Annotated in this window: 100 protein-coding genes, 2 tRNA genes and 4 pseudogenes (1 of these 106 running past the window's edge); 48 read left to right on the top strand and 58 right to left on the bottom strand. The window is 61.2% G+C overall.

Annotated features, from left to right (window positions below):
* Positions 1 to 251: pseudogene (locus tag DMX11_RS12050) on the bottom strand (DUF2780 domain-containing protein); the annotation flags it as partial.
* 759 nt (positions 252 to 1010) lie between these two features.
* Here DMX11_RS12050 and DMX11_RS12055 point away from each other — a divergent pair.
* Positions 1011 to 1823, top strand: coding sequence for an RHS repeat-associated core domain-containing protein (locus DMX11_RS12055; RefSeq protein WP_256590611.1), 813 nt, complete (start codon positions 1011 to 1013; stop codon positions 1821 to 1823).
* Positions 1824 to 2006: 183 nt separating this feature from the next.
* Here the strand turns inward: DMX11_RS12055 and DMX11_RS26440 are convergent.
* Both DMX11_RS26440 and DMX11_RS12060 read right to left on the bottom strand, forming a co-directional pair.
* Positions 2007 to 2110, bottom strand: a pseudogene (locus DMX11_RS26440) (hypothetical protein); the annotation flags it as partial.
* Positions 2111 to 2114: 4 nt separating this feature from the next.
* A complete protein-coding gene (locus tag DMX11_RS12060) occupies positions 2115 to 2690 on the bottom strand; it encodes a DUF2780 domain-containing protein (RefSeq protein WP_110744742.1) in 576 nt (191 codons plus the stop codon).
* Between the two features lie 162 nt (positions 2691 to 2852).
* Between DMX11_RS12060 and DMX11_RS12065 the strand changes: the two genes are divergently transcribed.
* A complete protein-coding gene (locus DMX11_RS12065) occupies positions 2853 to 3773 on the top strand; it encodes an RHS repeat-associated core domain-containing protein (RefSeq protein ID WP_158286175.1) in 921 nt (306 codons plus the stop codon).
* Positions 3774 to 3913: 140 nt separating this feature from the next.
* On the opposite strand, the gene fdhA is transcribed toward DMX11_RS12065, so the two are convergent.
* From fdhA to DMX11_RS12100, 7 genes are all read right to left on the bottom strand, one after another.
* Positions 3914 to 5113, bottom strand: coding sequence for a formaldehyde dehydrogenase, glutathione-independent (gene fdhA / locus DMX11_RS12070; protein ID WP_009683378.1), 1200 nt, complete (start codon positions 5111 to 5113; stop codon positions 3914 to 3916).
* Between the two features lie 208 nt (positions 5114 to 5321).
* Positions 5322 to 6179 carry a formyltetrahydrofolate deformylase gene (gene purU, locus DMX11_RS12075; RefSeq protein ID WP_110744744.1) on the bottom strand — a complete coding sequence of 286 codons (858 nt, stop codon included), beginning with the start codon at positions 6177 to 6179 and terminating at the stop codon, positions 5322 to 5324.
* Positions 6180 to 6190: 11 nt separating this feature from the next.
* Positions 6191 to 6823: a sarcosine oxidase subunit gamma gene (locus DMX11_RS12080; RefSeq protein WP_110744745.1), complete on the bottom strand. Its 633-nt coding sequence runs from the start codon at positions 6821 to 6823 to the stop codon at positions 6191 to 6193.
* Between the two features lie 74 nt (positions 6824 to 6897).
* Complete coding sequence (locus tag DMX11_RS12085) at positions 6898 to 9912, bottom strand: sarcosine oxidase subunit alpha (protein WP_110744746.1); 3015 nt, start codon at positions 9910 to 9912, stop codon at positions 6898 to 6900.
* Positions 9909 to 10244: a sarcosine oxidase subunit delta gene (locus tag DMX11_RS12090; RefSeq protein WP_009683373.1), complete on the bottom strand. Its 336-nt coding sequence runs from the start codon at positions 10242 to 10244 to the stop codon at positions 9909 to 9911. Before DMX11_RS12090 ends, DMX11_RS12085 begins: the two co-directional genes overlap by 4 nt.
* Before the next feature lie 14 nt (positions 10245 to 10258).
* Positions 10259 to 11509, bottom strand: a complete 1251-nt coding sequence (locus DMX11_RS12095; RefSeq protein ID WP_003255680.1) for a sarcosine oxidase subunit beta family protein — start codon at positions 11507 to 11509, stop codon at positions 10259 to 10261.
* Between the two features lie 15 nt (positions 11510 to 11524).
* A complete protein-coding gene (locus DMX11_RS12100; RefSeq protein WP_003255681.1) occupies positions 11525 to 12778 on the bottom strand; it encodes a serine hydroxymethyltransferase in 1254 nt (417 codons plus the stop codon).
* Positions 12779 to 13102: 324 nt separating this feature from the next.
* Between DMX11_RS12100 and DMX11_RS12105 the strand changes: the two genes are divergently transcribed.
* Positions 13103 to 14143: a low specificity L-threonine aldolase gene (locus tag DMX11_RS12105; RefSeq protein WP_110744747.1), complete on the top strand. Its 1041-nt coding sequence runs from the start codon at positions 13103 to 13105 to the stop codon at positions 14141 to 14143.
* 34 nt (positions 14144 to 14177) lie between these two features.
* On the opposite strand, the gene DMX11_RS26445 is transcribed toward DMX11_RS12105, so the two are convergent.
* The 4 genes and pseudogenes from DMX11_RS26445 to DMX11_RS12120 form a co-directional block, all read right to left on the bottom strand.
* Positions 14178 to 14915, bottom strand: coding sequence for a methyl-accepting chemotaxis protein (locus tag DMX11_RS26445; protein WP_370588310.1), 738 nt, complete (start codon positions 14913 to 14915; stop codon positions 14178 to 14180).
* A 126-nt stretch (positions 14916 to 15041) separates the two neighbouring features.
* Positions 15042 to 16115: pseudogene (gene mcpH / locus DMX11_RS26450) on the bottom strand (methyl-accepting chemotaxis protein McpH); the annotation flags it as partial.
* Between the two features lie 180 nt (positions 16116 to 16295).
* A complete protein-coding gene (locus DMX11_RS12115; protein ID WP_110744749.1) occupies positions 16296 to 16598 on the bottom strand; it encodes a cell division protein ZapA in 303 nt (100 codons plus the stop codon).
* On the bottom strand, positions 16595 to 16825 hold the full coding sequence (locus tag DMX11_RS12120; RefSeq protein ID WP_110744750.1) for a hypothetical protein: 231 nt from the start codon (positions 16823 to 16825) through the stop codon (positions 16595 to 16597). Before DMX11_RS12120 ends, DMX11_RS12115 begins: the two co-directional genes overlap by 4 nt.
* 276 nt (positions 16826 to 17101) lie before the next feature.
* Between DMX11_RS12120 and DMX11_RS12125 the strand changes: the two genes are divergently transcribed.
* Entirely contained in the window at positions 17102 to 18727 is a 1626-nt protein-coding gene (locus DMX11_RS12125; protein ID WP_110744751.1) for a methyl-accepting chemotaxis protein, read from the top strand.
* 2 nt (positions 18728 to 18729) lie between these two features.
* Here the strand turns inward: DMX11_RS12125 and DMX11_RS12130 are convergent, their stop codons facing one another.
* Positions 18730 to 19314 carry an RHS repeat-associated core domain-containing protein gene (locus DMX11_RS12130; protein WP_371921791.1) on the bottom strand — a complete coding sequence of 195 codons (585 nt, stop codon included), beginning with the start codon at positions 19312 to 19314 and terminating at the stop codon, positions 18730 to 18732.
* Positions 19315 to 19545: 231 nt separating this feature from the next.
* Positions 19546 to 20646, bottom strand: a complete 1101-nt coding sequence (gene gbcB / locus DMX11_RS12135; RefSeq protein WP_110744753.1) for a glycine-betaine demethylase subunit GbcB — start codon at positions 20644 to 20646, stop codon at positions 19546 to 19548.
* A 295-nt stretch (positions 20647 to 20941) separates the two neighbouring features.
* Here gbcB and gbcA point away from each other — a divergent pair, with 295 nt between their 5' ends.
* Entirely contained in the window at positions 20942 to 22234 is a 1293-nt protein-coding gene (gbcA, locus tag DMX11_RS12145; protein ID WP_110744754.1) for a glycine-betaine demethylase subunit GbcA, read from the top strand.
* A gap of 62 nt (positions 22235 to 22296) precedes the next feature.
* Here the strand turns inward: gbcA and DMX11_RS26455 are convergent, their stop codons facing one another.
* From DMX11_RS26455 to DMX11_RS12180, 7 genes are all read right to left on the bottom strand, one after another.
* Positions 22297 to 23097 carry an RHS repeat-associated core domain-containing protein gene (locus tag DMX11_RS26455; protein ID WP_110744755.1) on the bottom strand — a complete coding sequence of 267 codons (801 nt, stop codon included), beginning with the start codon at positions 23095 to 23097 and terminating at the stop codon, positions 22297 to 22299.
* 627 nt (positions 23098 to 23724) lie between these two features.
* Complete coding sequence (locus DMX11_RS12155) at positions 23725 to 24495, bottom strand: electron transfer flavoprotein subunit beta (RefSeq protein ID WP_110744756.1); 771 nt, start codon at positions 24493 to 24495, stop codon at positions 23725 to 23727.
* Between the two features lie 10 nt (positions 24496 to 24505).
* The gene (locus DMX11_RS12160) at positions 24506 to 25738 is read right to left on the bottom strand and encodes an electron transfer flavoprotein subunit alpha/FixB family protein (protein ID WP_110744757.1); all 1233 of its coding nucleotides are present in this window, start codon (positions 25736 to 25738) and stop codon (positions 24506 to 24508) included.
* Entirely contained in the window at positions 25738 to 27690 is a 1953-nt protein-coding gene (gene dgcB, locus DMX11_RS12165) for a dimethylglycine demethylation protein DgcB (protein WP_110744758.1), read from the bottom strand. The genes DMX11_RS12160 and dgcB overlap by 1 nt, the downstream gene beginning before the upstream one ends.
* Positions 27691 to 27732: 42 nt before the next feature.
* Positions 27733 to 29793, bottom strand: a complete 2061-nt coding sequence (gene dgcA / locus DMX11_RS12170) for a dimethylglycine demethylation protein DgcA (RefSeq protein WP_110744759.1) — start codon at positions 29791 to 29793, stop codon at positions 27733 to 27735.
* Between the two features lie 15 nt (positions 29794 to 29808).
* Positions 29809 to 30339, bottom strand: a complete 531-nt coding sequence (locus DMX11_RS12175) for a DUF5943 domain-containing protein (protein WP_012316656.1) — start codon at positions 30337 to 30339, stop codon at positions 29809 to 29811.
* Positions 30340 to 30415: 76 nt separating this feature from the next.
* A complete protein-coding gene (locus DMX11_RS12180) occupies positions 30416 to 31393 on the bottom strand; it encodes a dipeptidase (protein WP_016497618.1) in 978 nt (325 codons plus the stop codon).
* Between the two features lie 282 nt (positions 31394 to 31675).
* Here DMX11_RS12180 and DMX11_RS12185 point away from each other — a divergent pair, with 282 nt between their 5' ends.
* The gene (locus tag DMX11_RS12185; protein ID WP_110744760.1) at positions 31676 to 32077 is read left to right on the top strand and encodes a lysozyme inhibitor LprI family protein; all 402 of its coding nucleotides are present in this window, start codon (positions 31676 to 31678) and stop codon (positions 32075 to 32077) included.
* A gap of 111 nt (positions 32078 to 32188) precedes the next feature.
* Here the strand turns inward: DMX11_RS12185 and DMX11_RS12190 are convergent, their stop codons facing one another.
* Positions 32189 to 33130 (bottom strand): GlxA family transcriptional regulator, encoded by a 942-nt coding sequence (locus DMX11_RS12190; RefSeq protein WP_110744761.1) that lies wholly within the window; start codon positions 33128 to 33130, stop codon positions 32189 to 32191.
* A gap of 146 nt (positions 33131 to 33276) precedes the next feature.
* Here DMX11_RS12190 and choX point away from each other — a divergent pair, with 146 nt between their 5' ends.
* From choX to DMX11_RS12215, 5 genes are all read left to right on the top strand, one after another.
* Positions 33277 to 34221 carry a choline ABC transporter substrate-binding protein gene (gene choX, locus DMX11_RS12195; protein WP_110744762.1) on the top strand — a complete coding sequence of 315 codons (945 nt, stop codon included), beginning with the start codon at positions 33277 to 33279 and terminating at the stop codon, positions 34219 to 34221.
* 123 nt (positions 34222 to 34344) lie between these two features.
* Complete coding sequence (locus DMX11_RS12200) at positions 34345 to 35229, top strand: 3-keto-5-aminohexanoate cleavage protein (protein WP_016497614.1); 885 nt, start codon at positions 34345 to 34347, stop codon at positions 35227 to 35229.
* 18 nt (positions 35230 to 35247) lie between these two features.
* The gene (locus DMX11_RS12205) at positions 35248 to 36213 is read left to right on the top strand and encodes an L-carnitine dehydrogenase (protein WP_110744763.1); all 966 of its coding nucleotides are present in this window, start codon (positions 35248 to 35250) and stop codon (positions 36211 to 36213) included.
* 10 nt (positions 36214 to 36223) lie between these two features.
* The gene (locus DMX11_RS12210) at positions 36224 to 36697 is read left to right on the top strand and encodes a thioesterase family protein (RefSeq protein ID WP_110744764.1); all 474 of its coding nucleotides are present in this window, start codon (positions 36224 to 36226) and stop codon (positions 36695 to 36697) included.
* A 254-nt stretch (positions 36698 to 36951) separates the two neighbouring features.
* Positions 36952 to 37209: a hypothetical protein gene (locus DMX11_RS12215; RefSeq protein WP_110744765.1), complete on the top strand. Its 258-nt coding sequence runs from the start codon at positions 36952 to 36954 to the stop codon at positions 37207 to 37209.
* A 203-nt stretch (positions 37210 to 37412) separates the two neighbouring features.
* Here the strand turns inward: DMX11_RS12215 and DMX11_RS12220 are convergent, their stop codons facing one another.
* The 7 genes from DMX11_RS12220 to DMX11_RS12250 form a co-directional block, all read right to left on the bottom strand.
* Complete coding sequence (locus DMX11_RS12220) at positions 37413 to 39080, bottom strand: ABC transporter ATP-binding protein/permease (RefSeq protein WP_110744766.1); 1668 nt, start codon at positions 39078 to 39080, stop codon at positions 37413 to 37415.
* Positions 39077 to 41845, bottom strand: a complete 2769-nt coding sequence (locus DMX11_RS12225; RefSeq protein ID WP_110744850.1) for a M16 family metallopeptidase — start codon at positions 41843 to 41845, stop codon at positions 39077 to 39079. The genes DMX11_RS12220 and DMX11_RS12225 overlap by 4 nt, the downstream gene beginning before the upstream one ends.
* A gap of 27 nt (positions 41846 to 41872) precedes the next feature.
* Positions 41873 to 44701: a TonB-dependent receptor gene (locus DMX11_RS12230; RefSeq protein WP_110744767.1), complete on the bottom strand. Its 2829-nt coding sequence runs from the start codon at positions 44699 to 44701 to the stop codon at positions 41873 to 41875.
* A 156-nt stretch (positions 44702 to 44857) separates the two neighbouring features.
* The gene (locus tag DMX11_RS12235) at positions 44858 to 45829 is read right to left on the bottom strand and encodes a FecR family protein (protein WP_110744768.1); all 972 of its coding nucleotides are present in this window, start codon (positions 45827 to 45829) and stop codon (positions 44858 to 44860) included.
* 88 nt (positions 45830 to 45917) lie between these two features.
* Positions 45918 to 46433, bottom strand: a complete 516-nt coding sequence (locus DMX11_RS12240; protein WP_371921792.1) for a sigma-70 family RNA polymerase sigma factor — start codon at positions 46431 to 46433, stop codon at positions 45918 to 45920.
* Between the two features lie 123 nt (positions 46434 to 46556).
* Positions 46557 to 47663 (bottom strand): GlxA family transcriptional regulator, encoded by a 1107-nt coding sequence (locus DMX11_RS12245; protein WP_016484513.1) that lies wholly within the window; start codon positions 47661 to 47663, stop codon positions 46557 to 46559.
* Positions 47664 to 48158: 495 nt separating this feature from the next.
* On the bottom strand, positions 48159 to 49535 hold the full coding sequence (locus tag DMX11_RS12250; protein WP_110744769.1) for an L-serine ammonia-lyase: 1377 nt from the start codon (positions 49533 to 49535) through the stop codon (positions 48159 to 48161).
* 462 nt (positions 49536 to 49997) lie between these two features.
* Between DMX11_RS12250 and DMX11_RS12255 the strand changes: the two genes are divergently transcribed.
* The 3 genes from DMX11_RS12255 to choV all read left to right on the top strand — a co-directional run bounded on the left by DMX11_RS12255 (position 49998) and on the right by choV (position 53050).
* A complete protein-coding gene (locus DMX11_RS12255; protein WP_110744770.1) occupies positions 49998 to 50945 on the top strand; it encodes a choline ABC transporter substrate-binding protein in 948 nt (315 codons plus the stop codon).
* An 81-nt stretch (positions 50946 to 51026) separates the two neighbouring features.
* Positions 51027 to 51875 (top strand): choline ABC transporter permease subunit, encoded by an 849-nt coding sequence (gene choW, locus DMX11_RS12260; protein ID WP_177410741.1) that lies wholly within the window; start codon positions 51027 to 51029, stop codon positions 51873 to 51875.
* On the top strand, positions 51872 to 53050 hold the full coding sequence (gene choV, locus DMX11_RS12265; protein ID WP_110744772.1) for a choline ABC transporter ATP-binding protein: 1179 nt from the start codon (positions 51872 to 51874) through the stop codon (positions 53048 to 53050). The genes choW and choV overlap by 4 nt, the downstream gene beginning before the upstream one ends.
* A gap of 36 nt (positions 53051 to 53086) precedes the next feature.
* Here choV and hisF read toward each other — a convergent pair whose 3' ends face one another.
* The 6 genes from hisF to DMX11_RS12295 form a co-directional block, all read right to left on the bottom strand.
* Positions 53087 to 53857, bottom strand: coding sequence for an imidazole glycerol phosphate synthase subunit HisF (gene hisF / locus DMX11_RS12270; RefSeq protein WP_079226229.1), 771 nt, complete (start codon positions 53855 to 53857; stop codon positions 53087 to 53089).
* Positions 53858 to 53867: 10 nt separating this feature from the next.
* Positions 53868 to 54605 carry a 1-(5-phosphoribosyl)-5-[(5-phosphoribosylamino)methylideneamino]imidazole-4-carboxamide isomerase gene (gene hisA, locus DMX11_RS12275; protein ID WP_060494680.1) on the bottom strand — a complete coding sequence of 246 codons (738 nt, stop codon included), beginning with the start codon at positions 54603 to 54605 and terminating at the stop codon, positions 53868 to 53870.
* Between the two features lie 27 nt (positions 54606 to 54632).
* Positions 54633 to 54893 (bottom strand): DUF2164 domain-containing protein, encoded by a 261-nt coding sequence (locus DMX11_RS12280; protein ID WP_110744773.1) that lies wholly within the window; start codon positions 54891 to 54893, stop codon positions 54633 to 54635.
* Positions 54894 to 55532: an imidazole glycerol phosphate synthase subunit HisH gene (gene hisH, locus DMX11_RS12285; protein WP_009682882.1), complete on the bottom strand. Its 639-nt coding sequence runs from the start codon at positions 55530 to 55532 to the stop codon at positions 54894 to 54896.
* The gene (gene hisB, locus DMX11_RS12290) at positions 55533 to 56126 is read right to left on the bottom strand and encodes an imidazoleglycerol-phosphate dehydratase HisB (RefSeq protein WP_009682881.1); all 594 of its coding nucleotides are present in this window, start codon (positions 56124 to 56126) and stop codon (positions 55533 to 55535) included.
* 223 nt (positions 56127 to 56349) lie between these two features.
* Entirely contained in the window at positions 56350 to 58011 is a 1662-nt protein-coding gene (locus DMX11_RS12295) for an OFA family MFS transporter (RefSeq protein WP_110744774.1), read from the bottom strand.
* Between the two features lie 303 nt (positions 58012 to 58314).
* Here DMX11_RS12295 and DMX11_RS12300 point away from each other — a divergent pair, with 303 nt between their 5' ends.
* The 4 genes from DMX11_RS12300 to DMX11_RS12315 all read left to right on the top strand — a co-directional run bounded on the left by DMX11_RS12300 (position 58315) and on the right by DMX11_RS12315 (position 62060).
* Positions 58315 to 60561 carry an AsmA family protein gene (locus DMX11_RS12300; protein ID WP_110744775.1) on the top strand — a complete coding sequence of 749 codons (2247 nt, stop codon included), beginning with the start codon at positions 58315 to 58317 and terminating at the stop codon, positions 60559 to 60561.
* Entirely contained in the window at positions 60558 to 61625 is a 1068-nt protein-coding gene (gene mutY, locus DMX11_RS12305; protein ID WP_110744776.1) for an A/G-specific adenine glycosylase, read from the top strand. The genes DMX11_RS12300 and mutY overlap by 4 nt, the downstream gene beginning before the upstream one ends.
* The gene (locus tag DMX11_RS12310) at positions 61622 to 61894 is read left to right on the top strand and encodes an oxidative damage protection protein (protein WP_110744777.1); all 273 of its coding nucleotides are present in this window, start codon (positions 61622 to 61624) and stop codon (positions 61892 to 61894) included. The genes mutY and DMX11_RS12310 overlap by 4 nt, the downstream gene beginning before the upstream one ends.
* Before the next feature lie 90 nt (positions 61895 to 61984).
* Positions 61985 to 62060 (top strand) — tRNA-Phe (locus DMX11_RS12315).
* A gap of 153 nt (positions 62061 to 62213) precedes the next feature.
* Here DMX11_RS12315 and DMX11_RS12320 read toward each other — a convergent pair.
* Complete coding sequence (locus tag DMX11_RS12320) at positions 62214 to 62441, bottom strand: hypothetical protein (protein ID WP_110744778.1); 228 nt, start codon at positions 62439 to 62441, stop codon at positions 62214 to 62216.
* A 241-nt stretch (positions 62442 to 62682) separates the two neighbouring features.
* Here DMX11_RS12320 and DMX11_RS12325 point away from each other — a divergent pair, with 241 nt between their 5' ends.
* On the top strand, positions 62683 to 63129 hold the full coding sequence (locus DMX11_RS12325) for a hypothetical protein (RefSeq protein ID WP_110744779.1): 447 nt from the start codon (positions 62683 to 62685) through the stop codon (positions 63127 to 63129).
* Between the two features lie 111 nt (positions 63130 to 63240).
* On the opposite strand, the gene gabP is transcribed toward DMX11_RS12325, so the two are convergent.
* Positions 63241 to 64626, bottom strand: coding sequence for a GABA permease (gene gabP, locus DMX11_RS12330; RefSeq protein WP_110744852.1), 1386 nt, complete (start codon positions 64624 to 64626; stop codon positions 63241 to 63243).
* Positions 64627 to 65264: 638 nt separating this feature from the next.
* On the opposite strand from gabP, the gene DMX11_RS12340 reads away from it, so the two are divergent.
* The 5 genes from DMX11_RS12340 to DMX11_RS12360 all read left to right on the top strand — a co-directional run bounded on the left by DMX11_RS12340 (position 65265) and on the right by DMX11_RS12360 (position 69509).
* Positions 65265 to 66038: an ABC transporter ATP-binding protein gene (locus tag DMX11_RS12340; RefSeq protein ID WP_003255746.1), complete on the top strand. Its 774-nt coding sequence runs from the start codon at positions 65265 to 65267 to the stop codon at positions 66036 to 66038.
* Positions 66039 to 66049: 11 nt separating this feature from the next.
* Positions 66050 to 66802 carry an ABC transporter substrate-binding protein gene (locus DMX11_RS12345; RefSeq protein ID WP_110744780.1) on the top strand — a complete coding sequence of 251 codons (753 nt, stop codon included), beginning with the start codon at positions 66050 to 66052 and terminating at the stop codon, positions 66800 to 66802.
* Between the two features lie 54 nt (positions 66803 to 66856).
* Positions 66857 to 67552 (top strand): ABC transporter permease, encoded by a 696-nt coding sequence (locus tag DMX11_RS12350; protein ID WP_110744781.1) that lies wholly within the window; start codon positions 66857 to 66859, stop codon positions 67550 to 67552.
* A complete protein-coding gene (locus DMX11_RS12355; protein ID WP_016497592.1) occupies positions 67549 to 68238 on the top strand; it encodes an ABC transporter permease in 690 nt (229 codons plus the stop codon). Before DMX11_RS12350 ends, DMX11_RS12355 begins: the two co-directional genes overlap by 4 nt.
* Before the next feature lie 65 nt (positions 68239 to 68303).
* Positions 68304 to 69509, top strand: a complete 1206-nt coding sequence (locus tag DMX11_RS12360) for a methyltransferase (protein WP_110744782.1) — start codon at positions 68304 to 68306, stop codon at positions 69507 to 69509.
* A 354-nt stretch (positions 69510 to 69863) separates the two neighbouring features.
* Here the strand turns inward: DMX11_RS12360 and DMX11_RS12370 are convergent, their stop codons facing one another.
* On the bottom strand, positions 69864 to 70154 hold the full coding sequence (locus DMX11_RS12370; protein ID WP_110744784.1) for a DUF3077 domain-containing protein: 291 nt from the start codon (positions 70152 to 70154) through the stop codon (positions 69864 to 69866).
* A gap of 523 nt (positions 70155 to 70677) precedes the next feature.
* On the opposite strand from DMX11_RS12370, the gene DMX11_RS12375 reads away from it, so the two are divergent.
* The 3 genes from DMX11_RS12375 (at position 70678) to DMX11_RS12385 (ending at position 71736) form a co-directional block, all read left to right on the top strand.
* Positions 70678 to 70926, top strand: a complete 249-nt coding sequence (locus tag DMX11_RS12375) for a hypothetical protein (protein ID WP_110744785.1) — start codon at positions 70678 to 70680, stop codon at positions 70924 to 70926.
* A 98-nt stretch (positions 70927 to 71024) separates the two neighbouring features.
* A tRNA-Thr gene (locus DMX11_RS12380) sits at positions 71025 to 71100 on the top strand.
* A 312-nt stretch (positions 71101 to 71412) separates the two neighbouring features.
* Complete coding sequence (locus DMX11_RS12385) at positions 71413 to 71736, top strand: helix-turn-helix domain-containing protein (protein WP_011953230.1); 324 nt, start codon at positions 71413 to 71415, stop codon at positions 71734 to 71736.
* On the opposite strand, the gene DMX11_RS12390 is transcribed toward DMX11_RS12385, so the two are convergent.
* Positions 71733 to 72083 (bottom strand): type II toxin-antitoxin system RelE/ParE family toxin, encoded by a 351-nt coding sequence (locus DMX11_RS12390; RefSeq protein ID WP_110744853.1) that lies wholly within the window; start codon positions 72081 to 72083, stop codon positions 71733 to 71735. The genes DMX11_RS12385 and DMX11_RS12390 overlap by 4 nt on opposite strands.
* A gap of 167 nt (positions 72084 to 72250) precedes the next feature.
* Between DMX11_RS12390 and DMX11_RS12395 the strand changes: the two are divergent.
* The 3 genes and pseudogenes from DMX11_RS12395 to DMX11_RS25865 form a co-directional block, all read left to right on the top strand.
* A pseudogene (locus DMX11_RS12395) lies at positions 72251 to 72671 on the top strand (tyrosine-type recombinase/integrase); the annotation flags it as partial.
* Between the two features lie 875 nt (positions 72672 to 73546).
* Positions 73547 to 75256, top strand: a complete 1710-nt coding sequence (locus DMX11_RS12405) for an AAA family ATPase (protein WP_218278960.1) — start codon at positions 73547 to 73549, stop codon at positions 75254 to 75256.
* Entirely contained in the window at positions 75253 to 76284 is a 1032-nt protein-coding gene (locus tag DMX11_RS25865; protein WP_146230359.1) for a hypothetical protein, read from the top strand. The genes DMX11_RS12405 and DMX11_RS25865 overlap by 4 nt, the downstream gene beginning before the upstream one ends.
* Positions 76285 to 76768: 484 nt before the next feature.
* On the opposite strand, the gene DMX11_RS12410 is transcribed toward DMX11_RS25865, so the two are convergent.
* The 4 genes from DMX11_RS12410 to DMX11_RS12425 all read right to left on the bottom strand — a co-directional run bounded on the left by DMX11_RS12410 (position 76769) and on the right by DMX11_RS12425 (position 81489).
* Positions 76769 to 76963 (bottom strand): helix-turn-helix transcriptional regulator, encoded by a 195-nt coding sequence (locus DMX11_RS12410; RefSeq protein WP_146230360.1) that lies wholly within the window; start codon positions 76961 to 76963, stop codon positions 76769 to 76771.
* A gap of 459 nt (positions 76964 to 77422) precedes the next feature.
* Positions 77423 to 79891: a TonB-dependent receptor gene (locus tag DMX11_RS12415; RefSeq protein WP_110744787.1), complete on the bottom strand. Its 2469-nt coding sequence runs from the start codon at positions 79889 to 79891 to the stop codon at positions 77423 to 77425.
* Positions 79892 to 79990: 99 nt separating this feature from the next.
* The gene (locus DMX11_RS12420; RefSeq protein WP_256590612.1) at positions 79991 to 80974 is read right to left on the bottom strand and encodes a FecR domain-containing protein; all 984 of its coding nucleotides are present in this window, start codon (positions 80972 to 80974) and stop codon (positions 79991 to 79993) included.
* Between the two features lie 5 nt (positions 80975 to 80979).
* Positions 80980 to 81489, bottom strand: a complete 510-nt coding sequence (locus DMX11_RS12425; RefSeq protein WP_110744789.1) for a sigma-70 family RNA polymerase sigma factor — start codon at positions 81487 to 81489, stop codon at positions 80980 to 80982.
* A 300-nt stretch (positions 81490 to 81789) separates the two neighbouring features.
* Here DMX11_RS12425 and DMX11_RS12430 point away from each other — a divergent pair, with 300 nt between their 5' ends.
* A complete protein-coding gene (locus tag DMX11_RS12430) occupies positions 81790 to 82113 on the top strand; it encodes a helix-turn-helix domain-containing protein (protein ID WP_019750201.1) in 324 nt (107 codons plus the stop codon).
* 151 nt (positions 82114 to 82264) lie between these two features.
* Here DMX11_RS12430 and DMX11_RS12435 read toward each other — a convergent pair whose 3' ends face one another.
* Positions 82265 to 84562, bottom strand: a complete 2298-nt coding sequence (locus DMX11_RS12435; protein ID WP_110744790.1) for a TonB-dependent siderophore receptor — start codon at positions 84560 to 84562, stop codon at positions 82265 to 82267.
* A gap of 140 nt (positions 84563 to 84702) precedes the next feature.
* Here DMX11_RS12435 and DMX11_RS12440 point away from each other — a divergent pair, with 140 nt between their 5' ends.
* The 3 genes from DMX11_RS12440 (at position 84703) to DMX11_RS12450 (ending at position 88606) form a co-directional block, all read left to right on the top strand.
* Positions 84703 to 85425: a response regulator gene (locus DMX11_RS12440; protein WP_110744791.1), complete on the top strand. Its 723-nt coding sequence runs from the start codon at positions 84703 to 84705 to the stop codon at positions 85423 to 85425.
* Between the two features lies 1 nt (position 85426).
* Complete coding sequence (locus DMX11_RS12445) at positions 85427 to 86794, top strand: ATP-binding protein (RefSeq protein WP_110744792.1); 1368 nt, start codon at positions 85427 to 85429, stop codon at positions 86792 to 86794.
* Positions 86795 to 86935: 141 nt separating this feature from the next.
* Positions 86936 to 88606 (top strand): FMN-binding glutamate synthase family protein, encoded by a 1671-nt coding sequence (locus DMX11_RS12450; protein WP_110744793.1) that lies wholly within the window; start codon positions 86936 to 86938, stop codon positions 88604 to 88606.
* A 54-nt stretch (positions 88607 to 88660) separates the two neighbouring features.
* Here the strand turns inward: DMX11_RS12450 and DMX11_RS12455 are convergent, their stop codons facing one another.
* The 3 genes from DMX11_RS12455 to aguA all read right to left on the bottom strand — a co-directional run bounded on the left by DMX11_RS12455 (position 88661) and on the right by aguA (position 92023).
* Positions 88661 to 89953, bottom strand: a complete 1293-nt coding sequence (locus DMX11_RS12455; protein WP_110744794.1) for an OprD family porin — start codon at positions 89951 to 89953, stop codon at positions 88661 to 88663.
* Between the two features lie 580 nt (positions 89954 to 90533).
* Positions 90534 to 90731, bottom strand: coding sequence for a hypothetical protein (locus DMX11_RS26225; RefSeq protein WP_110744795.1), 198 nt, complete (start codon positions 90729 to 90731; stop codon positions 90534 to 90536).
* A 185-nt stretch (positions 90732 to 90916) separates the two neighbouring features.
* Positions 90917 to 92023, bottom strand: coding sequence for an agmatine deiminase (aguA, locus tag DMX11_RS12465; protein ID WP_110744796.1), 1107 nt, complete (start codon positions 92021 to 92023; stop codon positions 90917 to 90919).
* A 277-nt stretch (positions 92024 to 92300) separates the two neighbouring features.
* Between aguA and rfbC the strand changes: the two genes are divergently transcribed.
* From rfbC to DMX11_RS12485, 4 genes are read left to right on the top strand one after another with little or no spacing between them, the layout of a single operon-like run.
* Positions 92301 to 92846 (top strand): dTDP-4-dehydrorhamnose 3,5-epimerase, encoded by a 546-nt coding sequence (gene rfbC / locus DMX11_RS12470; RefSeq protein ID WP_110744797.1) that lies wholly within the window; start codon positions 92301 to 92303, stop codon positions 92844 to 92846.
* A gap of 42 nt (positions 92847 to 92888) precedes the next feature.
* Entirely contained in the window at positions 92889 to 94703 is a 1815-nt protein-coding gene (locus tag DMX11_RS12475; protein ID WP_110744798.1) for an ATP-binding protein, read from the top strand.
* Positions 94700 to 96106 (top strand): sigma-54 dependent transcriptional regulator, encoded by a 1407-nt coding sequence (locus DMX11_RS12480; RefSeq protein WP_110744799.1) that lies wholly within the window; start codon positions 94700 to 94702, stop codon positions 96104 to 96106. Before DMX11_RS12475 ends, DMX11_RS12480 begins: the two co-directional genes overlap by 4 nt.
* Positions 96106 to 96561 (top strand): YiiD C-terminal domain-containing protein, encoded by a 456-nt coding sequence (locus tag DMX11_RS12485; RefSeq protein ID WP_110744800.1) that lies wholly within the window; start codon positions 96106 to 96108, stop codon positions 96559 to 96561. Before DMX11_RS12480 ends, DMX11_RS12485 begins: the two co-directional genes overlap by 1 nt.
* A gap of 71 nt (positions 96562 to 96632) precedes the next feature.
* Here DMX11_RS12485 and cysQ read toward each other — a convergent pair whose 3' ends face one another.
* Both cysQ and nudE read right to left on the bottom strand, forming a co-directional pair.
* Complete coding sequence (cysQ, locus tag DMX11_RS12490) at positions 96633 to 97451, bottom strand: 3'(2'),5'-bisphosphate nucleotidase CysQ (protein WP_110744801.1); 819 nt, start codon at positions 97449 to 97451, stop codon at positions 96633 to 96635.
* A complete protein-coding gene (nudE, locus tag DMX11_RS12495; protein ID WP_110744802.1) occupies positions 97448 to 98014 on the bottom strand; it encodes an ADP compounds hydrolase NudE in 567 nt (188 codons plus the stop codon). The genes cysQ and nudE overlap by 4 nt, the downstream gene beginning before the upstream one ends.
* A gap of 64 nt (positions 98015 to 98078) precedes the next feature.
* On the opposite strand from nudE, the gene yrfG reads away from it, so the two are divergent.
* A complete protein-coding gene (yrfG, locus tag DMX11_RS12500) occupies positions 98079 to 98741 on the top strand; it encodes a GMP/IMP nucleotidase (protein WP_110744803.1) in 663 nt (220 codons plus the stop codon).
* Positions 98742 to 98791: 50 nt separating this feature from the next.
* Here yrfG and lysM read toward each other — a convergent pair whose 3' ends face one another.
* The gene (gene lysM / locus DMX11_RS12505) at positions 98792 to 99232 is read right to left on the bottom strand and encodes a peptidoglycan-binding protein LysM (RefSeq protein WP_110744804.1); all 441 of its coding nucleotides are present in this window, start codon (positions 99230 to 99232) and stop codon (positions 98792 to 98794) included.
* Between the two features lie 178 nt (positions 99233 to 99410).
* Here lysM and fdhD point away from each other — a divergent pair, with 178 nt between their 5' ends.
* From fdhD to DMX11_RS12520, 3 genes are all read left to right on the top strand, one after another.
* On the top strand, positions 99411 to 100241 hold the full coding sequence (gene fdhD, locus DMX11_RS12510) for a formate dehydrogenase accessory sulfurtransferase FdhD (protein ID WP_110744805.1): 831 nt from the start codon (positions 99411 to 99413) through the stop codon (positions 100239 to 100241).
* Between the two features lie 5 nt (positions 100242 to 100246).
* Positions 100247 to 102592, top strand: coding sequence for an FdhF/YdeP family oxidoreductase (locus tag DMX11_RS12515; protein ID WP_110744806.1), 2346 nt, complete (start codon positions 100247 to 100249; stop codon positions 102590 to 102592).
* 195 nt (positions 102593 to 102787) lie between these two features.
* Positions 102788 to 103267, top strand: a complete 480-nt coding sequence (locus DMX11_RS12520) for a glycine zipper domain-containing protein (RefSeq protein WP_110744807.1) — start codon at positions 102788 to 102790, stop codon at positions 103265 to 103267.
* A 54-nt stretch (positions 103268 to 103321) separates the two neighbouring features.
* On the opposite strand, the gene DMX11_RS12525 is transcribed toward DMX11_RS12520, so the two are convergent.
* The 3 genes from DMX11_RS12525 to hslO all read right to left on the bottom strand — a co-directional run bounded on the left by DMX11_RS12525 (position 103322) and on the right by hslO (position 106533).
* Positions 103322 to 103762, bottom strand: coding sequence for a thioesterase family protein (locus tag DMX11_RS12525; protein WP_110744808.1), 441 nt, complete (start codon positions 103760 to 103762; stop codon positions 103322 to 103324).
* Positions 103763 to 103912: 150 nt separating this feature from the next.
* Positions 103913 to 105454 (bottom strand): phosphoenolpyruvate carboxykinase, encoded by a 1542-nt coding sequence (locus DMX11_RS12530; protein ID WP_110744809.1) that lies wholly within the window; start codon positions 105452 to 105454, stop codon positions 103913 to 103915.
* Between the two features lie 179 nt (positions 105455 to 105633).
* On the bottom strand, positions 105634 to 106533 hold the full coding sequence (gene hslO, locus DMX11_RS12535) for an Hsp33 family molecular chaperone HslO (RefSeq protein WP_110744810.1): 900 nt from the start codon (positions 106531 to 106533) through the stop codon (positions 105634 to 105636).
* Positions 106534 to 106654: 121 nt separating this feature from the next.
* Here hslO and DMX11_RS12540 point away from each other — a divergent pair, with 121 nt between their 5' ends.
* The gene (locus tag DMX11_RS12540; RefSeq protein WP_110744811.1) at positions 106655 to 107449 is read left to right on the top strand and encodes a phosphatase PAP2 family protein; all 795 of its coding nucleotides are present in this window, start codon (positions 106655 to 106657) and stop codon (positions 107447 to 107449) included.
* A gap of 103 nt (positions 107450 to 107552) precedes the next feature.
* Here DMX11_RS12540 and DMX11_RS12545 read toward each other — a convergent pair whose 3' ends face one another.
* Entirely contained in the window at positions 107553 to 107954 is a 402-nt protein-coding gene (locus DMX11_RS12545; RefSeq protein ID WP_110744812.1) for an RNA-binding S4 domain-containing protein, read from the bottom strand.
* Positions 107955 to 108063: 109 nt separating this feature from the next.
* Here DMX11_RS12545 and DMX11_RS12550 point away from each other — a divergent pair, with 109 nt between their 5' ends.
* Both DMX11_RS12550 and rimK read left to right on the top strand, forming a co-directional pair.
* Positions 108064 to 108546: an ATP-dependent zinc protease gene (locus tag DMX11_RS12550; protein WP_041166351.1), complete on the top strand. Its 483-nt coding sequence runs from the start codon at positions 108064 to 108066 to the stop codon at positions 108544 to 108546.
* Positions 108543 to 109448, top strand: a complete 906-nt coding sequence (rimK, locus tag DMX11_RS12555) for a 30S ribosomal protein S6--L-glutamate ligase (RefSeq protein WP_008099005.1) — start codon at positions 108543 to 108545, stop codon at positions 109446 to 109448. Before DMX11_RS12550 ends, rimK begins: the two co-directional genes overlap by 4 nt.
* A gap of 54 nt (positions 109449 to 109502) precedes the next feature.
* Here the strand turns inward: rimK and DMX11_RS12560 are convergent, their stop codons facing one another.
* Both DMX11_RS12560 and ompR read right to left on the bottom strand, forming a co-directional pair.
* Positions 109503 to 110816: an ATP-binding protein gene (locus DMX11_RS12560; RefSeq protein ID WP_110744813.1), complete on the bottom strand. Its 1314-nt coding sequence runs from the start codon at positions 110814 to 110816 to the stop codon at positions 109503 to 109505.
* A 13-nt stretch (positions 110817 to 110829) separates the two neighbouring features.
* Positions 110830 to 111570: a two-component system response regulator OmpR gene (ompR, locus tag DMX11_RS12565; protein WP_110744814.1), complete on the bottom strand. Its 741-nt coding sequence runs from the start codon at positions 111568 to 111570 to the stop codon at positions 110830 to 110832.
* Between the two features lie 217 nt (positions 111571 to 111787).
* On the opposite strand from ompR, the gene DMX11_RS12570 reads away from it, so the two are divergent.
* From DMX11_RS12570 to gshA, 3 genes are all read left to right on the top strand, one after another.
* Positions 111788 to 114112, top strand: a complete 2325-nt coding sequence (locus tag DMX11_RS12570) for a Tex family protein (protein WP_110744815.1) — start codon at positions 111788 to 111790, stop codon at positions 114110 to 114112.
* Positions 114112 to 114495, top strand: a complete 384-nt coding sequence (locus DMX11_RS12575) for a PaaI family thioesterase (RefSeq protein ID WP_050580765.1) — start codon at positions 114112 to 114114, stop codon at positions 114493 to 114495. Before DMX11_RS12570 ends, DMX11_RS12575 begins: the two co-directional genes overlap by 1 nt.
* 153 nt (positions 114496 to 114648) lie before the next feature.
* Positions 114649 to 114806: the start of a glutamate--cysteine ligase gene (gene gshA / locus DMX11_RS12580; RefSeq protein ID WP_177410740.1), read on the top strand. 1420 nt of this gene lie beyond the right edge of the window; the window shows 158 of its 1578 coding nt (coding positions 1-158); the start codon lies at positions 114649 to 114651; its stop codon lies off the right edge, out of view.

The raw sequence follows: 114806 nt of genomic DNA on the forward strand, positions 1-114806 counted from the left end.
GTCATCACTGCTCAGGTTGTTGCGCGCCAGCCCCAACATCGCCCCAGCCCCGCCCACGGCCTGCTCGGGGGTGATCGTCAATTCACTGCCCAAGGTGTTGAGCAGAATGGCCTGTGCCTCCGGGGCCCCTGTTGCTTCTAAGTTTGCATGGCGGACACAGCGTTGGTGGCGTCGCTGAGATTGAATGCGAACACCGGGCGTGCGGCCAGGGTCATCAGGGTTGCCAGGGTTGCCAGGGTGAGCGCTTTCATCGGGAGAGGTCTCGTAGGCCGGGATGGCTTGGGAAACAGGAGAGTTGACTCGGGAATTGGGGAGCATTTCTCACCGGTTATCGACACTGCTGGTCGAATTTTAAAGGGCGCTATCACCTGTCATTTCTGCTAGTGGCCATCCCAAGAAAGGCAGTGGATACTTTCCCCCTAAAAACCAGCTGTGCAAGACCGCCATGAGGTACTTGTAGCTTTATCACCCTCTCAATCAGGAGCAAAACGATGGTGACTCGGCATTTTCAACCCGGTTAATTACCAGCGCTGTTGTCTTTTTTCGACACCCTGCTTACCTGAGGCGAAACACCCAGAGTACAAGAACGAACAAGCCATCACAGTACTCTCACATGGTGATGCCGGCAGATATCATGACGACTCTGAGTGACATAGCCATAACAGAAATACTGACTTCCGCCACTGAGCGCCAAGTCAGTTTGGCCCTCTCAGACTATAGCCATTATGACTAACCACTGAATAATAATGACATTTTAATCATACGACCGCCAGTCATGCTAGCGGATAAACGACAGCCGTCAAGTTAGCACAGCTACTTCGTGCAATTGGCCAATGTGGACGAACGCCATTATGGAACAACTATTTTACCAAGCCCGTAATCTTGTCACATTGAAAGCAGATGGACAGTATCGTTCAGTCTTCAGGTCCCCTATGCACCTACTCGCCGAGTTTCGCAGCGAAAATATACAACCCATAGAACTGTTAGCGACAGACACGAAGAAAACAATAATGCACGCCCAAGAAGGCGTAAAAAAAGAACATCACACTTATACTGTTTTCGGACACTCCGAAACTTTACGACCCAAACGAAGACTGCAAGGTTTCACTGGTGAACCAATAGACCATTCATTAAGCGCCTACCAGCTAGGGCAAGGATATAGAACATACTCTCCAAGCCTGATGCGCTTTCAATCACCTGATAGCCTCAGCCCCTTTGGGAAGGGTGGAGTGAACTATTATGCATACTGCGGCGGAGATCCAGTCAATTATACAGATCCGACCGGCCATGTACTTGTCCATATGACAAATAGTCAGACCATGAAGGTACGCAGTCTTTCGGCCGTGGCGCTTCCTCATAAGTTCAATCCCCCCAGCCTGAAACGTACCACTTCACATGCGAGCGCATTGAAAGCAGGTACGCCCAAATACTACGCGCGCCCTCCAGAAGATTATTTCAAGAGAATCGCAGAGCCTGACATTTTTGAGTCAATCATCAACAACCTTACACTCGATGATGCTCTTGCCTTTTCAAATACATCTCAACACAACAGGAGTCACGCCGCACCGATTATTTATCGCTATCTATCACGCGCTACAGTTTCTCATGCTTTCGTGGGAGCTGCCCGGGCTGGCGTAATTCCCGGCTTGCCTAGGATCTTTGGACAAAATATTGAATTGCATCCATATCTACAAGACATAAACATGTTAAGAGACGTAGATATACTAAGGGCTGGCGGCGTTCGAAATGTCGTCCGACTTAGAACATTCGACAGGCTGTATACTGAGGAAACATTGCAAGCAGCGACAGCATCGGTAGACTGATGGGAGAGCGAAACTGAGTAGCGTTCCGAACCTGGGCAGGTGTGTTTTTAGATAAACCAACATGGGCCTGTGCATCATAGGTAGCGTAACGATTCTGCTAAAAGTACGCCTGTGATGAATAAACGAGCTCCATTGATACAAAAAGCCCCTCTGAGGAGGGGCTTTCTGTGTAGGTGAGTTAAATCACGCCGCACCCCACATCTTGTGCGGGTCGATCAAAAACTTCTTCGGCACCCTGCATCAAACTCGCGCTTCCCTTCCGGCGCCTGATCCAGGTTGATCACCTGCCCCCTAAACCGAAGGCTGGGTCAAGGGCGTTGGTGCAGTCCACAAGCTCCCCAGGTTCTGCAACAACGACCCAGCAATCCCCTGCTGCCCCAGATACTGCAGCAGCAACGGCGCAAACTGCCCGATCATCCCGGTATCCATGCCTAGCGCCTTGAACGCATTGTCCAGGTCACTACGATTTTCCACGTTGTTGCCCAGTGCGTTGCTCAACGCCGACTGGCTCTCGCTGTTCTTGCCCAGCAAATCACCCAACCCACTTAACCCGCCCAGCGCATTTGCACCGGCCAGCAGGTCCAGCCCTGGCACCGCCTTGGTCAGTTGCCCATAGTCATCGCTGCTAAGGTTGTTGCGTGCCAGCCCCAGCATGGCTCCTGCTCCGCCTACCGCCTGTTCGGGGGTGATGTTCAACTGGCTGCCGAGGGTGTTGAGCAGATTGGCCTGCGCCTCGGGGGCCTGCACCTGGCCTTGTTGTTTCTGGTTTTGCATGGCGGACACGGCGTTGGCAGCGTCGCTGAGGTTGAAGGCGAACACCGGGCTAGCGGCCAGGGTCATCAGGGTTGCCAGGGTGAATGCTTTCATCGGGAGGGACCTCGTTGGCCGGGATGGCCGGGAAACGAGGGGTTTGACTCGTGGTTTGGCGTTTTGTTCCAACCATTCGTTACCTGACAAAACTGCTAGTTGTCACCGCCTGTAAGCGCGAGCACAGTGATATCACGTCAATCAACTATTAGGATGTCACACATGAGTCCCTCTTCCGAGATAAGTAACCAGCAGGACTCTGCTAGCGTTAACATGTCACTTACAAGAGCAGGTAACAACCGAAAAGCCCACTTCTACCAGAACGACCATTTGGCAACAGAAATAACGACAGACGGTGCCCGTCATATCCTATGGGCAAATGAAACAGCTCTTGTCCAAATTGAAAAAAATAAAACCCCCAAACCTTTACAGGTCAACCTCGGCAACACAGTGCTAGGCTCAGCGTCGGAATCAACTGCCTATGCACCTTATGGCCACCTTGCCCCGGAACATATGATTGCGTTAGCAGGCTTCAATGGGCAGTGGCGAGACCCTGTCACTCATGTTGATGCCCTAGGTTCAGCTAAACGGTTGTACTCCCCATCTAACATGCGCTTCAACAGCTCGGGCCACCTTAGTCCGTTCGACAAGGGCGGTTTGAATTCATACGCCTACTGCGAAGGGGATCCGATCAACCGACACGACCCAACAGGTGAGTTTGCGGCACTACTAAGGTTGTTAAATTTCGGAGCAAAACATGTAGTGAAGGGCACGGGGCGTTTCTTTGGCAGTGTCTTAGGCAGCTCAAAACCTATCTCCACTGGAACAATAAAGCAATTACCAAGGGGCAACAATATCACCAAATTGATCGCCGCCACGGAACTTAAAAACGCACCGAATCCCCCATCCACTCTAAATACGGCTGCCACAGAATCAATCTTTCCCTCAGGCCAACAAAGCCAAACAAGAACTGCTCCAAGCCCCACGCAACCACGCCCTCAAATACATTTTAATAATCGGGTGCAGTACGGCACAAGAGACACTGGGAACTTTGCTGCAGCTTCTATTGCCATTTTTGTGGGTGCAATAGTTGGTGCTGGAGTTGGCATTTACTTCCTTCTAAAAAAAATCAGGAAAGATTGATTGGTTCATGAGGATGAGGCTGGAGGCAGCGGCCTGCTGCATACAGACGGCAAGCGTTCCATGCTTAACAGGTAAGCCGCAGATACCGCTGACCCAGCCGAGTGAAAAAAAGCCCCTCCACGGAGGGGCTCTTCGGTTGCTTACGCCGCGCCCCACATCTTGTGCGGGTCAATCACAAACTTCTTAGGCACACCCGCATCGAACTCGCCATACCCTTCCGGCGCCTGATCCAGGTTAATCACCTGCACACCTACAACCTCAGCAATGTTGATCCGATCCCACATGATCGCCTGCATCAGCTGGCGGTTGTATTTCATGGTCGGGGTCTGGCCGGTGTGGAAGCTGTGCGATTTCGCCCAGCCCAGGCCGAAGCGGATGCTCAGCGCGCCGATCTTGGCAGCGGCATCCACCGCGCCTGGGTCTTCGGTCACGTACAGGCCCGGGATACCGATGTTGCCGGCCACGCGGGTCACTTGCATCAGCGAGTTAAGCACGGTGGCCGGGGCCTCGTGCTTGGCACCTTCATGGCCGTGGCCACGGGCCTCGAAGCCTACGGCGTCGACAGCGCAGTCCACTTCCGGCTCGCCGAGGATGTCGACGATCTGCTCGTGCAGCGGGGTGTCCTTGGACAGGTCGACCACTTCGAAGCCTTGCGACTTGGCGTGGGCCAGGCGGGCGGGGTTCAGGTCACCGACGATTACGCAGGCGGCGCCCAGCAGGCGCGCCGAGGCAGCAGCGGCCAGGCCGACCGGGCCAGCACCGGCAACGTAGACAGTGCTGCCTGGACCAACACCAGCAGTCACGGCACCGTGATAGCCGGTGGGCAGGATGTCGGACAGGCAAGTCAGGTCACGGATCTTTTCCATGGCCTTGTCGCGCTCAGGCAGCTTCAGCAGGTTGAAGTCGGCGTATGGCACCAGCACGTATTCGGCCTGGCCACCGGTCCAGTCGCCCATGTCGACGTAGCCGTAGGCACCGCCGGCGCGGGCCGGGTTGACGGTGAGGCAGACACCAGTATGCATCTCTTTGCAGGAACGGCAGCGGCCGCAGGCGACGTTGAAAGGCACGGAGACCAGGTCGCCGATCTGCATGCGCTCGACGTCGCTACCTTTCTCGACGATTTCACCGGTAATTTCGTGGCCCAGGACCAGGCCGACCTGGGCAGTGGTGCGGCCACGGACCATGTGCTGGTCAGAACCGCAGATGTTGGTGGAGACCACCTTCAGGATGACGCCGTGTTCGATTTTCTTGCCGCGCGGGTCCTGCATTTTCGGGTAGTCGATCTTCTGTACTTCGACCTTGCCAGCGCCGAGATACACCACTCCACGATTGCCAGACATGCTCTTACCTCGCTTGATTTGTATTTATGCAGCGGTGGTTGAACGCGCCGCCATCCGTGGGCGGCATGTGTTTCTGGAATGAGGGAATTGTGGGCCGGATGGCCAGATGTGCGCTGACTGGGAGCGACAGGGAGATGCCTTTTAGCGGCAGGTACAAAGGTGTGAAGCCATTCGCGGGACAAGCCCGCGAATCGGCCGATACAGGATGTCAGAGAACGACAGTCCGGTTGGCGTTGAGGAACACCCGCCGCTCGATGTGATAACCCACAGCCCGCGCCAGGGTCAGGCATTCGATATCGCGCCCTTTGGCAATCAGGTCTTCCGGGTAATGGCTGTGGTCCACCACCTCGACGCCCTGGGCAATGATCGGCCCTTCGTCGAGGTCGTTATTGATGTAATGCGCCGTGGCGCCCACCATCTTCACGCCCTTGTTGTATGCCTGGTGGTAAGGCTTGGCGCCCTTGAAACCTGGCAACAGCGAGTGGTGGATGTTGATCGCCCAGCCATCCAGGCGCCGGCACAGCTCTGGCGACAGCACCTGCATGTAGCGCGCCAGGATTACCAGCTCCGCGCCGGTTTCCTCGATCACCTTCAGCACCTTGCGTTCTTGCCCAGGCTTGTCATTGGGGTCGAGCGCAAAGTGGTAGTAGGGAATCTTATGCCACTGCGCCAGCGGTTCGAGATCAGGGTGGTTGGACACCACCGCGACCACGTCCATGCCCAGTTGCCCAATACGCTGGCGATACAGCAGGTCATTCAGGCAATGGTCGGCCTTGGACACCATGATCACCACCTTGGGGCGGTGGTTGGGCGCGGTCAGCTCGAAAGCCATGCCGAACGCATCGCTACGCTCGGCGAGGCCGGCACGGAAGCCTGCCTCGTCAAAATCGTCCGGCTGGCGGAACTCGACGCGAATGAAGAAGCGTCCCGACTGCCGGTCATCGAAGGAGTGGTGCTCCGTCACGTAGCAGCGCTGCTCGAAGAGGTAACGCGTCACCACGTCGACGGTGCCGAGCATGCTCGGGCAGTCGGCGGTGAGAATCCAGGTATCCGGTGCCCGACTCATGTTCTTGCTCCTTAGGCTTCGATGCTCAGGCCGTATTCGGCAGAAGCGTCCTGCAGCCACAGCCACCAGTAATCGGCGAAGCTGCGGCGAATTACCAGTTCCCAGGTGTCTTCAGCAGTGCGGCGGATCACCAGTTGCGACTTGGCGAACACGGTGCCCACGGCCTTGCCCACCGGGAAGTTGTTCGGGTGAACATCATAGCTGGTGGACTTCATCAGCACTTCGCGCACGTTCGGGCCACGCAGCTCCAGCAGGCTTTGCCCGCCACTGACATTGACTACCTGGATGTGCTGGCCTTCGAGGGCCGCGCGCAGCTTTTGTTCGACCGCCAGTTCCTGGCCGCCTGGGACGATCAGCAGCCATTCATCGGGGCCTACCCATTGCAGCGAAGTTTCACCGTTGGCAACCACGGTCAGGGCTACCGGCAGCTCCAGGCCCAGGGCCTTGTGCACGCCAGCGGCGAATTCCGGGTTGTGGCCATCACCACGGATGGTCAGGTGGCCAAGGAACTTCTTCTCACGCAGGGTAACACCTGCGTTCTTGCGGCCTTTGCCAACCAGGCTGGCCAGATCGGCGTGGTGCAGTGGCGACTGGGCTTTGGCCTCGGCGCCGGGGTTTTGCTGGAAGACGTTGATAGCGCTCATTTCTTACCTGCCTTGAATTCTTGTTCGTCAGGGCAGCGCAGCCGTGCAATCAGGCTGCGCCGCCATCCGGGGCCTTAGACGTTCTGCCGCTCACCCTTCGGATCGAAGAACACCGAAGACACGATTTCCGCCTCGATCACGCTGCCATCCGCCTGCGGCGAGTAGACACGCTCGCCCATGCGCTTGAGGCCGCCTTTGACCACACCCATGGCGAACGAGTAGCCCAGGGAGTTGGACGCGTAGCTGGAGGTGACGTGGCCGACCATGTCCATCGGGATCGGTTGTTTCGGGTCGAACACCAGTTGGGCGCCTTCCGGCAGCCACTTGGTCGGGTCGACCGGTTTCAGGCCCACCAGCTGCTTGCGGTTCTCACGTACGCAGTCTTCGCGGTTCATGCCACGCAGGCCGATCCACGAGAACGGCTTGTTGCGGCCAACGCACCAGCTCATGTTCAGGTCGTCCGGGTTCATCGAACCATCGGTGTCCTGGCCCACGATGATGAAGCCCTTCTCTGCACGCAGTACGTGCATGGTCTCGGTGCCGTACGGGGTCAGGTTGTACTTCTTGCCAGCTTCGATGATCTGTTCCAGCACGCCCATGGCGTAGTTGGCCTGCACGTTCACTTCGTACGACAGCTCGCCGGTGAACGAGATACGGAACACGCGGGCTGGCACGCCACCAACATTGCCTTCCTTCCAGGTCATGAACGGGAAGGCTTCCTTGTCCATGTCGATGTCGGTCAGCTCGCTCAGCAGCTTGCGGCTGTTAGGGCCGGACAGGGTCATGGTGGCCCAGTGGTCGGTAACCGAGGTGAAGTACACCTTCAGCTCCGGCCATTCGGTCTGGTGGTACAGCTCCATCCACTGCAGCACGCGGGCGGCACCGCCGGTGGTGGTGGTCATGATGAAGTGGTTGTCGCCGACGCAGGCGGTCACGCCGTCGTCGAAGACCATGCCGTCTTCCTTGCACATCAGGCCGTAGCGGGCCTTGCCCACGTCGAGCTTGGTCCAGGCGTTGGTGTAGATGCGGTTGAGGAACTCGCGCGCGTCCGGGCCCTGGATGTCGATCTTGCCCAGGGTCGAGGCGTCCAGCAGGCCCACGCTGTCGCGCACAGCCTTGCATTCACGGGCCACGGCGGCATGGATGTCTTCACCGGCTTTGGGGAAGTACCAAGGGCGCTTCCACTGGCCGACGTCTTCGAACTCGGCGCCGTTCTTCACGTGCCAGGCATGCAGGGCGGTGAAGCGGACGGGCTCGAACAGGTGGCCACAATGACGGCCCGCTACTGCACCGAAGGTAACCGGCGTGTAGTTGGGGCGGAACATGGTGGTGCCCATTTCCGGAATGGTGATGCCGATCGAACGGGCGGCGATGGCCAGGCCGTTGATGTTGCCCAGCTTACCCTGGTCGGTGCCGAAGCCCAGCGCGGTATAGCGTTTTACGTGCTCTACCGACTCGAAGCCTTCACGGGTGGCCAACTCGATACCGGCGGCAGTCACGTCGTTCTGCTGGTCGACGAACTGCTTTGGCCCCTTGGTACCCTTGTCGTGCGGCACTTGGAACAATGCCACGGTGGCCTCTTCCTTGCGCGCCACGGTTTTTGGCAGGGTGCCGACAGCGGCTTTGAAGCCCGCCTCGGTGGCTGCGCGAACGCCGCCTTCGAAACCGTCGGCAATCACATCACCCAGGGCATAAACGCCGTTGATGCCACCCACGCACTCGCGTTTTTGCGGGGCATCACCTGGCACGAAGCCGAGGATGTCGTCACGCCATACCGGGCGACCGCCCAGGTGCGAAGCCAAGTGCACGATCGGGCTGTAGCCACCGGAGGTTGCGATCAGGTCGCACTCGAGGGTTTCGCCTGGGCTGGTGACTTTGTGCGCCTGCACATCGATGGCCGCCACGCGGGCGCCGGTGACGTGCTTGCTACCTTTGGCCTCGATCACAGCGCTGGAGGTGAGGATACGAATGCCTTTGGCGCGTGCTTCTTCAACCAGTGAGCCACGTGGGTTATGGCGGGCATCGGCGATGGCCACGACTTGCAGGCCAGCGTCGTGCCAATCCAGCGCAGCGCGGTAGGCGTGGTCGTTGTTGGTCGACAGCACCAGCTTGCGACCCGGGGCCACGCCGTAACGGCGCACGTAGGTGGACACGGCACCGGCCAGCATGTTGCCCGGCACGTCGTTGTTGCCGTATACCAGCGGGCGCTCGTGGGCGCCGGCAGCCAGGACCACGCGCTTGGCGCGAACACGGTGCACGCGGTGGCGAACCTGGCCGATCGGTGCACGGTCGCCGAGGTGGTCGGTGAGGCGCTCGTGAATGGTCAGGAAGTTATGGTCGTGGTAGCCGTTGACCGTGGCGCGTGGCAGCAGGGTCACTTCCGGCAGGCCTTCCAGCTCTTTGACCACGGCGCTTACCCAATCAGCGGCAGGCTTGCCGTCGAGGGTTTCGCGGGTGTCGAGCAGGCTGCCACCGAACTCTTCCTGTTCGTCAGCCAGGATCACACGGGCTCCGCTGCGCGCAGCGGCCAGTGCCGCGGCCAGGCCAGCAGGGCCAGCGCCGACGATCAGCACGTCGCAGTGCTGGTTCATGTAGTCGTAGCTGTCCGGGTCGTTCTGCAGCGGTGCGCGGCCCAAGCCAGCGGCCTTGCGGATGTACTTCTCGTAAGTCATCCAGAACGATTTCGGGTACATGAAGGTTTTGTAGTAGAAGCCTGGCGGCATCATGCTGCCACCGACCTTGCCAAGGATGCCCATGACGTCGTTGTTGACGTTCGGCCAGCCGTTGGTGCTGTTGGCTACCAGGCCTGCGTACAGTGCCTGCTGGGTAGCACGCACGTTAGGGATCTGGGTGGCTTCGCTGGAGCCGATCTGCAGAATGGCGTTCGGCTCTTCGGTACCGGCGGCGATGATGCCGCGTGGGCGCGAGTACTTGAAGCTGCGGCCGACGATGTCGACGCCGTTGGCCAACAACGCGGCGGCCAGGCTGTCACCGGCATAACCCTGGTAGGTCTTGCCGTTGAAGGTGAAGTTCAGGACCTTGCTGCGGTCGATACGGCCGCCGCTGGCGAGGCGATAGGTCTGGCTCATACTTTTTCCCCTTGGCCTTTGACAGCGGACGGTGCGCTGGCAGCTTTACCGTTGGCGGTCACTTGCGGCTTTTCGCCAATCTTGTAGGTTTCCAGAATTTCGTAGGTCACGGTGTCGCGGGTGACGTTGAAGTACTGGCGGCAGCCGGCAACGTGGTCCCACAGTTCGTGGTGAATACCGCGCGGGTTGTCACGGTAGAACATGTAGGTACCCCACTCCTCGTCGGAGCAGGCGGCAGGGTCCAGCGGGCGGGCGATATGCGCCTGGCCAGAGGCGTGGAACTCTTCTTCGGAGCGCAGCTCGCCGCAGTGGGGACAGAAAATATGCAACATGACGGTGTCTCCGGTTAGTGGGCGACGGCGGCGGCGCCGTGTTCGTCGATCAGTGCGCCGTTGTAGAAACGGTCCATGGAGAACGGCGCGGCCAGTGGGTGCATTTCGCCCTTGGCCAGGCTCGCGGCGAAGACGTTGCCCGAACCCGGGGTCGCCTTGAAGCCGCCAGTACCCCAACCGCAGTTGAAGAACATGTTCTTGACCGGGGTCTTGGTGATGATTGGGCAAGCGTCCGGCGAGGTATCCACAATGCCGCCCCACTGGCGGTTCATGCGCACGCGCGAGAGGTTGGGGAACATCTCGACGATGGCCTGCAGGGTGTGCTCGATCACCGGGTAGGAACCGCGCTGACCGTAGCCAACCCAACCGTCGATACCGGCACCGATCACCAGGTCGCCCTTGTCGGACTGGCTGATGTAGCCGTGTACGGCGTTGGACATGATCACGCTGTCGATAATCGGCTTGATCGGCTCGGATACCAGGGCTTGCAGCGGGTGCGATTCCAGCGGCAGGCGGAAACCGGCCAGCTTGGCCATGTGCCCGGAGTTACCCGCGGTGACCACGCCGACGCGCTTGGCGCCGATGAAGCCTTTATTGGTTTCCACGCCGATGACCGCGCCGTTTTCCTTGCGGAAGCCGATCACTTCGGTCTGCTGGATCAGGTCCACGCCCAGGGCGTCGGCGGCACGGGCGAAGCCCCAGGCCACGGCGTCGTGACGGGCAACGCCGCCACGGCGCTGTACGGTGGCGCCGAGGATCGGATAGCGGGTGTTCTTCGAGCAGTCCAGGTACGGGATCTCGGCCGCGACCTGGGCGGTGTTCAGCAGCTCGCCATCGACGCCGTTCAGGCGGTTGGCGGAGACGCGGCGCTCAGAGTCACGCATGTCCTGCAGGGTGTGGCACAGGTTGTAAACGCCACGCTGGGAGAACATCACGTTGTAGTTGAGGTCCTGGGACAGGCCCTCCCACAGCTTCATGGCGTGCTCGTACAGGTGCGCCGATTCGTCCCACAGGTAGTTGGAACGCACGATGGTGGTGTTACGGGCGGTGTTGCCGCCGCCCAGGTAACCCTTCTCGATCACGGCAACGTTGGTGATGCCGTGTTCCTTGGCCAGGTAGTAGGCCGTGGCCAGGCCATGGCCGCCACCGCCGACGATGACCACGTCGTAGACCTTTTTAGGGGTCGGCGTGCGCCACATGCGCTGCCAGTTCTCGTGGTGGCTGAGGGAGTGCTTGAAAAGGCCGAAGCCCGAGTAGCGTTGCATGGTCGTTTACTCCACTCAGCGGTAAACAGGGAAATCAGCGCACAGCGCCGCGACGTTCTTGGCCACATCGGCTTCGACGTCGGCGTCACCGAGGTTGTCGAGGATGTCGCAGATCCAACCGGCCAGGGCCACGCACTGGGCGACCTTGAAGCCGCGGGTGGTGACGGCCGGGGTACCGATGCGCAGGCCCGAGGTGACGAACGGCGACTGCGGATCGTTCGGCACTGCGTTCTTGTTGACGGTGATGTGGGCGCGGCCCAGGGCGGCGTCGGCATCTTTACCGGTAAGGCCCTGGCGAATCAGGCTGACCAGGAACAGGTGGTTGTCGGTGCCACCGGACACCACGTCGTAGCCGCGGTCGATGAACACCTGGGCCATGGCCTGGGCGTTTTCGATCACTTGTTGCTGGTAGGCCTTGAAGCCAGGCTCCAGCGCTTCCTTGAAGCACACGGCCTTGGCGGCGATCACGTGCATCAGCGGGCCGCCCTGGGCGCCCGGGAATACCGCCGCGTTGAGCTTTTTCTCGATCTCTTCGTTGGATTTGGCCAGGATCAGGCCACCACGTGGGCCGCGCAGGGTCTTGTGGGTGGTGGTGGTTACCACGTCGGCGAACGGGATCGGGTTCGGGTACAGGCCAGCGGCAACCAGGCCGGCGACGTGGGCCATGTCGACGAACAGCAGCGCACCGACCTTGTCGGCGATGGCGCGGAAGCGTGGGAAGTCGAGGGTCTTGGAGTAGGCCGAGAAACCGGCAACGATCATTTTTGGCTTGTGTTCGACTGCCAGGCGCTCGACTTCGTCATAGTCGATCAGGCCGGTGTTGGTGTCGATGCCGTATTGCACAGCGTTGTACAGCTTGCCAGAGGACGACACTTTGGCGCCGTGGGTCAGGTGGCCGCCGTGGGCCAGGCTCATACCAAGGATGGTGTCACCGGCCTGCAGCAGTGCCAGGTAGACGGCGCCGTTGGCCGACGAGCCGGAGTGCGGCTGGACGTTGGCGTAGTCGGCACCGAACAGCTGCTTGGCGCGCTCGATGGCCAGGGCTTCTACCTTGTCTACGTGCTCGCAGCCACCGTAGTAGCGCTTGCCCGGGTAGCCTTCTGCGTACTTGTTGGTCAGGCCGCTGCCTTGGGCCTGCATCACGCGCTTGGAGGTGTAGTTTTCCGAGGCGATCAGCTCGATGTGGTCTTCCTGGCGCTGCTCTTCGGCATTCATCGCCGCCAGCAGTGCATCATCGTAACCCTGGATCTGGTCTTGCTTGCTGAACATCGTGTATCTCCCGGCAGCGATCGTTTTTTGTCGTGGGGCACTGTGGCCCTTTGTGGCGATGGTATGACTGGCGGGGTCGGGTCAGATGCCTGCGCACGCCTTGCAATGGCGCGTTTACGACATTCTCTTTGTGCCGCCCTTGCGGGCCCCTTCGCGGGCGCGCCTGCTCCCACAGTGATTGGCGTGTGCAGTCCACATTGCGGGAGCGGGCGTGCCCGCGAAGAGGCTGGCACAGAATGAACAGAAATCGCCGCACGGGTTGTATAGGCAAGTGCTGAATCGATGGTTTAGAGTGCTGTTCTGCGTCGTTCACAGGACCGTGTCATGACTGATAAGAGCCAACAATTCGCCAGCGACAACTACTCCGGTATCTGCCCTGAAGCCTGGGCTGCGATGGAAAAGGCCAACCACGGCCACGACCGCGCCTACGGCGACGACCAGTGGACAGAGCGTGCTTCGGAGTATTTCCGCAAGTTGTTCGAAACCGACTGCGAGGTGTTCTTCGCGTTCAACGGCACGGCCGCCAACTCCCTCGCCCTGGCATCGCTGTGCCAGAGCTACCACAGCGTGATCTGCTCCGAAACCGCCCACGTCGAAACCGACGAATGCGGCGCACCAGAGTTCTTCTCCAACGGTTCCAAGCTGCTGACCGCACCCAGCGTCAACGGCAAGTTGACGCCCGAGTCGATCCGCGAAGTAGCGCTCAAGCGCCAGGACATTCACTACCCCAAGCCACGCGTGGTGACCATCACCCAGGCAACCGAGGTTGGCACCGTCTATCGCCCTGACGAATTGAAGGCGATCAGCGCTACCTGCAAGAAACTGGGCCTCAACCTGCACATGGACGGCGCGCGCTTCACCAATGCCTGCTCGTTCCTGGGTTGCAGCCCAGCCGAACTGACCTGGAAGGCCGGCGTCGATGTGCTGTGCTTTGGTGGCACCAAGAACGGCATGGCGGTGGGGGAAGCGATCCTGTTCTTCAACCGCCAGCTGGCCGAAGACTTCGACTACCGCTGCAAGCAGGCCGGGCAATTGGCGTCGAAAATGCGCTTCCTGTCGGCGCCATGGGTCGGGCTGCTGGAGGATGGCGCCTGGTTGCGCCATGGCGGCCATGCCAATCATTGCGCGCAGTTGCTGGCTTCGCTGGTGAGTGACTTGCCAGGGGTGGAGCTGATGTTCCCGGTAGAGGCCAACGGGGTATTCCTGCAGATGCCGGAGCACGCCATCGAGGCCCTGCGGGGCAGGGGCTGGCGCTTCTATACCTTCATCGGCAGCGGTGGCGCGCGCTTCATGTGCTCGTGGGATACCGAAGAAGCGCGGGTGCGTGAATTGGCGGCGGATATCCGCGCGATCATTGGCGGCTGAGCGAGTACCGGGGCCGCCTTGCGGCCCCGGCGATCTAGAGCCTGAAGCCGCCCATCTGTCGCGCCAGGTCATCAGCCAACCCACGCAACGCCTGGCACTCCTCGCGGCACCCTTGCACCTCCGCCGCCGTCTCACGCGCCAAATCGGAAATTCCCTGCACCGTCCGGTTGATTTCCTCGGTCACCGCCGACTGCTCCTCGGTAGCCGTGGCCACCTGGTGGTTCATATCACTGATGTGCTCTACCTGGTCGGTAATCGCGCTCAGCGATGCCCCGGTGCGCTGGCTCGATTCCACGCCACTGCCGGTCGCCTGCTGCCCTGCCTGCATTGAACTCACCGCCGAACCTGCACCTAGCTTCAGGCGCTGGATCATCTGCTGCACCTCATCGGTGGACAGCTGTGTGCGCCGTGCCAGCGTACGTACTTCATCGGCCACCACAGCGAACCCGCGCCCCATCTCCCCTGCCCGCGCGGCCTCAATGGCAGCGTTCAGCGCGAGCAGGTTGGTCTGCTCGGAAATGCTGCGGATTACCGCGAGCACTTCATCGACCGAGGCGACTTCGTCGGCCAACTGGCTGACGGCATCGGCCGCCTTGCCGATGTCGCCCGACATGCCCTCGATGCCACGAATGGATCGTTGCACCACCTCGCGGGCCTGCAACGCCTCGTCTCGTGCCGACTGCGACGCCTGCGCCGCATCACCGGCATTGCGGGCGATGTCCTGCACGGTCAGGCCCATCTCGTGTACAGCAGTGGCGACCATTTCGGTCATCTCCTGCTGGCGCCCGGAGCGCTCGGCGGTGTTGTCCACTACTTGGGTTACCTGCTCTACGGCCCGCCGCAGCCGCTCGGAGGTACTCAACACCTCGCCGATCAGGCTGCGTTGGCTGTCCAGGAAGCGGTTGAAACCACGGGCCAGGTCACCCAGTTCATCCTGACGCGAATCGTCCAGCCGGTGGCTGAGATCACCCGCTCCACCGCCAATCTGAACCAATGCGGCGGTAACCCGGCGAATCGGCCGCACCAGGCCACGCGCCAGCAGTACCACCAACAGCAGTGACACCAACGCGACGGCGCCACCGATCAGGCTGGTCAGCCAGACGGCCTGATGCATTTGCGCGTAAATTTCCGACTCTGGCACTTCGGCCACAAGGGTCCAGTTAAGGTCGCGCAGCGGCAGGCCCAGCGCCAGGTAGCGCTCGCCGTCACGGCTGAAACGGCTGCTACGCAGGCTCCCCCCTCCGGCCATGACGTCTTTGGCTGCGTCCGCGCCAAGCTGCTCGGCAAGCTGGCGCTTACCACTGAAGGCAGCATCGGGATGCACCTGGATCAGGCCATCGTTGCGCACCAGAAACACCTTGCCGTGCTCGCCAAAGCTGAAGTCGTGGATCAGCTTGGATAACTCGGTCATGCGCAAGCCCATGCCGGCCACCCCCACCAGCTTGCCTTCCTTTTCCACTCGATAGTCGATAAACAGTGCCAGTTCGCCGGTGGCTCCATCGATGTCGATGTTGATGAACCGCTCAGCGCCGCTGTCGATGTACCCGTAAAACCACTTGTCCTTGGGGTTGCTGCGGCTGAGGGTGCGGTCCAGGCCCTTCTCGTTGTAGTAGTGGCCGGTTTCCGTCGAGGCGAACAGCGCAGTAAAGGCGTGGTTGCGCTGTTTGACGGCGTTCAGGTATTCGATGAACTGGGGTGCCTGCGCGGGATCTTCACCAGCAGCAAGCCAGTCGCGCAGCAGGGTGTTACCGGCGATGTCCGCGGCAGCGACCAACGGTTGGCCCAGCATGCGCTCGATGTCGTTGCGGATGGCTTCGATGCTGGCTGGCAGGGCAGTGTCGACCAGGTAGCGGTCGGTGAGGCGGTTGAGCGCCACGGTGAAGATAATGACCACCACCAGGATGCTCGCCAGCAGGGCAGCGCCCATGCTGGTGATCAATTGCCACTGGATGCTCTTGCGCCAGATACCCATGCCCTACCCCCCGCAACATTATTGTTTTGCGGAAAGTGTATACACTTGCGTATCCAGTTAATCCAGTGATCTGAAGCAATCAGATGCACCCTGTAGGAGCGGGCTTACCCGCGAATGCGATGTTGAAGCCACCGACGCTTTCGCGGGTAAACCCGCTCCTACACGGGACGGTGTGCGGTCTTATTGCTCTGCAATGGTCCGCACGATGGCATCCACCGTGGCATCGATCTGCGCTTGGGTGCGCGCCAGCGTCTGCTGATGTTCCTTTTGCAGCTCAACCTGCTTGGAGCAAAGGTTGAGGGCAGCCAGCACCAGCAACTTGTCACCGATCAAGGTCGGGTACTGGCGCTTGGTCTCGTTAAGGGCAGTGTTGAGCATCCGTACCGCCTGGGCCAGGGTTTCTTCCTGGCCTTCGGGCGCCTTGATCGAATAGTCGATGCCGAGAATCGACACGACATTGATCGGCTGCTCTTGCAGTCTCATGCGCCGACAACGCCCGCGCTGGCGCGATCAACCAAGGCCTGGATGCGCGCTGCGGTAGCGCCGTTCTTCTCTTCCTGCTCCATCAGCGAGAGCTGCAGGGTTTCGTTTTCTTCCTTGGCCTGGGCCAGTTCCTGGCCGAGGGCGGTGTTCTGCTCGGTGAGTTGAGCGTTCTTCTGCATCAGGTCGCTGACCAGTTGCTCGATTTGATTCAGGGAAGCTTCCAGCATGGGTCTATCTCAGGTTGTTGCGAGGGGCGCACACGATAAAGAAAAGTGCGGCCCATCGCCATTAAAAATCGGATTCACAAGGTGTCTGGCCCGCAGATTGACAGGGTAATCACCCCCTTGTTCCGACCTGGGTCAACCGCCGGTCAGGAAATGGTTAGCTACCTCACAATTTTGACAGCAGGTACTCAAGACTGGCCGGTCACGACCGATAGCCCGGCAAGTCCCATTTCGTCGCACTTCACTCACGTTCTTTTCCCTGCCTGGATCCCTTCTTCAATGTCTCTACGCAACATGAATATTGCCCCGCGCGCGCTGCTCGGCTTCGCGCTAATCGGCCTGCTGATGCTCGGCCTTGGTATCTTCTCGCTGGTGCAGATGGGCAACATCCGCCAGGCCGGCGTGGTTATCGAGCAGGTCAGCGTGCCGAGTATCAAGATCCTCGACGAGCTCACCGCGCTTAACCTGCGCATGCGCACCCTCTCCTACCGCCTGCTGCTCAACCGCGAACCGGAAACCCTGCGCGACACCCTTGCCTTGCTGGACCAGCGTAACGCCCAGATCGACCGCGCACGCCAGGCCTACCTGCCGATGATCGGCGCCGCTGACGAACAGGCTGCATTCGACCAGTACGGCCAGTTGCTCAACCAGTACCGCCAGCTGGAATCGCGCATGCGCAGCCTCAGCCAGGCCGACCGTACTGCCGAATTGCGCGATCTGCTCAACCGCGACCTGCTGGCCAACTCCGAGCAGGTCAACAAGGTGATGGACACTTTGGTGCGCATCAACACCGACCAGACTCGCGCCACCAACGAAAAGGCCGCCAGCCAGTACGCGGCCGCCTTCGCCTTGGTGATCGGCCTGCTGGTCGCGGCCACCGTGCTGACTTTCCTCTGCGCGTTCCTGCTGACCCGCAGCATCGTCAAGCCCATCGAAGAAGCGCTCAAGAGTGCCGAGCAGGTCGCCGACGGTGACCTGACCCACGTCATCCGCGCCGAAGGCACTGATGAAGCGGCCCGCTTGTTGCGCGCCATGGCGCGCATGCAGGACAAGCTGCGTGACACCCTGCAACAGATCGCCGGCTCCGCCACCCAATTGGCCTCGGCGGCCGAAGAGCTGAATGCGGTCACCGACGAAAGTGCCCGCGGCCTGCAGCAACAGAACAACGAAATCGAACAAGCCGCCACGGCCGTTACGGAAATGACCAGTGCTGTGGAAGAAGTGGCGCGCAATGCCGTGAGCACTTCCGAAGCGTCCAGCGAGGCCAGCCGCTCGACCGGCGATGGTCGCGACCTGGTAATGGAAACGGTCGGCGCCATCGAGCGCATGAGCGGTGATGTGCAGGCTACGGCGAAACTGATCACCCACCTGGCCGAGCAATCGCGTGATATCGGCAAAGTGCTGGATGTGATTCGAGGGCTGGCCGACCAGACCAACCTGTTGGCGCTGAACGCTGCCATCGAAGCGGCGCGTGCCGGTGAAGCGGGCCGTGGCTTTGCCGTAGTCGCCGATGAAGTGCGCGCGCTCGCCCATCGTACCCAGCAGTCGACCAGTGAAATCGAGCGGATGATCGGCAGCATCCAGGGGGGTACCGAAGAAGCGGTTGAGTCGATGCGCACCAGCACCGAACGCGCCGAATCGACGCTGAACATCGCCCGCGGTGCGGGCATGGCGCTGGACACGATTGCCGGGGCGGTAGCGCAGATCAACGAGCGTAACCTGGTGATTGCCAGCGCGGCGGAAGAACAGGCACAGGTGGCGCGGGAAGTGGACCGCAACCTGGTGAACATCAATGACTTGTCGGTGCAGAGCGCTACCGGTGCCCATCAGACCAGTGCGGCGAGTGCAGAGCTGTCGCGGTTGGCGGTGGACCTTAATAGTTTGGTGGCGCGGTTCCGCACCTGAGCCTAAAAGGCACTGCTATGCCGCCTTGATGAGTGCCCCTCCCGAACTTGCGTGACCTGCGACACAGGAGGGGCACTATTGACATGCGAGAGCCCATTTGGCGGTAGGATCCCCGCTATCATGGGCCTGACTTTATGCATGACAAAATAGTCAACAGCCTTACGGCCAAAGAAGAAGCCGATATCAACTGTCGCGCTTCCCATTTTTACAGCAAAGCTTGCCGCGTTGACCCAGTTAGCACCCGGCACTCCCGCCGCAACCATCACTACGCCGACCTTCTTTACCCACTTGTTCCTATCGTCTAGCCGCTTCAGCCCCTTAAGATTGGACATAGACGCTTTGACACGTTTTCCAAGCCAAACAGTGTTCGCAATGACCTTGGGGACGCTGTATTGGCCAGTGGGGTCCACTCGGTTGACAGGATTCCCATGGCAGTAAGCGTATGCATTGATTCCTCCCCGCGAGAAGGGACTTAGCCGATCCGCGCTGAGAAATCGCATTAATGCTGGGCTGTACATACGCCTGCCTTTTCCGAGCAGATAATTACTGGTAGCGCTGTCACGCAGTTCAGCATTGAATGCGATCATGGCAGCGCCATTGTCATGAACTACACCATAAGGGCTATATGCGCAGACCCTACGGCCAGCATTGGGCAGGAATGAGCTGGATAAATGGAGATGCAATATTCCTTCGTCCACCATGCCCCCCCCTGTTTTGTAGAGCATATTCTATAGCCAACGGCCCCTCATGATTACTGACAGAAATGACAGGGCGCAAAGGGGTTAGCGAGGTACCTGTCGGGGCCCCGCTATCTGGAATCAGTAATCGATCCGCACATCCCCTTTCGGCACGCTGCAGCACGACAGGATGTAGCCCTCGGCTTCATCCTCTTCGGTAATGCCGCCGTTGTGCTCCATTTCTACTTCGCCGCCCAGTTTGAGCACCTTGCAGGTGCCGCAGATGCCCATGCCGCAAGCTTTGGGGATCATCAGGCCAACTTTGGCTGCAGCAGCATGCACGGTCTCGCCCGGGGCAACGCGGATGCTCTTCTCGCTGCCGATGAACTCCACCAGGTTGAGGTCGGAAACATCCAGCTCAGGTGCATCGGCGGCCTGCTCGGCGTGCTCCACCGCATCGGCCTTGGCCTCTGGAGGTGTGGCACCGAACGACTCCTCGTGATAATTCTTCATGTCGAAGCCGACCGCTTCAAGCATGCGCTTGACCGCCGTCATGTACGGCGTCGGGCCACAGCAGAACACAACGCGCTCCATGTAGTCGGGCGCAATCAACTCCATCAGCCGCTGGTTCAGGTAACCGCGGTAACCCGCCCACGGCTCACCCAGCCCGTGCTTCTCGCAAATGATGTGCAGGCTGAAGTTGGGGATGCGCGACGCCATCTGTTCCAGCTCGCGATGGTAAATGATGTCTTTCGGCGAACGGGCGCTGTGAACGAACACCATGTCGACGTTGGCATTGGTGTCGTAGAACCAGCGCGCCATCGACATTACCGGGGTAATACCGACACCGCCCGACAGGTACAGCACCTTGCCAGCAGGGAAGTCGATGGCGTTGAACAGCCCCACCGGGCCGTGCACCGGCAGCTCGGCGCCTTCGTGCATGGTGTCGTGGAGGAAGTTCGACACCAGGCCACCCGGCACACGCTTGACGGTGATCGAGAAGCTGTACGGCACCGATGGCGAGCTGGAAATGGTGTATGAACGCATTACCGGCTTGCCTTCGATCTCCAGCTCCAGGGTGACGAACTGCCCTGGTTTGAAGAAGAACAAGATTGGCTGGTCGGCCATGAAGCAGAAGGTGCGCACGTCCCAGGTCTCCTGGATGACCTTGACGCAGCGCACGATGTGGCGGCCGTTGGCCCAGGTCTGGGTAGTGACCGGATTGAGGAAGGTATCGGACATGTTCATCTCCAGCAGCCGACTATCGGGCTTTTTATGGCTTGGATAATGCGCAAGCTGAGAGCGACGTACATTCCTGCCAGCGACATCGGCGTGCTTATCGCGACCAGCCCCGCGATACAAGGGCTGGCGCGTCGTTATTCAAATCGGCCATGTCGTCCATGGATACGGTTCGCGGCGTCTTCGGACGCACACTCCACGGCAAAACAACATGCTGTTTTCTGACAAGCAGCCTTGCGGCACCACCACAACGATTAGCCACCTTTTGCCGGCCGCACACGGCCCCGAGGAATACACGATGGACGTCACCGCAACCCTGAGCCTGGGCGATCCACTGGAACCTGCACGCAAGGCCACCGCCGAGATGCTGCAGACCCGCGAGCGAACCTACTCGCTGCCCCAGCCTTTCTACACCGACGAGCGTCTGTTCCAGATCGACATGCAGGAGATCTTCCACAAAGAATGGCTGATCGCCGGCATGACCTGCGAGATCCCGGCGAAAGGCAACTACATCACCCTGCAGATCGGCAAGAACCCGATCATCGTTATCCGTGGTGCCGAAGGTAAGGTGCACGCCTTCCACAACGTCTGCCGTCACCGCGGTTCACGCCTGTGCGTCAGCGACAAAGGCAAGGTGGCCAAGCTGGTCTGCCACTACCACCAGTGGACCTACGAACTGGACGGTCGCCTGCTGTTCGCCGGTACTGAGATGGGCGCCGACTTCGACATGAAGGAATATGGCCTGAAGCCAGTGAACGTGAAGGTGGCCGGCGGCTACATCTTCATCAGCCTGGCGGAAAACCCGCCCGCCATAGACGAGTTCCTGGCCACGCTCGAGCACTACATGGAACCGTACGACATGGAGAACACCAAGGTGGCGGTGCAGACCACCTTGATGGAAAAGGCCAACTGGAAACTGGTGCTGGAAAACAACCGCGAGTGCTACCACTGCTCCGGTTCGCACCCGGAACTGCTGCAAACCCTGCTGGAATGGGACGATACCAACGACCCGCGTGCCAGCCAGGAATTCAAGGACCACGTGGCCGCCTCCGCCGCTGCCTGGGAAGCCGAGAAGATCCCTTACCTGCACAAGAGCCACGGCCTGCGTAACCGCATCGTGCGCATGCCGCTGCTCAAGGGCACCGTGTCGATGACCATGGACGGCAAGCAGGCTTGCCAGAAACTGATGGGCCGCATCAAGAACCCGGACCTGGGCTCGATGCGCATCCTGCACCTGCCGCACTCCTGGAACCACTGCATGGGCGACCACATGATCGTGTTCACCGTATGGCCGATCAGTGCCCAGGAAACCATGGTCACCACCAAGTGGCTGGTGCACAAGGATGCCGTGGAAGGCGTCGATTACGACCCGGAACGCATGCGCAAGGTGTGGGACGCCACCAACGACCAGGACCGCCGCCTGGCGGAAGAGAACCAGCGTGGGATCAACTCCACCGCGTACCAGCCCGGCCCGTATTCGAAGACTTACGAGTTCGGTGTGGTGAACTTCATTGACTGGTACAGCGGGCGGATGCTGAACAACCTGGGAGCAGAGCCGGCGGCCTACTTGAAAGAAGTGCAGGCTCAGTAAACAAAAACGCCCTGCCGCAAAGGATGCACTTTGCTGCAGGGCATAACCCCATAGCAGATGGCTCACTGTGACTGGCTACGCTGTCGCCGTATAGCCAGCGCTTGTGGAGGCGGCGGAGCACCAGCATTTCCCCGCATTCGTAATCTTACATTGAGGTCATACTTGATAGTCTGATTCGAAGGGGGCACGGGTGGCCCACCCGTTGGAGTGACAACATCCAGCATGAACTCGTGCGGCATTGGCGCCGCGGCTAAGCCTCCCGTCATCAAATTCCAATTCGTCTTGATCTGATTCAACGGGTGGCTCCCCGGCCCAATCGCTGCGTTGATCGCTCGTGTGAGCGTTGCTGCAGCACTGACTGCAGTACCCACGTTCGCGCCAAAAATAGCGCTCGGCACCCCTGCGTACAATGCCGCGGAGCTTCCTAAGCTCAGTATGGAACCGAAGGTGCTCACTCGAGTGGCATTAAGGCCTATCCAAGTTTCAGGGGTAGGTCCGAGAAAGTTATAAGCAATCGTCGCTCCGTTCGACAGCATACCTAAACCACGCAGCAGCAAGCTCCCAAGATCAATATGGCCACTGGGATCGACTCGGTTAACCGGATCACCAGCGCAATACGCATAACCGTTCACCCCCCCTGCCCCAAAAGGGCTGAAGGAGTCTGGGGCTTGAAACCGCATCAATGCCGGGTTGTAGGCACGATAACCGTTACCCAAGTGATAGCAACCCGTGAACGGGTCTCGCCGCTCGCCGTTGAACGCAAGTACACAACCTCCACGATGCGTTCGATAGCCATAGGGTGAGTATCCGTTGACAACTGCAGGCATGAGAGTCATGTGGATAACTCCTGGAGTGGGGTCCATGGAGGATATCTAGCCGCCGCGTGCTCAAACACTGGCAATTCTGTCAGTGCCGGCAGGTATCAATCGGATTAAAGCAGATGGTCAATTTTTGATCAAAACTACGGAGCCCTTGTTGTTAAAGGGCTACAGTGCACTCCGTACAACTTGTCCACAGAGACACTAACAGACTTTGTGAGCAAAACACGGAGCCGACAACTGTCGTTCTGTGGATAAGCGGTTCAAAGCGCTGATCATCAGGAATCCGAGACTTCTGACCCATCTTGATCGTTTTTTAATCATTTCTCCGCAAGCCACGCCCTACGCGTACTCCAGCTAGTGCCCAACAGATTATCCACAGAGCAGCTAACAGCGATTGTGGGCAACCCGAGCTGGAGGCATGTATATCCGTGGCTGACGAGCGGTGTAATGGGTCCGGTAAGGACTTATGCACAGGTAGAGTGCGCGTTTGGCAGATCGGGACGCCTTGGTGGAAACGGGCTTGTCCCGTGGCGCAGGAGACCCAGTGCCTGGCACCGGCTGCGCCGGTGTTGGCGGGGGGCGGGGCATGCCCGCCCCCACTCGGTCACTGGAAAATCAGTAATTTAGCGTTGGTCCAGGAGAACGCCTTGCCGGGGAGTGCATGAGCCTTTAGCGCAGCACGCCCTCTTCCACCAATAGCTTGAGGATGGCTTCGGCGCCTTCCTGTGGCGAAACGTCCTTCAACACCTTACCCCCACCGCCGCTGGCCTTGGCCGTTGCGGCCTTCATCCGGTCGGCACCGCTCTTGGCCTTGATCACCTTCAGGCGTTTGGGCCGTGGGCGGGCCGGTTGCAGCTCGGCTTCGGCCAACAGTTCATCTTCGACGATGTCCACATTACGGGCCGCCAATACCCCCCGGCGCGCAGGCCCGAAGGCACTCTGGCGCGGCTTGGGTGCCGCGTTATCCACAGTCGCCAGCAACGGCAGGCGCACCTTCAAGCGACGTCGCTGACCACGTGGCAAAGCCTGCAGTACCTGGGCGGTGCCGTTGTCGATCGACTCAACTTCGGCCAACCCCACAATCAGTGGCCAGCCCAGCTTTTCGGCCAGCAAGAAGGGCAACATGCCCGACCCCTCGCCAGTCTCGGCCTGGCTGCCGGTCAGCACCAGCTGGGCCCCGGCGTCGCGCAAATAATCGCCCAGCACGCCCAGCACATCGGCGCCGGCCGGTTGCTCCAGCACGTCCAGGTGCTCCAGGCCCATGCCCAGGTAGGCGCGCAGCGCCTCTTCCCGTGGGTCCCCGGCATGCACCACCTGCAAGTTATCCCCAGCCAGCTGCAAACCCAGCTCCACGGCGCGGGCATCCTGCTCGGCGCGGCGGGCGCGGCCGGAGCTAGGGTGGGCACCGATGGAAACCAGGCTGATCACTTTCGTACTCATGCTCGTGCCCTTATGCCGCGTCGCGCTGGCCACCGCTGCGGAAGTTGTCCACAGCCTCGATCAGCGCCTTGAGAATCGCCGAGCTGTCGCCAATCACCGACAGGTCAGCCCGTTTGATCATGTCGCAGCCCGGGTCCATGTTGATCGCCACCACCTTGTCGCAGGCACCGATACCCTGCAGGTGCTGGATCGCGCCCGAGATACCCACAGCCACGTAGACACGCGCGGTAACCCAGGTCCCGGTAGCCCCCACTTGGCGGTTGCGGGGCATGAAGCCGTCGTCCACCGCCACCCGCGAGGCACCTTCGGTAGCGCCGAGGGCTGCGGTGGCCTGGTGGTACAAGTCCCAGTCCTTGACCCCGTTGCCGCCCGAGACGATGAATTCGGCCTCGGCCATGGCAATGGTGGCTGGGTCGACGGCCACCGAGCCAAGGTCCTCGATACGCGTCAGGCTGCGCGCCACGCTTGTGGACAACTCCACCGGCAGCGCTTCGTGGCGGGTCTCGCTGACCGGCTCGGCACACTCCGCCGCTGCCAGGATCAACCGTGGCACAGCGCGCTGCAGATCCTGCTGGCCAGCACCGGCACGGCCAATGCATTGGCCGTCCTTGACCTGCCAGACCCGCGTCGCCGGGCGTTCGCCCAGCGCTGCGCCCAGGCGCCGGCCCAGTTCGCCGCCACCGCTGCGGCTGTCGGGCAGCAGCCAGTGGCGCGGCGTGAACTGGTTATCCACAGCCCGCAGGCCTTGCACCAACTGCTCGGGTGCGTAACCGTCGAAAGCCTCGCCTTCGATGACCAGCAGGCGGTCGACGCCGGCTGTGGAAAAGTTACTTTCCTTGTGCTCGCCAAATACCACCGCCAGCACTGCACCGTCGCTGCCAGCCAGGCTATGGGCCAGGCCGAGCAGGTCGCGGTCGTGGCTGCTCAGGCGGCCACCGACCATATCTGGTACCACGGCAATGTAGAACGCCGGGGCCGGCACCTGGTGCAGCGGCAGCTTGACCTCGGCCGCCGCCGTGCGCCGCCCGCCGACACCGGTACCCTGCTGGGCACCGCTGCGGTCGATGCGCTTGATGCCGGCCGGGCCGATGAAGCCTGCGGCGATCGCATGAGGGTTCTTGCGGATGAGGCCGTTGGGCCCCATCCAGCGGGTCTGTTGCGTCTGCAGGGCCGCATGCAGCGGATGCAGGCGGTTACGGGCGATCCACTCGGCGCGTGGGTCGCGGCGGATAATGTCGCTCATCAGTGCACCTCCGCAGGTTCACGTTTAGCCGTTTGCGGCTTTGGGACGGCGGGCGTGTCCTCTTCGATCAGCACATCGGCCACCAGCTCGGCCAGGTCCTTGATCTGCGGGCGTGGTTCGACCACGCCTTCGAGCATGGCGGTGCACTGTGGGCAACCCACGGCCACCAGCTCGGCTTCGGTTTCGCGTATGTCGTCCATGCGCATGTCGGGGATACGCTGCTTGCCCGGGATGTCGGTGATCGGCGCGCCGCCACCACCGCCGCAGCAACGGGAACGGAAGCCCGAACGCTGCATCTCGCGCACTTCGATACCCAGCGCCTTGAGCACCGCACGCGGCGCTTCGTACTCGCCGTTGTAACGGCCCAGATAGCATGGGTCGTGATAGGTGACACTACCGCCCTTGTGCTGGCCCAGGTTCAGTTTCCTGGCCGCGATAAGCTCGGCGATGTAGGTGCTGTGGTGCTGCACCTGGTAGTCGCCGCCCAGGGCGCCGTACTCGTTCTTCAGCACATGAAAGCTGTGCGGGTCGCAGGTGACGATGCGCTGGAACCTGTACTTGGCCAGGGTCTGGATGTTGCGCTTGGCCAGTTGCTGGAATGTCGCCTCATCCCCCAGGCGCCGCGCCACGTCGCCGCTGTCGCGTTCTTCCAGGCCGAGCACGGCAAAGTCCACGCCCGAGGCCTTCAGCACCTTGACGAACGAGCGCAGGGTGCGCTGGTTACGCATATCGAATGCGCCATCACCGACCCAGAACAGCACCTCGGTGGTTTTCACCTCCGACAGCAGTTGCAGGTTGAGGTCGGCGGCCCAGTTCATGCGCCCGCCAGGGGCGAAGCCGCCAGGGTTGTCGGTAGCGATGAGGTTGTCCAGCACCTCGGCACCCTTGTTCGGGGTGGCGCCCTTTTCCAGGGTGAGGTGGCGGCGCATGTCGACGATGGCATCGACATGCTCGATCATCATCGGGCATTCCTCTACGCAGGCACGGCAGGTGGTGCACGACCACAGCGTTTCGGCATCGACCAGGCCATTGACGATCGGCTGGTGCGGATTGCCGCCGTGCTCGCCGATTGGCTTGCCGGGGTAAGGGCTGCCGGCGAACTGGGCATCAGTGCCGCCGGCCAGGCCGATGACCATGTCCTGGATGAGTTTTTTCGGGTTCAGTGGCTGGCCGGCAGCAAACGCCGGGCACATGGCTTCACATTTACCGCACTGTACACAGGCGTCGAAGCCGAGCAGCTGGTTCCAGGTGAAGTCCACCGGCTTTTCCACGCCCAGCGGCGCATTCGGGTCTTCCAGGTCCAGCGGCTTGAGACCAGTGGAGCGGCCGCCGCCGAAGCGCTCGGCACGGCGGTGCCAGGCCAGGTGCAAGGCACCGGCGAAGGCATGCTTCATCGGCCCGCCCCAGGTCATGCCGAAGAACAGTTCCGACACGCCCCACAACACGCCCAGGCCAAGCACGGCCACCATGACCCAACCACCGGCGTTGGCCGGCAGGATGCCGGCAACCGGCAGGGTGGCGATGAAGAAGCTCGCGGCGAACACCAGCAAGCTTTTCGGCAGGCGCATCCATGGGCCCTTGGACAGGCGCGCGGGCGGGTTGAGGCGACGTTTGAAGACGAAGATGGCCCCAGTGAACATGATTACAGTGGCCACCAGCAGCGCATAACCGAGGATCTTGCTCTGCAGGCCAAAGCCATGCACCAGGATCGCCAGCGCCGCCGACAGCACGAAGCCGCCGGCAGTGGCCACGTGGGTCTTGGACATGTACTTGTCGCGCTCGACCACGTGGTGCAGGTCCACCAGGTAACGACGCGGCATGGCCAGCAGGCCGCCGATCAGGTCGACCTTGGAGGCCCGGCCACGCCGCCACATGCGCACCCGGCGCAGGGCGCCGAGCACTGCCAGGCCAAGGGCAGCGAACAGCAAGATGGGTAGAAGGGTGTTCAACATGGGAGGCTCCCACAGGGGTCTACGGCGTTTAGGCGCGCTGGATCAGAAATCCTTGCACAGGCGCAAGGCGTCGTAGATCGCCGCATGCACGTTGCGCTGGGCCACACAGTCGCCGATGCGGTACAGCAGGTAGCCTTCGCCCGGCTGGCTGAGGATCGGCTGTGGCTTGATGGCGAACAGCGCCTCCACGTCGATCTGGCCCTTGTTGCGCGAACCTTCCTTGAACGCGTAGTACAGCTCTTCGTCAGGTCGCACGCCGTTCTCCACCACTACCTGATCGACCACGCGTTCTTCCTTGGCGCCGGTGTACTCGTTCTCCAGCACCGCCACCAGCTTGTCGCCTTCGCGGTAGACCTTTTCCAGCATCATGTCGCCGGTCATGATCACTTCTTTGGGGTACATGCTGCGGTAGTAGGTCGGGAAGGTGGTGCCGCCCATGGCCACGCCCGGCTTGATATCGTCGGTGACGATCTCGACCTGGCTGCCCTTGTCGGCGATGAAGTCCGCCACCGACATGCCGGTGAATTCGCAGATGGTGTCGTACACCAGCACGTTCTTGCCAGGCGCGACCTTGCCGTCGAGCACGTCCCAACTGCTGACCACCAGGCCTTCCGCAGCGCCCCAATGCTCGTTCTGCTCGAGGAACGAATGCCCGCCCACCGCCAGCACGATCACATCCGGGCGCAGGTCCTGAATGGTCGCTACGTCGGCAGCGGTACCCAGGCGCAGGTCAACCTTCAAACGCGCCAGCTCCAGCTGGTACCAGCGGGTGATACCGGCAATCTGATCACGCTGCGGCGCCTTGGCGGCAATGGTGATCTGCCCGCCAATCTGGTCTTTCTTCTCGAACAGGGTCACGTCGTGGCCACGTTCGGCGGCCACGCGGGCCGCTTCCATGCCGGCCGGGCCTGCGCCAACCACCACCACCTTGCGCTTGACGCCGGTAGTCTTCTCGATGATGTGCGGCACACCCAGGTATTCACGGGAGGTCGCGGCGTTCTGGATGCACAGCACATCCAGGCCTTGGTACTGGCGGTCGATGCAGTAGTTGGCACCGACGCACTGTTTGATCTGGTCGATCTGGCCCATCTTGATCTTGGCGATCAGGTGCGGGTCGGCCATGTGCGCACGGGTCATGCCGACCATGTCCACGTAGCCGCCTTCAAGGATGCGCGTAGCCTGGTTCGGGTCCTTGATGTTCTGCGCATGCAGTACCGGGACCTTGACCACCTCCTTGATGCCGGCTGCCAGGTGCAGGAACGGCTCCGGCGGATAGCTCATGTTCGGAATGACGTTGGCCAGGGTGTTGTGGGTGTCGCACCCCGAGCCCACCACGCCAATGAAGTCGAGCATGCCGGTGCCGTCGTAATACGCGGCGATCTGCTTCATGTCCTCGTGGCTGAGGCCATCAGGGTGGAACTCGTCGCCACAGATACGCATGCCCACGCAGAAGTCGTCACCGACTTCGGCGCGCACGGCTTTCAACACTTCCAGGCCGAACTTCATGCGGCCCTCGAAGGTGCCGCCCCACTCGTCGGTACGCTTGTTGACCCGTGGGCTCCAGAACTGGTCGATCATGTGCTGGTGCACTGCCGACAGCTCCACGCCGTCCAGGCCGCCCTCTTTGGCACGCCGCGCAGCCTGCGCATAGTTGCCGATCACCCGCCAGATCTCTTCCACCTCGATGGTTTTGCAGGTGGCGCGGTGAACGGGTTCACGGATACCCGACGGCGACATCAGGGTCGGCCAATTGAAGCCGTCCCAGCGCGAGCGACGGCCCATGTGGGTAATCTGGATCATGATCTTGGCGCCATGCTTGTGCATGGCGTCGGCCAGGTTCTGGAAGTGCGGGATGATGCGGTCGGTCGACAGGTTGACCGATGCCCACCACTCCTGCGGGCTGTCGATGGCTACCACCGACGAGCCGCCGCAGATCGCCAGGCCGATGCCACCCTTGGCCTTTTCTTCGTAGTACTTCACGTAGCGGTCGGTCGTCATGCCGCCGTCAGTGGCGTAGACCTCGGCGTGCGCGGTGCTGAGCACACGGTTGCGGATGGTCAGCTTGCCGATCTGAATCGGCTGGAACATTGCTTCGAATGCCATGACGCTATCTCCGGCTTACAACGGCTTTGTAACGAACAGGCCATCTTCGTGGCCTTCTTCCGAACCGCCGTAGACCTGTTCGGCCACGGTGCGGATCGAGCTGCCGCGGGCAGCGAGGATCTGGTCCATGGCGCCGGCAAACCAGCCGGTGAACATGTAGTCGACCTTGCGGCCACACTTGCCATACACGTACACGAACGCCGAGTGCTTGAGCTTGACGCTGCAAGTACCTTTGTCCAGGTCGATGTCCTGGATTTCAAACAGGCCCCAGCCACGCTGGCTCAGGCGCTTCATGTAGTGCTCGAACACCGCCACGCCCTCCAGGCCATGGCACTCGGCCTCTTTTTCACACCAGTGCCAGGCAGATTTGTAGCCAGCCTTGTAGAGGATCTCGGCATAGGCGTCGGCGCCCAGCACTTCTTCGATGCCCATGTGGTTGTTGACGAAGAAATGGCGCGGCACATACAGCATCGGCAAGGCGTCGCTGGTCCAGACACCGGTCTCGCTGTCGACTTCGATTGGCAATTGCGGGGCGATCTTGGCCATGGAAACTCAACTCCATAAAAATTTTATTTAGGTGCCCCGGCGTTGCTGGCAGGGGCTTTCAGGCTTGGAGAGCGGCTTATTCGCCCCACACGTCCTTGAGGACGTTGACCCAGTTCTCGCCCATGATTTTGCGCACCACGCGCTCGGAATGGCCGCGCTTGAGCAAGGTTTCGGTGAGGTTGGGGAATTCGCCCACGGTGCGGATGCCCAGCGGGTTGATGATCTTGCCGAAGTTGGTCAGACGGCGGGCGTAGCCCTTGTCGTGGGTCAGGTACTCGAAGAAGTCCTGGCCGTGGCCCTGGGTGAAGTCGGTACCGATCCCGATGGCGTCTTCACCGACGATGTTCATGGTGTACTCGATGGCTTCGGCGTAATCGTCGATGGTCGAGTCGATGCCCTTGGCCAGGAACGGCGCGAACATGGTCACGCCAACGAAGCCGCCGTGGTCGGCGATGAACTTCAGCTCTTCGTCCGACTTGTTGCGCGGGTGCTCTTTCAGGCCAGATGGCAGGCAGTGCGAGTAGCACACCGGCTTTTTCGATTCGAGGATGACTTCTTCGGAGGTCTTGGAGCCGACGTGGGACAGGTCGCACATGATGCCGACGCGGTTCATTTCCGCGACAATTTCGCGGCCAAAGCCCGACAGCCCGCCGTCACGCTCGTAGCAGCCGGTGCCCACCAGGTTCTGGGTGTTGTAGCACATCTGCACAATGCCTACGCCCAGCTGCTTGAACACATCCACGTAAGCGATCTGGTCTTCGAACGCATGGGCGTTCTGAAAGCCGAACAAGATGCCGGTCTTGCCCAGTTCCTTGGCTTTACGGATGTCGGCAGTGGTACGCACCGGCATGACCAGGTCGCTGTTGTCGCGGATCAGCTTCTGGCTGGCGGCGATCTGGTCGACAGTTGCCTTGAAGCCTTCCCAGACCGACACCGTGCAGTTGGCCGCAGTCAGCCCGCCTTTGCGCATGTCCTCGAACAGCTCGCGGTTCCATTTGGCAATGATCAGGCCGTCGATGACGATGCTGTCGGCGTGAAGTTCGGCTGGGCTCATCAGGCTGTCCCCTTTTATCGAATGGTTGGCGCCAAACCTTGTGCCGGCGCTTTGGGGCCAGCATATGCCTGTGCCCAAAGGCGCCCCGATGCAAAAACGACAGGGGGTTTGCCGAAAGCGTCAACGCGCGACAACACGGCCTCTGGCACGCTGCCTGGGGATGAGAGACAGTCTCGTTACCGACGTTTCTGGCCGCTTTATGAACATTTCGTCAGAGAGCTACCGCCTTGCCCTCGGCTGAGCGAGAATCCTGCGATTCGTCAGCCTGTTAAGGAGAAAAGGATGAAATCATTGGCATGGCTGGTACTGCTGGCCGTCGTATCAGGCGCGCAGGCCGGCGAGGAAGAGAGCACCCCGTGCGACAACGTCGAGACCGACCAACAGACCTACGCCTGCGCTGCGTTCAACAAGCAGACGGCCGAACGCGAGCTGAAAGCGGCTTACGATGACTTGATCCAGCGTATTCGCGACCAGTATGCCGACGAGGGCGACCAGGCTACCGCGCTGGTGGGGCGTATGGATGCAGCCGAGAAGCTGTGGACGCAGCTGCGTGACGCCGACTGCAAGGTCGAGACCTATGCCGAGAAGCCGGGAAGCAAGGCGTTCCAGGCGGCGTGGGATACCTGCGCAGCGCAGCGCAGTGATGACCGGTCGGAGTATTTGCAGTCCATTGGTCAGCAGTAAGCCTGTACGGGCCTCTTCGCGGGCACGCCCGCTCCCACAGGGACCGCGCCGGACAGGGGTACAAACCGGGGACATGGTTTACAGGCTAAAACATGATCAGGAGGTACCTGATCATGCCCTGGCCAATCTATCCTCCCGCGGGCAACGCTGGTATCGGGCCCGATAACACCGGGTAAAATACGAAGCCGACTCGAACCCACACGCCACCGCCACCTCCAGCACGCTCATGTCGGTCTGGCGCAACAACTGCCGTGCCTTGTCCAGCCGCAGGCGCAAATAGAACCCACTGGGCGTGTCATCCAGGTGCACGCGAAACAGCCGCTCCAACTGGCGCCGTGTCACCTGTACGGCTTCTGCCAGCACCTGAGTGTTGAGCGGCTGTTCGGTATTGCGCTCCATTTCGCCAATCACCTTCACCAGCTTCTTGTTGCTGATGCCATAGCGGCTGGCAATCTGCATGCGCTGGTGGTCCTGTCGCTGGCGGATACGCCCGAGCACGAACTGCTCCGAGACCTGCACCGCCAGCTCGCTGCCATGGGCTTGGGCAATCAGGTCGAGCATCAGGTCGATCGACGCAGTACCGCCAGCGCAGGTGATACGCCGCCGATCGATCTCGAACAGTTCCTGGGTCGCCTGCAGGCTCGGGTAGTTTTCCTTGAATGCCTCCAGCGCCTCCCAATGCACCGTGGCGCGGTGGCCGTCGAGCAGGCCGGCTTCGGCCAATACCACCGCGCCGGTATCGATGCCCCCCAGAATTGCCCCGTCATGGTCCAGCCGGCGTAACGCCTGCTGCAGCGCTGGCCCATAAAACGCCAGCGGCTCGAAGCCGGCCACGATCAGCAAGACCCCGCACGGCTCGTGCCCTGCCAGCGCCGCGTCGGCATTCACCGACATGCCATTGCTGGCCTGCACCGCGCCGCCATCCAGGCTCAGCACCTGCCAGCGGTAGGACGGGCCTTTGAAGCGGTTGGCCACCCGCAGTGGCTCCAGGGCACTGATGAAACCCATGGCCGAGAACCCGGGCAACAGCAGGAAATGAATGATTTGCGGCATTGCATGCTCCACGGCAAAGGTGGTCGCTTCCGTGCAAGTGTTGGTCGCCAGGGTGCGATTTTTCACCCTGCCAGCAGCGTAGCGTGTTCACACGGCCCAGAGAGGTCGAACCCAATAACAATATGCACTGCCGATGGAGAGCCACCATGCACAGCTTGATCCGCCGCAGCCTGTTGACCCTTGCCCTGAGCAGCATCGCCACCGCCCCGCTTTTCGCCGCAGAGCCTGCGGCGTGCAAGAACGTGCGTCTGGGCGTGGTCAACTGGACCGACGTTATCGCCACCAGCGCAATGGCCCAGGTGCTGCTAGACGGCCTGGGTTACCAGACCAAACAGACAAGCGCTTCACAGCAGATCATTTTCGCCGGCATTCGCGACAAACGCCTGGACATGTTCCTGGGTTACTGGAACCCGATCATGACCCAGACCATCACCCCGTTCGTCGACGCCCAGCAGGTCAAGGTGCTCGACAAACCCAGCCTGGAAGACGCGCGTGCCACCCTGGCAGTGCCGAAATACCTGGCTGACAAGGGTCTGAAGACCTTTGCCGATATCCACAAGTTCGAAAAGGAGCTGGGCGGCAAAATATACGGCATCGAGCCTGGCTCCGGCGCCAATACACAGATCAAGGCGATGATCGCCAAGAACCAGTTCGGCCTGGGCAAGTTCCAGCTCGTCGAGTCCAGCGAGGCCGGCATGCTCGCCGCCGTCGACCGTGCAGTGCGCCGCAAGGAAGCCGTGGTGTTCTTCGGCTGGGCACCGCACCCGATGAACGTGAACATCGACATGGTCTACCTGGGCGAGAGCCAGGACGCACTGGGCCCGGACGAAGGCCGTGCGACGGTGTGGACGGTGACTGCCCCGGATTACGCCGAACGCTGCCCCAACGCCCACCGCCTGCTGGCCAACCTGAACTTCAGCGCCGAGGACGAGAGCCGCATGATGCAGCCGCTGCTCGACCACAAGGATGCGCTGGAATCGGCCCGCCAGTGGCTGAAAGACCACCCCGATGACAAGGCCCGCTGGCTTGAGGGCGTGACCACCTTCGATGGCAAGCCGGCCGCGGACAACCTCAAGCTTACCGCCAACTGACAGGGCCCTTTCGCGGGCACGCCCGCTCCCACAGGTACAGCGCCACACTCGGGATCACATTGATCCTGTGGGAGCGGGCATGCCCGCGAAAAAGCCACCACAGACATCACAAGGAACAGCACCATGAACCACGACGTCATCATCACCTGTGCCCTCACCGGCGCCGGCGACACCGCCTCGAAAAGCCACCTGGTCCCGGTCACCCCCAAACAGATCGCCGAATCCGCCGTTGAAGCCGCCAAAGCCGGCGCCACCGTGGTCCACTGCCACGTCCGCGACCCGCAGACCGGCCGCTTCAGCCGCGATGTGGCGCTGTACCGTGAAGTCATGGAGCGCATCCGTGAAGCCGACGTGGACATCATCGTCAACCTCACTGCCGGCATGGGCGGCGACCTGGAAATCGGCCCGGGTGAGACGCCGTTGGAGTTCGGCCCGGGCACCGACCTGATCGGCCCGCTGGAGCGGTTGGCCCATGTCGAAGCGCTGTTGCCGGAAATCTGCACCCTCGATTGCGGCACCCTCAACTTCGGTGACGGCAACTCGATCTACGTGTCCACCCCGGCCCAACTGCGTGCCGGCGCCAAGCGCATTACCGAACTGGGGGTGAAGGCCGAGCTGGAAATCTTCGACACCGGCCACCTGTGGTTCGCCAAGCAAATGATGAAGGAAGGCCTGCTCGAGGACCCGTTGTTCCAGCTGTGCCTGGGCATCCCGTGGGGCGCACCGGCCGATACCACCACCATGAAGGCCATGGTCGATAACTTGCCTGCCAACGTCACTTGGGCCGGCTTCGGCATCGGCCGCATGCAGATGCCTATGGCCGCGCAGGCCGTGCTGCTCGGCGGCAATGTGCGGGTGGGCCTGGAAGATAACCTGTATCTGGACCGTGGCGTGCTGGCCAGCAATGGCCAACTGGTGGAACGCGCGAGCGAGATCATCACCCGCATGGGTGGCCGTGTACTCAGCCCGGCAGAAGGCCGGGAAAAAATGAACCTCAAGCGCCGCTGATCCCTCCTGGAGACCGATATGCCCTTCATTACCGAGATCAAGACCTTCGCCGCCCTGGGTAGCGGCGTGATCGGCAGCGGCTGGGTTGCCCGCGCCCTGGCCCATGGCCTGGACGTGGTGGCCTGGGATCCGGCGCCCGGCGCCGAACACGCACTGCGCAAACGGATCGCCAACGCCTGGCCGGCGCTGGAAAAACAGGGCCTGGCAACCGGCGCATCGCAAGACCGCCTGAAGTTCGTGGCGACCATCGAGGAATGCGTGCGCAACGCCGATTTCATCCAGGAAAGCGCACCAGAGCGCCTGGACCTCAAGCTCGACCTGCACGCCAAAATCAGCGCCGCAGCCAAGCCTGACGCAATCATCGGCTCGAGCACTTCGGGCCTGTTGCCCAGCGAGTTCTACGAGTCGTCGACTCACCCTGAACGCTGCGTTGTCGGCCACCCGTTCAATCCGGTGTACCTGCTGCCGCTGGTGGAGATCGTCGGCGGTAGCCGCACCTCACCCGAGGCCATTGAAGCTGCCAAAACCATCTACACCGCACTCGGCATGCGCCCGCTGCATGTGCGCAAGGAAGTGCCAGGCTTCATCGCCGACCGCCTGCTCGAGGCGCTCTGGCGCGAGGCCTTGCACCTGGTCAACGACGGCGTTGCCACCACGGGCGAAATCGACGACGCAATTCGCTTCGGCGCAGGCTTGCGCTGGTCTTTCATGGGCACGTTCCTTACCTATACGTTGGCCGGGGGCGATGCCGGCATGCGCCACTTCATGTCGCAGTTCGGCCCGGCCCTGAAGCTGCCCTGGACCTACCTGCCGGCACCGGAGCTGACCGACAAGCTGATCGACGATGTGGTGAACGGTACCTCTGAGCAACAGGGCGAGCGCAGTATCGCTGCACTGGAGCGCTACCGTGACGACACCCTGCTGGCGGTACTGGAAGCGGTGAAGACCAGCAAGGCCAGCCACGGCATGGCTTTTGGCGACTGAGGAGCTGACGATGCCCGCACTGATCACCTACCGCACCCCAGTCCAGGAGGACTGGGTCGATTACAACGGGCATCTGCGCGATGCCTTCTACCTGCTGATTTTCAGCTACGCCACCGATGCGCTGATGGAGCGCATCGGCCTGGATGCCGACAGCCGCGGGCAGAGCGGGCACTCACTGTTCACCCTGGAGGCGCACATCAACTACCTGCACGAAGTGAAGCTAGGCACCGAGGTGTGGGTCCAGACGCAGATCGTCAGTTTCGACAGCAAGCGCGTGCAGGTGTACCACAGCCTGCACCGCGCGGGTTTCGAAGACGCCCTGGCCGCCAGCGAGCAGATGCTGCTGCATGTGGACCTGGCGGGGCCGAAATCGGCGCCGCTCAGCGAGCTCAGTGTGAGGTTGCTGCAAGGTGTGATGGACGAACAGCGTGATCTTGCGGCGCCAGCATACGTTGGGCGGGTGATTGGACTGCCCAAAAAATAACCCCGGAAAGCCGTGAGCTACCGGGGCCAAGAGCGAGCAACATCCACTGTGCGTGAGTGAGGGTGACCAAACCCTCGGGGGCCGTGAATAGCTGCAGTCTGCTGACTTCACCGCACCGGCAATTAGCCGGGAGCGACCTGTTCTTAGCCAAAGCAGTCATCGCGACATACAACCCTTGCGGGCATGTCGCGGTAGACACAGAATCGGTCGTAAATCACAGCAGCACTCTCTTAGCGATAAAAGGGACAACAGCCATGATGCATGCGGATTTGATTGATCAGGACGACCTCGCCGGCCAGCTGCGCGCGCGCGGTTTCGAGATTCCGGCGGGCGCCAGTGCCGAGCAGGCTTGCGAAGCGGTGGTGCGTGGGCTGACAGAGCCTAATGCGCGGGCGCTGAAGGGTATGGTCGAGCAGATGTATACCGGGAGTGCGACGATTCTGCCGGCGGTGCGCCAGGCCATCGACAAGAATCTGTTGCCGGCGTTGGCGCAATTCAACAAACGCGCCTGATTTCTCCTGGTCCGGCCTCTTCGCGGGCCAAGCCCGCTCCCACAATGACCGCGTAAGCTTTGAGATTTCAGGCAAGACAGTTGCTGCACAGCGATCGCGTAAGCTTTCAGAGTTTGAGCAAGACGCTCCCACAGGGACATCACCCTTGGGATGATGGATAACTTGTGGGAGCGGGCTTGCCCCGCGAAAGGGCCAGGCCTGCCTTACACAGGCTCGGCCAGCTTCTCCAGTTCTGCAGTCCGGTCAAACAGCCGTGCCAGCCCTTCCTGGTGGGTCACCCCCACCACCGTACACCGCGGCAACTCCCGCCTGAGCATTTCCAGCAAGCCCCGGGCACTGCCCAGGTCGAGCTGGCTGGTCGCCTCATCCAGGTACAAGGTATCCGGCCGGTACAGCAACGCCCGCGCCAGGCTCAACCGCTGCTGCTCCCCGCCGGAAAGCACGCGTTCCCACTCAGCCTGCTTGTCCAGTTGTCCAATCAGGGCTCCCAGCCCCACCTGGCCCAGCACACCGATCAACTGCACATCGTCTATCGACCGCACCTGTGGATAAGCCAGTAAGGCGCGAAGGCTCATGTGCGGCATGTAGGGTTTCTGCGGAAGCAGCAAGCTGCGACCCGGTGGCAGTTGCCAGTCGCCCAGGCAGTACGGCCAAAGCCCCTGCAAGGTGCGCAGCAAGGTCGACTTGCCAACCCCGCTGCGTCCACCCAACCGCAACCACTGGCCCTGCCCTGCTTGCAGGTCCAGGTCGCGCAGCATCGCACTGCCATCCGGCCGGAAAAGCGTCAGCCCTCGGGTACACAGGCAGTCGCCCGGTATGGCGGTAACGGCCTGCCTGCGGCTGGCCGCAATCGCCTGCTCGAACTGCTCCAGCCGCTGTAACGCTGCGCTCCAACGCACCAGCTTGTTGTACAACTTGATGAACCAGCTGAGCGAGCCATGCACGGCATTGAAGGCGCTGCGGATCTGCATCAGCCCACCCAGGGTGATGGACTTGGCCATGAATGCCGGCAACGCGGCGAACACCGGGATAATCAGGCTCAAACGCTCGTAGGAGACGGTGAACAGGCTGAGGTTGCGCTCGCGCCCCATCAACTGCCGCCAATTGTCGGCGATGGCGCGAAAGCGTTCGGCCAGCTGCTCGCGCTCGACGGCCTCACCACGGTACAGCGCAATCTGCTCGGCGTGATCGCGCTTGCGCAGCAGGCTGGCGCGAAAATCCGCCTCGCGGTGTTCACGCTCGTAGTTGAGCGCATGCAGCGGCTTGCCGATCAGGTGGGTGAGCAGGCTACCGATCAAGGTGTAGGCCAGCACGAGCCACAGCAGATAGCCATGCACCGTGAAACGCTCACCGAACAGGCTGAAGGTCTGCACCCCCGACAGGTTCCACAGGATCACTACGAACGCGCCGACCTGCGCGAGGTTGATCACCAGCGAAGCGACCAGCTCGATGCTCAAGCCAACCATCAGGTCGACGTCCTGGGCGATACGCTGGTCGGGGTTGTCCGGCTCGCCGGTCAGCCCAAGGCGGTAGAAGGCCTGGTCGGCCAGCCAGGCGTCGGTCAGGCGCCCGGTCATTGCTTGGCGCCAGCGCAGCTCAAGTCCTTTGCGGATGTAGTCCATGGCCACGATGATCAGCACATAGCTGCCCAGGTACAGCGCGTACTCGCCGACCAGGCCGTACAGCCCCGTCGTGTCGAACGCGGCCAAGGTGTCGTAGAAGGTCTTGCTCCAGCTGTTGATCAGCACATTGATCTGCACCACCAGCAAACCCAGGCCGATCACCGCCGCCAGCATCAGCCATGCCACCCATTGCCGGCGGTCGTGCCAGAACGCGCGGCTCAGGCGGTAGAACGTGCGCAAGGTATTCACAAGTCCTGCTCCAGCGCGGCGGGCGAAGGCAGCAGGCGCAGCTGCACCTGATTGGCGGCGGGGAACAGCTGCCGCGCCATTTGCTGCATGGCCGGCAGGGTCAACGCTTCGGGCAACCTGGCCTGTTCGCTGAGGTAGCGGGGGTCTTGCCAGTGGCGCTCGCTGAGGATCAGGCGCTTGAACTGGGTTTGCGGGTCTTCGCGGCGCTTGGCTTCCTGGCGTTGCAGTTCGTGGCGTGTGGTCTTCAGCCACTGCTCATCCACGCTCAAACCGGCCAGGGTCTTCTGCGCCAGCGCCCAGAGTTCGTCCACCCGCGCCGGGTCGCAAGTGAAGCTCAGCGTACTTTCGATTCGCTGCGAATCGGGGTCGAGCTGTGCATCGAAACTCAGGCGATACACCCCCGAGGCTTCACCGCGCAGCTGCTGCTTGAGCCGTTGGTTGGCGAGGTCGCGCAGCAGCGCTACGCGTATGGCCGCTTGTGGTTGCCAGGCTTGAGGCAGATAGCTGCTGGCCTGCAGAACGGCCCGCGGCTCCAGCGCGATGGCCAGGTCTGTGCGGCGCTGGCCAGGCTGCTGTAAGGCCGATTGCGCGTTTGCCGCAGCGCCGCGCGGCAGGTTGGCCAGGTAACCGCGTACCAGCGGTTCGAGCTGCTCTGCGGGCACGTCGGCCATCAGGTAATAGGTCACGGGGGCGCTGGCAAGGCGCTGCCAGTCGGCCTGCAACTGCTCGCGGTCCAGCTGTTGCAGCGCTAGCGGGTCGGGGCTTTGCCAATGATCGGCCCCGTACTTGAGTACGCGCTGCGCGCTTTCCTGGCGTGAACGTACATCTAAGGGGCTGCTGCGCACCCGCTGAAGCAGGTCGTTGCGCGCTTCGTCGAACAACGTCGGGTCGATGCCCGCCAGCTGGCTCAGGCGATAGCTCTGCAACAAAGCCGGCAGTTGCCCGGGAGCACCGCTGAGGTTCAACTGCAGGCGCTGCGGCTGATGCTCCAGGCCGAGCGTGGCCCGCTGTGCCTGGCGCCACGCTTGAGCGCCATCCGGCCCGCTGCGCACCGCCAGTTGCGCAGCCATCTGCAGGCGCCAGGCTGGCGCATCGGCAAGGCGGTAACCTGCGGATGATTCGGCCTGTAGCAGCCAGTTGCCGTCCGGGCCGTTGCGGCGCAGCCACACCAGCTTGTCACCGTTGCCCAGGGTCCAGTGCTCGACGTGCTCGGCGGCGAACGCCTGGCGCCCGACGATTTGCCCGGCTGGGCCCGGTGCATCGGGCTTGTAGGTTGCCACGGTGGGGGCGTCAGTTCGCTGCTGCGCAGGTGCCGGCAGGGCCTGGCTGGCGACCTGCGCCTGCAATGCCTCGGCCGCCGCAACAGTTGGCACCTCGACCTCCGACTGCCTGGGCACGCTGAACTGCAGCACGCGGTCGGCACTGCCTAGCCAAAGCTTCAGCCTGCCGTTGAGGTCGTCGAGGTCGATGCCTGGCAACACCTGCAGATAGCGTCGCGCTGCAGCATGGCGTTCGACCACGCGGCCTTCAGGCGCCGTGGCGTTGGTGAGCTGCTCGACCCATTGCTCGAACGTACGTGGCGTGTGGTTGGCCAGCGTCTTGTCGCCCAAGGCGCTGATATGCGCCCGCTGGTGTTCGAAGTCCTGCTCGCTGAACCCATGCTGGCGCAAGCGCTCGATCTCGGTCAGCAACTGGCGCAACGCTTGTTCGTGCTGCAGGCCGTCTACGCCAGCAGCGATGCCGAGCACCGTCGACTGGCTGCCGATCAGGGTTTTCTGCGCGGTCAAACTGCGCACACCCGCCTGCCTGGGCTGACGACGCAAGTTGTCGACCAGCGCCGCCAGGGCCATGCGGTCGATCAACCGCTCACGCATGGCCGCGCGGCTGGTACCGCGGCTTTCCGGCTCGTGCAGGCGCAGCAGCAGCGACACCTGGCTGCTGCCGGATTGAGGGTCCTGCAGGCGGAAGACCTTCAGCTGGTCATCCAACGGCAGGTCGCGATGCCCGCGCGGCGGTACCGCGCCGCCTCGCGCTTTACCGAAGGCCGTTTCGATCTGCGCCAGCATCGCTCCAGGCTCGAAATCGCCCACGGCTGAAATGACCATGTTCGACGGCTGGTACCAGGTGGCCTGGAACGCTTGCAGGTTGGCCAGGCTGGCTTCTCGGATAGCCGCTTCGCTGCCGATGGTGCGGTGCGCCGGGTAACGCGAACCGACGCGTTGCGATGCCGTGCGCTGTTCGTTCATGCGCTGCGCCACACCCAGCCCGCCACGCCATTCCTCGATGACGATCGGCCGTTCGCGCTCGAGGTCCGCCGCGCTGTAGTCGCGGGCGAACGCCATGTCGGCCAGCACCTGCAAGGCCTGCGGCGCCTGGCGCATGCCCGATGGTGGGCTGAGCATGTACTGGGTGCGCTCGTAGTTGGTCATGGCGTTGAAGTGTCGGCCTTGCACCCAACCCAGGCCGACCATGCGTGCGCGCGCGTTTTCGGCATGCCCGGCACGGCTGTGGAACACCAGGTGCTCGACCAGGTGGGCGACACCGACCTGGTCGTCGGCCTCGTCCACGGAGCCGGCGTTGACGGTCATGCGCAGGTCGAGCCTGCCGGGCTGGGCCGACTCGCGCACCAGGCGGTATTGCATGCCAGTGGCCAGGGTGCCTTGGGTGACCTGGGGATCCCAGGGCAATGGCGCGTCAGGTTCAGGCAGCGACGCACAGGCGCCGAGCAGCAGCGGGCCGAGCAGGCCCGCAAGGAGCTTTTTCATCAGGGTGTCCACGGTTTTTTTCAGGGATCAGAAGCGGTAGCCGACTTCCAGCCAGTACTGGCGGCCGACTTCGTAAGTGGTCCGGGCGGTGCTGCTGTTGCTGACGATAGGGTTGACCTTGTCGGTGACGTTGGTCACGTCCACAGCCACGAACAGCGCCTGTTCTTTTGCCGTGGGGATCTCCCACTTGACGCGCATGTCCCAGGTTGGGGCGGCGGCCACCGATGCGGTGTCGTAGACACGCAGGGCCTCGCCGTCGATATCTTCGGTGCGGCCAGTGTCGATGATCTGCTCGTAGGCGCCGCGGTAGCGGAAGAAATTGCTGATGCTCAGGTGCCAGCTGGGGATCTCGGTGATGGTGGTCAACCGCGCTGTCCATGGGCGGTTGAAGTCGCTGGCCGGCAGCTCGCTGTATGCCAGGCGTTTGCCATCGTAGATCACGTCGTCATCGGCATATTCAGCTTCGCTGAAGCCGCTTTCGTACGTGCTGTAGGCATTCTTGCTGCGCGACCAGTCCAGCGCCAGCTGCAGGCTGGTGATGCTGCCCAGCACGCGGAACGACTGATTGGGGGTGATCGTCAACGAAACATTGTCGCTCTCGCTGGCGCCGGCGTTGACGTAGGTGTAGTAGATGCTCTGGTAGCCATCGACGGGGTCGAGGCCGAGCGTACGCGACGAGGTGCGCACCACTTGGTCGTTACCCTTGCGGTGCACGTACTTCAGGCGGATGTCGGTGTTCAGCCAGCGCTGCTCCAGGCCCAGCATCAACTCGTCGTCGTAGGGGATGTTCATGTCCGAGAAGCGGTTGGTATTGAGCACCTGACGCCCCACCCACGCGCCGTCCTGGCTGGTCCGGGTGTAGGTAGTGTTCAGGGCCTGGCGACCATCGGCCAGGCGGTACTTGAACAGGTTGCGCCCGTAGTAGCGGTTGGCACCGAACACCAGCACAGTGCTGCGATCGCCGAAAAAGTCATAGTCACCGGCAAAGCGCGGCGAAACGGTCTTCTGCTTCATGTAATCGTCGCCTTCGAAGCGCAGCCCCGGGCGCAGGCTGAGCTTGCCGATCTGCATCTGGTCGTCGATGAAGAAGGCGTAGGCGTTTTCGGTCAGGTCGATCTTGCCGGCATTGTACTGGGTACGGATGCTGCCCCACTGGCGGGTGTTGCCATTGAGCAGCGGGCTGACCGAGCACCATGGGTCGCTGCCCGCGCAGCCTGTGCCATTGTCGCGCTTGAAGGTGTTGACGCCCTGCCCGGTCTCTTCGCGCTCCCACACGGCGCGCTGCTGCGAAAGCTCAAGGCCCGTGGTGATGCCGTGACTGACACCGGCGAAGTCGAAGGTCTGCCATTCGCCTTTGAGGGTGTAATCGATGCCGCGCTGGGTCTGGTCGAGGTTGCCGAACGCGCCTTCGCCGCTTTTCGCGGAGTTGCTGCTGGGGTTGCCCCAGTTCTTGGCGTCGGAGTACCACCAATTTACGGTGTCTGTTTCATCTGACTCACGCGAGCTGTACAGATTGGTCAGCGCCAGGGTATGGGTCCAGCGCGCCTGGTCACCTTCCCAGATCGCCTTCAGCGAGCCCTGCCAGCCACCGTTCTTGTTGGTGAACTCGGAGTTCAGGAAGTTCTGGCGGAAAAACACGTTCTCTTGGGGCGCCTGGATGAACGAACCTTCCACGGTCAGCCGATCGTTGACGTCCCAGTATGTCTTGAGCATGTAGTTGTCGAGCTGGCGGGTCTGGTCTTCGCGGCTGTCGGCATTGGGGCTGGTGTAACCGTTCTCGTAGCGGTTGAGCGGGATCACCGAACGGCGCTGGGAAAAGCTCAGGATCGCGCCGAAGTTGTCGGTGAGGTGGCCTTCGAGCATGCCGCGCAGGGTGGTTTTCTCGAACTCGGGCTGGTACTGCTCGGAGGACGAGTTGGCGAAGCTTTCCTGATCCTGCTCGGTGATGTGGTAACGCGTCCACTCCGAGCGGCTGATGCCGTAGGAAAACTTGCCGTGCAAGCCTTTGCTCGGGCGGCGGGTGATGGCATCGATCACACCGCCATTGAAGCCGCCGTACTCGGCCGGGACGTTGCTGTCGTAGACCTTCACTTCCTGCAGCAGGTCAGCGTCCAGGGCGATGCCGTGGGGGTTGCTGGGCGCGGCGTCGAACTGGCGGTTCTCGCTGTAGCCGTGGGCGCCGGGGTCCAGGTCGTTGTTGATCGAGATGCCGTCGATCATGAAGTTGTTCTGGTAGAACTTGGCGCCATTGATGCTGATGTCGGCGGGGTCGATCTCGCCTGGGGTGTTGGAGCTTTTCTGCGCGCCGGAAAACTGCACGCTAGGGTGCATCTGCAACAGCGTGGTGATGTCGCCGTTGGCGCCGGGGAAGGCACGGATGGCCTTGCCGCTGATGACCGTGGCGCCCATGTAGCCGTTGCTTTCGGTGTCGCCCAGCACCAGGGTGTCATGCAGCTCCAGCGGGCCGGCGTCGGCTTCGCTGTGCAGCAGGCGCAGGCTGATCACATCACCGTCCGTGTCCCAGGTCAGTCCGCTACCTGAGAGCAACCGCGACAGTGCAGCCTCGCTGCTGAAGTTTCCCTGCACCGGGTTGCCCTGGGCGCCTTCGAGTAATTGTGCATCCGCGCTGACCTGCAGCCCGCTCTGCTGGCCGAAGGCGATCAGCGCGCCAGCCAGTTGCTGCGCCGGGATGGCGAAGGCATGCACCTGCGCCAATTGCGCGGGCGCCTCGGTGGCCCACAGCAGCGGCGCGGGCAGGAGCCCACCCAGGCCCAGCAGCCCACCGCCCAACACGCATTTCAGGCGCAACGACCAACCCCGCGCGCTGCGCGGCTTCCGGCTTATTGTTTGTGTCATGCCACATCCCCGCCCCGGGCAATTGCCGGAACCAAAATTGAATACGAATCGCTATCAGTTGCTGCGCGCGGGGGAGAAGACGGGGCAGTACGAGGATTTTTCAGAGAATTCAGGAAATATTTTTGCAGGGGGGCCGCTGAGCATCGGCCCGGCGGCTCAAGGCTTGCTCAGTACCAGAAGCCAAGGCCCGTAGCTGTGCACGTCACCGCCATGGGGACGAAGCACAGCCCGCAAGGCAGCCTCAGGCTTGCGCAGGTCATACACACCGGTAACGCGCTTGTCGCCCAGTGCATCATCGCGCAGCAACACCTTACCCGGCAGGTACCGCGCCAGCTCTTGCACCACTTCGGCGACACGCTGGTTATCGGCGATCAACTGCCCCTGGCGCCAAGCCGCCACCTGCGATGGCACGATGGTGTTTACCTGTACGAGGCCATCGACATAACGCAGCCGTTCACCGGCCGTGAGCGCATCCGACAGCACATGCCCATCGACGGCATCCTCGACCCTCACCGAGCCATGCTGCACAGCCACGCCCGCCCTGCCCGGCCGTAGCGCGACGTTGAAGGCAGTGCCGGTCACCGTCACCTTTATCGCATCGGCGCGAACGTGGAATGGCTTGGCCTTGTCGGGCATTACCTCGAAGAACGCCTGGCCCGTCAGCAGCTTCACGTCGCGATGATCGCTGGAGTAATCCACGGCAATAGCGGTGTCGCTGTCCAGCTGCACCACGCTGCCATCTGCCAACGTCACATCGCGGGTCTCACCTTCGGCGGTGCGGTAGTCGGCCTGCAGGCGCAGGCTCAGCGAAGGTGCTATGGCCACCATCAGGCAGGCCGCCACCGCTGCACCCAACCACCAGCGTCGGGCAGGCTTTTTCCTGAGCAGCTGTAGCACCCTGGCGGTCGCAGGTTGCCCGGGCCACTGCTCGGCGGTGGCAGACGCCAGCTGGCCGGTCAGGCGCCACACCCGCTCGGCCTTGCCGTAGGCCTGGGCATTGGCCACATCGCTGGCGCACCACTGCGCCAGCTCGGCACGCAGTTGCGCATCGTGCGGCGCCTGCTGGATGCGCAGGAGCCAGTCGAGGGCTTGGTCGCGGCGGCTGGATACGCGGTCTGCTGACGTCATGTCCGGCAAGTCTCCAGGGGGCTCGGGGGCGCGAAGGGTCGCACAGAGTCGGCCCATTGAGCAAAGGACGCGCCAGCAGCAGGCATTTTCACAGGTCGTCCTCCAGCTGCGCCATGCAATGGCGCAAGGCATCGTGGACCAACTGGTGCACCAGGCTCACCGAGACGTTCAGGTGGGCCGCCACCTGCTGCAAGGTGAAGCCACCGAGGCGGTGCATTTCGAAGGCCAGGCGGGTGCGCTCAGGCAGCGCCTCGAGGGCACGGTTGATGGCGGCGAGCTCGTCCTGCTGGGTGATAGTCTGCTCGGGCGAGGCGGTGCTGGAAGGCAACTCGGCAAGCATCTCGTCGCCACCGGGCTGGGCCTTTTCGGTTGCCGTGCGGCGGGTTTGGTCCAGCGACAGGTTACGGACGATGCGATAGAGATAACTGGCCGGGTGGCGAATATCGGCATCGCTGTCCTGGCGGCTGAAGCGCAGCCAGGCTTCCTGTACCACGTCTTCGGCACGGGCGCGGCAACCCACGATTGGCGCGGAATAGTCGACCAATGCTGCCCGGTGGGCGAGGTAGAGCTGCAGTTTGTCGTCCGCCACGGGGTGGTAAGCCAAGCGATTTCGGGGGCGGCGATGTTACCTGTAGTCGAGAATCATTATCAATATGTGATGTAGTGTTGCCTTCTTGGCCCAATCGCCGGCAAGCCGGCGATTAGGCTGCAAAGCAGCCCCGAAGCCTTAAAGCCTTACGCTGGCAAACGTCGACTCATTACGCGCCTGGCTCAGTGCAGCCATCGGCCCGCTGTGCGGCGACAGGGTCATGGCCTGTGGGATCGGCATCATTGCCACCTGCTGCGCAGTATTGGAGCCTACGCGCTCATCCCGCGGCGGAATGCCGAAGTACTCGCGGTAACACTTGGAGAAGTGCGGCGTGGAAACGAAGCCGCACACCGACGCCACCTCGATGATCGACATCGGCGTCTGCTTCAGCAGCTGCCGCGCGCGGATCAGGCGCAGCTTCAGGTAATAACGCGAAGGCGAGCAGTGCAGGTACTTCTGGAACAGGCGCTCGAGCTGGCGCCGCGAAACCGATACGTAGACCGCCAGTTCGTCCAGGTCGATCGGTTCCTCCAGATTGGCCTCCATCAGTGCGACGATTTCCTGCAACTTTGGCTGGTTGGTGCCAAGCATGTGCTTGAGCGGCACACGCTGGTGATCTTGCTCGTTACGAATACGCTCGTAGACGAACATTTCGGAGATCGCCGCCGACAACTCGCGGCCGTGGTCACGGCTGATCAGGTGCAGCATCATGTCCAGCGGCGCGGTGCCACCGGAGCTGGTGAAGCGGTTACGGTCGAGGGTGAACAGGCGGGTGCTCATGTTCACCCGTGGGTAGGCTTCCTGCATGGCTGCCAGGCATTCCCAGTGCACGCTGCAATCGAAGCCATCGAGCAGGCCTGCGCAGGCCAGGGCCCAGCTGCCGGTGCACACTGCACCCAGGCGGCGCGACTGGCGAGCCTGCGCCTGCAGCCAGGTGACATGTTCACGGGTAACGGTGCGCTGGATGCCGACGCCTCCGCAGACGATCACCGTGTCGATTGGGGGGGCACTGTGCATGGCCGCATCCGGGGTGATCTGCAAACCATCGCTGGCCCACACTTGGCCACCATCGACAGTCAGCGTGTGCCAGCGGTAAAGCTCGCGGCCGGACAGCTGGTTGGCCATACGCAGCGGCTCGACGGCCGATGCCAGGGAAATGAGGGTGAAATTGTCCAGAAGAAGAAACCCGATGGACTGGGGTGCTGTGCGGTTCTGGGTTGGGGTCCCGGAGGTGTACGACGTCATCGCGATTTCTCCTCACACAAATGCAGGGTGTGCCTCAGGCGGGCACTGATTTCTTGTTATGACCCATCGGTCATTTTCCGAGGGCAGGTTTGCCAATCTCAACGCAAACGCCGTGCCTGAAATTGAACGGCTATCCAAAAAAACCTGAAAACGACACCTTCATCAGGCAAATCAGGGGCTTGGGCCGAGCTGGCGGATAGTCGTAAAACAGGCGTGCTAGGCGCCTTGCGTGTAACGGCTGAGCAATTTGGTGACATGCGCAGTGTAAGTTGCCCAGAAACGACACTCTTGAGTGTCACCGACAACGCCAACACTGATAACGACACCCGACGATCGGTAGGCGCCGCGCCGCACCATAAAGAGGCATTGGTGGCTGTCGGTGCACCTGCATCAACATTCGAGGGCCTTTTCGCGGGCAAGCCCGCTCCTGCAGGTACTGCACAGTTCCTGTGGGAGCGGGCTTGCCCGCGAAAAGGCCAGCAAACCTGGCAGAGATCAGCACTCGATAGCGCTGACCGCCAAGCCACCGCGTGAGGTCTCTTTGTACTTGTCGTGCATGTCGGCGCCGGTATCCCGCATGGTGCGGATCACCTGGTCCAGGGAGATGAAGTGTTCGCCGTCACCGCGCAACGCCATCTGCACCGCGTTGATGGCTTTTACCGCTGCAATCGCGTTGCGTTCGATGCACGGCACCTGCACCAACCCGCCAACCGGGTCGCAGGTCAGGCCAAGGTTGTGCTCCAGGGCAATTTCCGCAGCGTTTTCCAGCTGCGGCGGGGTCGCCCCCAGCACTTGCGCAAGGCCAGCGGCGGCCATGGCACAGGCCGAACCCACCTCACCCTGGCAGCCCACTTCAGCACCGGAAATGGACGCGTTCTTCTTGCACAGGATGCCGACCGCCGCAGCCCCCAGGAAGAAGTCGGTCACGCTTGACTCGTCCACGGCATCGCTGAAACGCATGTAGTAGTGCAGCACCGCCGGGATGATGCCCGCCGCGCCGTTGGTAGGCGCGGTCACCATACGTCCGCCAGCGGCGTTTTCTTCGTTGACCGCCAGCGCGAACAGGTTGACCCACTCCATGGCGCTCATGGTCGAGCCGATCACATTGGGCTTGCCGATCTCTTGCAGGCTGCGGTGCAGCTTAGCGGCGCGGCGGCGCACGTTCAGCCCGCCGGGCAATGTGCCCTCGTACTTCAGGCCATTGTTGACGCATTCCTGCATGGCTTCCCAAAGCTTGCGCAGGCCGGTATGAATCTCTGCCTCGCTGCGCCAGACCTTTTCGTTGGCCATCATCAATTGCGACACGCTGAGGTCGTTTTGCTTGCACAGCTGCAGCAGCTCGGCGGCGCTGTTGAAGTCATACGGCAGCACCGTCTGGTCAGCGTCCAGCACACCGCTGGCCGCCTGTGCAGCATCGACCACGAAGCCGCCACCCACCGAGTAGTAGGTATCGCGGTGCAGCTCGCCCTGCTCGCCTTCGGCAATCAGGGTCATGGCGTTGGGGTGGTACGGCAGGTTCTCGTCCAGCAACCGCATGTCGCGGGCCCAGACGAACTCGATAGGCAGGCGCCCGTCCAGCTTCAGGGTATTGGTTTCGCGCAGGTCGGCGATGCGCGGCACGATCTGGGTCGGGTCGATGGCGTCTGGCCAATCGCCCATCAAGCCCATGATGGTGGCGTTGTCGGTGCCGTGGCCGACACCGGTAGCCGACAGCGAGCCATACAGGCGCACCTCGACCCGGGTTACCTGCTCCAGTTCGCCGCGCTCGCGCAGCCCCTGGACAAACAGGGCGCCAGCACGCATGGGGCCGACGGTGTGGGAGCTGGAAGGCCCGACACCGATCTTGAACAGGTCGAACACGCTGATGGCCATTGTCGCATCACCTCTTGCTGGGCTTGTCAGTGCGCGCCATGCGCACGGCGGGGTAGCTGCTAGGCTCAAGCAGGGCCGCCTTCAATTGCCTGCATCATCGGGCTTTTACCGGCCCCCTCGCCGTCTGCAACCGACGCCATTTTGTCCAGCAGCGCCGCGCGATTTTGCCAAGCGAGCTACCCAGGGAGCGGGCCCTCCACGCCGTTTTCCAGCGGCCTGGTGACGCAAAAATGCGGACGAGGGGGTGGAAAAATCCATAAGCGACATCGCCCATACTGGATACGACCCGTTCCGTACTGGATACGACCCCACCAGTAGGCGATTGCCCGGCGCTGGAGGATTATCGAAAGCGACTCGTAAAGCACGGCCACGCATCCTGCCCTCTGCAGGCCTGGTCGACCGGACCTTCAGAAAGCCCGGCGACCCACGCGAACCCGAAGAAAAAATCACAGGAGTCCATCCATGAAAGGTTCACCCTCGCTGTTGCTGGTTGCGTTACTGTCCGCGCCTTTGTTGGCCCAGGCAGCTGAACCCGAGCAATGCCAGACGGTTCGCTTCTCGGATGTCGGCTGGACCGACATCACCGTGACAACAGCGACCACCAGCGTTGTGCTTGAAGCACTGGGTTACAAAACCCACACCACCATGATCTCGGTACCGGTGACCTACAAGTCGCTGGCCACCGGCAAGGACCTGGACGTGTTTCTCGGCAACTGGATGCCGACCATGGAGAACGACATCAAGCAGTACCGCGATGCCGGCACTGTCGAGACCGTGCGGGCCAACCTGGAAAACGCCAAGTACACCCTGGCCGTGCCCCAGGCGCTGTATGACAAGGGCCTGAAGGATTTCAGCGACATTGCCAAGTTCAAGAAAGAGCTCGGCAGCAAGATCTACGGCATCGAGCCAGGCAACGATGGCAACCGCACCATCCAGAGCATGATCGACAAGAACGCCTTCGGCCTGAAGGACGCCGGCTTCAAGATTGTCCAGTCCAGCGAGGCCGGCATGCTGTCGCAGGTCGACCGCGCGCAAAAGCGTGGTGAAGCACTGGTGTTCCTCGGCTGGGAACCACACCCGATGAACACCCGCTTCAAGATGCAGTACCTGACCGGCGGAGACGAGTTCTTCGGCCCCGACTTCGGCAAGGCGACCGTACTGACCAACACCCGCAAGGGCTATGCGCAGGAGTGCAGCAACGTTGGCCAGCTCCTGAAAAACCTGTCGTTCGAGCTCAAGGATGAAAGCACCATGATGGGCTATGTCCTGGACGACAAGATGAAACCAGAGGCCGCCGCCAAGAAATGGCTCAAGGACAACCCAGGCAAGCTGGACGCCTGGCTGGCCGGCGTTACCACCGTGGATGGCAAACCCGGCCTTGAGGCGGCCAAGGCCAAGCTCACGCAATAACGAAATTCGTAATAGCGCTACCTCGGGGCAGGACCGTGCCTGCCCCGGGTTGATTTCAATCTATGCAGGTGGAAGCTCGCTATCATGCTTATCGATCAGAAAATACCCCTGGGCCAGTACATCGCGTCGTTCGTCGAGTGGCTGACCCAGAACGGCGCGAATTACTTCGACGCCATCGCGCAAGGCCTGGAGTTCATGATCCATGGCGTCACCAGCGCCCTGACTTTCTTCAACCCGTTCGTGCTTATCGCCCTGTTCGCCGCCCTGGCGCATTTCATCCAGCGCAAGTGGGCCCTGACCGCATTCGTCGCCCTGTCGTTCCTGCTGATCCTCAACCTGGGTTACTGGCAGGAAACCATGGAAACCCTGGCCCAGGTGACCTTCGCCACCGTGGTCTGCGTGGCCATCGGCGTGCCGTTGGGCATCGTCGCCGCGCACAAGCCGATGTTCTACACCGCCATGCGCCCGGTACTCGACCTGATGCAGACGGTCCCCACTTTCGTCTACCTGATCCCCACCCTGACCTTGTTTGGCCTGGGTGTGGTACCGGGGCTGATTTCCACCGTGGTATTCGCCATCGCCGCGCCGATCCGCCTTACCTACCTGGGTATCTGCGACGTGCCGCAAGAGCTGATGGACGCCGGCAAAGCGTTTGGCTGCTCGCGGCGCCAATTGCTGACCCGTATCGAACTGCCGCACGCGATGCCGAGCATCGCTGCTGGCGTAACCCAGTGCATCATGCTGTCGCTGTCGATGGTGGTGATTGCCGCCCTGGTTGGCGCTGACGGCCTGGGCAAACCTGTGGTCAACGCACTGAACACCGCCGATATTTCCCTGGGCTTCGAAGCGGGCCTGGCGATCGTGCTGCTGGCGATCATGCTCGACCGTATCTGCAAGCAACCGGAGCTTCCGGCAAGGGGTGAAGCATGAGCATCATTCGTTTCGAAGACGTCGACGTCATATTTTCCAACAAGCCGCGCGAGGCGCTGGCACTGCTGGACAAAGGCCAGACCCGCGAGCAGATCCTCAAGCAGACCGGCCTGGTGGTCGGCGTCGAGAAGGCCAACCTGGATATCCAGAAGGGCGAGATCTGCGTGCTGATGGGCCTGTCCGGCTCGGGCAAGTCGAGCCTGCTGCGCTGCATCAACGGCCTCAACACCGTCAGCCGCGGCAAGTTGTTCGTCGAGCATGAAGGCAAGCACATCGACATTGCCCACTGCACCCCGGCAGAACTGAAGATGATGCGCACCAAGCGCATTGCCATGGTGTTCCAGAAGTTTGCCCTGATGCCCTGGCTGACGGTACGCGAGAACATCAGCTTTGGCCTGGAAATGCAGGGCCGCCCAGAAAAGGAACGGCGCAAGCTGGTGGACGAGAAGCTTGAGCTGGTGGGCCTGACCCAGTGGCGCAACAAGAAGCCCGACGAACTGTCGGGGGGCATGCAGCAGCGCGTGGGCCTGGCTCGGGCGCTGGCGATGGATGCCGACATCCTGCTGATGGACGAACCGTTCTCGGCCCTCGACCCGCTGATCCGCCAGGGCTTGCAAGACGAGTTGCTGGGCCTGCAGGCCAAGCTGAGCAAGACCATCGTGTTCGTCAGCCACGACCTCGACGAGGCACTGAAGTTGGGTAGCCGCATCGCAATCATGAAAGACGGGCGGATCATTCAGTACAGCAAGCCTGAAGAAATCGTGCTGAACCCGGCCGACGAGTATGTGCGCACCTTCGTCGCCCACACCAACCCGTTGAACGTGCTGTGCGGCCGCAGCCTGATGCGCAGCCTGGACAACTGCAAGCGGGTCAATGGCTCGGTGTGCCTGGACCCGGGTATCGATTCGTGGCTGGACCTGGGCGAAGGTGGCGCGCTCAAGCGTGCGCGCCAGGGGCAGAACGGGCTGGACATGCAGAACTGGGCACCGGGGCAGGATGTGGAGCTGCTGGAGCGCAGGCCGACCGTGGTGCACGCCGACATCGGCATGCGCGAGGCGCTGCAGATTCGTTATCAGACCGGCAACAAGCTGGTGCTGCAGGATAACGACAGGGTGGTGGGGATTCTTGGGGATACCGAGCTTTATCACGCGTTGCTCGGCAAGAACCACGGTTGAGGCAATTGGGGCCGCGTTGCGGCCCCAATCAATGGATCAGCGAACGACGATCCCGCGCGATGCCATGTAGGCCTTGGCCTCCGGCACCGTGTACTCGCCAAAGTGGAAGATACTGGCCGCCAGCACCGCGCTGGCATGCCCTTCCAGAATGCCGTCAGCCAGGTGCTGCAGGTTACCGACACCCCCCGAGGCAATCACCGGAATCCCCAGCGCATCACTGATGGCGCGGGTAACGCCCAGGTCGAAGCCGTTCTTCATGCCGTCCTGGTCCATGCTGGTCAGCAGGATCTCACCAGCGCCCAGTCCTTCCATCTTTTTCGCCCACTCGACTGCATCCAGCCCGGTCGGCTTGCGCCCACCGTGGGTGAAGATTTCCCAGCGCGGTTCTTCACCAGGCCCCGACACCTTCTTGGCATCGATGGCGACGACGATGCACTGCGAGCCGAAACGGTCCGCCGCTTCGCCGACAAACTCCGGGTTGAACACCGCAGCCGTGTTGATCGACACCTTGTCGGCACCGGCATTGAGCAGGTTGCGAATATCCTGCACGGTGCGCACGCCACCGCCCACGGTCAGTGGGATGAACACCTGGCTGGCCATGCGCTCGACGGTATGCAGGGTGGTGTCGCGGCCATCGACGCTGGCGGTGATGTCGAGGAAGGTGATTTCGTCGGCACCCTGCTCGTTGTAGCGACGAGCGATTTCCACCGGGTCGCCGGCATCACGGATGTTCTCGAACTTGACGCCCTTGACCACCCGGCCGTTGTCCACGTCCAGGCAAGGGATGATGCGCTTGGCCAGTGCCATGGTTCAGTCCTCAGCCTTGGTAGTTGTCGCAGAAGGCCTGGGCCTCGGCGACATCCAGGGTGCCTTCGTAGATGGCACGGCCGGTGATGGCGCCGACAATGCCCGGGGCCTTGGCGTCCAGCAGGGCCTTGATGTCGCCCAGGTTGTGGATGCCACCCGAGGCGATCACCGGAATGCGCGTGGCTTCGGCCAGTGCCTTGGTGAACGGTACGTTGCAGCCCTGCATCATGCCGTCCTTGGCGATGTCGGTATAGACGATCGCCGAGACGCCATCGGCCTCGAAACGCTTGGCCAGGTCGATGACCTGCACCGAGCTGACTTCGGCCCAGCCGTCGGTGGCGACGAAGCCGTCCTTGGCGTCCAGGCCAACGATGACCTTGCCCGGGAAGGCCTTGCACGCCTCGGCGACGAACTCTGGCTGCTTGACTGCCTTGGTGCCAATGATCACGTAGCTGACGCCGGCCTTGACGTAGTGTTCGATGGTTTCCAGCGAGCGGATACCACCGCCGATCTGGATCGGCAGGGTCGGGTAACGCTTGGCGATGGCGGTAACCACCTCACCATTGACCGGCTGGCCTTCGAAGGCGCCGTTGAGGTCGACCAGGTGCAGGCGGCGGCAGCCACCCTCGACCCACTTGGCGGCCATGCTCACCGGGTCGTCGGAAAATACCGTGGAGTCTTCCATGCGGCCCTGGCGCAGGCGCACGCAGGCACCGTCCTTCAGATCGATAGCGGGGATAATCAGCATCTTGGGAACCTGTCTGTTCTTGGGGGTTCAGGGCTTTTCGAGCGCCCACAGATCGCTTTCGATGCTCTCGAACCGCTCCTTGAGGTGCAGCTGAACATCGGCAATCGCCCTGTTGTAGTAAAGGGGTGCAATTTCTTTGCTGAACAGGTCAAGGACCTCGGCGACCTCGAACGACCCCAGCTCCAGCTCGAAACGGTCTTCGAGAAAGCGCTTGAGCGTGTGCAGCGCTTCGCGCTCCTGCTCGGGGGCCAGGGTGATGACCGGGGCCTTGGTCTTCGACCTGCTCATTTACCAGCGCCCGTCCCAGGCGACGAAGTTCTGCAGCAGCTGCAGGCCATGGGTATGGCTCTTCTCCGGGTGGAACTGCACGGCAAAGCGCGAGCCATCGGCCAGCGCCGCGGCGAAGTCGACGCCATAGTGGCCGCGGCCGACCACCTGGCCCGGCTTGCCGGCATTGATGTAGTAGCTGTGCACGAAATAGAAACGTGCGCGGTCAGGGATGTCATGCCACAGCGGGTGGTGGATGGTCTGGCTGACTTCGTTCCAGCCCATGTGCGGCACCTTCAGGTGCTCGCCGTCTTCTTGCAGGTCTTTGCCAAAGAAGCGCACCTGGCCCGGAAACAGGCCGATGCAGTCGACACCGGTGTTTTCTTCGCTGTGTTCGAGCAGCGCCTGCATACCCACGCAGATGCCGAGGAACGGGCGGTCCTGGCTGACTTCGCGCACCAGGCTGTCGAAGCCCAGGCGGCGGATTTCAGCCATGCAGTCGCGGATCGCGCCCACACCCGGGAACACCACACGGTCGGCCTCGCGAATGACTGCGGCATCACTGGTGACCAGCACCTTGCCGGCACCTACGTGCTCAAGCGCCTTGGCCACCGAGTGCAGGTTGCCCATGCCATAGTCGATTACGGCTACCGTCTGCATTTACAGGCACCCTTTGGTGGACGGCATCTGGCCGGCCATACGCTCGTCGAGGGTTACCGCCATGCGCAAGGCGCGGCCGAAAGCCTTGAACACGGTTTCGATCTGGTGGTGGGTGTTGTGGCCACGCAGGTTGTCGATGTGCAGGGTGACCAGGGCGTGGTTGACGAAGCCCTGGAAAAACTCCTGGAACAGGTCGACATCGAAGCCGCCGACGCTGGCACGGGTGTACGGCACATGCATCTGCAGGCCTGGGCGGCCGGAGAAGTCGATGACCACGCGCGACAGCGCTTCGTCCAGCGGCACATAGGCGTGGCCGTAGCGGAAGATGCCTTTCTTGTCACCGATGGCCTGGGCGAAAGCCATGCCCAGGGTGATACCGACGTCTTCGACGGTATGGTGATCGTCGATATGCGTGTCACCCTTGCACTCGATATCCAGATCGATCAGGCCATGGCGGGCGATCTGGTCCAGCATGTGTTCAAGGAAAGGCACGCCGATATCGAATCGGGCCTTGCCACTGCCATCGAGGTTGATCGAGCACTTGACCTGGGTTTCCAGGGTATTGCGCTCGACGGAAGCCTTACGTTCGACCATCACCAGCTCCGCAAAATCATTGGGCGAAAAGGGTTCCATTATAGGCCCAGAACGCGCCAGCTTGAAACGCGGATGACATATGGCAAAGCGAGGAATTACGCGGGCTGGATGCTGCTACAGGTCTATACAACCGCGTGATTGAGGCAGGCGCTCACCTGTGAAGGTGACCTGGTGTCACGAACGGGGGCGCAAAGCGCCCCCAATGGGCCATTCCAGGATTACATCAATGGAACAGCACTGCCGTCTTCTGCAGGGTGATCCACACCCCCCAGGCCAACGGCACGACCACCACCGCCCAGGCCAGCAGCACCAGCGGCAGGCTGCCCGGCGCGGCTTTCCATTCCAGCGAGCGCGCCCCATCGGCGCCCTTGTCATGGCTCAGCGCCCGCTCGGCCGCCAGTTCGGCATCGCTCATGAAATGCTTGTCGGCCACCGGCCGCACCAGCATGTTGCAGATAAAGCCCAGCACCAGCAGGCCAGCAAGGATGTACAGGGTCATGTCGTAAGCCGCTGCCCGCTCCACCCCTGCTGCCAACTGAGACTCGCGCAGGTAAGTGATCAACACCGGCCCCAGCACCCCCGCCGCTGCCCAGGCAGTCAGCAGGCGACCGTGAATGGCACCGACCATCTGCGTACCGAACAGGTCAGCCAGATACGCCGGCACGGTCGCGAAACCGCCGCCATACATCGACAGAATGATGCAGAACGCCGCCACGAACAGTGCCACGTTACCCAGGTGCCCCATGTTCGGCACCAGGCTGTAAAGGCCAACGCCCAAGGCGAAGAAGGCGAAGTAGGTGTTCTTGCGGCCGATGTAATCCGAGAACGACGCCCAGAAGAACCGCCCACCGATGTTGAACAGGCTCAGCAGGCCGGTGAAGCCGGCGGCGATCGCGGCAATCTGCGCCAGCTGGGCAGCATTCAGCTGGCTGAAGGTCAGTTCGTTGCCCAGTAGCTTGCCGGCAAACACCTCCTGCAGCAGCGGCGACGCCATGCCGAGAATGCCGATGCCGGCCGACACGTTCAGGCACAGCACCAACCAGATCAGCGCAAACTGCGGGGTTTTCCACGCCACGCTGACGTGCACATGGCGGTCGGTGACCATGGTGTTGCCGACTTTTTTCAGCGGGGCGGTCCAGCCTTCAGGCTTCCAGCCGGTCGGCGGTACGCGGTAGGCCAGAGCGCCGGCAGTCATGAACACGAAGTAAATCGCCGCCATGGCGACGAAGCTCTGCCACACGCCGACTTCGTGCGCGTTGCCAAAGTGCCCCATGAGCGCGGTCGCCAGCGGTGCACCCACCATGGCGCCGCCACCGAAGCCCATGATCGCCATGCCGGTGGCCATGCCACGTTTGTCCGGGAACCACTTGATCAGGGTCGACACTGGCGAGATATAGCCCAGGCCCAGCCCGATCCCGCCGATCACCCCAGAGCCCAGCCACATCAGCCACAGCTGGTGGGTTTTGACGCCAACCGCGGAAATCAGCATGCCGCCACACCAGCAGAGGGCCGACACCAGGCCGGCCTTGCGCGGGCCGGCGTGCTCCAGCCAGCCGCCCAGCACGGCTGCCGAGCAGCCAAGGAAGACGAAGAACAAGGTGTAGATCCAGCTCAGCATGGAGATCGGCCAGTCGCACTCGGCGCTGAACATACGGGCCATGAAGCCCATGTCTGCGGCACAGGCGACCGGGGCGGTGATGCCCAGGGCTTGCGACAAAGGTAGCCAGAACACCGAAAAACCATAGGCCATGCCGATGCACAGGTGAATGGCCAGGGCGGCTGGCGGGACCAGCCAGCGATTGAAGCCCGGACGGGCGATGATGCGCTCCTTCGACAGGAAGCCTGGCGCACTGGCCAGGGTGCCCGTCGCGACGGTACTGCTCATGGGTGTGATCCTTTTTATAGGGAGGTGCAGGCAAAGCGGCGCAAGGGTAGCAGCATCATGTAGCGTGAAAGCAATCTGATATCGTTAATTTTGGCTTGGCTGAAACGGTCCTGTTGCCTGTACTGGCCCCTAGCGCCCATACACCAAAACATTCGGAACAAGCCAAATCATGGCTGTCGAAAGCCGTAGCATCTGTTTCAAACGTAGGAAATGGCCTGTATCTCTAGTCGTATAAGCAGGCACAACCGCTGCGGCGTTATACTCTGCCGCCTGAATTCACTAACGGACTACAAGGACTCGCCCATGAAAGCGTTCGGCAAAATCCTGGGGCTGGGGCTTCTCGGGTTGCTGCTGATCATCGTGGCGCTGGGCTTCGCCCTGACCCACCTCTTCGATCCCAACGACTATAAAGACGAGATTCGCCAGCTGGCGCGCGACAAGGCACACGTCGAGCTGACCCTCAACGGCGACATCGGCTGGAGCCTGTTCCCGTGGCTGGGCCTGGAGCTGCACGAAGCCAGCATCGCCACCTTGACCAAACCCAAGGAGCCGTTCGCCGACCTGCAGATGCTCGGCCTTTCGGTACGCGTACTGCCGCTGCTGCGCCGCGAAGTACAGATGAGCGACGTGCGCGTCGAGGGCCTGAACCTGACCCTGGCACGTGACGAACAGGGCCATGGCAACTGGGAAGACATCGGCAAGCCGCTGCCCGCGCAGAGCGCTGGCACCGCCGACGCACCAGCCCAGGCACCTGCCGAGCAGAAGCCAGCCAGCGCCGATGGCAGCGACCGCGCCGTCAAGCTGGACATCGACAGCCTGACCGTGAACAACGCCCGCGTGCAGTACACCGATGCCAAGACCGGCCAGAGCTACAGCGCCGAAAGCATCCAGCTCAGCACCGGCCCGGTTCACGAAGGCGCCAACATCCCGCTCAAGGCCAGCGCCTTCATCAGCGCCAGCCAGCCGAATATCAAGGCCCGCACCGAGCTGGCCGGCGAACTGCGCTTCGACCGCAAGCTCAAGCGCTACAACTTCGAAGACATGCGCCTGTCGGGCGAAACTTCGGGTGAGCCAACCGGCGGCAAGACCGTGACCTTCGCTGCCCAAGGCCAGTTGCTGGTCGACCTGGGCGCCAATGTCGCCTCGTGGAACGGCCTGAAAGTCTCGGCCAACCAGTTGCGCGCGCTCGGCGAGCTGAACCTGCGTGACCTGGACAAGGCGCCCCAGCTGAGCGGCGGCCTGTCCATCGCCCAGTTCAACCTGCGCACCTTCCTCGACAGCATCGGGCGCCCACTGCCGGCCACCAACGACCCAGCGGCCTTCGCCAGACTGGAGCTGGTCACCCGCCTGCAAGGTACGCCGAACAGCCTGGCGCTGGAGGACCTGGCGGTGAAGCTGGACGACAGCACTTTCAGTGGTCGCGTGGCGGTCGAAGACGTTGCCAAGCAGGCTTTGCGCCTGCAGCTTAAAGGCGACACCTTCGACGCCGACCGCTATCTGCCGGCCAAGAGCGAAGAGGCCAAGGGCGCCACCGCTGCGCGCCAGGCCGAGGTCCAGCAACAGGAAGCCAGTGCGGTGGCCGGTGCCGGCAACTCGCCGCTGCCCAACGCCCCGACCCAAGTGGCCTGGAGCGACGACAAGCTGCTGCCGGTCGACCGCCTGCGCGCCCTCGACCTGCAGGCCGACCTGGCCTTCGGCGCGTTGACCGTGGACAAATTGCCGATCGAAGGTGCCCAGCTCAAGGCCGTGGGCCAGGGCGGCCTGTTGACCCTGCAAACCCTGCGCGGCGAGCTGTACAACGGCACCTTCGAAGCCAAGGGCACCGTGGACGTGCGCCCTGCCGTGCCGCAACTGGGGGTGAACACCAACATCCAGCGCGTGCCGGTTGAGCACTTCATCAAGACCGAAGGCAAGGAGCAGACACCACCGGTCAAGGGCCTGCTGACCCTGACCAGTGATCTGACAGCCACCGGCAACAGCCAGAAGGCACTGGTCGACACCCTGAACGGCAGCGCAAACTTCACCATCAACGATGGCGTGCTGGTCAACGCCAACCTCGAGCAACAGCTTTGCCAGGCCATTGCCACACTCAACCGCAAGGCCCTGAGCGGCGAACCACGCGGCAAGGACACACCGTTCCAGGAGCTGCGCGGCAGCCTGGTGGTACGCAACGGCGTCGCCAGCAACCCGGACCTCAAAGTGCGTATCCCGGGCCTGACCGTCAACGGCCATGGCGACCTCGACCTGCGTGTGCTGGGCATGGACTACAACATCGGCGTAATCGTCGAAGGCGACCAGCGCGCCATGCCGGACCCGGCCTGCCAGGTCAACGAACGCTTCGCCGGCGTCGAAGTGCCACTGCGCTGCCGCGGCCCACTGGAGCTGGGCGCCAAGGCCTGCCGCCTGGACCAGAGCGGCATGGGCAAGGTAGCAGCGAAACTGGCCGGCAACCGCCTGAAAGACAAGATCGACGAAAAGCTCGATGAAAAACTTGGAGACAAAGTGAGCCCGGAAGTAAAAGACGCACTCAAGGGGCTGTTCAAGCGATGAGCCCCGAGCAGTTCTCCAGCGCTGTGCTGGACTGGTATGACGAGCACGGCCGGCATGACCTGCCCTGGCAACAGGGCATCACCCCGTACCGGGTGTGGGTGTCGGAAATCATGTTGCAGCAGACCCAGGTCAGCACTGTGCTCAATTACTTCGACCGTTTCATGCAGGCCCTGCCGACCGTGCAGGCGCTGGCCGAAGCGCCGGAGGACGAAGTGCTGCACCTGTGGACGGGCCTGGGCTACTACACCCGCGCCCGCAACCTGCAAAAGGCCGCCAAGATCGTGGTCGCACAACATGGTGGCGAGTTCCCCCGCAGTGTCGAGCAGCTCACCGAGCTGCCTGGCATTGGCCGCTCCACCGCCGGCGCCATCGCCAGCATCAGCATGGGCATCCGCGCACCGATCCTGGACGGCAACGTCAAGCGCGTGCTGGCTCGCTACACGGCCCAGGCCGGCTACCCCGGCGAGCCCAAGGTGGCCAACCAGCTGTGGGCTACGGCCGAGCGTTTTACCCCGCAACAGCGCGCCAACCACTACACCCAGGCCATGATGGACATGGGCGCCACGCTGTGCACCCGCAGCAAGCCCAGTTGCCTGATCTGCCCATTGCAGCGTGGCTGCGAGGCCCACCTGCACGGCGAAGAAACCCGCTACCCCGAGCCCAAGCCGCGCAAGGCGCTGCCGCAACGGCGCACATTGATGCCACTGCTGGCCAACCACGACGGTGCCATCCTGCTTTATCGACGCCCCTCCAGCGGCCTTTGGGGGGGCTTGTGGAGCCTGCCGGAACTGGACGACATCGCCCAGCTCGACGACTTGGCCTACCAGCACGGCCTGCGCCTGGCTGGCAGCCGCGCCATGGACGGCCTGACCCATACCTTCAGCCACTTCCAGCTGGCGATCGAGCCCTGGCTGGTGCGCGTCGACCCCCTTGGCGAGCACGTGACCGAGGCCGACTGGCTCTGGTATAACCTCGCCACCCCGCCGCGCCTGGGCCTTGCTGCCCCGGTGAAAAAGCTGCTCAAACGCGCGGCCGACGAACTGACCGCAGGAGACGCCCGATGACCCGCACCGTGATGTGCCGCAAATACAAAGAAGAACTGCCAGGCCTGGAGCGCCCGCCCTACCCCGGCGCCAAGGGCCAGGACATCTTCGACCACATCTCGCAGAAGGCCTGGGCCGACTGGCAGAAGCACCAGACCATGCTGATCAACGAAAAGCGCCTGAACATGATGAATGCAGAGGACCGCAAATTCCTGCAGGCCGAGATGGACAAGTTCTTCGCTGGCGAAGAGTACGCGCAGGCGGAAGGCTACGTTCCCCCGTCGGAATGACCCTACGGAACGTAAGCGACGGAATTAATTTAAAATTTTTTCAAAAAGTCGTTGACGGACCGTCAGAAAATCTATTTAATTCACCTCGTCGCCCAGATAGCTCAGTCGGTAGAGCAGAGGATTGAAAATCCTCGTGTCGGCGGTTCGACTCCGTCTCTGGGCACCACCTTCAAGCTTCTGGTGGTTGCAAAGTTACCCGAAGCGACAACAAGAAACCCGCCTAGTGCGGGTTTTTTGTTGTCTGTGATTTTTGACCTCAGGCGGTTTGGAAGAACGAAATCGAGAAACCCGCAGCCATACGCAGACTGCGGGTCGAGCCTTACTCGTCCGACATGGAACGAAGATGCTCGAATGCGTCCTCGGTCATGTGCCCCAGGTAAGAAACGCTGTGTAGCTGGAACTCGCCGTGTGCCTTGCTTTTTTCGATAATTGCGGCGATGTCAGCCTTGGTGATCCGCTGCTCGTCGCAACCGGCGAAACCGGTTGGGTAGTAAACATTGCCGTCAGCCCTATAGCCGTAAAGGGTTATCAGGTAAAAGTACTTCATGGCTGCTCCTTTGTAGCGCAAACGTGCGCACCCTTCACAAACGCCGAATTGGCGCAGTGACAAACTGCCTGCCAACATGGCGGGCAGCGGGAGACAAGCTACGCAGGGCCTACGGTCAGCATAATCGGGATATCTATCCCACAGACCTCTCACCCAACTGCAGCGCACAGGCGCCCTGCTTGGGTTTATCGGGCAATTGCGCTTCAATACGCGCACTTTCAGACACACCCAAGGATTCCCCATGGCCACCCCTACCAAGCAACAGAAACGCGCCAAGCGCGCCGCCAGCAAGGCCAAGCAGAACCGCATGGTACGCAGCGGCCAAGCGGTCAAGGCCAGCGCCGGCGACAGCGCCAGCGTCGAGCAGGTGTACAACAAAGCCATGGAGTCGGGCAGCTACGACGCGATGTTCAACAAAATGAAGGAAGCCCAGGAAAGCGGCGGGCTGGTACCGATGATTTCGGTGTTCCTGGTGGACCCGCTACTGGCCTTGGTGCTCAAGGGGCACAAGGAAGAGCACGCTACCGACTACATCGTGCTGGTGTTCAACGCCTACCGCAAATGGCTGGACGGCGCCGACGAAGAGGCCACCATGGCCTGGCTGGAAAGCGATGAGTTCCAAAATGCCTATATCACCGCTTCCGAGCTGGTGGCCAAGCAGCAGCAACAACAGAAGCAGTTTGGCTAATAGGGCCGGTAACCTGTACCGGCCTCTCGCAGGCCCCACAGGGCCAGTACAGGCAACAAAAAAGGCCGCACCCCTCACAGGGCGCGGCCTTTTCATTTCAGCTAGCGTGGATCAGTTGTCCAGCGCCACCCGCCCGGCAGCTTCGCGCTTGCGGTGCACCAGCAAGCCAGCCGCTACCACACCAATGCTCAGCAACGCAGTCGCGATGATCTCCGCACGGTGATCCTCACGCAGCGCCATCACCACCAGAATGGCAACGATGAAGGCAATCGTCGCCCAGGTCAGGCCTGGGAACAGCCACATCTTGAAGGTGATCTTCTCCCCACGCGCCTCACGCTGGGCGCGCATGCGCAGTTGCGATACGGCAATCACCAGGTACACCAGCAGGGCAATGGCGCCGGAGCTGGCCAGCAGGAACTCGAACACCTGGGCCGGGGCCACGAAGTTGGCGAACACGCAAAGGAACGCCGCTGCGGTAGACAGCAGTACCGCCACATGCGGGGTCGCTGCCTTGGTGGTGCGCTGGGCGATGGCCGGCGCGTCGCCACGCTTGCTCAGCGAGAACAGCATGCGCGACGACGTGTAGAGCGCCGAGTTCAAGCAGCTGGTCACGGCAATCAGCACGACGATGTCGACGATCAGCTTGGCATTCGGCACGCCGATACGGCTGAGCACCGTCTGGTAGGAACCGGTTTCGGCCAGAGCCGGGTCGTTCCACGGCACCAGGGCCACGACCAGGAAGATCGACACCAGATAGAACAGGCAAATACGCCAGATCACCGAGTTGGTGGCGCGGCTGATCTGCTTGCCAGGGTCCTTCGACTCGGCAGCAGCGATGGTGACAATTTCGGTACCCATGAACGAGAACATGGTGGTCAGCATCGCGGCCAGCACTGCGCCCAGGCCATTAGGCATGAAGCCCTGGGTGTCGAACAGGTGGCTGGCACCACTCACCTGGCTGCCCGATACAAAGCCGAACATTGCCGCACAACCCACAACGATGAAACCGATGATCGCCAGTACCTTGAGCAGGGCGAACCAGAACTCGAACTCGCCGTAGTTCTTCACGCTGCACAGGTTGGTCAGGGTCAGCGCCAGCGTAATGATGAGGGAGAAGGCCCACAGGTCAACCGCAGGGAACCAGGCATGCAGGATGGCGGCGGCGGCGTTGGCCTCCAGCGGAATCACCAGCACCCAGAACCACCAGTACAGCCAGCCAATGGTGAAGCCGGCCCAGCGCCCGATAGCGCGGTCGGCATAGGTAGAGAACGAACCGGTGTCTGGCGAAGCAACGGCCATTTCACCCAGCATGCGCATTACCAGTACAACCAGCGTACCGGCGGCGGCATAAGCCAGCAGCACGGCCGGGCCGGCAGCTGCGATGGCGTGGCCGGAACCTACGAACAAGCCGGCACCGATGACGCCAGCGATGGATAGCATGGTTACATGCCGTTGTTTGAGCCCCTGAGCGAGGTCATTGGAATTGTTACCGCTCATAAAACTACCTTTGTAAGGAGTGGACCACTCCGACTGCGGGTACGGAGCGCGCATAGGGTTGACCTAGGCATCGCTGCAATCGGCGGTTTCCTACTGGCAATAAGCGCGCCACCTGCTGAATGCATTCGTCAGAAAAATCTGCGGGCCTTTAAGGGCGCGGTTTGGAGGGCTTTCGGCCACACCCTGACCGAAAGGGCGCCAAATCGTCTAATTACTGAAATACCCACTTACAAACGCACCAAAGGTGCTCCTCGGTAACACCCATGCACCACTGCAATGCCAAAAAGTGCAACCTTTAGGTACAACCCTATAGCCTATTGACGCCTCCACAGATCAACCTGCCCTCTGCGAACACGTTTGACCTAAAGGTCGGGTTTACCGCCCGAATGGGCCAAAACCGCTTCCATGAGCGGGCTAAAGCTGGCACCATCGCGCCTTTTTTCATCAAGGCTCTGGTGCTGGGCGAGACCTTCGCGGACATCCGCGCGACGTTACGCTGTAGCGATGCGACAAACTGCCCCACCAGTGCCCACAGTCCCTAGCGACCCTGTTGGCCGCCTAATGCCGCTATGCTAGCTTGGCGCACGCCAGGAAGGCCGCCAACAGCTGGGAACGCACCGAACACATGAGGACCGCACATGGCTCAGGCCACGCCCGCGCTGGAAATCCGCAACCTGCACAAACGCTACGGCGAGCAGGAAATTCTCAAGGGCATTTCGCTGACCGCTCGCGACGGTGACGTGATCTCCATCCTGGGGTCTTCCGGCTCCGGCAAGTCCACCCTGCTGCGTTGCATCAACCTGCTCGAGAACCCACACCAGGGCGAAATCCTGGTTGCCGGCGAAGCCCTCAAGCTCAAAGCTGCCAAAAACGGCGACCTGATCGCCGCCGACAACCGCCAGATCAATCGCCTGCGCAGCGAAATCGGCTTTGTCTTCCAGAACTTCAACCTGTGGCCACACATGTCGATCCTCGACAACATTATCGAGGCGCCACGCCGCGTGCTCGGCCAGAGCAAGGCCGAGGCCATCGAAGCCGCCGAAGCGCTGCTGAACAAGGTTGGCATCTACGACAAACGCCACAGCTACCCTGCCCAGCTTTCCGGTGGCCAGCAACAGCGTGCCGCCATTGCCCGTACCCTGGCCATGAAACCAAAAGTCATTCTGTTCGACGAGCCCACTTCGGCCCTCGATCCGGAAATGGTCCAGGAAGTGCTTAACGTTATCCGCGCATTGGCCGAAGAAGGCCGTACCATGCTTTTGGTCACGCACGAGATGAGCTTTGCCCGCCATGTGTCCAGTGAAGTCGTCTTCCTGCACCAGGGGCTGGTCGAAGAGCAGGGGTCGCCGCAGCAGGTCTTCGAGAACCCGACCTCGGCGCGTTGCAAGCAATTCATGTCAAGCCACCGCTAACGGAGCAATACATGCACACCTACAAGAAGTTTCTCCTGGCAGCTGCTGCCACGCTGGTGATGTCGGCAAACGCCATGGCCGCAGAAAAACTGCGCATGGGCATCGAAGCCGCCTACCCACCGTTCAACAACAAGGATGCCAGCGGTAACGTGGTTGGCTTCGATAAAGACATCGGCGACGCCCTGTGCGCCAAGATGAAAGTCGAGTGCTCGGTCGTTACCTCCGACTGGGACGGCATCATCCCGGCCCTGAACGCCAAGAAGTTCGACTTCCTGGTGTCTTCGCTGTCGATCACCGACGAGCGCAAGCAGGCTGTGGACTTCACCGAGCCGTACTACTCCAACAAGCTGCAGTTCATCGCGCCGAAAAACGTCGACTTCAAGACTGACAAAGCGTCGCTGAAAGGCAAGGTCATCGGCACCCAGCGCGCCACCTTGGCCGGCACCTACCTTGAAGACAACTACCCGGATGTCGACGTCAAACTTTACGACACCCAGGAAAATGCCTACCTCGACCTGGTCTCCGGCCGCATCGACGGCATCCTGGCCGACAAGTACGTGCAGTACGAGTGGCTGAAAAGCAAAGATGGCTCGAACTACGAGTTCAAGGGCGAGCCGGTGATGGACAGCGACAAGATCGGCATTGCCGTGCGCAAAGGTGACACCAAGCTGCGCGACGACCTGAACAAAGCCCTGGCAGAAATCAAAGCCGACGGCACGTACAAGAAGATCAACGACAAGTACTTCCCGTTCAGCATCGAATGACCCGCCCTGACCGGCGCGCCCAAGTGGCGCGCCAGTCCCTAAAATGACCTGCCCATGAATATCGACCTGCACGGATTCGGTCCGGCCATGATGGCCGGCACCCTGATGACCGTAAAACTGGCGCTTTGCGCCTTGCTGCTGGGGCTGGTGCTGGGCCTGCTCGGCGCCCTGGCCAAAACCTCACCGCTCAAGCCCCTGCAATGGCTTGGCGGCTTCTACTCGACCCTGGTTCGCGGCGTGCCCGAACTGCTGTGGGTACTGCTTATTTATTTCGGCACCGTCGGGCTGATGAACAGCCTCGGCGAAGCCCTGAACATGCCCGGCCTGGAACTCAGCGCCTTCGCTGCGGGCGTCATCGCCCTGGGCCTGTGCTTTGGCGCCTACGCCACCGAAGTGTTCCGTGGCGCCATCCTGGCGATCCCCAAGGGCCACCGCGAAGCTGGCCTGGCGCTGGGCCTGTCCAAGGGCCGCATCCTCTCGCGGATCATCCTGCCGCAGATGTGGCGCATCGCCCTGCCTGGCCTTGGCAACCTGTTCATGATCCTGATGAAGGACACCGCCCTGGTGTCGGTGATCGGCCTGGAAGAAATCATGCGACACGCGCAAATCGGCGTGACCGTGACCAAAGAACCGTTCACCTTCTACATGGTTGCGGCCTGCATCTACCTGGGCCTGACCGTCATCGCCATGACCGGCATGTACTTCATGGAAAAACGCGCCGCTCGCGGCTTTGCGAGGGCTGAACAATGAATTGGGAAGTCATCTTCAAATGGCTGCCACGCCTGGCCGAGGGTGCGGTGCTGACCCTGGAGCTGGTAGCCATTGCCGTGGTGGCCGGGTTGATCCTGGCCATCCCGCTGGGCATCGCCCGCTCCTCGCGCCACTGGTACGTGCGCGCCGTGCCGTTCAGCTACATCTTCTTCTTCCGTGGTACGCCGCTGCTGGTGCAGTTGTTCCTGGTCTATTACGGCCTGGCGCAGTTCGATGCGGTGCGCTCCAGCTCGCTGTGGCCGTACCTGCGCGACCCGTTCTGGTGCACGGTGCTGACCATGACCCTGCACACGGCCGCATACATTGCCGAGATCCTGCGCGGCGCACTGCAGTCGATCCCCAAAGGTGAGATCGAAGCGGCGCGGGCGCTGGGCATGTCGCGGGGCAAGGCGCTGTTCTACATCATGCTGCCCCGTGCTGCGCGCATCGGCCTGCCAGCCTACAGCAACGAAGTGATCCTGATGCTCAAGGCCAGTGCACTGGCCAGTACCGTGACCCTGCTGGAACTGACCGGCATGGCCCGTACCATCATTGCCCGGACCTACCTGCCGGTGGAAATCTTCTTTGCCGCAGGCGTGTTCTACCTGGTGATCTCCTTCTTGCTGGTGCAGGGCTTCAAGCTGCTGGAGCGCTGGCTGCGCGTGGATGCCTGCCAGGGGCGCTGACATCTCCTGGCCTTCTTCGCGGGCGTGCCCGCGAAGAGGCCCTAAAAACCAACACACCTCTACCCATGCCCAACCACCTCCACAGCCACCACCTAAGCACCCGCTTCAAGGCCCTCGACCAGTTCCTGATCGAGCACCAACCGCTGTGGAAACCCCGCCCCTTCACCACCCTGCCACTGGCCTGGGAGGCCACCCACCCAGAGCTGGCCGCCCACCTGCGCCAATGTTCACTGGCAGACGCCGAAGCCGACAGCGCCACTGACCGCTTGCCAGCCCCATTCCCGCAATTGGCCGAGCAAGCCCGACAGCTCGCCACGCTCGGCAGCCTTCCGCAAACCGACCTGCCACCTGCCGCCCACCGCCTGGACGTCGCTGTGCCCGGCCGCAAATGGCAGCAGATCGAAGCCTTCGCCAGCCACCTGGCCTTCCGCGAGCAGCCCCGGCACTGGCTGGACTGGTGCTCTGGCAAGGGCCACCTTGGCCGTCGCCTGCTGCAACCCGGGCAGCAACTGACCTGCCTGGAGTACGACGCCGAACTGGTCGGTGCCGGTCAGGCCCTGAGCGCACACCACCACTTGCCCGCACAGCACGTACATCAGGATGTGATGGCCAGCGACAGCGCCCGCCACCTCGCTGGCGACACAAGCGTGGTTGCCCTGCATGCCTGTGGCGACCTGCATGTCCGCCTGATGCAGCTGGCCAGCCAGCAAGGTTGCAGACAATTGGCCGTAGCGCCCTGCTGCTACAACCGCATCGCCGCGCAGCAATACCAGGCGTTATCCACAGCCGCGCAGGCGTCCAGCCTGCAGCTGTCGCTGGACGACCTGGGCCTGCCCCTGAGCGAAACCGTCACTGCCGGCGCCCGCGTGCGGCGCCAGCGCGACACCTCGATGGCCCGCCGCCTGGGCTTCGACCTGCTGCAACGCCAGCAGCGCCAAACCAACGAATACCTGCCAACGCCATCGCTGCCGGTAGCCTGGCTGGAAAAGCCCTTCGAGCAGTACTGTCGCGACCTGGTCGATCTCAAACAAATACCCTTGACCGGCAACCCGGACTGGACCGCCCTGGAAGCCGCCGGCTGGCAGCGCCTGGCCGAGGTTCGCAACCTGGAGCGGGTGCGCAACCTGTTCCGCCGGCCGCTGGAGTTGTGGCTGGTGCTGGATCGCGCCCTGTTCCTCGAAGAACAAGGCTATGACGTACGCCTAGGCCTTTTTTGCGATTATCCACTGACCCCCCGCAACCTGTTGATACTCGCGGAACGTGACCGTTAGCCGCAGCACAACCTGTGGATAAGTCTGTGAACAAGCTTGTGATTACCTGTTGGATCCAAGGGCTATTTCAAACGCTTGGCTTATTCCCGCTTGCTGCTACAGGCCAGTAAAAACAGGCATTTGCGCAAAGACCAGCGGCGTAGCGATGCGGCATGCCTTTCGCGCAAGTCGCCGATGCCACTTGTGCATAAACATTTCTTGTGGTTAGCGCAAGCGGCTTTTGTGGGAGTGGCCTTGCGTCGCGAATGGGCTGCAAAGCAGCCCCGGCGATTTCAGAGATTGTGCCGAAAACGGGGGCCGCTTTGCGGCCCTTTCGCGACGCAAGGCCGCTCCCACAAATGACCGCGTCAATGCCTAATGCGCCTTGCCCTTGGCAATCTCGATATCGTTCATCAGCGCCTTGGCCATGTCGCACAGGTAATCGGCAGCCCCCAGGAATTTATGGTCGTCCTCCATATCGCCCTCGCGCACCAGATGCTTGATGTAGCCCATCAGGATCGAGACATGCTCGTAGGCAGCGTCCACCGGGACGCCGGGTTGAACGCGAAGCAGATTTAGGGATGGGTTACCGGCTGCGAGGAAGGTTTCCACGCCTGCGGTGGTGACTGGTTGGGGGCTGTTGGGATCAGAAATGATCGTTTTCACTTTTCAAACTCCTAGTTCAAAAGGAGTTGCCGTGTTCATTCTTTCTCACGGAACAAAGGCGGCAACCGTGCACGAGGTGAGAAACCGAGTGAACATAGGAAGCCCGGCCAGACCAAGGTCTGCTCGCGCACGGTCGCCATTACGCAGCCGATACGTTCAGGTCGGGTTCTCACACCCGGTCGTCAAAGCGACCCGCAAACGGTATCTGTGAGCCATTTCCCCGACAACAGCGATACTTCGGCAGCGCGCGTAGGATACTTCCGAAGCATCCCACTTCTGAAGCTTTTTGCCCCATGGTTCAGAATTACCTTACACAGATAGCCGCGCTTACGCGGCCCCCTGTGGGAGCGGGTTCACCCGCGAAGAGGCCACACCAGGCAACACAAGGTTAATGCTCACCCACCGTAACGGTGTATCATCTGCCCCCCAAATCATTAAAAAGTGACGTCGCGCGCTGCCCGCCAGCCCCGCGGCCTTCTGGCGTTGCGCCAGAACCGACAATGGACCAACGGACCTGACCATCGTGACCCGAGCCAACCCCCTCGCCCTGTTGACCCTCGCCCTGGCCCTTACCGGCTGCGCCGGCGGCACCTCGCCCCACCCCAACAGCAACCTGGGCTGGAACCACCCCGGTATGCAACTAGGCGGCGACAACGGCCTGCCCCTGCGCACCGAAAGCCCCTGCCGCAAGCGCGGCTGCGACAACGACAAGCTGTTCTTCAACCCGGGCAAAAGCGAGCCAAACGTCAATACCATCCACCGCGGCTGGTAGGAAAATTCTCCTTTTGGGCCGGTGACTTAGGTCTTTTGCGAACATTCGCAAGGAAGTGGTTTACAGGCGCCAAACGATCGTTATAATGACGCCCCATTGCCGGTATAGCTCAGATGGTAGAGCAACTGACTTGTAATCAGTAGGTCCCGGGTTCGATTCCTGGTGCCGGCACCATACGCAGTATCAAAAAAGGCTCACCGAAAGGTGGGCTTTTTTTGTTTTCAACCCCCGCAGTCCCGCCCTCCACTCTTGCCCCTGCCAGCGTCTCGTTCTTACAAATCCACTGAAGCCACCACGATCAGTGTGGGAGCTGGCTTGCCTACGATGGGCTGCGCAGCAGACCCACCCACCCCAGGCTGATGCAATTCTCTGATCATCAGCACAGTTCCAAAGCAGACACACCCTTCAACAGAAACGCTTTGACTCGGCAACCAATCCCCACTACGATTTATCGTAAATTTTAGATATTTCTGCCGAGGCAAGCCAATGGCGCTTCAATTCCACGAAAGCCCTTTCCACGCCACCCACGACGCAGATACCGCCAGCAAAATGGCCTTGAAAATGGACTTGTCCATTTTCATCACTGACTGCATCAAAAAAATGGGCCTCAAACAGCATGATGCCGCAGCCAAGCTGAACGTAACCCAATCCCGCATATCCGAGCTTGCAAACGGCAAGATCGAGAAATTCACCTTGGACGCCATGATGGACATGCTGGACAAGCTCGGCTTTCGCACAACCCTGACCCTGCCCTCGAACGATGCCGGTTCACCGCCCCAGATCGTGATCACCCAAACGCCTGGCAGCTAAACCCTGTATCCCATTTTTCTCAGTTCTTGCTTCAACTCCCTCATCCGCTGTTCGGCGACCTGCATCGCGTGCCGGTCGGGCCTGTTGGTCGTTTTTACGAACGAATGCAACACGACGACCATGTCTGCAAATTTGGCCACATACACGCATCGGAATGCAGGGCTGCCGTTGATGATGAGCTCAATCGCACCCGCCCCTACCGACTCGGTCAACGACTTGATCGGCCGCTCTGGGTCCTGGCCATACTGGATGCGTCGCAGGTCTTTACCAAAATCGTCTTGAACGTCCTTGGGAAGGTCTTTGTATTCACGCTCAGCAGCTGCACTCACAAACGCAAACTTTTTCAACGGTCTACCCACGGCGAGATGCTGGATTGGTGGACGGCATGGATGCCAGGAGGGGGAAATTTAGCGCAGTGGCTTGCAGTTGGCGGAAATAGAACTGTTTCGCGGTATAACCCTGAAATATCGTGTTTCTCCCACCCGCTGAAATGAGTTCGCCCTCATTCGAGGTCGGTGTCATTCATCTAGTGCCCTTGTCGCCACAGGCAGTGACCTTGCTCCAGCAGCTCCACACGATCACCGACAAATTCGACCTGGCTTCGCGGATGATGCCAAACAGTGGAAACCGATGTCCCAGAACACGGTGAACGCGGCGCTCAGGACGATGGGCTACGACACCAAGGTGGATATTTGCGGCCACGGGTTCCGAGCCATGGCGTGCAGCGCGCTGGTCGAGTCCGGGCTGTGGTCGGAGACGGCTATCGAGCGACAGATGAGCCACAAGAAACGAACAACGTGCGCGCCGCCTATACCCACAAGGCCGAGTTCCTCGAAGAGCGGCGAATGATCATGACCTGGTGGAGCCGGTTTCTGGATGCAAACCGCGAGGACCATGTGACGCCGCATGAGTTTGCCAAGCAGACGGGCGAGAACAAGGTCACGCCGCTCCCGCGGTGGTTCACCCGCAAGTACGATTCGCGTCCGGCAGCTCGTACGGTCACTACCCATGTGATGGATGCCAACTCAATATCGTTGCCCCTGCGGCAACCACCCTACCCATCTGCTCAGCAGCAACCTATCCGCTTGGCCATTTCACGTGCGCCAATCTGCGCCCGTCTCTTTCACCGGAAAGAGACGGGCGCTCCTGACACTGCTGCAGCCCTGATCGCACATGGCTCAGCGACAATTCCCCTCGTGACAATTGGCGTGACAAACGCCGATGTCACCAGCAACAGCCATGCAGATGATGGTGCCGCAGACCAAGGAATGGACTGCACCTGACTGACAGTCAGGCATGCCCCGGTCATCGCATTGCTGCTTGCGCATGTCTCAGGATCTCGCGGCAGTGGTCTCGTCAGCCAACGCAGCCTCCACCCGCCCACCGGTGACGGTGCTCAGGAGGCCAGATCATGAGATGCCCTTGCTCCCGGACGTAAGGAGCCGCCAGTCCAGCGTCAGTGGACACCCTCACAGGTCGCAGGAGCCTTGATACCTGATAACACTCAACAGTCTTGGCGGGATGAAGTGAGGGTAAAGAGCGGCTTCTTAAATTAGGCACACGAACCATTGGCCAACAAAAAACAGAACCACCTTAACTCGATTCTCGAGTGCTATCAGGAAAGTTAGCAAAAGCCGGGTAGAGTACTGCCTCGCATTAATGAAGGCTTTCCAATATATTTAAATTTTCTTTGGCCACTCAATTGCTACTCATCCTTGCTGTCAAGCCAATAAATAAAATCTCGAAACACTATTGAACCAAAGCGTCAAAAATGGTATATAGCAAAGAGCCACTACAGAGGGAGCTTGGTGTGATTTCTAGATTTTCAGGCAAAAACTATAAAGCTTTTGATAGCTTTGATCTCGATCTAAAGCCGCTCACAATTTTATTAGGCGCAAACAGCAGTGGTAAAAGTGCCTTAATAAACTCTTTACTGATGCTTTCCCAATCTGCCGACTCATCTGCCATTTCAGAATCTCCGCTACGTCTTAACGGAAATAAAACTGGAATGGGGGAAACTCTCAACATAATCAAAGACAAGAACCCCTTAAACAAATTAAGCTTTACTTTTGAATTCGACTCTAAAGACTCCCTGCGAAAAAATCTTGCACAGGCCAAGTCAAATATAGTCCAGAGTTATGAAACTATCCCTAGATGGATGGCTCACTCTGCAACAATCAACAATGTGAAATCATCAACCTTTTCACGACAGGTATCAAAAATAGAAGAGCTGACTGAGACCTTGAGCGATCCATCAAAGGTCTCAGAGTTCAAAAAACATTACACAAAGGTTGTTAAAACTTATCGAGCGATCATGCCAACCGAAAGGAAGCTCCGAGCCTATCCGGATGGTTTCATCAACATTAGTGAAGAAGCTTCAATCCAAAAAATTGAAGATTGCATGGATGCATTTCTGGGAGTGCATTTAAGCAGACTAATTCCCGCTCAGGTAACATACACCTTCACTTATAACAAACGAAAAGAAGTACTTGTTGTTAGCGAGTATACTCAGCACAACAAATTCGGAAACGTGATCTTCAGCTACAAAAAAGAAGGCAACAATATTAGCATCACGTCTGACGTGATAAGCTCCTCTATTCTTGGAAGGTCTAGATCCGAAATCCTTAAGGTGCTGACGCTTGACTCTTTACAAGTCGCCAGCGGGGTTAATATCGCAGGAAATAGTTATGGTGGGCTTGCGTGCTTCCAAAGTAGCTCCAGCCCTGTTGCAAGTGCATTGGGATTGTTTCTAAATTCTACCTCGCGACACCTGCTACAGAATCTTGCCGGTTTACAGGTTAACCATGTCAGCCCTTTACGAGCATTCCCACAGCGCTACTATGTACTAGACAAATCTATCCATCACAGAAAATTAAACGCACTTGACGGAACAGAGCTGGCTGAAATCTTAAAAAACAATCCCACTATCAAAGACGAGATAAACATACTATTCTCCAGGTTCAATATTGGGATTGATGTCGAAAAAGTCAACGACATTATCTATAAAATCGTTGTCAACCAAAACAACGTTAATCTAGAGTTGACAGATGTAGGCTTTGGCATCTCTCAAGTTTTGCCGATTTTGGTTCAAGCATATCTTTCGCCCAGGAACTCTTTGACGATAATCGAGCAACCGGAGATCCATCTACATCCTAGCATGCAGGCTTGGTTGGCTGATGCTTTAATTTCTATTGCTCTCAAAAGCGATAAGAGATTTCTTGTAGAAACACATAGCGATGCTCTTATTAGAAGAATCCGACTTCGCATAGTAGACGAGAGCTCAAAGTTAACTGAAGAACAAGTAAAAATTTACTACCTTCACAAAGACACAATAAAAAAATGCACAATTTTAGATGATATAGAAATTAACGAAAATGGCGATGTTAAGTGGCCTAAAGATTTCATGGACGTAGAGATTAAAGACTCCATTGAAATACAGCAATTAAAGTACGCAAAAGTACACAAAGACAACAAGGAGCAAAATGCACAAAGTGCCGACATAGAGGTAAGACTCCAATGAAAATGTCGCACTGTATTTGCCCTTCATTTTTGTCCAAAAACATTGGCGATGACTCAGTTTTCTTCAAAGTTTTTCTTGAACGATTCTTAATGTCTGATGACCAAATTGTCTTAGATCGCGAGGAGCGCCTCGCTAAATCTTATGTGGACTCACTACAGGAAAACCGAACCGCACTTGAAAATTATTTCAGATGGCGTGAAATGCTAGATAGACGCGACGCAGGAAAAACACTACTAGCATCATCTGGAAGCTCTTCATCCCTTGACGAAACTGTGTACAGTACAATTACAAGCGCCGTAACAAGCTTTGGGAAAGTTATAGTCACAGACAATAATAACAATTACTCAACCTTCATTAACGAAATAAATCGCCAACGAATACATTTATTTAACCTTCAAAACCTGACAACATCTAATGATACACTTACCAAAAAGAACATAGATTTTAGCGAACTCGAAAATGATTTAGAGTGGGTTTTACATCGCCTAGGCCGCCGCGCGGAGAAGGATGACTCCGAGGATTATAATAACGATTACTTGAGAGACATGTTGTCTTCCAAAGGATATGAAATAAAGGATCAAACGCGAGAAGGCGCCTCTATGTCAGGAATTGGTGCTGGAGAACTCGACCTTGTAATTGAGGATCGATCATATCTATTTACTCTCATAGAAGCGATGAGACTAACAAGCGTCGACTCCGATTACATAGACAAACATTACTTAAAATTGCTAAACAACTATAATCCTTTAGAAGTAAAACGAAGCTTTTTAATTACCTATTATAGTGGCGCAAATTTTTCGACGTGGTGGGATAGATACAAAAAACATATCTCTGCGATTGACATGTCCACCTTCGTACATTCCGATTATAATTCAGTTACGAAAATTGTTGATCAGCCTACGTCTTTCGGGTCGGTTAAGAAACTCCACCATCATCTGGAAGTCGGAGGCGAACCTTCGCTTTGCACTCACTTTGCGATTAGAATAGGGCGTCAAGAAGTAAATAACGATTGCTTTAAGGCCGTATAGAATCATCAGGCATGATAACTATCAAACTTGTTAAAATTCTTTCTTACACAAGCTAGGATACACATAAGGATATTTATTGAGATATTTCACCCCAATAAAAATAAATATCCTCTATGAAATAGTGAGTTAGGATAAAATTCGACTCCTGGTGCCGCACCATACACAGTATCAAAAAAGGCTCACCGAAAGGTGGGCCTTTTTTGTTTTCGGCTAGGAGGTTACTCAAATGGCGGACTCCCCCAGCCTTGCGCAAGACGCTGTGCATTCAGCTTGCTCACGCTACGGGGCAACCGCCGCGGCGACTCGGCCGTAGAGCTGCCTCAACAATCCCATAGCGCTCTTCCAGGCTGCACCGTCGCGCAGAGTAAAAGATTCAAAAGCACGCCGCGTCGTCTGTAGGAGCGGCCTTATGTCGCGGAGGGCCGCAAAGCGCCCCCGGCAATCTCAGGCCAGAATAGCGAAAGCTCAAGCCCTCCGAGATGGCTCAAAAAGCCCTGTCAGGCGGCTTTCTGCTCCAAACTCTCCAACCTAGGCAAGCCAGCGCCAATGTGCGTGGTACCGCTTCACGACCACTGCTGTAGCGGCTGATGCTACGGGGGCTGACTCCCAGCGCTTCGGCAGCCTGGTCGAGCGTCCGGTTGGAGTTATCCACAGAACAGCATGAAGCTCTTTCGCGCAGCCACGCGGCTAAGGGCCCAAACTAGATGAACAACTTCTGGGCCACGATCAGCTGGGACAACGGGGTCTGTGGAAACCCGATGACTCCACGTAGGAATACGTTTTATCCACAGGCGCTAATCACCTGAAAATGCATTTCTTGACGACCATTGCCCACAAGCGTTGACTGCTATTTCTAATGCTGCCGGGGCAGCAAAATTTGGCCTGGAGCCGGGAACGCCACACCGCAACCGGAGTGGTTCAGGCCGAGTAGGATCCGCATCCGACAGTTCGTACGTTCACTACCTATGTGATGCCGAAGAGCTTGGCTGCTCAACTAACCCAGCTTTCGCGTAGACGCGCGATTTTTAGGATGTTTTGAACAGCTCGATTGCTCGGAGGGTTTTCACACAGCCTCGGTCGATACCCGCCATTCGCCAGTGAGCGCTCTCGACCCAAAGCCAATGCCCGGTGGCTAATTTCAGAAGTCGTATCGCGTGTTCAACATCACATTGCGCGGTTCACCGTAGTACCCGCTGTAGAACGTGGTGTCCAACGCACTGATGTACTTCTTGTCAAACAGGTTGTTCACGTTGAGGGTGGTGGAAAGCTGGTCGGTGAGCTGATAGCGGGCCATGAGGTTGACCACGGTAAACTGCGATTGCTTGGCCTTGACCGTGCCCATCGCCGTGCTCGGCGTAACGGTTATGTGGGTGCCGCTTTGCCAGTTCGCGCCACCGCCAACGGTCAGCCGATCGAAATCGCCCGGCAGCCGGTAGGTGCTCCACAGCTTCACCATGTTGGCAGGGGCTTCGGTGTTCAAGCGCTCGCCGTCGCGATCCTTGGTGATGCCATGGTTGTAGCTGGCGGAAACATTCCAGCCAGGCATCAGCTCGCCATTGGCTTCGACTTCAAAGCCACGGGTAGTCGCCCCGCTTACTGCCTTGTAGGCGGCGGTAGAGCCATCGTTGTTGACGGTCTTGCCTTCGTCGAGTACAGCAAGGTTGTCTTGCTTGATCTCGTACGCCGCGATACTGGTGTTCAACAGGCCACCAAAGAATTCGCTCTTCAAACCTATCTCGTAGTTGTCACCTTCACGCGGTTCAAGGGTCGAGCCATCGGCGTCACGCACGCTCTGTGGTTTGAAAATGCTGGTCCAACTGGCATAAACCGAGTGCACGTCGTTGAGGTCGTAAACTACGCCTGCATAGGGTGTAACCACGCCGTTTTCCTTGTAATCCGTCGTGCGATTGCTGCGTGGCGTCGCCGGATAGGTCAGGTCGTAGTCGTAGTTGTACTTGTTGACGCGCGCACCGAGGATCACCGACAAGTTGTCGGTCGGGCGCAGCCGAGTGGCAATGTAAGTGCCACTCTGGTGAATGACGGTGTCGCCATCGTAGAGCTTGCCGCCGCCCATGACAGGTTGGTTGGTGTAGTTGTCCCAGTCGTAGAAATTGACGAAGGTCCCTTCGATCCCGGTACCACGGGTGGGCGTATGGCGATTCTCGTAACGCGAATAGTTGTAGCCAACGATCAGCTCGTGCTGGCGGCCGAAGAGCTGGAAGGGGCCTTGTGCCTGCAGGTCTACGCCGGTCTGTTTCTGCCAGGTGCTGCCCGCGCCACCGTACAGACGCACGCCAGCGCCCGTGTTCTCGTCAGGGAAACCCCAGCTGGCGGTGGCCAGCTTGTAGTCGTCACGCTTGATGTACATGCGGTTCACGGAAGCCTTCAAGCTCCAGTCATGAGCCAGCTTCTGCTCGATACTCGCGAAGGTATTGAGGGCATCTTGCGGGTTGTGGCTCCAGCGTGCGGCACTGTTGGTCGAGCGAGAGAAATCGGTCTGTTTGCCATTGCTGTAGAACAGTGGGAAGGCCACGGAGGACGAGCCTTGCGGGTTATTCTTCTGGTAGTCGGCGCCGACGGTAAGCAGGGTGGTATCGGTCAGGTCGGCTTCGAGGACACCATAGAAAATCTGCTTTTCCTGTGAATAGTGGTCAACGAAACTGTTGTTCTGCTGGTACGCCGCGACCATGCGGCCACGCACGTTACCGGCTGGGGTCAGCGGGCCGGACAGGTCGACTTCGGTGCGATACTTGTCCCAAGAGCCCACGCCAGCGGTGATGTGGCCTTTGAATTGTTCAGTAGGGCGTTTGCGCACCAGATTGATGGTGGCCGAAGGGTCTCCCGCGCCGGTCATCAGGCCAGTCGCACCGCGCAGCACTTCGACACGGTCGTAGATGGCCATGTCCGCAAGGCTTTGCGCCGACATTTGCGTTGCGATATCCAGCGTCGTCGGAATGCCATCGAATTGGTAATTATCTACCGAGTACCCACGTGAATAGATGTTGAAGCGTTCGCTCCCCAGGCTCTGCACCGACAGCCCAGGCGTCTGCTGCAACACTTCGGTAATGTCATTGAGCCCCTGGTCATCCATGCGCTGGCGAGTGATCACGCTCACCGACTGCGGCGTTTCACGTATCGACAGGTTCATCTTGGTAGCGGTGCTGCTTACCCCAGTGGTGTAAGAGCCTGTGCCTTCTGTGGTTGCACCTAATGACCGCGAATTGATCGACGTCACCCCCAGCTCCAACGCCCCGCTCGGCTCAGCGGCCTGCATCAGCAGGTAGTTGCCGCTGTCGGTCCTGAATACGCTCAGACCGGTGCCAGCCAGCAACCTGGCAAAGCCCTGCTCCACGTTGAAACTGCCCTTGACCCCAGGACTGGTCTTGCCGGCCGTTAGGCTGGCATCGATCGATAAAGGGATACCAGCCTGGCGACCAAACTGGCTGAGTGCCAGGTCGAGCGGGGCCGCATCAATGTCGAAACGAATGATGCTACTGGGCGCCGGCTGGGCCAGTGCGGCATTGCTACCAGACAGGCCGCACAGGGTCAGGCCAGTGGCGAAGGCCAGGTGGATGGCGCGGGCCAGCGGGGTGATTCGATGCGTCATGTGGAACGTCCGAAAGGGTCAGAGGGACCGCGGTATTGGCGGGGTATGCCCTGAAGCCAATCGAGAACGAAAAAACTGCGCAGAGGGTGAAAATATTTTTCAGGCGCCAGCTCTGGGTACCACCGTCACCCAGTAGCGGGTTCGCCGTTGAATGCTCACTGGCAGGCTGCTTTCCAGCAGTGCGAGGATGCGCTCGTTGTCATCCAGCGGATAGGACCCCGTCACCCGCAAGCCGGCCACACGCGGGTCGCAACGCAAGATGCCCGGACGGTAGCGGCCGAGCTGGTCGATCAGTTCGTCCAGGCGTGTGGCCTGGGCAATCACGAAGCCGTCGATCCAGGCATCGTCCTGCACCGCCGGTTGACTGACGACGATCCCCTCGCTATCGAGCCTTGCGCGCTGGCCGCTGTCGATGACGCGGTGACCCCGACCATGTCGCAGCGTGGCAGCCACGCGCCCGCTGCTGACCGACAGCAGCGTACCCGGACAACCATCCCCGCAACGTACTGTGAAGCGGGTGCCGAGTGGCCGCATCAGCGCATCGTCGGTTTGCACCTGCAGCGGTCGGCCGAGCGGGTCGTGCCCGGTGAGCACGTTGATTTCGCCATATCGCAACAAAATGCGCCGCTCGTTGGCATTGAAATCGATATCCACCGCCGTGGCGGTGTTCAGCCACAGTTCGGTGCCGTCGTCCAACACCTGACGGCGGCGCTCTCCGGTCTCGGTGCTGAGGTCTGCCAAACCGCCCTGCAGCCATTGGCTTTCTCTGTTCTGCCAGGCGATGGCCCCCAGCAAGCTGGCACCCATCAACATTTTCAATACCTGGCGACGGTCACCGTTGACATAGCGGGCCTGTTGTAGCGCAGACCGGGCGACCGGGTCGCGTAGCACACCAGCGTTGTTGCGCAGCAGCGCCGGCAAACCCACCATGCGCTGCCACGCAAGTTCGTGCTCGCTGTCGGCCTGACGCCAGCGTTCTAGCTCCCGGATTTGCTCGGCGGTGATATCGCCGGACTGGGTCAACGAATACCAGGCGATGGCCTGCTGGCGCACGCTGGCGGAAATCGGCTGGGCCTGGGACATGGCGGTCACTCGAACTGACTGGCATAACAGCGATCGAAGGCCTTGAGCATAGCCCTCTGAACCTGGTCGACACTCAGCGCCAGCTGCGCGGCGATCTGCTTGTAGGTCAGCCCATCGAGCTGCGACAGCAGAAAAATCTCCCGCACTCGCGGCGACAGCCCGTGCAGCAGCTCATCGAGCTGTGTGAGGGTTTCGATCAGCAAGTGGCGCTCTTCGGCGGAGATCTCGTATTGCTCCGGTTGCGCCGCCAATGCGTCGGTATAGGCGCGCTCCACCGCCAGGCGCCGCCAACGGTTGATCAACAGGCTGTTGGCGATGGTGGCCAGGTACGCCAAGGGGCGCTGCACATCGTCGAGCGGGCGGCGCGCGCGCATGATACGCACGAAGGTGTCCTGGGCCAGATCATCAGCATCCGCAGCCTCCCCCAGACGCTTCATCAGCCAGCGCTTCAACCAGCTGTGATGCTGCGTGTAGAGGCGCTCGACATCCAGGTCGAAGGAGCTTGGGGGTCCCATAGGCGAGTGGCCTGTCTGCGTTCTTGTGAGCGGAATATGATAATCACTCGCAATTAAGCAGTGCAAGCAGCGGGGGGACGGAGTAAAAGGCTCACCGAAAGTTGGCCTTTTTTGTTTTAACCCCCACAGCCCCCACTCCACTCTAGGCCCTGCCAGCTCATCCCCTTTATAAAATATCTTTTGATGATATCTTATCGAATATAAGGTGCCATAAAACGCAACCTTAATTTTCTGCTACGGTTCTTTAGAGTGCATATAGTAGTACCTTATCCTCTATAAAATGTCGCTTGGTGCCACTTTATGAAAGACTTTTTCCCTGTTCAGAGTACCTCAGTGCTGCACCGAATAGGCCTTCTGATGAAGGAGGCGCGTCTGCGCATGAGAATGCGTCAGGCAGACCTTGCGGACCTGGCTGGAATTTCTCTCCGCACTGTTCGTCACCTCGAGAGGGGTAAGGCGGACGGTGTTTCGTTGCGAGATTTCATGCTCGCGCTGTTCACTGTTGGAATCTCTGACCGGGTTTTCCAGGCGTTGATCGATGACCCTGCGCTTGATCTCAACTCTTTAGAAACCAACACGACCAAGCGCGTAAAGCTGCCGCGCAGCAACGCGGAGGACTTCTGATGTCACGCGCTTACATCGGGCATTTAGTCCCACCACCCCTTCGAGTCTAACCATACAAGCTGGCGCTGCGGTTGCAGGCAACGGCTGCGCCGGTGTTCGCGGGTGAACCCGCTCCCACAGGTACAACGCCAGGCCCTGTGGGAGGGCTTGATCAGAACGCGGTACTTACCGTTAACGACAGGTTGCGCGGGTCGCCGTAGATGGCCCCGGCATAGAACCCGTACTGGGTGTAGTAGTGCTTGTCGAACAGGTTGTTGGCGTTGAGGCTGACGCTGGTTTCATCGGTCAGCTGGTACTTGGCCATGGCATTCCAGATGGCATAACCGGACCAGTTCACGTCAGTGGCACCATTGCTCACACCGTTCGTGGGCTGGCCAGCCGGGCTGGAAATGGCGCGGATGTTGGTTTGTGCGGTCACGCCGGCGCCCAGGGTCAGGCGGTCGAGCGGGCCGCTCAGGCGGTAGGTGGTGGAGGCCTTGAACAGGTGCGATGGGTCGCTGCGGCCGTCGCTGTCGACGCGGCGGAAGTGCAGGTAGGTGTAGCCGGCGTAAACGTTCCAGTTGGGGGTCAGGGCGCCCGCAACTTCCAGGTCGATACCGTCGGTTTCCTGGCCGGAACCGGCCTTGTACGCGTTGCCGCCAGTCGGGGTGGTCAGGTCGCCGTCCAGCACGGCTTTGTTTTCCTGCTTGGTGCGGAAGTACGCCGCCGAGGCGTTCAGGCGGCCATCGAACCACTCACCCTTGATACCGGTCTCGTAGCTTTGCCCACGAATCGGCTCGACCTTGCTGCCGCTGCTGGTTTCAGAGGTTTGCGGGGTGAAGATATCGGTGTAGCTGGCATACAACGAGTAGTTGTCATTGAGGTCATACACCGCGCCCAGGTAGGGGGTGACGATGCCGTTTTCTTCCTGGCTGCTGCGCTCGCCGGCCACGCTACGGGTGACCGAGGAATAGTTGCTGGTGCGCACGCCAACGATTACCGACAGCGGGTCGGTGATGCTCAGGCGGGTGGCGGCGTACATGCCCTGCAGGCGAGTAGTGGTCTTGCTGTGAAGGCCGGTGCGCGAGGCGATGAGGTCGTAATCGTCATCCACGCCATTGTGCCAGTCGGTCACCGGGAAGCCGTTGTTGGCGCGGAACTGGCAACCCAGTGCAGGCGCGCTAGCCATGCCGTCGCCGACCATGGTGCAGGTGTACTGAGGCGACCAGCCGACGGTGCGGCTGTCGTTGTAGCCGACCATGGCCTGGTGGGTGCGGCCAAACAGCTGGAACGGGCCGGACAGGTCGATCTGCGCCGACTGCTGGGTGGTGTCGCTGGAGCTGTGCAACCCGTTCAGCACGGCGCCGCTGCCGTCCTGGTCCCAATAGCCTCCGTAGCTGCCGCGCCCAGCCGAGTTCACCTTGGCAAGGCCGCGATGGTTCAGGGCTTCGGTGGTGGCTTGGGCGGCTTTCAGGTCCAGGGTCCAGTCGTTGTCGAAACGGTGCTCGAGCGAACCGAACGCAGTGCGGGTGGTGTACTCGCCAAAGCTCCAGCTGGGCACCAGGTTGGTGCTGCGCGGCAAGTCGGTCTTGCTGCCGTCGCGGTACCAGATGGGGATGTTCGCGCCCCAGCCGCCACCCACGACTTTGTTGTACTCATACTGGTAACCGGCGCCCAGGGTGGTGGCGTCGTCCAGGTCGAACTCGAAATTGGCCAGCGCGGCGCGGGAGCGTTCGGACTGGTTGTCGCGGAACGAGTTGGCGTCCTGCTGGGTCATCACGAAGCGCGAACGCAGGCGGCCATCTTCGGACAGCGGCAGATTCAGGTCAGCACCCAGGCGACGTTTGTCCCAGCTGCCATATGTGGCGTAGGCGCTGCCGCCGAAGGTTTTGGTCGGTGCCTTGCGGATCAGGTTGACGGTGGCCGAAGGGTCGCCGGTGCCACCGAGCAGGCCATTGGCGCCGCGCACGATGTCGATGCGTTCGTACAGGTCCATGTTCAACGCATTGCCGCTGCCACTGAAATCGGAGCCACCCTGGGTCTGCAGGCCATCGACCTTCCAGTTGCTGATCGAGTAGCCACGGGCCCGGTAGTCGGTACGCCCGCCCACCTCGGACTTGTTGGCCGTGACGCCCGGCGTGGTTTCCAGCGCCTGCTCAATGGTGTGGATGTCACGGTCATCCATCTGCTGACGGGTGATGGTGGTGACCGATTGCGGCGTTTGCCGTGGCGTCAGCGCCAGCCCGGTAGAGCTGCGGGTGCTCTCGACCGTGTAACCCAACTGGCCGGCATCATCGGCGGGCAGCAATGCGCTGTCTTCGATCTGCGTGGCGTCCAGCTCCAGAGGTTTGCCGTCGGCAGCAACGGCCCCGCCACTGATGGCGATGGCCACGAACAAGGCCAGCGGGTTGAGGCGAGGGCCGCCTTGGCTGATGGGGGTGGACACGTTTGGGATGCTGTCGGGATTCATTTGGGAAGGCTTCGTATTTGCAGATGATTTTTTGTTAGGATTCTAGGGATCAGCCCTCCAGGCTCCAGACCCGACATGTACGGGGATGTAATTGAACGTAACGAGCGCCACCGGCCCTCACCGAACAGGTGTTTTACCGCATGAGCACGACCTTGCTGGTTGTCGACGATGACGACGAGATCCGCGAACTTCTTTGTGACTACCTGACCGATGCCGGCTACAACGTGCTAGCCGCAGCCGAGGGTGAACAGATGCGCGAACAGCTGGCCCGGCACAAGGTGGACCTGGTGGTGCTCGACTTGATGCTGCCGGGTGAAGATGGCCTTAGCCTGTGCCGCCAGTTGCAAGCGACGCCGGGGCTGGCCGTGATCATGCTGTCGGCCAAGGGCAGCACGCTGGACCGCATCATCGGCCTGGAAGTGGGTGCCGACGACTACCTGGCCAAGCCTTTCGAACCACGCGAGCTGATCGCCCGGATCAAGGCCGTGCTGCGTCGCCCGCAACGTCTGGATTCCCCCGCCGAAGAGCCCGCCGTGGTGGATGCCCAGCAGTTCGCAGGCTTTCGCCTTGAACACGTCAAGCGTCTGCTCACCCGCCCCGATGGCGAGACGCTGACCCTGCCCCGCTCCGACTACCGCGTGCTGCGCGAATTGCTGGATGCCAACAACCGCGTGGTCTCCCGCGACCAGCTGACGCGTAGCGCGTTTGGCCGCGACCACCTGCCCGACGACCGTTCGGTGGACATGTGCGTCAGCCGCCTGCGCCAGCAACTGCGCCGCGCGCCGGCAGGGGCCGCGCAAATTCTCACGATCCGCAACGAAGGCTATCTGCTGAGTATCGCCAACCTCGCGGCCGACGCCTGACATGCGCTGGCTTCGCCGGCTGTGGCCGCGCACCTTGTTTGGCCAGTTGCTGCTGATCATGGTCAGCGGCACATTGTTGATCCAGTTGATGTCGAGCAGCATCTGGTTCGATGTGCGCTTTGCCCAGGTGCTCGAAGCCCCGGTGCGGCTGATCGCTGCACGCACTGCACCGCTGATTGCCCAGGCCGACTGCCACGGTGGCAACTTGCAGGCGCCAGCCCATTACCAGCTGCGCTGCGCCGAGCACCTGCCCACGGCGGAGCATGACGAGCGTCGCGGGCGCAGGCGCATCGAGCTGTTGCTGCAACAGGCCCTCAAGTACGAGCTGGGGCATACCCAGGACCTGCGCCTGATGAAGGTGCAACTGACCGACGAACTTGGCCAGCCGATTGTCTGGCGCAGCCTGTTCGGCCTGCGCACGGCGCAAGCGCATATCCAGTTCGCGGTGCCGTTGGCCGATGGCCACTGGCTGACCATCGATGGCCAGGAGCTGCAGGGCTGGAGCGGCGAGTCAGCCTGGGTGCTGATCAGCGATTACCTGCTGCGGGTGTATGCGCTGCGCATCGTCGCGGTACTGCTGGTATGCCTGCTCGCCGTGCGCCTGTGCCTGCGCCCGTTGCGGCGCCTGGCCGATGCCGCACGTGGCCTGGGCAGCAACCTTGAACAGCCACCGCTGGCACTGGATGGCCCGGAGGAGGTGCGCCAGGCGGCCCAGGCCTTCAATGCCATGCAGCAGCGGCTGATTGCCATGGTCAACGACAAGGCCTACTTCCTGGCCGCCGTGTCTCACGACCTGCGCACCCCGCTGACCCGTATGCGCCTGCGCCTGGAGCGCCTGCCAGATGACGAACACCGCCAGCGCCTGCGGCAGAACATTACGCAGATGGACGATATGATCGGCCAGGTTCTGGACTACCTGCGTGCGGGGGAGCAGCAGAATTTGCAGCAGGTGGACCTGGACCGATTGGTTGCCCGCCAGTGTGCGGACCTGGCCACTGCTGAAGAACCACTTCCGGTGCACGGCCAGGCGGGCAGCTTGCGGGTAGATGCCTTGCTGTTGCAGCGCTGCCTGCAAAACTTGCTGGTGAATGCGCTGCGCTATGCCAAGCACATTTCGGTCACGCTGGAACGGGCCACAAAAGGGGTGTTGATCCATATCGACGACTGCGGGCCGGGGATTGCACCGGACCTGCTGGCGACCATTACCGACCCCTTCGTGCGCGGTGACGGGTCGCGTAACCAGGCGTACGGCGGATATGGGTTGGGGTTGAGCATCGCCCAGCGGATCGCTGCCAGCCATGGGGGTGAATTGCTGCTGTCGAACCGAGAGAGCGGTGGGTTGCGGGTCAGCATACTGCTGCCTGGCTAACGCGATTTTGTGTGGGAGCGGCCCTGTGTCGCGAGGGGCTGAGGCTACGCAATCAGGTAACAGTCTTTTACCGATTACCCAGGTTTTTCCTCCCCCGCCTTTGCCTATCCTATGCCCGGTCATCCTGCCTGCGATGGACCCATGAATCACTCTCTGCCCAGCCGCTATGCCTGCCTCGCCATCTGCCTGTTGTTCACGTTTGCCAGCTTGCCGCTGCTACCCCAACACGCCTGGCTCTGGCCAATAACACTGATCACTGCCCTGCTCAGCCTGATCGGGCTCAACGACCTGCGCCAAAGCCACCACGCCGTGCGCCGCAACTACCCGATCCTGGGTAACATCCGCTACCTGATCGAAACCATCCGCCCGGAAATCCGCCAGTACCTGATCGAAGGCGACGACGACAAGCTGCCGTTCTCCCGCTCGCAGCGCTCGCTGGTCTACGCCCGCGCCAAGAACGAAAGCGCCGAGAAAGCTTTCGGCACGCTCAACGATGCCTACAAGCCCGGGTTCGAGTTCATCAGCCATTCGATGCTGCCAGTGGCCACGCCAGACCCGGCATCGTTTCGTATCGCCATTGGCGGGCCACAATGCCGCCTGCCCTACTCGGCCTCGATCTTCAACATATCTGCCATGAGCTTTGGTGCGCTCAGCGCCAACGCTATCTCCGCCCTCAACCGCGGTGCGCGAATGGGCCGGTTTGCCCACGACACTGGCGAAGGCAGCATCAGCCCGTACCACCGTGAACACGGCGGTGACCTGATCTGGGAAATCGGCAGCGGCTACTTCGGCTGCCGTACGGCGGACGGTCGTTTCGACCCGCACCGTTTCGCCGAACAGGCCCGCTCGCCACAGGTGAAGATGATCGAGATCAAACTTAGCCAAGGCGCCAAGCCTGGGCACGGCGGCATCTTGCCGGGGCATAAGGTCAGCCCTGAAATCGCCGAGACGCGTGGCGTGCGCGTGGGTGAGGACTGTATCTCACCGGCGGCACACAGTGCCTTCCGCACACCGGTCGAGTTGCTACAGTTCGTGGCGAGCCTGCGCGAGCTGTCGGGGGGCAAACCCGTGGGCTTCAAGTTCTGCCTGGGCCACCCATGGGAGTTCATGGGCATCGCCAAAGCCATGCTGGCCACCGGCATTACGCCGGACTTCATCGTTGTCGATGGCAAGGAAGGCGGCACCGGGGCGGCACCACGCGAATTCAGCGACAACATGGGCGTGCCCATGCGCGAAGGCCTGATGTTCGTGCACAACACCTTGGTCGGCCTGAACCTGCGCTCCAGCATTCGGATTGGCGCGGCGGGCAAGATCGTCAGTGCCTTCGACATTGCCAGTGTGTTGGCCATCGGTGCTGACTGGGTCAACTCGGCACGCGGCTTCATGTTCGCGATTGGCTGCATCCAGTCGCAAAGCTGCCACACCAACAAGTGCCCGACCGGCGTGGCCACCCAAGACCCACTGCGCCAGCGCGCCCTGGTGGTGCCAGACAAGGCCGAGCGGGTCGCCAGCTTCCATCGCAACACACTGCACGCACTGGCTGAAATGCTGGCGGCTGCGGGCCTGGAGCACCCTTCGGAGCTGAAGCCCAAGCACCTGGCCCGGCGCATCAGCCCCAGCGAGATCGGGTTGTTTTCGGACCTGCACACGTTCCTCAAGCCAGGCGAACTGCTTAGTGGCTCGATAGAAAGCGAGTTTTATGCGCGGATGTGGCAGATGGCGCGTAGCGACAGTTTTGCGCCGGAGACTGGGGGGACTGCAACACGAGGTGTGGCATCAAGACTGCGCCACGAAGAGACTGAGCCTGCATGAAAAACAAGACTGGGGCTGCAGCACAGCCCCAGCTTTCATGCAAACGACTGCGGATCAGAAGATGCTGATCGGGTACTCGACGAATACGCGGACTTCGTTGCCGTCGTCGTTGTAACCGTTCTGCTGCACGGCATTGTTGGTACGCAGGAACGAGCTACGCAGTTTGATCGACAGGTCCTTGGCCGGGCCATCCTGAACGACGTAACGAACCTGGTTGAAGATCTCGCGCTCTTTACCTTCGCCGAAGCCGTGGGTATTGATGTTGTCACCCACAACGTACGCAACCTTGTACGTCAGGCCTGGCAGACCGAAGGCACCAAAGTCCAGACCATAACCCAACTGCCAGGAGCGCTCGTCTTCGGCGTTGAAGTCAGACCAGTAGGAGTTGGCCAGGTAGATGGTCGATCCACCATCGCTGGTTCCCCAGGGTTGGCTCTGGTAGCCACCGTAGTTGTAGCCGGTGCTGCCGGTGCTGCGCTGGTGGGCCAAGGTAATGGAGTGCGGGCCAAAGGCGTAGGTGGCCGCCAGGCTCCAGATTGTGTTGTCGTCACCGGTCAGGCTGGCTTTCTCGACGAATTTCTTGTCGATATCAGTCTTGTAGCCGTTGAAATCCAAGGTCAGGGACTGGTCGCTGGCGATCGGGAAGACGTAGTTCAAGCCCAAGTAGTGCTTCTTCATCACATCTTCGTTGTCGGCCGTGTACAGCGAAGCGGTGAAGTTGTCGGTGAACTTGTAGCTGCCGCCGAACACGTTGATGGACTTCAGGTGGCCACTGTCACGACCTTCAGCGCTCTTGCGGGCTTCCTGCGTGAAGCGACCAGCGTTCAGTTCCAGGCCCTCGATTTCCTTGGAGGTAATCAGGGTACCGGTGAAGCTCTCTGGCAGCAGGCGCGCATCGTCATACTGCAGCACTGGCAGTGCCGGCATCTGGTCACCGTACTTGAGCACGGTGTTGGAGATACGGAACTTGATCGCAGCACCGCCACGGGCCAAGTTGTGCGGGGAGTTGGCCGGGTCGGTATCGCTCGGCTTGAAGAAGTCGACGCCCGCGCCGCCGTTGTGGCCTTTGCCACCATCGAGACGCACGGCGTACAGGCCGAATGCGTCGACACCCACACCTACGGTGCCCTGAGTGAAGCCGGAGGAGAAGTTGGCGATGAACGCCTGGCCCCATTCGATCTGGTCGTCGGTGCCGTGCTTCTTGTCGCGGTTGATGTAGGCGTTGCGCAGAAGGACGTTGGCGTGGCTGTCCTCGATGAAGCCCTTGCTGTCGGCCTGGTCATTGGCCTGTGCCTGGGTCGCGGCGATCATCGCCAAGGCGACCAGGCTGATCCTGGTTTTGAACATGTTGTTTTCCTTATTTCTTAATCAAGAACGCGCTGCAATACGACGCCAGGAACCAACGCCCCTTCGTAGGTTCGACGCTATGCGGATCCACACTTGAAGGCCTGCCGGTAAGTGCACGGCAGCCTCTGGCAGCAGCATGGCCAAGGTTATGGCCAGCAGGCGTTGGCCGAATCCTAGCCGTGTGCGATTACAAATGTCAAAAAATCGTGAAATGCAGGTTGATATAACCAAAATTACCGGCGTGCCTGGTGCATTTCCATGCTGGTGTGCGCAATCAGCGGGCAATTTATCTTGTGTAGGAAATGACCTTTTGATCGATCGGACAATTTTCCTGTGCAGACGCTTATGCCTTCCCGCCGATGGGCAGAAGGCAGTCGGGGATTGAGATTGACTGGCTCAAGCAGCGCCTGACCACCACTTCACGGGCACGCACGCTCATAGAACAAAATAGGGGTCAGTGATGTGGCAGGGACGCTGTGGGAGAGGGCTTGCCCCGCGAACACCGGCAAAGCCGGTGCCATGCAGCGCGCGGCGCCCTTCGCGGGTCAAGCCCGCTCCCACCACCACGGGTGTTCTTCGATCAGTGCCACACCGCTATCAGCGCCTGCATTTCTGCTTCGCTGATCAGCCCTTGGGGATACCGTCCGGCAAGCAGACGTCGTGGGTCGGTCGTCCTGACCCTGATGCTTCCATGGTGTTTCAACCACTTCGCCACAACCTTGAGTGACTGGTGATCCACTGCCAATGGGCGCAAAGCCGACTCACTTGCTGCGTTCATGTCTACACGTACTCCCTGGCCCGTGAGCGGCTAATTTACGTAGGTAATGTTACAGATCCGAGAGCCCAGCACGGCCGGGCTATCTACTTGAAAAACAATACAAAACGTATGCCAGCCTGGAGGCCGGGTGTCGCCCGAAAAAAAAGGCCCGTCAGATGACGGGCCCTTCGTTACTCACGCAGCGCTCAACGCTTCACTGGCGCCGGCTGCTGCTGAGTCAGGCAGTGAATGTTGCCACCACCGAGCAACAACTCGCGGCCAGGGATCATCACTACTTCGTGGTCAGGGAAAATCTTCGTCAAAATCGCTCTGGCTTCGGCATCTGCTGGGTCGTCAAAGCTAGGCGCAATAATGCCGCCGTTGACGATCAGGAAGTTCACGTACGACCCGGCCAGGCGCACCGATGGGTCACGCTCCTGGCTACCGGCCACTTGATCGACACCGGCACACTCTTCAGCGGTGGCGAACAGCGGGCCCGGAATCGGCATCTTGTGCACGATGAACTCACGGCCCTTGGCATCACGGGTGTTCTGCAACACCTCCATGGCCGCGTGGCAGCGCGCATAGTTGGGGTCGTTGGAATCATCGGTCCAGGCCAGTAACACTTCGCCCGGGCGCACGTAACAGCAGAAGTTGTCGACGTGGCCATCGGTTTCGTCGTTGTACAGGCCATCGGGCAGCCACACCACGGTGTCTACCGCCAACTGTTCACGCAGCACCGCTTCAATCTGCTCACGATTCAGGTGCGGGTTGCGGTTACGGTTGAGCAAGCATTCCTCGGTAGTGATCACGGTGCCTTCACCGTCCACGTGGATCGAGCCGCCCTCCAGCACGAAACCTTCGGTGTGGTAGCGCTGGCAGCGCTCCATTTCCAGCACCTTGGCGGCCAGTTCCTCGTCGCGATTCCAAGGAGCATACAGGCCACCGTCGAAGCCGCCCCACGCGTTGAAGCCCCAGTCCACGCCGCGCACTTCACCCTGGTCATTGATAACGAAGGTCGGGCCGGTGTCACGCACCCAGGCGTCGTCATTGCTGATTTCGACCACACGGATGTTCGGCTGGTCGAGCTGGCGGCGGGCGTTTTCGTACTGGCCAGCAGACGCCGCAACGGTTACCGGTTCAAAGCGGGCGATCGCCTTGGCCAGGGTTACGTGGGCTGCCTGCGCCGGCTTGCCGCCCAAACGCCAGTTGTCGGGGCGTTCCGGCCAGACCATCCACACCTGGGTTTGCGGGGCCCACTCGGCGGGCATGTGGAAACCATCGGCACGGGGCGTGGAGTTGAGGGTTTTCATAGGTGACCTCTGTGATGGCCCTGAGCCGAAGTGTGCTGGGGCGTTTGCCCATTTATAACCGATATATATCGATGTTTAAAGCCCGATAATCGGGATTTTACAGGATCAAAACGCCTGTAAAACCGATATGAATCGGATCTTCACTGCTTTCGTCTGGCGCCCAGACCCGTCTCACGTCTACCATAACCACACCACGTGCATCCTTTTACAGCGGCTTGCGCAAAAATCGTGCAAGCCGGCTAGGGTCAATACTTGAGCAACGGGCCAGTAAGCCGCTATGAACATCATCCCTACCGCCATCCCGGAAGTACTGATCATCGAGCCAAAAGTTTTCGGTGACAGCCGTGGTTTTTTCTTCGAGGCATTCAACGCTCGCGAGTTCGCCCGGCAGACCGGGGTGAATCTCGAGTTCGTCCAGGACAACCACTCGCGCTCCATCCAAGGCGTGCTGCGTGGGTTGCATTACCAGGTAGAAAACACCCAGGGCAAGCTGGTGCGCGTGGTGCAGGGGGAAATCCGCGATGTCGCCGTGGATGTGCGCAAAAGCTCGCCAACCTTCGGCCAATGGGTCGCAGTGAACCTGTCGGCCGACAACCATCGGCAACTATGGATACCACCCGGCTTCGCCCACGGGTTTGCCGTCATGAGCGAATCGGCCGAGTTCCTGTACAAGACCACCGATTACTACAACCCTGGCGCCGACCGCTGCATTCGCTGGGACGATGCGCAGCTGGCCATCGACTGGGGGCTGCAGCAGCCACCGGTGCTGTCAGACAAGGACAAAGTCGGCCTGCCACTGGCGGAGGCGGAACTGCTGCCGTAACTAGCGCATAATTGCGTCAGACTTTTCTGGCGCATTTACGTGATGATTGCAAAACCCACGCCCCCACGCCGTCCCCGCTGGCGCAGCCTGGCCCTGTTGGCCCTGTGCCTGGCCCCGTTACTCTGGCCGCTGCACCACCTTGCCGAACGCTATTATCAGGACGAACTGGCCTCGCAGAACCGCCAGACCCTCGACCTGTATGTCGCCAACCTGCTCGGCACCCTGCACCGCTACGAAACCCTGCCGCAGATCCTCGGCGACCTGCCGGCGTTGCGTGGCGTACTGGCCGACCCTTTCCGCCTGGAAGCGGTGACCAACGCCAACCGCCTGCTCAAGAATATCGTGCAGCAGACCGGTGCCGAGGTGATGTACCTGATGGACGTCAGCGGCAACACGCTGGCGGCCTCCAATTGGGACAAGCACGACAGCTTCGTCGGCCGCAATTTCGCCTTCCGCCCCTACTTCAACGAAGCCATGGCCGGCCATCTGGGGCGCTTTTTCGGCCAGGGCACCACTTCGGCCAAACGTGGCTACTTCTTCGCCGCCGCCGTGCGCGACCGCGAGCGCATCGTTGGCGTGCTGGTAGTCAAGGTCGATCTCGACCACACCGAAACCCTCTGGGGCCGTACCCCCGAGCAGTTGTTGCTGACCGATCACAATGGCGTGGTCATCCTCACTTCGCGTCCTGACTGGCGCTTCCGTGCCACCCGCGCGCTGAGCGAGGCCGAACGCCAGGCGATCATCGCTATCCAGCCCTACCCTACCCAGGCCCCGCAACCGCTTGTGCTCAACCCAGACGCGTGGCTCACTCAGACCCGTGATATCAAGGAAACCGGCTGGCAGGTGAGCATCCTCGCCCCGCGCATACTGGTCGACCGTTCTGTACAGACAGTGACGGCCATCGGTGCCGGTACCTTGCTGGTGGTAATGCTGCTGGCCGGGCTGGTGATGCAGCGGCGCCGCCACTACATCGACCGCATCGACTTCGAGGCCCGTGGCCGCCAGGAACTGGAAAAGCGCGTAGCCGAACGCACGGCCGACCTCGAAGGCCTCAACACCCGCCTCAAGCTTGCCGTGCTGGAACGCGAGAACGCCCAGCAGGAGGCCGTGCGCGCCCAAGACGAACTGGTTCAGGCCGGCAAGCTATCGGTCCTCGGCACCATGTCGGCCAGCATCAGCCATGAGCTCAACCAGCCGCTGGCGGCTATTCGCAGCTATGCGGAGAACGCCGAAATCCTGCTCGATCACCAGCGCACCGAAGACGCCCGCGGCAACCTCAAGCTGATCGGAGAGCTGACCGGCCGCATGGCCTCGATCATCGCCCACCTGCGCGCGTTCGCCCGCCGCGACCGCCATGCTCCGGAAAGCGTGGCCCTGCAGCCAGCCCTGGACGATGCCCTGGCACTGCTGGCCAAGCGCCGCCGGGCGATGGCCGTGGAGCTGATTCGCGACCTGCCGGAAGCAACATTGTGGGTACAGGCCGGCGAAACCCGCCTGCGCCAGGTGCTGGGCAACCTGCTGGCCAACGCACTCGACGCCTTGACCGAAAAAGCCAACCCGAGGCGCCTGTGGCTGAGTGCCGAGCAGCGGGATGACTGCGTCTACCTGTACATCCGCGACAATGGCCCCGGTTTCAGCCGCCAGGCCCTGGAGCACGCCAAGGAGCCGTTCTTCACCACCAAGACCCGCACTCAGGGCCTGGGCCTGGGGTTGGCCATCTGCGAAAGCCTGATGCGCGCCCTGGGTGGTGAACTGCTGCTGGCCAACCACCCGGAAGGTGGCGCCCTGCTGACCTTGCAGCTGCGTGTGGCCGCGCCTGGCGCTACCTTGCCCAATTCGGAGGACCCCTCGGCATGACCACCGAGACACTGATAGACAGCCAAGCCCAGGTCATCCTGGTGGACGATGACCCGCACCTTCGCCAGGCGCTGAGCCAGACCCTGGACCTGGCGGGGCTCAAGGTGGTCGCCCTGGCCGATGCCCAAGGCTTGGCTGACCGTATCGAGGCCGACTGGCCCGGTGTGGTGGTCACCGACATCCGCATGCCCGGCATCGATGGCCTGCAGTTGCTGGAACAATTGCACGGCCGTGACAGCGAGCTGCCGGTACTGTTGATCACCGGCCATGGCGACGTGCCGCTAGCGGTGCAGGCAATGCGTGCCGGGGCTTATGACTTTCTGGAAAAACCCTTCGCTACGGACGCGCTGCTCGACAGCGTGCGCCGGGCCCTGGCCCTGCGTCGGCTGGTACTGGACAACCGCAGCCTGCGCCTGGCACTGAGCGACCGCCAGCAACTGGCCACCCGCCTGGTCGGTCATTCGCCATCCATGCTGCGCCTGCGCGAGCAGATCGGCGCCCTGGCCGGCACCCGCGCCGATGTGCTGATCCTTGGTGAGACCGGCGCGGGCAAAGAGGTAGTGGCCCGCGCCCTGCACGACCTGTCCAGCCGCCGCGACGGGCCGTTCGTGGCGATCAACGCCGGAGCACTGGCCGAGTCGGTGGTCGAAAGCGAGCTGTTCGGCCATGAACCCGGTGCGTTTACTGGCGCGCAAAAACGCCGTATCGGCAAGTTCGAATTCGCCAATGGCGGCACGCTGTTCCTCGACGAAATCGAGAGCATGAGCCTGGATGTACAGGTAAAACTGCTGCGCATGTTGCAGGAACGGGTGGTCGAGCGACTCGGCGGCAACCAGCTGATCCCACTGGATATCCGCATCATCGCCGCGACCAAGGAAGACCTGCGCCAGTCCGCCGACCAAGGGCGCTTTCGCGCCGACCTGTATTACCGCCTGAACGTGGCACCGCTGCGTATCCCACCGCTGCGTGAACGCGGCGATGACATTCTGGTGTTGTTCCAGCACTTTGCCGACGCCGCCAGCCAGCGCCATGGCCTGGCGCCGCACACCCTGCAACCGGCACAACGTGCCCTGCTGCTACGCCACGGCTGGCCAGGCAATGTGCGCGAGTTGCAGAACGCCGCCGAGCGTTTCGCCCTTGGCCTGGAACTGGCCCTGGACGGCCAGGCACCGCCAGCGGCCGCACCGGCACAGCCAATGCCGAGCGGCAACCTCAGTGAGCAGGTAGAGCAATTCGAGCGCTCGCTGATCGCGGCCGAACTGGCCCAGCCACACAGCTCCATGCGCAGCCTGGCCGAGGCGCTGGGCATACCCCGCAAGACCCTGCACGACAAGCTGCGCAAGCATGGCCTGAGCTTTGACGGCGGTAGCGGCGGGCATGACGACCAAGAGGACCACCGTTGATGAGCACCGATAGCCAGTACCTGCAGTCCGTACTGCACAGCGACATCCCCCTGACCCGCGAAATGGGCATGGAAGTGATAGGTTGGCAGCAGCACACTCTGCAATTGCAGTTGCCACTGGCGCCCAACGTCAACCACAAGAGCACCATGTTCGGCGGCAGCCTGTACTGCGCGGCAGTGCTGGCAGGTTGGGGCTGGCTGCACCTGCGGCTGCGCGAACTGGGGATAGACGACGGGCATATCGTCATTCAGGAAGGGCAGATCAGTTATCCGTTGCCGGTAACCGGCGCAGCGCTGGCGCGCTGTGCGGCGCCGGACGAGAAGGTCTGGGAGCGGTTCCTGAACCTGTACCAGCGGCGTGGCCGGGCGCGGCTGACGCTGCAGACCACGGTGAGCAATGCCGATAGTGACGAACCCGCGGTGAAATTCAGCGGCCAGTACGTGCTGCACCGCTGAAGCCTGGAGGCTGTCAGAGTCCCACAGGTATGGGAAGGGTGGGGGGAATAGGGTGTACCTGTGGGAGCCAGTTAGATCAGGTTCAGGAAGGCCTGGCGCCATGCCGCATTGGCGGGCAATGCCAGGAAATACGGATTGAGCAGCGACTCACGCGGCGGATACCGGAACGGCAAGCCATCCAGCCCGATCACCTCGCCACCGGCGCCCTCCACCACACCCTGCGCCGCTGCAGTGTCCCACTGCGAAGTCGGCGCCAGGCGCGGATAACAATCGGCACTGCCCTCAGCCAACAGGCAGAACTTCAACGAGCTGCCAATATTGGCCAGTTCCAGCTGACCCACCGCAGCCCCCAGGCCGGCCAACAGCGCTTCCTGTTCCGGGCTGGAGTGTCGACGGCTGGCAACCACGGTGAACCGCTCGCCTGGCGCGGGTGCGTTGCGGACCTGGATCGGTTGGGCTGCGTCATCGGCATCTGCACGCCAGGCCCCCAAACCGCGCCCACCGAAATAGCAGCGCCCATTGGTGGGCATCGACACTACGCCGAACACCACCTCGCCGTTCTCGATCAGGGCGATGTTGACCGTGAACTCCTCGCTGCCAGCAATGAACTCCTTGGTGCCATCGAGCGGGTCGACCAGCCACCAGCGGCTCCAGCCCTCACGCTCGGCCAACGGAATGTTGCAGTCCTCTTCGGACAGCACAGGAACCTGCGGCGCCAAGGCCAACAGGCCATCGGCAATCACCCGGTGCGCCGCCAGGTCGGCAGCGGTCACCGGCGAGTCATCGGCCTTGTTGGTCACCGCCACATCGGCGCGCCAGAACGGCAGGATCGCCTCGCCTGCGGCCAGCGCCAGCTTGACCGCCTCATGCATCAGTTGCAGGTCGTTCATAGCTCCAGCAGCCCCCGCTGGGTCAGCAGGTCACGCGCCAGGTACAACGCTGCCAGCGCGCGGCCCTCGGTGAACTGCGGGTGCATGGCCAGCGCCGACAGCTCGCGCAGGTTGACCTTGTCGACCCGCATCGGCTCCGGCTCATCGCCTTCCAGATGCGCTTCGTACAGGTCGCTGGCCAGTACCACCTGGATCTTCTGGCTCATGTAGCCCGGTGACAGTGACAGCTCGGTCAGATGTTCCAGCTGGCGCGCGCCAAAACCGGCTTCTTCCTTGAGCTCCCGGTCGGCTGCCGCCAGCACATCTTCGCCCGGCTCGATCAGGCCCTTGGGCAACGACAGCTCGTACTCGTCGGTGCCACCACAGTATTCCTCGACCAGCACAGCGTGCTCGGCGTCGAGCATGGCCACGATCATCACCGCGCCGTACCCGTTACCCCGGCCTACCAGGCGCTCGTAGGTACGCTCGTTGCCATTGCTGAAGCGCAATTGCACGGCTTCGACGCGAAACAGGCGGCTGCTGGCGACGATTTCGCGGCTGAGGACGGTGGGTTTCTGGCGCATGGGGCGGCTCCTTGGCGTGAACGGGTTACTATACCGTGGCTTGCCGACTGATCGAGAGTTTCCCATGCCTGTTCTTCCCTGGTCTGCCATCGATACCGTTCTGCTGGATATGGACGGCACCCTGCTCGACCTGCATTACGACAACCGCTTCTGGCTGCACCACCTGCCCCAGCGCTATGCCGAGCTGCACGGGGTAAGCCGGGCCATGGCTGAAATGGAGTTGCAACCGCTGTTCGAGCGCAATGCCGGCACACTGAACTGGTATTGCCTGGACTTCTGGAGCCGTGAGCTAAAGCTGCCGATCCGCGAGATGAAGCGGGAAATTGCCGACCTTATCGCCCTGCGCCCAGATGCCGATACCTTCTTGGCAGCGATTCGCAAGGCCGGCAAACGGGTTGTGATGATCACCAATGCACACCGGGATTCGCTGTCGCTGAAGCTGGAGCGGGTGGAACTGGCGCCGTATTTCGAGCGGCTGATCAGCTCGCATGACTACGGTTACCCAAAAGAGAGCCCGCAGTTCTGGGATGCCTTGCAGGCGGATATTGGTTTCGAGCCGGGGCGTAGCCTGTTCATCGATGACACCCTGGCGATATTGCGCAGTGCGCGGCGGTTTGGTGTTGGGCACCTGCTGGCGGTGCGGCAGCCGGATAGCAAGGCAGGGCCGCGGGATACCGAAGAGTTTCCAGCGGTCGAGGATTACCGGGAATTAGTGATAGGCCTGTGAGGCCCCCTTCGCGGGCATGCCCGCGAAGGGGCCGGTACAGACTTCAGAGATCAATCAGGAATACGCAGCACCTGCCCCGGATAGATCTTGTCCGGGTGCGAGAGCATCGGCTTGTTGGCCTCGAAGATCTTGTTGTACTGGTTGGCGTTGCCATAAACCACGATCGAAATGGCCGACAACGTGTCACCCTTTTTCACTGTAACGAACCTGGCCGCCTTCACTACTGGCCCCGTCACGGTGATCTGGTCATCCACGCTGGCCACACCATTGATGTTGCCGGCGGCGAGAATGATCTTTTCCTTCTCCTCCTGGCTGGCCACCTCACCCTTGAGGATGATCTTGTCGCCCTCTACAGTGGCGGTGATGTTCGGATTGCCCAGGCCGACACTTTCCACGTGTTTTTTCAGCTGCTCCTCGGCATTGGCATTGCCTGGGGTCAGCAGGTCGATCAACTTCTCGCCCGCTTCCTTCACGAAACTGAACAAGCTCATAGCGCTCTCCTTGTTGACGAAACCTCGGACTCAGCAGTCTAGGCCAGCTTTCCTCCCGCCGCCCCCTGCGACCAATCGACGCGCTCTATCAAGGCATAGACCCTAGCAATTAGACGCCGCCGGCCCGCACGCCTAGGCTTGTGCTATCACCAAGCCGCCGAATGAACAGCCTGCCCCGATGAACAGCAAACCACCGGTCTGCGCGGCCTCATCGCCCTTGGCCATGCCCGCCGCCAGCAACACCTACGATTACGTCCAGCTCAACGACAGCAAACGTGACAGCACGCCGCTGGCCGAAGAGGTGGCGCTGGCCATTGTCTACAACGGCCTCAACCAGGCGGTAATGCTGGTCAGCCCCACCGACCTGGAAGACTTCGCCGTCGGGTTTAGCGTTGGCAGCGGCATTGTCGAAGGCACCGCGGAAATCTACGACCTCAAGCTCTCCGGCAGCGGCTCGGCGATGTACGCCGACCTGGAAATATCCAGCCGGGCGTTCTGGAACCTGAAAAACCAGCGTCGCCAGCTGGCCGGCACCAGTGGGTGTGGCCTGTGTGGAGTCGAAGCACTGGAACAGGCATTGCCAGAGCTGACCGTGCTGCCGGGTGCCCCCCTGCCCCCGGCGCAGTGGCTGGTCGGGCTGCGCGAGCGCATCGATGCTTTCCAGCCGCTGGGCCAGCACTGCGGCGCGGTGCATGCGGCACTGTTCATGGACCGTCATGGCGAGCTGTTGCTCGGGCGTGAAGACATTGGCCGGCACAACGCCCTCGACAAGCTGATCGGCGCCCTGCTGCGCCAAGGTATCGACAGCCAGGGCGGCCTTGCCATCGTCACCAGCCGCTGCAGCCTGGAGCTGATCCAGAAGGTACTGCGTGCCGGTATCCAGACACTGGTCAGCCTTTCAGCCCCCACCGGGCTAGCCCTGCAATGGGCGCGCAAGCACAACCTCAACCTTATCCATTTGCCCAAGCACAGCGCACCGCGGGTCTACAGCCCAGCGGCGGAGTCGTAACAGCCGTGACCTCGTACCAGCACCTTCCGGACAACACCCCAGCCTCCCCTCCTCGCTACAAGCCCTACCACGGCCCCGCCGGTGGCTGGGGTGCACTGCGCAGCGTGGCCAAAGCGTGGGTCGGCAGCGACAACGCGCTGAAGAACATCCGCGCCCTGCTCAAGACCAACCAGAACGGTGGGTTCGACTGCCCTGGCTGTGCTTGGGGCGACTCGCCGGAAAGCGGCATGGTCAAGTTCTGCGAGAACGGCGCCAAGGCGGTGAACTGGGAGGCCACCAAGCGTCGCGTCGACGCGTCCTTCTTCGCCCGCTACAGCGTTACAGCCCTGCTGCAGCAGAGCGATTACTGGCTGGAGTACCAGGGGCGCCTGACCGAGCCAATGGTCTACGACCCAATCAGCGACCGCTACCAGCCGATCAGCTGGGACGCCGCCTTCGCCCTGATCGCCCGCGAGCTGAACAAGCTGGCCAGCCCTGACCAGGCCGAATTCTATACCTCGGGGCGCGCCAGCAACGAAGCGGCCTATCTTTACCAGCTGTTCGTGCGGGCCTATGGCACCAACAACTTCCCCGACTGCTCGAACATGTGCCACGAGGCCAGCGGCGTGGCGTTGGGCCAAAGTGTAGGGGTGGGCAAGGGCACGGTCACCTTCGACGACTTCGAGCATGCCGATGCCATTTTTGTGTGGGGCCAGAACCCCGGCACCAACCACCCGCGCATGCTCGACCCGCTGCGTGACGCGGTGAAGCGTGGCGCTCAGGTGGTGTGCATCAACCCGCTCAAGGAGCGCGGCCTCGAACGCTTCCAGCACCCGCAGAACCCACTGGAAATGCTGACCAACAGCGACCGGCCGACCAACACTGCGTTCTTCCGCCCGGCCCTGGGCGGCGACATGGCGATGCTGCGCGGCATGGCCAAGTTCGTCCTGCAGTGGGAGCGTGAGGCCCAGGCCAGCGGCGAACCGGCTGTGTTCGATCATGCTTTCATTGCCGAACATGGCCATGGCGTTGACGAATACCTGGCCGTGGTCGATGCCACGCCGTGGCAGCACATCCAGGTGCAGTCCGGCCTGAGCCTGGCCGACATCGAGCTGGCCGCGCGCATGTACTGCCGTGGCAAACGGGTAATCATGTGCTGGGCAATGGGCATCACCCAGCACCGCCATTCGGTGCCGACCATCCAGGAAATCGTCAACCTGCAAATGCTGCGCGGCAACATCGGCGCGCCAGGCGCTGGCCTCTGCCCCGTGCGTGGCCACAGCAATGTGCAGGGCGATCGCACCATGGGCATCAACGAACGCCCGCCAGTGGCGCTGCTGGACGCCATCGAGAACCGCTTTGGCTTCCCCGTGCCGCGGCACAACGGCCACAATACCGTTGAAGCGATCCACGCCATGCTCGACGGCCGGGCGAAGGTATTCATCGGCTTGGGTGGCAACTTCGCCCAGGCCACGCCAGATACCGAGCGTACTGCCAAAGCATTGCGCAACTGCGAGCTGACCGTGCACATCAGCACCAAGCTCAACCGCAGCCACCTGGTCCACGGCAAGCAGGCGCTGATCCTGCCGTGCCTGGGCCGCACCGACATCGACCTGCAGGCTGACGGGCCGCAAGCAGTCACGGTGGAAGACTCGTTCAGCATGGTGCATGCCTCCAATGGCCAGCTCAAGCCGCTGTCGGCACAGATGCGCTCGGAGCCTGCGGTCATTGCCGGCATTGCCGCCGCCACCCTGGGCAAGAAACCGGTGGACTGGCACTGGCTGGTTGCCGATTACGACCGCATCCGCGACCTGATCGGCGACACCATCGCCGGCTTCAGCGGCTTCAACCAGCGCTTGCAACACCCAGGGGGGTTCTACCTGGGCAACAGCGCCGCCAGCCGGGAATGGAAGACCAGCACGGGCCGCGCCAATTTCAAGGCCAACCTGCTGCCCGACACCCTACTGGACGAGCGCGTGCGCGCCAGCGGCCAATTACCGGACCTGATCATGCAGTCGATGCGCTCGCACGATCAGTACAACACCACCATCTACGGCCTGGACGACCGCTACCGCGGCGTGCGTGGCCAGCGCGAAGTGATTTTTGCCAACGAAGCCGACATCATCCGCCTGGGCTTCCAACCCGGGCAGAAGGTCGACATCGTGTCGTTGTGGGGGGATGAGCATGTGCGCCGGGTGCATGGCTTCACCCTGCTGGCGTTCGATATCCCGGCAGGCCAGGCCGCGGCTTACTACCCTGAGGTGAACCCGCTGGTGCCGCTGGAGAGCATTGGCGATGGCAGCCATACGCCGACATCGAAGTTCATTGCTATCAAACTGGAGCGCGCTCGGGACGACGGGCGTATCCTGTAGACATGAAAAAGCCCTGTTCCATAGCGGTTCAGGGCTTTGTCATAAAGGTCTCAGACAGCCGAAAATAGATAAAGTTTCACAGCAAATACAGTAACTTAGAGAATTGTGTACAACTCGTGTTACTCGTCGGATTTCCGTTGCCAGCCACGCCGCTTAGCCTCAAATTCGCCTCGTCATCCCTATGAGGCTCTCTTGATGAAGAAGTACTCCTCGATTTTGTTGTTGTCTTTCAGCTTGCTCAGCGGCGTTGCCATGGCAGGCGGCACCACCGAGGCCGGCATCGGCGGCGCATTGGGTGGGGTACTGGGCTCCGTGGTGGGCAACTCCATCGGTGGTAGCACTGGCGGCGCCATTGGTGCCGGCCTGGGCGGTGCCGCAGGCGGTGCCCTGGGTGCCGATAAGCGCCAGCGCGGTGAAGCCGCTATCGGTGGCGCACTGGGTGCTGCGGGCGGTAACGTCGTCGGTCGCTCGGTGGGCGGCACTACCGGTAGCTACATTGGCGCGGCAGCCGGCGGTGGTGCCGGTGGCGCACTGGGTAACTACATGGGCAACAAGGCCGACGAAGACGACCGCGATGACGACCGTCGCTACCGTCGCGGCTACGACGACCGTCGTCACTACGACCGTGGCCATCACTACGGCCACCGCAAGCACAAGCGCCACTGGCGCGACTAATGCCGAGGGCCTCGCCCCGGTAGCAAAAGCCCCGCCCCTGCCGGCGGGGCTTTTTTATGCCTGCTGGGCGAGTACGAGGCCAGAAAGGATCACTTGCAGCGACTCAGGCAACACCACAGGACGGCCACTGGCACGGTCGATGAACACCTGCACCACCGTGCCTGCCGCACACGCCTCCGGCTCGCCAGGACGGAACAGCGCCAGGCGATACTCTACTGTGCTGCCCGCCAGGCGTGTCACGCCCAACCCCACCTCCAGCAAGTCCGGAAAGCCCGGTAATGCGTAGAAATCCGCCGCCGAACTGACCACGAATGCTGCCAGTTCACCGTCACGCAGGTCCACCTCGGCCTGTTCGACAAGGAAGGCGTGGATAGCAGTTTCAAAAAAGCCGTGCACGGTGGCACCGGCGATATGGCCGTTGACGTCGTTGTCCGAAGGGCGGGTGAGGATGGGGTGGAAGTGGGAGAAGGCAGTGCGCTGAGGGGATTCGGTCATCTGTCTGGCTCTTGTCTTCGCAATGGATGCTGACAGTGAAACAGAAATTGCAGATTTCCGCTGCCTGCAATCCCTTGTGGGAACGCACCGATTTGCAGGAACAAAAAAGCCGCCCCTGAGGGCGGCGGTCTTGTTGCAGCCAGGTTCAGCTTACAGCTGTGGACCAGCGGCCTTGATGGCGTCGGAAACTTCGAACTTCTTGAAGTTTTCGATGAACAGCTTGGCCAGACCTTTGGCGGCCTCGTCGTAGGCAGCTTTGTCAGCCCAGTTGGTGCGCGGGTTGAGCAGGTCGGTCTCAACGCCCGGAACGGCCTTCGGCACATCCAGGTTGATGATGTCCAAGTGCTCGGTTTCGGCACCGACCAGCGCGCCGCTCTGGATTGCAGCGATCACCGCGCGGGTGGTCGGGATGCTGAAGCGCTTGCCAACACCGTAGCCGCCGCCGGTCCAGCCAGTGTTTACCAGGTAGACCTTGGAGTTGAAGCCGTTGATACGCTTGATCAGCAGCTCGGCGTACTCGCCAGCCGGGCGCGGGAAGAACGGTGCGCCGAAGCAGGTGGAGAAGGTCGACTTGATGCCGCCGCCCGAGCCCATTTCGGTGGAACCGACCAGCGCGGTGTAACCGGACAGGAAGTGGTAAGCCGCCTGCTCATTGTTCAGGATCGACACCGGAGGCAGAACACCGGTCAGGTCGCAGGTCAGGAAGATTACGGCATTAGGCTCGCCGCCCAGGTTCGCTTCGGAACGCTTGGCAACGTGCTCCAGCGGGTAGGCCGCACGGCTGTTCTGGGTCAGGCTGACGTCGGTGTAGTCGGCGTGCTTGTTGGCGTCGAGCACGACGTTTTCCAGCACCGCACCGTGCTTGATGGCTTTCCAGATGACCGGCTCGTTCTTCTCGGACAGGTCGATGCACTTGGCGTAGCAGCCACCTTCCATGTTGAAGACAACGCCTTCGCCCCAACCGTGCTCGTCGTCACCGATGAGGTAACGGCTTTCGTCAGCCGACAGGGTGGTCTTGCCGGTGCCGGACAGGCCGAAGAACAGGGTTACATCGCCTTCTTCGCCGATGTTGGCTGCGCAGTGCATTGGCAGTACGTCGGCGGCCGGCAGCAGGAAGTTCTGCACCGAGAACATGGCTTTCTTCATTTCGCCGGCGTAGCGCATGCCAGCGATCAGCACCTTCTTCTGGGCGAAGTTGATGATCACGCAACCGTCGGAATTGGTGCCGTCACGCTCAGGTTCGCAGACGAAGTTGGCAACGTTGAGGATCTGCCACTGGTCGCGACCAGCCGGGTTGAATTGCTCCGGGTTGATGAACAGGCAACGGCCGAACAGGTTCTGCCAGGCAGTCTGAGTGGTCATCTTGACGGGCAGGTAGTGCTCGGCTGCAGCCCCTACGTGAACGTAGGAGACGAAGTGATCCTGGGCGTTGTTGAACGCCTCGACGCGAGCCCACAGGGCATCGAACTTGTCGGCCGGGAACTTGCGGTTGATCGGGCCCCAGGAGATGGCGTCCTGGGTGGAAGGTTCTTCGACGATGAAACGGTCAGCCGGCGAACGGCCAGTACGGTGACCAGTCTCCACGACCAGTGCGCCAGTATCGGCTAATACGCCTTCACCGCGTTGCAGCGCTTCTTTTACCAGCTCATCGACGCTCAGGTCGGTGTACACGGTGTTGTTGGCTTGCGTCATGAGATACCCCATCCGGCCCGAGGCCGAGTGCTCCAAACGTTTTGTAGTTGTCTTGAAAAAACTACTACAGCGAAAAAAGTGGCCGGATTATGCCAGAAACGCCCAAAAAAAGTAGGCCCCTCCTGTCAGAACTGCTCTTTTGCGCAATTCGACAGGAGATTGTCCTGTGGTTAAACGTTTCAGTGACGAGTTTCTGAGGCTACGTCAGTGCCGCCACCCGCAAACAGTTGTGCCACGTCGCTGGCATCGAAGAAGTAGCGCTCGTTGCAGAACTGGCAATCGATTTCTACCGTCCCGCCACATTCTTCCACCAACGCCTTGGCGTCGTGCTCGCCCAGACTGACCAGCGCATTGCCAGAGCGTTCCCGAGAACAGCTGCAATTGAAGCGCAGCGGCTGGATATCGAACAGGCGTACTGCATCTTCGTGGTACAGGCGGTGAAGTAGCGTTTCGTTGTTTTCAGCCCACTCTTCAGGCTTGAGGGTCTTCGCCAGAGCGACCACGTGCTGCCAGCTGTCCTCACGCTCTTCATCATCCGGCTGGCGATCGCGCGGCAGTTGCTGAAGCAGCAGGCCACGCGCCTTGCCACCTTCGGCATTGAGCCAGAAGCGCGTGTTCAGCTGCTGGGACTGGACGAAGTAGTTGGTGAAACACTCCGAGAGGTTGGCGCCATCGAGGTCGACGGTACCCTGGTAACGCTGGCCCTTGACCGGGTCGATGGTCAGAGTCAGGTGGCCGTCGGGCATCAGCTGCGAGAGTGTGGCATCCGCAGGGATCTGGTCCGCTTCGTAGCGGGCCATGCCGCGGATCTCACGGTCGCCGGAACACTCCACCATCAGCAACGGAATCGGCCCAGCCGAGCGGGCCTGCAAAATCAGCAAGCCATCGAACTTCATCGCGCCAACCAGCAAGGCGGTGGCAGCCATCAGCTCGCCAAGCAGCGCCTTGACCGGCTGGGGGTACTCATGACGCGCCAACACCGCGGCGTAGCTGTCATCGAGAGACACCCACTCGCCGCGCACATCGCGCTCGTCGAAGATGAAACGTTGGGTGAAATCGGTATCAGGCAAGTCGCTCATAGGTTTTGGCTATCTGAAAATGATGACAAAATGATTACAAGGGTTATCGCACTACACGCGACAACCCAATGACAAAGCGCTCACGAGGCGCTCCGGTTCCTGTTTGCAATAGAGGTATTTTATGGACAATCGACCACTGTTCCAAGCAAGGTGGTCCTTGGGGCCATTGGCAGCCTGTACGCTGCTGCCTATCGCTCTACTGTGTTTCTGGTTATGGCCCATTGGCCAGATCTTGTGCCTGACTTTCGACGAGTGGCTGTTCCACAGCCTGAATGCCCCGCTGGCCGACAACACCACCTGGCGCTACATATGGACGGTGGGCAGCCTGCGCCCGTTCGACATTGTCGTCGGCCTGATCCTGCTGGCCGTACTCATCCGGGGTGACTGGGTGTTCAAGGCAGCCCAGGTCCGTCAGGCCTTTTTCGGCTTTCTGGTCACGCTACTCCTCTTAGTGGTGATTCGCGCGCTGTTTTCCAAGTGGGTGGATGCAGCCGGCTGGCAGCACAAGAGCCCGTCGATGATGTTCGACGACGTCGTCCACCTCAGTGATTACTACCCGAACCTGGAAGCAGCCTGGGAGCTGAAGGACCGCTCCAGCAAGAGCTTCCCGGGGGATCACGCCTCGGTGCTTTTGATCTGGGCACTTTTCATGAGCGTGTTCAGCCGGCGCCTGGTGCAGTACCTGGTGGTCTGGGGGCTGGCGCTGCTGTTCATGCTGCCGCGCCTGGTGGCCGGTGCCCATTGGGGGCAGGATGACTACATCGGCGGGTTGCTGATGGCAGTGCTGGCGTTGGGCTGGAGCTACTACACACCGCTGGCGGCCAAGGGAAGCGAGGCGTTGATGCGCTGGACGGCGCCCATGTTCGACCTGCTGGCCAGGTTACCGCTGGTCGGGCGGATGGCCGTGGTCCGCTAGAGTCTTGGGGGCTGCTGCGCAGCCCTTTGGCGACACAACCCTATGGCTTGCGCAGTACCGTGGGAGCGGCCTTGTGTCGCGATGGGCCGCAAAGCGGCCCAGGCTAGTCATAGCTCCCATGCAACTGGTGAATCTGCCGCCGCTGCTTCTTGGTCGGCCGCCCATCGGTAGTCACCCCCATGGCCCCCGCCTTGCGCATTTCCGCCGCCTGCTCCCGGCGCCGCACACTTTCTGCGGTCTCTTCATACAACGTCTGCGCCTCCGGCGCCCCGCGTCGTACAACCGACAACGCCTTCACCACCACCGTGCGTTCATCGAACCCGGTACGCAGCACAAATTCGTCGCCCACCCGCGGCTCCTTGCCCGGCTTGCAACGCTCGCCCCGGCAGTGCACCTTGCCGCTCTCGATCGCCGCCTTGGCCAGCGCTCGCGTCTTGTAGAAGCGCGCGGCCCACAGCCACTTGTCCAGGCGAACCTTGTCATCGTCTTCGGCTTTTTGTGCCATCCCGTTACCTCGGATTCTGTCTTTCATCGAACTGTACTACCTTCACATACGGATGCAAAAAGTCCCCGCCATGCTTACAGTTCACCACCTCATTCGCAGGGTGTGCTTAGTGAAGACATTTGACCATTTGACTGTGATTGGCCTGCGCGAGTGGGTCGCCCTGCCCGACCTTGGCGTGGCTGGGTTACGCGCCAAGATCGACACCGGTGCCAGCACCTCCAGCCTGCACGCCACCGAGGTGGAACCGTTCGAGCGCGATGGCCAGCCGTGGGTGCGTTTTACCGCACACCTGGGCTCGGTGGTGCAGTTGCGTCACAGGCGGTGCGAGGCGCCGCTGGTGACCATGAAAACCATCAAGAGCTCCAACGGCCAGGCGCAGACCCGTTATGTCATCCGCACCTCGTTGGCGCTGGGCGATGGTGTGTGGGAGGTCGAATTCACCCTGGCCTGCCGCAAGAACATGCGGTACCGCCTGCTGCTCGGCTCCAAGGCGCTGATCCACGGCCAACTTGTAGTCAACCCCGGCCTGAAATACGTACAAGACAAACCGGCCTTTCCGGCCACTCTCTCTCCTGTCACAGGTGCTGCATGAAGATCGCTGTGCTGTCGCGCAATCCGCGTCTGTATTCCACCCGCCGCCTGGTCGAAGCCGGTATCCAGCGTGGCCACGAAATGGTGGTGATCGATACCCTGCGGGCCTACATGAACATTGCCAGCCACAAGCCGCAGATCCATTACCGCGGCAAGCCGCTGGAAGGCTTCGACGCAGTCATCCCGCGTATCGGCGCATCGGTGACATTCTATGGGTGCGCGGTACTGCGCCAGTTCGAAATGATGGGTGTGTACCCGCTCAACGAATCAGTGGCCATTGCCCGCTCACGCGACAAGCTGCGGTCGCTGCAGCTGTTGTCACGACGCGGTATAGGCCTGCCGATCACCGGCTTTGCCCACTCGCCAGACGACATCCCCGATCTGATCCAGATGGTCAACGGCGCCCCGCTGGTGATCAAGGTTCTGGAAGGCACCCAAGGCATCGGCGTCGTGCTATGCGAAACAACCCAGGCAGCCGAGTCCGTGATCGAGGCGTTCATGGGCCTGAAGCAAAACATCATGGTTCAGGAGTACATCAAGGAGGCCGGCGGTGCGGACATCCGCTGCTTCGTGGTAGGAGACAAGGTGATTGCCTCGATGAAGCGCCAGGCCAAGCCGGGCGAGTTCCGCTCCAACCTGCACCGTGGGGGCGTTGCAAGCCTGATCAAGATCACCCCTGAGGAACGGATTACCGCAATCCGGGCGGCCAAGGTGATGGGGTTGAGTGTTGCGGGTGTGGATATCCTGCGGTCCAACCATGGGCCACTGGTGATGGAGGTGAACTCGTCGCCGGGGCTGGAGGGGATAGAGGTGACCACCGGCAAGAACGTCGCCGGGATGATCATCGAGCACCTTGAGAAGAATGGCGGGCCTAATCAGACCCGGACCAAGGGTAAGGGCTGAGGTAAGCCTGTGCCGGCCTCTTCGCGGCCAAAGCCGCGAAGAGGCCAGTGAGCCTCACACTGCGTTACGCGGCAGCAAAAGCCCCAGCGGCAAACGCACCCGCGCCTCGATACCCCCGCCAGACCGGTTACGCAGCTCCACATTCCCGCCATGCTGTGCCGCGATCCGCTTGACGATCGCCAGCCCCAGCCCGGTACCTTTGCCGCCTCGCGCCCGGTCTCCACGAATGAACGGATTGAAGATGGTCTCCAGTTCCGACTCGTCGATCCCGGTGCCACGGTCCAGCACACTCAGCACCACGTACGGTGCGCTCTCGTCACCCGACACATAGGCAGCCACTTCGACCCCCTTGCCGGCATGATGCAGGGCGTTGCCGATCAGGTTGCCCAACATGCGCTTGAGCGATACCCGCCGCAGAGGGAACGGCGGAATCGGCTCCAGACACAGGCGCACACGCTCTTGCGGCTGGTTGTACGGCGCTACGACTTCACGTACCAGGTCAGCCAGGTCGACCTCCTCCACCGGCTCGTCGCGGCCATCGCGGATAAACGCCAGGAACTGGTCGAGGATCGCATCCATGTCCTCGATATCGCGGACCATGTCGTCACTCAAGTCGCTGTCGCTGTTCAGCAACGACAGCGACAGGCGCAGGCGCGTCAGCGGCGTGCGCAGGTCGTGGGAAACCCCGGCCAGCATCAGCTCGCGCTCCCGTCCGGCCTGCTCGACGTCTTCGGCCATCTGGTTGAAGGCCTTGTACACCTCGGTCATTTCGCTGGGTGTGTCGCTGATCGGCAGGCGCACACTGCGCCCCTGGCCCAGCTGGCGGGCAGCAAACACCAGCCGCTTGAGCGGCTGGTTCAGCTGGCGTACGAAAATCCAAGCCGAGGCTGTGGACAACAGGCCGATGGCCAGGAACCAGCCCAGCACGTTCCAGATCTTCTGCCCCCGCAACGGGTGCGGGTAAAGCGGCACCTTCAACCATCCCGGGCCGAGGCTTGGCGCATTGACCCACAACGCCGGTGGCGCATGAATGCGCAACCGCACCTCGGTGTCCTCACCCAGCTCGGCCTGCATCTGCCGCTGGTAGATTTCGCTGTAGGGCCAGTGCTGCTCACCTTCGGGCACACCTGAGCCGGTCACGCGGATAAGGCCTGCCGCCTCGGCGATCTTGTCGCGGTTTTCTTCGTCGGCAGCCCAATAGGCGCGCAAGGTCAGCGCCACACCGTGACTGTACTGACGGTCGACCAGTACGTCCTCGTTCATCAGCAGGTAGACCAGCGTCAGAGCCTTGGAGAACAGGACGACGATCAACACCAGCCACAAGGTGCGGGCGAAGAAACTTTGCGGAAACCAGAGCGGTGTTTTCATCGACGGTCAGGCATCACTTTCCGGCGTTGCCGTCCGGCACGAACACGTAGCCCACGCCCCACACGGTCTGAATGTAACGTGGCTTGGACGGGTCTGGCTCGATCATGCGACGCAAGCGCGAAATCTGCACGTCGATTGAGCGCTCCAGCGCATCCCATTCACGGCCACGGGCCAGGTTCATCAGTTTGTCGCGGGTCAGCGGTTCGCGGGCGTGCATTACCAGCGCCTTGAGCACGGCGAACTCACCGGTGGTGAGCATATGCACTTCGTCCCCACGTTTCAGTTCACGGGTTGCCAGCGACAGCTCGTAGTCGCCAAAGGTGACCGACTCGTCTTCGCTGCCCGGTGCACCCGGCACGCTTGGTGCCTGGCGGCGCAGCACGGCCTTGACCCGCGCCATCAGCTCGTCCGGGTTGAACGGCTTGCCCAGGTAATCGTCGGCGCCCAGCTCCAGACCCTTGATGCGGCTGAGCTCGTCGCCCTTGGCGGTCAGCATGATGATCGGGATCTGGTTGTTCTGCTGGCGCAGGCGTTTGCATGCGGACAGGCCATCCTCGCCCGGCAGCATCAGGTCGAGCACCACCAGGTTGAACACCTCCCGCGACAGCAGGCGGTCCATCTGTTCGGTGTTGGGCACCGCGCGGGCACGGTAGCCCTTGCTGGTGAAGAAACGCTCCAGCAGGCTGCTCAGCCCTGGATCGTCGTCGACGATGAGAATCTTGTCACCTTCAGCGGTGTTTGCGGTGCCGGTCATGAATAACTCCTCTGATATCGCCGCGCATTATGGCGTAGCCATTGCAACGCGTGCCGTGAGCATTGTTAGCAGATTTTTCCCCAGGCGCCAGTTCCGGCTGGCCGGGCGCCATCACCGCAAGCCGTTTGCGATGGGTATAATGCGCGGCTTTCATCCAGCGCCGCCGGGCGAAAAGCCCACAGGCGACCCCCGTATTCACAAATGTCAGGTGGTTTACATGGACAGCATCAACAGCCGTATCGCCGAGGAACTGGGCGTACGCCCCCAGCAGGTCGAGGCGGCCGTGGGCCTGTTGGACGAAGGCTCGACCGTGCCTTTCATCGCCCGTTACCGCAAGGAAGTGACCGGTAGCCTGGACGACACCCAGCTGCGCCATCTGGAAGAGCGCCTGCGCTACCTGCGCGAACTCGACGAGCGCCGCGCCAGCATCCTGTCCAGCATCGAGGAACAGGGCAAGCTGACCCCTGAGCTCGCCCGCGAGATCAAGCTGGCCGACACCAAGACCCGCCTCGAAGACCTGTACCTGCCGTACAAACAGAAGCGTCGCACCAAGGGCCAGATTGCCCTGGAGGCCGGCCTCGGCGAGCTGGCCGACGGCCTGTTCAACGACCCGGGCCTGACCCCGGAAAGCGAAGCGGCGCGCTTCGTCGACGCCGAAAAAGGCGTGGCCGATGTCAAGGCCGCACTGGAAGGCGCCAAGTACATTCTCATGGAGCGCTTCGCCGAGGACGCCGCACTGCTCGACAAGCTGCGCAGCTTCCTCAAGCAGGAAGCCGTGCTCAGCGCCCGTGTGGTGGCAGGCAAGGAAGAGGAAGGCGCCAAGTTCCGCGACTACTTCGCCCATGACGAACTGCTGCGCAGCGCTCCGTCGCACCGCGCCCTGGCGATTTTCCGCGGGCGCAACGAAGGCGTGCTGAGCGCCTCGTTGAAGGTTGGCGAAGAGCTGCCCGGCACCCTGCACCCATGCGAGCTGATGATCGGCAACCACGTCGGCATCGAAAACCGTAACCGTCCGGCCGACAAGTGGCTCGGCGAGGTAGTGCGCTGGACCTGGAAGGTCAAGCTGTACACTCACCTTGAGACCGACCTGTTCGGCGAACTGCGCGACAATGCCGAAGCCGAGGCGATCAACGTGTTCGCCCACAACCTGCACGACCTGCTGCTGGCCGCACCGGCCGGCCCGCGCGCCACCCTGGGCTTCGACCCGGGCCTGCGCACCGGCTGCAAGATCGCCGTGGTCGACGCCACTGGCAAGCTGCTGGATCACACCACGGTCTACCCGCACGCGCCGAAAAACGACTGGGACCGCACCCTCTCGATCATGGCCGCGCTGTGCGCCAAGCACTCGGTGGAGCTGATCGCTATCGGCAATGGCACCGCCAGCCGCGAGAGCGACAAGCTGGTGGCCGAACTGGTCAAAAAGTATCCAGCACTGAAAATCACCAAGATCATGGTCTCTGAAGCCGGCGCTTCGGTGTACTCGGCATCGGAACTGGCCGCCCGCGAGTTCCCGGACCTGGACGTATCGATCCGGGGTGCAGTGTCGATTGCCCGCCGCTTGCAAGACCCGCTGGCCGAACTGGTGAAGATCGACCCAAAATCCATTGGGGTCGGTCAGTACCAGCACGACGTGTCGCAACTGAAACTGGCGCGCGGCCTGGACGCTGTGGTCGAGGACTGTGTAAACGCCGTGGGCGTGGATGTGAACACCGCCTCGGTGGCGCTGCTGACTCGCATCTCTGGCCTTAACGCCACGCTGGCACAGAACATTGTCGCCCACCGTGACGCCAATGGCCCGTTCGCCACCCGGGCAGCGCTGAAAAAAGTCAGCCGCCTGGGTGAAAAAACGTTCGAACAGGCCGCCGGCTTCCTGCGCGTGATGAACGGCGACAACCCGCTGGACGCCTCGGCAGTTCACCCCGAGGCCTACCCGTTGGTGCAGCGGATCGCCGCCGGCACCGACCGGGACATCCGCTCGCTGATCGGCGACAGCAGCTTCCTCAAGCGCCTCGACCCGAAGAAGTTCACTGACGAAACCTTCGGCCTGCCGACCGTTACCGACATCCTGCAGGAGCTGGACAAGCCCGGCCGCGACCCACGCCCCGAGTTCAAGACCGCGACCTTCCAGGACGGCGTCGAAGACCTCAAGGACCTAGAACCGGGCATGATCCTCGAGGGCGTGGTGACCAACGTGACCAACTTCGGGGCCTTCGTCGACATCGGCGTGCATCAGGACGGCCTGGTGCACATTTCGGCGCTGTCGGAGAAGTTCATCAAGGACCCCCGTGAAGCGGTCAAGGCAGGTGACGTGGTCAAGGTCAAGGTCATGGAAGTGGACATCCCGCGCAAGCGCGTCGGCCTGTCCATGCGCATGGGCGACACCCCGGGCGAGAAGGTCGAAGGCAACCGCGGCGGTAACCGCGGTAATGGCGGCAACCGCCAGCAGCAGGCGCCGCGCCAGCGTGAAACCGCCACGGCCGCGCCGGCCAACAACGCCATGGCCTCGCTGTTCGCCAACGCCAAGCAGCTGAAGAAGAAGTGATGGACGTACCACGCGAATACGTCGAAAGCGCCTTCAGTCAGCTACTCGGCTGCCGCCTGCAACGCCTGGACACAGGCGTTGCCGAGGTAGCCCTGGCGCTTGAGCCACAGTTGCGTAACCGTGGTCAGAAACTGCACGGCGGGGCGATCTTCAGCCTGGTGGACATCGCCATGGGCCTGGCCTGCTCGGCCAGCCATGGCTTTGACCAACAAAGCGTCACCATCGAGTGCAAGATCAACTACATGCGCGCCGTGAGCGACGGCGAAGTGCTGTGCACTGCTCGGGTGCTGCATGCCGGGCGGCGCACCTTGGTGGTCGACGCCGACGTAGTCCAGGGCGACAAGCTGGTGGCCAAAGCGCAAGGAACCTTCGCGGTTCTCTAGCTCACCAAGCAGTATCTGCGGTATTTTCAGCAGTGCGCTGGCACTGCTGGATCCGCGTAAACCAGGCGACAACGCCAGTTCCTTTCTTCCTACCCTTGTAGACCGTTATCTCTACCCCCATATTGGGGCGACTGACGCGTGAAGGAATACATCTTGAGCGAACTCCTCAACCGCCGCCTGAGCCTGCTCGGCGCCAATCTTCCCCTGCTCAAGCAGTGCCTGCACGGTATTGAGCGCGAATGCCTGCGCGTAACCGATGAAGGTCGCCTGGCCCAGACCCCGCACCCGGAAGCACTGGGATCGGCCCTGAC

The sequence above is a fragment of the Pseudomonas sp. LB-090624 genome (genome assembly GCF_003205205.1).
GTDB lineage: Bacteria > Pseudomonadota > Gammaproteobacteria > Pseudomonadales > Pseudomonadaceae > Aquipseudomonas.

Coding starts and splice junctions, on each gene's coding strand:
- DMX11_RS12255 (WP_110744770.1), top strand. CDS start 49,998: ATGAAAGGTTCACCCTCGCTGTTGCTGGTTGCGTTACTGTCCGCGCCT.
- DMX11_RS12385 (WP_011953230.1), top strand. CDS start 71,413: ATGGCGCTTCAATTCCACGAAAGCCCTTTCCACGCCACCCACGACGCA.
- DMX11_RS12200 (WP_016497614.1), top strand. CDS start 34,345: ATGAACCACGACGTCATCATCACCTGTGCCCTCACCGGCGCCGGCGAC.
- DMX11_RS26225 (WP_110744795.1), bottom strand. CDS start 90,731: ATGAACGCAGCAAGTGAGTCGGCTTTGCGCCCATTGGCAGTGGATCAC.
- DMX11_RS12575 (WP_050580765.1), top strand. CDS start 114,112: ATGGACGTACCACGCGAATACGTCGAAAGCGCCTTCAGTCAGCTACTC.
- fdhD (WP_110744805.1), top strand. CDS start 99,411: ATGAACAGCAAACCACCGGTCTGCGCGGCCTCATCGCCCTTGGCCATG.
- aguA (WP_110744796.1), bottom strand. CDS start 92,023: ATGAAAACCCTCAACTCCACGCCCCGTGCCGATGGTTTCCACATGCCC.
- DMX11_RS12250 (WP_110744769.1), bottom strand. CDS start 49,535: ATGGCCATCAGCGTGTTCGACCTGTTCAAGATCGGTGTCGGGCCTTCC.
- choX (WP_110744762.1), top strand. CDS start 33,277: ATGCACAGCTTGATCCGCCGCAGCCTGTTGACCCTTGCCCTGAGCAGC.
- DMX11_RS12435 (WP_110744790.1), bottom strand. CDS start 84,562: ATGAATCCCGACAGCATCCCAAACGTGTCCACCCCCATCAGCCAAGGC.
- DMX11_RS12190 (WP_110744761.1), bottom strand. CDS start 33,130: ATGCCGCAAATCATTCATTTCCTGCTGTTGCCCGGGTTCTCGGCCATG.
- DMX11_RS12360 (WP_110744782.1), top strand. CDS start 68,304: ATGCCCAACCACCTCCACAGCCACCACCTAAGCACCCGCTTCAAGGCC.
- DMX11_RS12175 (WP_012316656.1), bottom strand. CDS start 30,339: ATGGCCAAGATCGCCCCGCAATTGCCAATCGAAGTCGACAGCGAGACC.
- hisF (WP_079226229.1), bottom strand. CDS start 53,857: ATGGCACTGGCCAAGCGCATCATCCCTTGCCTGGACGTGGACAACGGC.
- hslO (WP_110744810.1), bottom strand. CDS start 106,533: ATGAGCGACTTGCCTGATACCGATTTCACCCAACGTTTCATCTTCGAC.
- hisA (WP_060494680.1), bottom strand. CDS start 54,605: ATGCTGATTATCCCCGCTATCGATCTGAAGGACGGTGCCTGCGTGCGC.
- DMX11_RS12295 (WP_110744774.1), bottom strand. CDS start 58,011: ATGAGCAGTACCGTCGCGACGGGCACCCTGGCCAGTGCGCCAGGCTTC.
- DMX11_RS12355 (WP_016497592.1), top strand. CDS start 67,549: ATGAATTGGGAAGTCATCTTCAAATGGCTGCCACGCCTGGCCGAGGGT.
- dgcB (WP_110744758.1), bottom strand. CDS start 27,690: ATGTTGAACACCCTTCTACCCATCTTGCTGTTCGCTGCCCTTGGCCTG.
- nudE (WP_110744802.1), bottom strand. CDS start 98,014: ATGCGCCAGAAACCCACCGTCCTCAGCCGCGAAATCGTCGCCAGCAGC.
- DMX11_RS12130 (WP_371921791.1), bottom strand. CDS start 19,314: ATGATCGCATTCAATGCTGAACTGCGTGACAGCGCTACCAGTAATTAT.
- choV (WP_110744772.1), top strand. CDS start 51,872: ATGAGCATCATTCGTTTCGAAGACGTCGACGTCATATTTTCCAACAAG.
- lysM (WP_110744804.1), bottom strand. CDS start 99,232: ATGAGCTTGTTCAGTTTCGTGAAGGAAGCGGGCGAGAAGTTGATCGAC.
- DMX11_RS12090 (WP_009683373.1), bottom strand. CDS start 10,244: ATGTTGCATATTTTCTGTCCCCACTGCGGCGAGCTGCGCTCCGAAGAA.
- DMX11_RS12210 (WP_110744764.1), top strand. CDS start 36,224: ATGCCCGCACTGATCACCTACCGCACCCCAGTCCAGGAGGACTGGGTC.
- DMX11_RS12320 (WP_110744778.1), bottom strand. CDS start 62,441: ATGAAGTACTTTTACCTGATAACCCTTTACGGCTATAGGGCTGACGGC.
- DMX11_RS12230 (WP_110744767.1), bottom strand. CDS start 44,701: ATGACACAAACAATAAGCCGGAAGCCGCGCAGCGCGCGGGGTTGGTCG.
- DMX11_RS12520 (WP_110744807.1), top strand. CDS start 102,788: ATGAAGAAGTACTCCTCGATTTTGTTGTTGTCTTTCAGCTTGCTCAGC.
- DMX11_RS12560 (WP_110744813.1), bottom strand. CDS start 110,816: ATGAAAACACCGCTCTGGTTTCCGCAAAGTTTCTTCGCCCGCACCTTG.
- DMX11_RS12245 (WP_016484513.1), bottom strand. CDS start 47,663: ATGACGTCGTACACCTCCGGGACCCCAACCCAGAACCGCACAGCACCC.
- DMX11_RS12180 (WP_016497618.1), bottom strand. CDS start 31,393: ATGAGCCCAGCCGAACTTCACGCCGACAGCATCGTCATCGACGGCCTG.
- DMX11_RS12445 (WP_110744792.1), top strand. CDS start 85,427: ATGCGCTGGCTTCGCCGGCTGTGGCCGCGCACCTTGTTTGGCCAGTTG.
- DMX11_RS12080 (WP_110744745.1), bottom strand. CDS start 6,823: ATGAGCGCTATCAACGTCTTCCAGCAAAACCCCGGCGCCGAGGCCAAA.
- DMX11_RS12065 (WP_158286175.1), top strand. CDS start 2,853: ATGAGTCCCTCTTCCGAGATAAGTAACCAGCAGGACTCTGCTAGCGTT.
- DMX11_RS12485 (WP_110744800.1), top strand. CDS start 96,106: ATGAGCACCGATAGCCAGTACCTGCAGTCCGTACTGCACAGCGACATC.
- DMX11_RS12480 (WP_110744799.1), top strand. CDS start 94,700: ATGACCACCGAGACACTGATAGACAGCCAAGCCCAGGTCATCCTGGTG.
- yrfG (WP_110744803.1), top strand. CDS start 98,079: ATGCCTGTTCTTCCCTGGTCTGCCATCGATACCGTTCTGCTGGATATG.
- DMX11_RS12345 (WP_110744780.1), top strand. CDS start 66,050: ATGCACACCTACAAGAAGTTTCTCCTGGCAGCTGCTGCCACGCTGGTG.
- DMX11_RS12055 (WP_256590611.1), top strand. CDS start 1,011: ATGCACGCCCAAGAAGGCGTAAAAAAAGAACATCACACTTATACTGTT.
- DMX11_RS12440 (WP_110744791.1), top strand. CDS start 84,703: ATGAGCACGACCTTGCTGGTTGTCGACGATGACGACGAGATCCGCGAA.
- DMX11_RS12300 (WP_110744775.1), top strand. CDS start 58,315: ATGAAAGCGTTCGGCAAAATCCTGGGGCTGGGGCTTCTCGGGTTGCTG.
- DMX11_RS12160 (WP_110744757.1), bottom strand. CDS start 25,738: ATGAGCGACATTATCCGCCGCGACCCACGCGCCGAGTGGATCGCCCGT.
- DMX11_RS12115 (WP_110744749.1), bottom strand. CDS start 16,598: ATGAGACTGCAAGAGCAGCCGATCAATGTCGTGTCGATTCTCGGCATC.
- DMX11_RS12205 (WP_110744763.1), top strand. CDS start 35,248: ATGCCCTTCATTACCGAGATCAAGACCTTCGCCGCCCTGGGTAGCGGC.
- DMX11_RS12105 (WP_110744747.1), top strand. CDS start 13,103: ATGACTGATAAGAGCCAACAATTCGCCAGCGACAACTACTCCGGTATC.
- DMX11_RS12475 (WP_110744798.1), top strand. CDS start 92,889: ATGATTGCAAAACCCACGCCCCCACGCCGTCCCCGCTGGCGCAGCCTG.
- DMX11_RS12185 (WP_110744760.1), top strand. CDS start 31,676: ATGAAATCATTGGCATGGCTGGTACTGCTGGCCGTCGTATCAGGCGCG.
- gbcB (WP_110744753.1), bottom strand. CDS start 20,646: ATGTCCGATACCTTCCTCAATCCGGTCACTACCCAGACCTGGGCCAAC.
- DMX11_RS12155 (WP_110744756.1), bottom strand. CDS start 24,495: ATGAGTACGAAAGTGATCAGCCTGGTTTCCATCGGTGCCCACCCTAGC.
- DMX11_RS12545 (WP_110744812.1), bottom strand. CDS start 107,954: ATGGCACAAAAAGCCGAAGACGATGACAAGGTTCGCCTGGACAAGTGG.
- gabP (WP_110744852.1), bottom strand. CDS start 64,626: ATGAGCGGTAACAATTCCAATGACCTCGCTCAGGGGCTCAAACAACGG.
- ompR (WP_110744814.1), bottom strand. CDS start 111,570: ATGACCGGCACCGCAAACACCGCTGAAGGTGACAAGATTCTCATCGTC.
- DMX11_RS12225 (WP_110744850.1), bottom strand. CDS start 41,845: ATGAAAAAGCTCCTTGCGGGCCTGCTCGGCCCGCTGCTGCTCGGCGCC.
- DMX11_RS26445 (WP_370588310.1), bottom strand. CDS start 14,915: ATGACCGAAATGGTCGCCACTGCTGTACACGAGATGGGCCTGACCGTG.
- DMX11_RS12325 (WP_110744779.1), top strand. CDS start 62,683: ATGGCCACCCCTACCAAGCAACAGAAACGCGCCAAGCGCGCCGCCAGC.
- DMX11_RS12215 (WP_110744765.1), top strand. CDS start 36,952: ATGATGCATGCGGATTTGATTGATCAGGACGACCTCGCCGGCCAGCTG.
- DMX11_RS12350 (WP_110744781.1), top strand. CDS start 66,857: ATGAATATCGACCTGCACGGATTCGGTCCGGCCATGATGGCCGGCACC.
- DMX11_RS12310 (WP_110744777.1), top strand. CDS start 61,622: ATGACCCGCACCGTGATGTGCCGCAAATACAAAGAAGAACTGCCAGGC.
- mutY (WP_110744776.1), top strand. CDS start 60,558: ATGAGCCCCGAGCAGTTCTCCAGCGCTGTGCTGGACTGGTATGACGAG.
- purU (WP_110744744.1), bottom strand. CDS start 6,179: ATGAGTCGGGCACCGGATACCTGGATTCTCACCGCCGACTGCCCGAGC.
- DMX11_RS12235 (WP_110744768.1), bottom strand. CDS start 45,829: ATGACGTCAGCAGACCGCGTATCCAGCCGCCGCGACCAAGCCCTCGAC.
- DMX11_RS12095 (WP_003255680.1), bottom strand. CDS start 11,509: ATGCAACGCTACTCGGGCTTCGGCCTTTTCAAGCACTCCCTCAGCCAC.
- hisB (WP_009682881.1), bottom strand. CDS start 56,126: ATGGTCGAACGTAAGGCTTCCGTCGAGCGCAATACCCTGGAAACCCAG.
- DMX11_RS12415 (WP_110744787.1), bottom strand. CDS start 79,891: ATGACGCATCGAATCACCCCGCTGGCCCGCGCCATCCACCTGGCCTTC.
- rfbC (WP_110744797.1), top strand. CDS start 92,301: ATGAACATCATCCCTACCGCCATCCCGGAAGTACTGATCATCGAGCCA.
- DMX11_RS12525 (WP_110744808.1), bottom strand. CDS start 103,762: ATGACCGAATCCCCTCAGCGCACTGCCTTCTCCCACTTCCACCCCATC.
- DMX11_RS12120 (WP_110744750.1), bottom strand. CDS start 16,825: ATGCTGGAAGCTTCCCTGAATCAAATCGAGCAACTGGTCAGCGACCTG.
- DMX11_RS12425 (WP_110744789.1), bottom strand. CDS start 81,489: ATGGGACCCCCAAGCTCCTTCGACCTGGATGTCGAGCGCCTCTACACG.
- hisH (WP_009682882.1), bottom strand. CDS start 55,532: ATGCAGACGGTAGCCGTAATCGACTATGGCATGGGCAACCTGCACTCG.
- DMX11_RS12430 (WP_019750201.1), top strand. CDS start 81,790: ATGAAAGACTTTTTCCCTGTTCAGAGTACCTCAGTGCTGCACCGAATA.
- dgcA (WP_110744759.1), bottom strand. CDS start 29,793: ATGGCATTCGAAGCAATGTTCCAGCCGATTCAGATCGGCAAGCTGACC.
- gbcA (WP_110744754.1), top strand. CDS start 20,942: ATGGACGTCACCGCAACCCTGAGCCTGGGCGATCCACTGGAACCTGCA.
- DMX11_RS26455 (WP_110744755.1), bottom strand. CDS start 23,097: ATGGACCCCACTCCAGGAGTTATCCACATGACTCTCATGCCTGCAGTT.
- DMX11_RS12125 (WP_110744751.1), top strand. CDS start 17,102: ATGTCTCTACGCAACATGAATATTGCCCCGCGCGCGCTGCTCGGCTTC.
- DMX11_RS12280 (WP_110744773.1), bottom strand. CDS start 54,893: ATGAGCAGGTCGAAGACCAAGGCCCCGGTCATCACCCTGGCCCCCGAG.
- DMX11_RS12060 (WP_110744742.1), bottom strand. CDS start 2,690: ATGAAAGCATTCACCCTGGCAACCCTGATGACCCTGGCCGCTAGCCCG.
- DMX11_RS12530 (WP_110744809.1), bottom strand. CDS start 105,454: ATGACGCAAGCCAACAACACCGTGTACACCGACCTGAGCGTCGATGAG.
- rimK (WP_008099005.1), top strand. CDS start 108,543: ATGAAGATCGCTGTGCTGTCGCGCAATCCGCGTCTGTATTCCACCCGC.
- cysQ (WP_110744801.1), bottom strand. CDS start 97,451: ATGAACGACCTGCAACTGATGCATGAGGCGGTCAAGCTGGCGCTGGCC.
- DMX11_RS12455 (WP_110744794.1), bottom strand. CDS start 89,953: ATGTTCAAAACCAGGATCAGCCTGGTCGCCTTGGCGATGATCGCCGCG.
- DMX11_RS12100 (WP_003255681.1), bottom strand. CDS start 12,778: ATGTTCAGCAAGCAAGACCAGATCCAGGGTTACGATGATGCACTGCTG.
- DMX11_RS25865 (WP_146230359.1), top strand. CDS start 75,253: ATGAAAATGTCGCACTGTATTTGCCCTTCATTTTTGTCCAAAAACATT.
- fdhA (WP_009683378.1), bottom strand. CDS start 5,113: ATGTCTGGCAATCGTGGAGTGGTGTATCTCGGCGCTGGCAAGGTCGAA.
- DMX11_RS12450 (WP_110744793.1), top strand. CDS start 86,936: ATGAATCACTCTCTGCCCAGCCGCTATGCCTGCCTCGCCATCTGCCTG.
- DMX11_RS12420 (WP_256590612.1), bottom strand. CDS start 80,974: ATGTCCCAGGCCCAGCCGATTTCCGCCAGCGTGCGCCAGCAGGCCATC.
- DMX11_RS12570 (WP_110744815.1), top strand. CDS start 111,788: ATGGACAGCATCAACAGCCGTATCGCCGAGGAACTGGGCGTACGCCCC.
- DMX11_RS12340 (WP_003255746.1), top strand. CDS start 65,265: ATGGCTCAGGCCACGCCCGCGCTGGAAATCCGCAACCTGCACAAACGC.
- DMX11_RS12085 (WP_110744746.1), bottom strand. CDS start 9,912: ATGAGCCAGACCTATCGCCTCGCCAGCGGCGGCCGTATCGACCGCAGC.
- DMX11_RS12540 (WP_110744811.1), top strand. CDS start 106,655: ATGGACAATCGACCACTGTTCCAAGCAAGGTGGTCCTTGGGGCCATTG.